Genomic DNA, 115343 nt, shown 5'->3' with positions numbered 1-115343 from the left:
CGCACACGGCTGAGAAGGCCAGGGAGCGCTGGGAGCTGCAGCGCGGCCGCACCGGTCAGCTCTACTCGGGCCACTGGCTCATCGAGCACCGGGCCGGCGTGCCCGGCCGGGCCGTCGGGGCTGTCGCCGTCGCCGACGTGACCTTCGCCGACGACATCGACGACGCGGAGCTCGACGCGTACATCGCGACCGGGGAGCCCCTGTTCGTCGCCGGGGCGTTCACGATCGACAGCCTCGGAGCCCCCTTCATCACCCACATCGAGGGCGACCCATCGACCGTCGTCGGCCTGTCCCTGCCGACACTGCGCCGGCTCGTGATCAGTCTCGGGCACTCCTGGCCGAGCCTCTGGAACCGCGCAGACGCCTGACGCCGAGCGGGTTTCGGGGGCGTTTTGTAGGCATCCATACCTTTTTGGGAGCTCTTTTTGTTGAAGAGAACCAAAGCCTGGGGCGGGATGTCCAATAAGCTCAGGCACTGTGTCCCGCATAACGAAGGTCCTCATCGCCAACCGGGGCGAAATCGCCGTCCGGGTGATTCGAGCCGCGAAAGACAGCGGCATTCTCTCGGTCGCCGTCTACGCCGACCAGGATCGTGACGCCGTTCACGCCCGCCTCGCAGACGAGGCGTACGGGCTCGACGGTACGACAAGCGCCGAAACCTACCTGGTCATCGAGAAGATCCTCTCGATCGCCCGCCGGTCCGGCGCCGACGCCGTGCACCCCGGGTACGGCTTCCTCGCCGAGAACGCCGAATTCGCCCGCGCCGTGATCGACGCCGGCCTGATCTGGATCGGCCCGTCCCCCGACGCCATCGAACAGCTCGGCGACAAGGTCTCCGCCCGGCACATCGCTGAACGGGTGCACGCCCCGATGGCGCCAGGCACCCTCAACCCGGTGCTCGACGCCACCGAGGTCCTCGACTTCATCGACCAGCACGGGCTACCGGTCGCGATCAAGGCCGCCTTCGGCGGCGGCGGCCGCGGCCTCAAGGTCGCCCGCACCCGCGAAGAGGTTCCAGAGCTCTTCGACTCCGCCGTGCGGGAGGCCGTCGCCGCCTTCGGCCGTGGCGAATGCTTCGTGGAGAAGTACCTCGACAAGCCCCGCCACGTCGAGACCCAGTGCCTCGCCGACGCCTACGGCAACGTCGTCGTCGTCTCCACCCGTGACTGCTCGCTCCAACGCCGCCACCAGAAGCTCGTCGAGGAGGCGCCCGCGCCGTTCCTGACGACCGCCCAGCACGACGAGATGTACCGCGCCTCCAAGGCCATCCTCAAGGAGGTCGGCTACCTCGGTGCCGGCACCTGCGAATTCCTGATCGGGCAGGACGGCACCGTCTCCTTCCTCGAGGTCAACACCCGGCTCCAGGTCGAACACCCCGTCTCCGAAGAGGTCACCGGTATCGACCTCGTCCGCGAACAGTTCCGCCTCGCAGAGGGTGGCCGACTCGACTACGACGACCCGATCCCGCGTGGGCACTCCTTCGAATTCCGGATCAACGGCGAAGACCCCGGCCGCGGGTTCATGCCCGCCCCCGGCCCCGTGCACGTCTTCCGGGCGCCGGGCGGCCCCGGCGTGCGCGTCGACAGCGGCGTGCAGGCCGGCGACGTCATCTCCGGCTCCTTCGACTCCCTGCTGGCCAAGCTCATCGTCACCGGTGCGACCCGCGAAGAAGCGCTCGAGCGCTCCCGCCGCGCCCTTGACGAGTTCGACATCGCCGGACTCCCGACCGTGCTGCCGTTCCACCGCACGATCGTGCGCGACCCCGCTTTCGCGCCCGTCGACGGCGAACCGTTCTCGATCTACACCCGGTGGATCGAAACCGAGTTCGTCAACGACATCGAGCCGTGGAACGGGTCCCTCACCGACGAGGGCACCGCCGAGAAACGCCACAACGTCGTCGTCGAGGTCGAGGGCCGCCGCATCGAGGTCAGCCTCCCCGTGCGCCTCCTGCCCGGCACCGCCGAGAACACCGCCGGTCCCGCGCCGCGTCGCCGCGGCGTTGCCCACTCGGTGAACACGGCCATCGGCGACGCCGTGGTCGCGCCGATGCAGGCCACGATCGTCAAGCTCGCCGTGGCAGAGGGCGACGTGGTCGTCAAGGGCGACCTGTTGCTCGTGCTCGAGGCCATGAAGATGGAACAGCCCCTCACCGCGCACAAGGACGGCGTGATCGGCAGCATCGGCGCCGTCGTCGGCGCCACGGTGTCGAGCGGGTATATGTTGCTGGCCGTGACCGACGCCGCGTAGGCACCTCCCGGCAGGTATCCGCTCGCTCATCGTCGGCCGGGAAAGGGGACCGTCGTGGATCCGGACGAACTGACCGCGTTCCTGCTCGATCTGAACGGCGCCGTCGAGACGTACCCGTTCGGGCCGGAGGCCCGGGTGATGAAGGTCGCGGGCAAGATGTTCTCCGTCGACCAGCCGGATGCCCCGAGCCGGTCGATCACGCTCAAGGCGCTCCCCGAGAACGTGCCGCGGCTGATCCGGAGCGTTGCCGGCATCGAACCGGGCTATCACATGAACAAGCGCCACTGGGTGACCGTGCGACTCGACGGCTCCGTTCCCGCCGACCACGTGCGGGAGCTGATCACCGAGTCGCACGCGATCATCGTCGCCGCTCTCCCCCGCGCCGTCCGCCGCGGCCTCGAGGGCTGACCGGCTCTCCCGCGAGAGCGTACTTTCGGCCCTTTAAAACCGCGGTTTAAAGGGCCATAAGTGTACTCTCGCGAGGACCGGGGGCGAGTCATCGGATGGCCCGATGGACGATGTGCATCGCGCGGGCGGCATCCGTGATCGAGCCCGTCAGCGACGGGTAGACCGGGAACGCCCTGGCGACCTCGTCGACCGTGAGCCGGTGCTCCACGGCGAGCGCGAGCGGGAAGATGAGTTCGCTCGCCTTCGGGGCGACGATGACGCCACCGATGACGGTGCCGGTCGTCGTGGTCGCGAAGAGCTTGACGAAGCCGTCCTTGATGCCCATCATCTTCGCGCGCGGGTTCGCGGCAAGGGGCAGCTTGTAGATCGTGCCGCGCACGAGGCCGTCCTCGATCTGCTTCTGCGTCCAGCCGACGGTCGCGATCTCGGGCTGGGTGAAGATGTTGGCCGCGACATTGCGGATCTCGATCGGGTTCACGGCGTCGCCCATCGCGTGGAAGACCGCGGTGCGGCCCATCATCGAGGCGACGGATGCGAGCGGCAGCTCTGTCGTGCAGTCTCCGGCCGCGTAGATGCTCGGCATCGAGGTGCGGGCGACCCGGTTCACCCGGATGTGCCCGGAGTCGGTCAGCTGCACGCCGGCCTCCTCGAGGCCGATCCCGTGGGTGTTCGGCACCGAGCCGACGGCGATCAGGCAGTGGCTGCCCTCGACCTTGCGTCCGTCGGAGAGCGTCGCGAGCACCCCGGCACCGGTGACGACGACGGATTCGGCGCGGGACTTGCTGAGGACGACCATCCCGTTGCGCTTGAAGACGTTCTCGATCACGGCTGCCGCGTCGGCGTCCTCGCCCGGCAGCACCTGGTCGCGGCTCGAGATCAGGGTGACGCGGGCCCCGAGGGCCCGGTATGCGGAGGCGAACTCGGCGCCGGTGACGCCGGACCCGACGACGATGAGGTGCTCGGGCACGGCGCGCAGATTGTAGAGCTGGGTCCAGGTGAGGATGCGCTCCCCGTCGGGGACCGCGGTCGGGAGGATGCGCGGGCTCGCTCCAACGGAGACGACGATCGTGTCGGCGCTGATCCGGTCGAAATCGGTGCCGGCGGCCTCGGAGGTCGCGACGATCACGCCACTCGTGCCGTCGAGGCGGCCGTGGCCCTGGACGAGGCGGACTCCGGCGGTGACGAGGGTGGCCCGCATGTCCTCGGACTGCTGGCGGGCGAGCGCGAGGAGACGCTTGTTCACGGCGGCGAGGTTGATCGCGACCTCGGGGCGGCTCGGCTTGCCGTCGGCCCCGCGGACGAATAGCTGGACACCGAGTTCTGTCGCGTCGCCGATGGAGTTGGTGGCCTCTGCGGTGGCGATGAGCGACTTCGAGGGGACGACGTCCGTGATGACGGCGGACCCGCCGACGCCGACCTCTTCGACGAGCGTGACCTCCGCTCCGAGCTGAGCCCCGGCGATCGCCGCTTCGTATCCGCCGGGCCCTCCGCCGAGAATGACGATCTGCTGCTTGCGTTCGAACTCGTAGGCCATGGTGACATTCTGCCGTTCGCCGCCCTTCGCCACCAATCCCGGCCCCGCGCATCCGCCCGCCGCAGCCCGCGCCGCCGTCCGCCCCCGACGAATTCGACGGAGTTTTGGAGATTTTCGTGCGTGAGAGGGCACTTTCGGCCCCGAATGCCCAAAATCTCCGTCGAATTGGTTCGGGCGAATAGAGTGGGGGGATGCCGACGATCGACGCAAACCCGCTGGACGAGCCACAAACCGACCCGTTCGAGATCGCCCGGATCGCGGCGGGTGAAATCGCCGAGCTGACCGGCGTCGCCCATCACGACGTAGCGCTGACCCTCGGCAGTGGCTGGGGCAAGGCCGCGGAGCTCATCGGCGAGACCACGCACACGATCCCCGCGCAGTCGATCACCGGCTTCCAGCGCCCCCGCGCTCGAAGGCCACGTCGGCACCCTGCGCTCCGTGCTTCTGCCGAACGGCAAGCGCGCCCTCGTCATCGGCGCGCGCACCCACTACTACGAGGGCCACGGCGTCCGCCGGGTCGTGCACAGCGTGCGCACCGCTGCGGCGACGGGCGCGACCACCATGATCCTCACCAACGGGGCCGGCGGCATCCGTGAGACCTGGACCCCCGGAACACCGGTGCTGATCAGCGACCACATCAACCTCACCGCGGACTCGCCGCTCGAGGGCGCGACCTTCATCGACCTGACCGACCTCTACTCGAAGCGGCTGCGCGACCTGGCCCGCACCATCGACCCCGGGCTCGACGAGGGCGTCTACTGCCAGTTCCGCGGACCGCACTACGAGACCCCCGCCGAAGTGCAGATGGCGAAGGCGATCGGCGGCCACATCGTCGGCATGTCGACGGCGCTCGAGGCCATCGCGGCCCGGCAGGCCGGCATGGAGATCCTCGGCCTGTCCCTGATCACCAACCTCGCGGCCGGGATCCAGAAGGAGCCGCTCAGCCACGCCGAAGTGCTCGTTGCAGGCAAGCAGGCCGAACCCGTGATCAGCGCACTCCTCGCCAGGATCGTGGCCGCCCTGTGAGCGCCACCGAGACCGGAACCGGACCCGTCGACACCGGCTCCACCGACGCCGCCTCGACCGGCACGGGCGAGGTTCGCGCGCGCGGGCGCCACCGGGCGTTGCCGGATGCTCCCACTTCCGTCCTGCCGCCGACCCTCGCGCTCGACATCGTGGAGGTTCTGTCGCCCGCAGTAGCCGCGGCGAGCGAACCGGCTCCCGCTGCTTCCACGCCCGCCGAAGAGGAAACCGCCCCCGCGGCCGCCCCTGCAACCGCGCACGAAGCCGCCCCTGCAACACCGGCAGCCCCGACCGCCGAGGCAACCCCGGCGCCGCCGGCAGCCGCTCAGCACGGGGAATCCGCACCGGAACCGACGGCTCCTCCCGTGATCGCCCACCCCGCATCCGTCAGCGACGAGCCGACCCCCGTCACGGCGGAAATGGACGCCACGGTCGCGACTGACTTCGTTCCGAAAGCGCTCGCCCACCCCGCACGCGCGGGTTCACCGGCCACACCGGAACCGGCCCCCGACGACGCCACCACGATCGCCGCCGCCACCGCCTGGCTCGCCCAGGACCCGGATCCTGAGACCCAGGCCGAACTGCGCGCCCTGCTCCGCGGGGCGCAGTCCGCAGACGAGACCGCCATCACCGAGCTGCACGCCCGCTTCGACGAACGCCTCGCCTTCGGAACCGCTGGACTCCGCGGCGCGATCGGCTCCGGCTCCAACCGGATGAACCGGGTCCTCGTGTCCCAGGCCGCCGCCGGCCTCGCCGCCTTCCTGATCGGAACCGCGCTCCCCGGCCACACTCCCTCCGTCGTGATCGGCTACGACGGCCGCAAGAACTCCCAGGTGTTCGCGACAGACAGCGCCGCGATCATGGCCGGGGCCGGCGTCCGCGCCATTCTGCTCCCCCGCCTGCTGCCGACGCCCGTCCTCGCCTTCGCCGTGCGCCACCTCGGCGCGAGCGCCGGTGTGATGGTCACCGCCTCGCACAATCCCGCGGCAGACAACGGCTACAAGGTCTATCTCGGCGGCGCGAACAGCGGGTCCCAGATCGTCTCGCCGGACGACGCCTTCATCGCGGCGGAGATCCACCGGATCGCGACGCACGCGACCATCCCCGAACTGCCGCGCGGCGTCTACGAGACCGCGGAGGAAACCGTCGTACAGGCGTACATCACCGAGACCGCTGCAACCGTCGGCCCGCCGCGCGCCCAGGTCAACGCCGTCTACACCGCGATGCACGGAGTCGGCTGGGACACCACCCGCCGCGTGCTCGAGGCCGCAGGCTACGACCTGCCGACCCTCGTCGACGCGCAGATCGCGCCGGACCCGACCTTCCCGACCGTCGTCTTCCCGAACCCGGAGGAGCCGGGCGCCCTCGACCTCGCCTATGCGACGGCCCGCGAGATCAACGCCGAACTCGTCATTGCGAACGACCCCGACGCCGACCGCCTCGCGATCGCGATCCCCGACGTCGACTCCGCGAGCGGCTACCGTCGCCTCACCGGCAACGAGGTCGGCGCCATCCTCGGCTGGCGAGCAGCAGAGCGGGCCGAACTCGCCCCCGTCACCGCAGAGGCCGACACGCACGACGATGCTGACACACCTGCCACCGCCCCGCGCAGCGGCACCCTGGCCTGCTCGATCGTGTCGTCGCCGGCGTTGAAGGCCGTTGCGGATGCCTACGGCATGCGCTTCGAGGAGACCCTCACCGGGTTCAAGTGGGTCTCCCGGGCCCCCGGTCTCGTGTTCGGCTACGAGGAAGCCCTCGGCTACCTCGTGAACCCGACGACCGTCCGCGACAAGGACGGAATCTCCGCGGCCCTCGCCCTGCTCTCCCTGGCGAGCGACCTGAAGAACGAGGGCTTCACCCTCGCGGACCACCTGCACCACTTCAGCGGCCGGTTCGGGCACTTCTCGTCGAGCCAGATCTCGGTGCGCGTGACCGACCTGTCCGAGATCTCCCGGGTGATGGACCGGCTGCGCTCGAACCCGCCGGCGTTCGTCGGCCGGATCCGGGTCGACCACATCGACGACCTCGCCGGCGGCTTCGTCGGCCTGCCGCCGAGCGATGTGCTTCGGATCCGCCTCGTCGGAGGCGCCCGGGTGATGGTGCGCCCGAGTGGAACGGAACCCAAGCTCAAGGTCTACCTCGACACGAGCAGCGTCGTCGGCACGGTCGTGGAGCGCCAGGTCGCCGCGAACGCGGTGCTCGCCGAGCTCGAGCGGGGCATGCGCGAACTCATCGCGTAGACCTCAGAACGCCGGGCTCGACCCGCGCGTCAGCGCACCGGCTCACCCAGACCCGGCGCACAGCGCACCGGGCTCACGGCGAACCGGGCTCAGCCGAGCGCTTCCTCGAGCTTGGTCGTAAGCTCGTCGACGTCGAAATAGTTGTCGATCACGACGATGTCGGCGTTGGTCTTGCCGATGCGGCTCACGAGTTCTGACGACGTCAGGATCACCTGCGCGTCAGCGCCGACCGCCTGCACTGACGCGACATCGGTCGCCGTCACCTCGGCGTCGATGTCGAGTCTGGCGAGAGCGCGCTCGGCGTTCACCTTCAGGATCGCGGAGGTGCCCACCCCGACTCCGCACAACGCGACGATCTTCATTCCTCGACCCCGCTTGCTTCTGCGGCGGGTGCCGTGACGCCGAGCAGCGAACGGATGCCGGCGGCATCCGTCGCGGCCGCAAGCGCGGGGATGACCCGCGGGTCGTTAAAGACGTTCGCGAGTTCGGCGACGAGCAGCACGTGTTCGTCGCCCGTTGTCACGGCGAGGCCGAGGACCACGCTGACCGGGTCGTTGTGCGGGTGGCCGAAGGCGACGGGTTCCGCGAGCGTCACGACGCTCAGGCCCTCGGCGATGACGTCGGGGCCCGGGCGCGCGTGGGCGAGGGCCAGGCCGGGGGCGATCACGACGTAGGCACCGAACTCGTCGATGACGTCGATCATCCGTTTGGTGTAGCCGGGAACTGTCGACCCCGAGCGGACGAGTCCGTCGCCGGCCGCGGTCACGGCGGCGCGCCAGTCTTCGACGTGGATGCCGATCGCTATGGCGGTAAGAGGCAGGTCTGGGAGTTGCATAGGTTCTTTCACTGGGGTTGCGTGGCGGGGTCCGCGGGCTCTCAGGCCTCTTCGAAGCCCGCGACGATGGCGTCCGCGAGTTCTTCGCGCTCTTCGAGCGGGAGGAACGCGGACTGGGCGGCGTTGAGCTGGAAGACCTCGAGGTCGTCGATGTCGTAGCCGAAGGCGTCGCTGAGCAGCGCCAGTTCCTGGCTCAGGCTCGTGTCGCTCATCAGCCGGTTGTCGGTGTTGACGGTGACCCGGAAGCCGAGCTGGTAGAGCAGGTCGAAGGGGTGGTCGAGCAGGTCGTCGCCCCATGCGGCGATTGCGCCGGTCTGGAGGTTGGACGACGGGCTCAGTTCGAGGGCGATCTCGCGGTCGCGCACCCACTGAGCGACCGGGCCGAGGGTGACGTAGGTGTTGTCGTCGTCCTCGCGGCCGATGACGATGTCCTGGGCGAGGCGCACACCGTGGCCGAGGCGCAGGGCGCGGCCGTCGAAGAGGGCGCCGCGGATGCTTTCGAGCCCGTCGGCCTCTCCGGCGTGCACCGTGACCGGCATGAACTCCTTGGCGAGGTAGTCGAAGGCTGCGAGGTGGTTGCGCGCGGGGAAACCGAGTTCCGCTCCGGCGATGTCGAACCCGACGACGCCGTTGCCGCGGTGACGCACGGCGAGTTCGGCGATCTCGAGCCCGCGGTTCGCGTGGCGCATCGCGGTGATGAGCTGGCCGACCCGGATGGTCGAACCGTATTCCGCCGCCTCGTCGACGCCGGATTCGAGGCCTTCCTGCACGGCCTCGACGACCTGGTCCAGGGTGAGCCCGCGGGTGAGGTGCTGTTCGGGCGCCCAGCGGATCTCCCCGTAGATGACACCGTCGGCTGCAAGGTCCTGCACGAATTCGTGCGCGACCCGCGTGAGGCCCTCACGGGTCTGCATCACGGCCGTCGTCACATCGAAGGTCTTGAGGTAGTCAACGAGCGAGCCCGAATTGGACTGGTCGGCGAACCAATCGCCGAGGGCCGCGGCTTCCGTCGACGGCAGGTCGAGACCGATGGCCTCGGCGAGCTCGATGATGGTCTGGGGGCGCAGCCCGCCGTCGAGGTGGTCGTGCAGCGATATTTTGGGCAGCGCGTTGATGCTCGTACCACCGGGCAGCAGGAATTCCTCAGAGCTCGTATTCACGCTCACCAATCTACCGGCCCCGGCCTCCCCCGGCCCCTCCCGAGGCATAACTCCCGAAATTTATCGTGATCGGCAACAAACCGGTGCCGGTGGAGATCGGGCCGGGCTCAGCGGCCGATGCGCTCGGCGATCAGGGGGCCGCCGTCGAGCACGGGCTCGCCGGGGTCGCCGATCCGGTACGCGCCCTCGAGGGCTTCAAGGGCCCTGGCGAAACGCTCCGGCTCGTCGGCGCTGAGGGTGAAGAGTGCCTGCCCGGCGCGCACGGTGTCTCCCGGCTTGGCGTGCAGGTCGATCCCTGCTGCGTGCTGCACGGGGTCCTGCTTGCGGGCGCGACCGGCGCCGAGGCGCCAGGCGCCGATCCCGAACGGAAGCGCCTGCTGCTCGACGAGCACCCCGTCGCGGTCGGCGACAACGGTGTGGGTCTCCTTCGCGACCGGCAGTGCGGCATCCGGGTCGCCGCCCTGAGCGCGGATGACCTCACGCCACTTGTCCATGGCCCGCCCGTCGGTGAGGGCAGCGGCCACGTCGACGCCGTCGATTCCGGCGAGGTCGAGCATCTCGGTCGCGAGGGCGATCGTGAGTTCGACGACGTCTGCCGGCCCGCCGCCGGCAAGCACCTCGACCGATTCGCGCACCTCGTTCGCGTTTCCGATCGCGAAGCCGAGCGGCACGTTCATGTTGGTGAGCAGGGCGGATGTCGCCACTCCGGCATCTTCGCCGAGCGCGACCATCGTGCGGGCGAGCTCCCGGGAGAGCTCGATGTCTTTCAGGAAGGCTCCGGATCCGAACTTCACGTCGAGGACGAGGGCGCTCGTGCCCTCCGCGATCTTCTTCGACATGATCGAGGAGGCGATCAGCGGGATCGCCTCGACGGTTCCGGTGATGTCGCGGAGCGCGTAGAGCTTGCCGTCCGCCGGGGCGAGGCCGCCACCGGCCGCGCAGATCACGCCGCCGTGATCGCGGAGCCTGGGCGAACATCTCCTCGTTGCTGAGGTGGGCGCGCCAGCCGGGGATCGACTCGAGCTTGTCGAGGGTGCCGCCGGTGTGCCCCAGCCCGCGGCCGGAGAGCCTGCGGAACGGCCGCTCCGAAGACCGCGACGAGCGGCATCAGCGGGAGGGTGATCTTGTCGCCGACACCGCCGGTGGAGTGCTTGTCGGTCGTCGGCTTGCCGAGGCCGGCGAAGCTCATCCGCTCGCCGCTGTTGATCATGGCGAGGGTGAGGTCCTTGATCTCCCGGCGGGTCATGCCGTTCAGGAAGATCGCCATCGTCATGGCGGCCATCTGCTCGTCGCCGACGTAGCCGCGGGTATACGCGTCGATCAGCCAGTCGATCTGGGGGGTGGCGAGTTCGCCGTGGTCGCGCTTGGTGCGGATCAGGTCGACGGCGTCGAAGGCTTCGAGGTGGGTCTGGGTGTTCACTGGTGTTCTTCCCGGTAGTCGGCGAGCTGGCGTGGCCCGAAGGCGTCCGGCAGGACCTGATCGATGGTGCGGAGGCCCGAGACTGTTTCCAGCAGCATGCCGGGCGCGGAGTGTTCGTAGAGCAGCTGGCGGCAGCGGCCGCACGGCATCAGCAGGTTGCCGTTGCCGTCGACGCAGCTGAAGGCGAGGAGCCGGCCGCCGCCGGTGAGGTGCAGCACGGAGACGAGGGCGCACTCCGCACAGAGGGTGAGGCCGTACGAGGCGTTCTCCACGTTGCATCCGCTGATCACCCTGCCGTCGTCGACGAGGGCAGCCGCGCCGACCGGGAACTTCGAGTACGGCGCGTACGCGAGGCGCATGGCCTCGGTCGCTGTGCTGCGGAGGAGCGCCCAGTCGACCGCGGGAGCCACGTGGCCGGACTCCGGTTCGTTCTTTCGGGCCGGTTCGTTCTTCGGTGCCGGGTCGTTCTTTCGGGAGCTCACGATTTGATGTACGGCTTTCCGGAGGCCGCAGGCCCCCGCGACTGGCCGACGAGGCCGGCGACGGCGAAGATCGTGACGAGATAGGGCAGCATCAGCATGAATTCGCTCGGCACCGGGGAGCCGATGATGCTGAGCACGTTCTGCAGGTTGCTCGCGAAGCCGAAGAGCAGCGCGGCGAGGGTGGCCCTGATCGGGTCCCAGCGGCCGAAGATGACGGCGGCGAGGGCGATGAACCCGGCGCCCGCTGTCATCTCCTTACCGAAGGCGCCGACGGAGCCGAGGGTGAAGTACGCCCCGCCGAGACCGGCGATCGCACCGGCGAGCGAGACGTTCCAGAACCGGGTGCGGGCGACGTTGATGCCCACGGTGTCAGCGGCCTGCGGATGCTCGCCGACGGCCCGCAGGCGGAGGCCCCACTTGGTGTGGAAGAGGCCGAAGTACACGCACGCGACGGCCACGTACATGATGTACACGATCAGGGTCTGCCGGAAGAGCACCGGTCCGATGATCGGGATCTCGCTCAGCAGCGGGATGGGGATCGTCTCGAAGCGCGGCGGGCTGTTGAGCGTCGCGGCGTTCGGTGCGAGGAGCCTGCGAGAACAGGAAGCCGGTGACCCCGGAGACGAGCACGTTGAGCACGACGCCGACGATGACCTGGTCGACGAAGTACTTGATCGAGAACGCGGCGAGCACGAAGGAGACGAGCACGCCGGCGACCATCGCCGCGACGAGCCCGAGCAGCGGCTGCTGAGTGATCGAGGCGACCATCGCCGAGGTGAAGGCCCCGGCGAGAAGCTGGCCCTCGATCGCGACGTTGACCACGCCGACCCGCTCGGAGATGACGCCGCCGAGCGCGCCGAAGATGAGCGGAACCGCGAGGCTCAACGACCCGAACAGCAGACCGGGTACCGGGATCGTCTCGTCTGCGGCCGCCCAGGCCAGGAAGCCCGTGAGCAGGAGCACCGCGAAAACGGTGACGAGCCAGAGTGGCACCTTCGCCTTCGACCGCACCAGCCAGGCGCTTGCGAGGGTGATCAGCAGCAACAGCACGCTCACGACGATGCCGGTCGCCCGGGTCGGCAGGACCACGTCGGGCAGCTGGATCAGGTCCGTCGTCGTCGACAGGCGCATGGTGCTCTCGCCGTCGCGACCGAAGACCACGAGCAGCAGGAAGCCGAGCACGGTGAAAATGGCGAGGGAGATCGGGGTCTTCCAGCTCTTGATCTGCTCGAAGTCGGGCCCGGCGTCGGCGATCGGAGTGGCCGGCCCGGTCGAGCCTGCCGGTGAGACGGTCAAAGGGGTACTCATGAGGCCACCACCTTCGTGGGAGTCGTGGTGCGTTTGGCCTTCGGACCCGGGGTCTTCTGGCCCGGCGTCGGCAGCCGGAAGATGGAGCGGACCAGTGGCGGCGCCGCGATGAACAGCACGATCAGGGACTGCACGATCAGCACGATGTCGATCGGGACACCCTCGGCGGCCTGCATCGAGAACCCGCCGGCCTTGAACGCGCCGAAGAGGATGCCTGCCGCGAAGACCCCCCACGGGCGCGAGCGGCCGAGCAGCGCGACGGTGATCGCGTCGAAGCCGATGCCGGAGTCGATGCCGGCGTCGAAACCGCTCGTCGAGGTGCCGAGCACCTGGTTGATGCCGGCGAGGCCGACGAGCCCGCCGGAAAGCAGCATGGCGTAGACGTACATCCGGTCGACGCTGATGCCGGCGACGCGCGCGGCGTGCGGGTTGAGGCCGACGGCGCGGAACTGGAAGCCGAGGTTGGACCGAGACAGCAACCACCAGGTGAAGATCGTCGCGATGATCACGAGGATGAAGCCGAGGTGCAGGTTGTACCCGGGGCCGAGCAGGTCGGGGAACACGGCAGTCGGCTTGCTCGCGGGGCTCTGCGGATTGTTCGACCCCGGCGTCTTCAGGAAGCCGTCGCGCAGCAGGTAGCTGACGAGGTTGTACGCGACATAGTTGAGCATGATCGTCGTAATCACCTCGTGTGCGCCGGTACGGGCCTTGAGCAGGCCGACGATACCGCCCCAGAGTGCGCCGCCCGCGATGCCGGCGGCGAGGGCGACGACGAGGTGGATGCCGGCGGGCAGGTCGAGCGCGAAGGCCACCCAGCCGCCGAGCGCGGCAGCGATGAGCATCTGGCCGCGACCGCCGATGTTGAACAGTCCGACCCGGAAGCCGAGCGCGACACCGAGGCCGGCCGCGATCAGCGGGGTCGCGAAGGTGAGCGTCTCGGTGAACGGTTTGATCCCTGAGGCGAAGTCCGGCTTGCGGAAGTTGTAGATCGACCCCTGGAACAGGGCGGAATACGCGCCGGAGACGGAATTCCAGGCCGCGACGACGGTGTCGCCCGGCCGGGAGAAGAAGTAGACCGACGCCTTCTGGACGTCCTCATTGGTGAAGGCGATCAGGATCGCGCCGACCAACAGGGCGAGCAGGACGGCGAGGACGGAGATGATGGCGTTCCCGGTCGTGATCTCGCGGAAGAGCTGGTACGCGCGGCTCGGCTCGTCCGGCTGGCCAGGCTGGGCCGGCTTCCCACCGGAAACCGGCGGGGTCTGCAGGGTCTCGCTCATGCTGCCGCTCCTTCTTCGGTCGGCGTTTCGCCGGCCATCATCAGCCCCAGTACGGCTCGGGGGGTGTCGCCGGGGACGATGCCCACGACGCGGCCGCGGAACATCACCAGGATCCGGTCGGCGAGGGCGGCCACCTCGTCGAGTTCGGTCGAGATCACGATGACCGGCGTGCCGGCATCCCGGGTCGCGATGATGCGTTCGTGCACGAATTCGATCGAACCGACGTCGAGGCCCCGGGTCGGCTGGGCGGCGATGAACAGCCGCAGGCTCGCGGCTGAGCTCGCGGGCGAGCACGACCTTCTGCTGGTTGCCGCCGGAGAGGCGGCCGACGAGGGTGTCGATGCCCTGGGAGCGCACATCGAACTCCTTGACCTTGTCCTGGGCGAACTTGGCGAGGAAGGACAGCTGCATGTTGAAGCGCCTGACGAACGGCGGCCGGTGCGACCGGTCGAGCATCAGGTTCTCGGCGATCGTGAATTCGCCGACCAGGCCGTCCTCGGTGCGGTCTTCCGGCACGAAGCCGACGCCGGCGTCGAGGATCCGGCGCACCGTGTGGCCGCGGAGCGAGGCTCCGTCGAGAGTGATGTCGCCGGAGACGCGGGGCTGGAGGCCCATCAGGGCCTCGGTCAGCTCGGTCTGTCCGTTTCCCTGCACCCCGGCGATGGCGAGGATCTCGCCGGCGTGCACGGTGAAGCTCACGTTGTTGACGAGCACCTGCCCGCGCGGGTCGAGCACGGTGAGGTCGGTGACGACCAGTGCGGGTGCCCCCGGTTCGGCAGGAGACTTGTCAACGGTGAGGTCGACGGCGCGGCCGACCATCATCGTGGCGAGCTCCTCGTTGCTCGCGGTGGGCGAGGCCTCGCCGACGACGGCACCGAGACGGATGACCGTGATCCGGTCGGCGACGGCGCGCACCTCGCGCAGTTTGTGCGTGATGAAGACGATCGAGGTCCCCGCGTCGCGCAGGCTGGCGCATGATGCCCATCAGCTCGTCCGTCTCCTGCGGGGTGAGTACGGCTGTCGGCTCGTCGAAGACGAGCACCTTCGCGTCACGGGAGAGGGCCTTGATGATCTCGACGCGCTGTTGCACGCCGACGGGGGAGGTCCTCGACGAGGGCGTCGGGGTCGACGTCGAACCCGAACCTGGCCGAGATCTCCGTCACCCGGCGGCGGGCCGCCGGGAGGTCGAGGTGACCGCCGAACCCGGTCTCCTCGTGGCCGAGCATGACGTTCTCGGCGACGGTGAAGACGGGGATCAGCATGAAGTGCTGGTGCACCATGCCGATGCCCGCCGCCATGGCGTCGCCGGGCCCGGAGAAGTGCTGGACGACGTCGTCGAGCAGGATCTCCCCTTCTTCGGCCCGGTAGAGGCCGTAGAGCACGTTCATCAGGGTGGACTTCCCTGCGCCGTTCTCCCCGAGCAGCGCGTGGATCTCGCCGGCCTCGACAGTGAGGTTGATGTGGTCATTGGCGACCAGGGCACCGAATCTCTTCGTAATGCCGCGAAGTTCGAGCTTCATACTTCCCGATTCTATTGAGCGGTCGACCGGGGGGTCGGCGGCCGGGGAGTCAAAGCACGCGGGAGAGGCCAGCTCTCGCTGGCCTCCCCGCGATGGCACTGCCTGGTGTGTTACTTCGGGGTGGACGGCGACGTGACCGTGAGCTTGCCGCTGATGATGTCGGCCTTGATCGCGTCGACCTCCTTCACGAGCGCGGGGTCGACCTTGGACTCCCAGTCGTGCAGGGGCGCGATGTCGACGCCCTTGTTCTCGAGGGTGCCGATGTACGGGGTCGCGCTGAACTTGCCGTTCGCCGCGTCGACGACGATCGTCTTGGTGGCGTCAGCCATCTGCTTCATGATCGAGGTGAGGTAGAGCGCCTTCGTGGCCGGTGCGGTCTCGTAGAGGTCACTGTCGACGCCGACGATGGCAACGTCCTTCCCGGAGTCCTGGATCGCCTGGGCGGTGCCCTGGAACAGCGGTCCGGCGACGGGGAGGATGATGTCGGCGCCCTGGTCGATCAGGCCGGCCGTGATGGTCTTGCCCTTGCTGATGTCGTCGAAGCTGTCCGCGAAGGTACCGGTCTGCGCGGCCTTGTCCCAACCGACAAGCTTGACGGTTTTCGACTTCTGGGTGTTGTAGTACGTGACGCCGTCGGCGAAACCGTCCATGAAGATGGTGACGGACGGGAACTGCTTGCCGCCGAACGTGCCGACGGTGCCGGTCTTGGTGGTGCCCGCCGCGAGGTATCCGGCGAGGAAGGCGGCCTGGGCGGTGTCGTAGAGCACCGGCTTGACGTTGTCGAGGGCGAGGGGGCTGAAGTCGTCGTTCGACAATGCGGAGTCGATGATGGCGAAATCGGTCTTGGGGCTGGCCTTGGCCGCGTCGCGGGTGGTGTTCGCGAGCGCGAAGCCGACCGTGAGGATGAAGTTGCAGTTCTGGTCGACCATGCTGCTGACGTTGCCCGCATACTGGTCGGTGGTCTTGGACTCTGCCTGCTTGAACTTGACGCCGAGGGCATCCGCTGCCTGGGTCATACCGTCGAAGCTGGACTGGTTGAAGGACTTGTCGTCGAAGCCGCCGGCGTCGGAGACGATGCACGGGGTGAAGTCAGTGACCGCAGCGGTCGAGGTAGCGCCGCCGGTGCTCGGCGCCGCCGCACAACCGGCGAGCAGGGCGACAGCGCCCAGGGTGGCGAGTCCGCTGAAAACGGCCCTTCGTTTTGTGATTGTCAAGGTGACCTCCATTGCTGGCCCGGCGCGGGTTCGACGGGGCTGTGTGCAATCAGGTTACCCAATGTTTCACTGCTCAGTTGAGCAAACTCGATAGGTGCGCTAAGCGTTATCAAGCCGCTACCTGCGCGAAACAATTCCGTGCGTAATCAGGCGGAGACCTGCACAAACGATTCCGTGGACGCGGTTACAGTACGTCGCTGCTTCCGGAGAGCTTGAGGGCGTCGACGACGGCCTTGACTTTCTGCGCATTCGCGCTCGTCGTGACGAGCAGTGCGTCCGGCGTGTCGATGACGACGATGTCCTCGACGCCGATCAGCGCGATCATCCGGCCGGTGTGGCTCACGACGATGCCGCTCGAGGAGTCTGCGAGCACGCGTGCGCCCTCGCCGAGGATCGCGAGGTCGCGCTTCCGCCCGTTCGCGTGGATCTTGGCGATCGACGCGAAGTCGCCGACGTCGTCCCAGTCGAACTGGCCGGGGATGACGGCGAGCTGGCCGCGGGCCGCGACGGGCTCCGCGACGGTGTAGTCGATCGCGATTTTCTTGAGCTTCGGCCAGACCCTGTCGACGACCGCGCCCCGGCGCGGTGTGTCCCAGGCGTCGGCGAGTTCGAGGAGCCCGGCGAGGAGCTCGGGCTCTGCCGCACCGATCTCGTCGAGGAGGCGGTCGGCCCTGGCGATGAACATGCCCGCGTTCCAGAGGTAGTGGCCGCTCGCGACGTACGCCTCCGCCGTTGCGAGGTCGGGCTTCTCGACGAAGGAGTCGACGGACTGCGCGTTCGGGGCCCCGGGGATGTCGAGCTGCGCGGCCGTCTTGATGTAGCCGAAGCCGATCGCGGGTTCGGTCGGCCGGATGCCGATCGCGACGATGTACCCGGCATCCGCTGCCGCGACGGCCTCGACGATGGTCTGGCGGAACAGGATGGCGCCCTTGATGACGTGGTCGGCGGCGAATGACCCGATGATGACGCCGGGTTCGCGCTTCTGCAGGATGGCGGCGGCGAGGCCGATGGCCGCCGTCGATTCGCGCGGCTCGCTCTCGAGCACGACGTTGAGGTCGGCGAGCTCAGGCAGCTGCGCCTCGACGGCCGCGCGGTGCGCGCGTCCCGTGACGACCATGATGCGCTGGTCGCCGGCGAGCGGGGCCAGTCGGTCCCAGGTGTCCCTGAGCAGCGTCTGGCCGGACCCGGTGAGGTCGTGCAGGAACTTCGGGGCGTCCGCGCGCGAGAGCGGCCACAGGCGGGATCCGATTCCGCCGGCGGGGATCACGCTGTAGAAGCGCTCGAGTGGGTCAGGTGCCTGGGTCATTCGGCCAGACTACAGGCCGAAGAGGGGGTGTTCACCGGGTATTCACGCAGTCGTTCCGGGTATTCACGTGCTTGTTTCGAGGGGTGCATACGCTCGAAACATGCGGGTTGCCGTCGTCAGCGAGAGTTTCCTCCCCACGGTCAGTGGGGTCACCACGAGCGTCTGCAAGGTGCTCGAGCACCTGCAGCGCACCGGGCACGAGGCGATCGTCATCGCCCCGGCCGGTGCTCCGGCCGAATACGCGGGCTTTCCCGTGTTCAGCGTCCCCGCCGTCTCCTACCGCCAGTTCCCGGTCGGGATGCCGAGCCCGCACGTGCAGCGCCTGCTCGCCGACTTCGGGCCGGACGTCGTACACGCGGCGTCCCCGTTCCTCCTCGGCGCGCAGGGCATCGCGTCGGCGAACCGCCTCGATATCCCGAGCGTCGCGATCTTCCAGACGGATGTCGCCGGCTACGCGAGGCGTAACCGGCTCGGCCAGGCCACCAAGGTCGCCTGGCGCCTGGTCAAGTGGATCCACGACGGTGCAGACCTCACCCTGGTGCCATCCTCGGCCTCGATGGCGGACCTCGAACGGGTCGGCGTGCGCAGGCTCGCCCGGTGGACGCGCGGCGTCGACCTCGTCGGCTACCACCCGAACCGCCGGAGCGAACCGGCCGTCGCCGAGCTCCGCAAGCGCCTGGCTCCGAACGGAGAGGTCGTCATCGGCTACGTCGGCCGGATGGCGCCGGAGAAACAGGTCGAACGTTTCCGTGCCCTCCGGGGCATTCCCGGCATCCGTGTCGCCCTCGTCGGCGACGGGCCGTCCGTGCCGCTCATCCAGCGCGAACTCGCCGGTGTGCCGGTGACCTGGCTCGGCCGGCTTTCCGGGGCGGCCCTCGCCGACGCATACGCCGCGTTCGACTTCTTTCTGCACGCCGGGACAGAGGAGACCTTCGGCCAGACGATCCAGGAGGCGCACGCGGCGGGGCTCCCCGTCGTCGCCCCGCACGCCGGCGGCCCGATCGACCTCGTCGCGCACGGCGACAACGGCTTCCTCTTCGCCCCAGACGACGAACGCGACCTGCGGCGGTGCGTCACGCGCCTCGTCGATGACGCCCCTCTCAGACTCCGGATGGGCGAATCCGGCCGGAGGGCCGTGCTCGGCCGGTCGTGGGAGAACGTCTGCGAAACCCTTGTCGGGTACTACGACAAAGTCATCGACGAACGCGCCGCCATACGCGTAATGACGGCGGTTCCGCTGTCAATGCAGCGCTGAGGGCCCTCGCGGATAATATCTCGGCCTAGAGACACTTAGGATGGTTGCACGCGCACCAGCGCAGTGCCGGCCTGCACCATTCGAGGCCGCTCATTCAGCCAGGGAAGGTTGGTCATGCCTCAGCAATCGGCACGGACATTGACATCCCAGCAGAAGACCACGTCACGCCGCCCCGCAGGCACCCTGTACCGGGGCCGCGAGGGCATGTGGTCGTGGGTCCTGCACCGGATCACCGGTGTTGCGATCTTCTTCTTTCTGCTGGTCCACATTCTGGACACGGCGCTCGTGCGCGTGAGCCCCGAGGCGTACAACGCAGTGATCTCGAGCTACCAGACGCCGATCATGGGCCTCGGTGAGACCGCGCTCGTCGCGGCGATCGTGTTCCACGCGTTCAACGGCATCCGGATCATCCTGATCGACTTCTGGAGCGCGAAGTACCAGAAGGTGATGTTCTACGTCGTCATCGGCCTCTGGGTCGTCACGATGCTGGGCTTCGCCCCTCGCCACCTCATGAACGTCTTCAGCCACTAGGAGGAGCAGCCATGGCAACCACACTTGACTCCCCCAGGAGCCCATACGCCCGCCCGACCGGCAAGCGCGGCACGAACTGGGAAAAATGGGGCTGGATCTACATGCGCGCCTCCGGCGTCGTGCTCATCGTGCTCATCTTCGGTCACCTCTTCGTCAACCTGATGATCGGCAAGGGCGTCGACGCGATCAGCTTCGGCTTCGTCGCCGGCAAGCTCGCAAGCCCGTTCTGGCAGTGGTGGGACGTGGCGATGCTCTGGCTCGCCCTGATCCACGGCGGCAACGGCATGCGCACGATCGTGAACGACTACGCGACCCAGCGGGTCACCCGCGGTATTTTCAAGGGCGCCATCCTCGCCGCGGTCGTGGTCCTGATCGTGCTCGGCACGCTCGTGGTCTTCACCTTCGACCCCTGCCCGGCCGGTTCGCCCGCCGACCTTCTCCCCTCGTTCTGCCCGGCCATCTAGGAGCTCACACCAGCACATGACGGATGCATCAAACACCGCACCGACCGAGTCCACCGTGATCGACGGAGTGCACTACCACAAGTTCGACATCGTGATCGTGGGAGCAGGCGGCGCAGGGATGCGCGCGGCCATCGAGGCGGGCCCCGGCGCAAGCACCGCGGTCATCTCCAAGCTCTACCCGACCCGTTCGCACACGGGAGCGGCGCAGGGCGGCATGGCCGCCGCCCTCGCCAACGTCGAAGAAGACAACTGGGAGTGGCACACCTTCGACACCGTCAAGGGCGGCGACTACCTCGTCGACCAGGACGCGGCGGAGATCCTCGCGAAGGAGGCCATCGACGCGGTCATCGACCTCGAGAACATGGGCCTCCCCTTCAACCGCACCCCGGAGGGCAAGATCGACCAGCGCCGCTTCGGCGGCCACACGAGCGACCACGGCAAGGCGCCCGTGCGCCGCGCCTGCTACGCCGCCGACCGCACCGGCCACATGATCCTGCAGACCCTGTACCAGAACTGCGTCAAGCGCGGCATCAACTTCTTCAACGAGTACTACGTGCTCGACCTCGTGATGACCCCGGTCGACGGTGTCGACCAGCCGTCCGCGGTCGTCGCGCTCGACCTGTCGAGCGGCGAGCCTGCACGTCTTCCAGGGCAAGGCCTTCATCTTCGCGACCGGCGGCTTCGGCAAGATCTACAAGACCACCTCGAACGCGCACACCCTCACCGGTGACGGCGTCGGCATCATCTGGCGCCAGGGCCTTCCGCTCGAGGACATGGAGTTCTTCCAGTTCCACCCGACCGGCCTCGCCGGCCTCGGCATCCTCCTCACCGAGGGGGCCCGCGGAGAGGGCGCGATCCTCCGCAACGCCTCCGGCGAGCGCTTCATGGAGCGGTACGCCCCGACGATCAAGGACCTCGCCCCGCGTGACATCATCGCGCGCTGCATGGTCAAGGAGGTCGCAGAGGGCCGCGGCGCCGGGCCGAACAAGGACTACCTGTACCTGGACTGCACCCACCTGGGCGCCGAGGTACTCGAGACCAAGCTGCCCGACATCACCGAGTTCGCCCGCACCTACCTCGGCGTCGACCCGGTCACCGAACCGGTGCCCGTGATGCCGACGGCGCACTACGCCATGGGCGGCATCCCGACCAACGTCAACGCCGAGGTGCTGCGCAACAACACCACCGTCGTTCCCGGCCTCTACGCCGCAGGCGAGTGCGCGTGCGTCTCCGTGCACGGCTCGAACCGCCTCGGCACCAACTCGCTCCTGGACATCAACGTCTTCGGCAAGCGCGCGGGCAACAACGCCGTCGCGTACGTGAAGACCGCGGAGTTCACCCCGCTGCCCGACGACCCGGCCGGGACGGTGCGCGACCTGCTCGAGGGCATCCGCTCGTCGACAGGGACAGAGCGCATCGCCGTGCTGCGCCGCGAACTCCAGGAGACCATGGACGCGAAGGCGCAGGTGTTCCGCACCGACGAGTCGCTCTCCGAGGTCACCGAGGTGATCCACTCGCTGCGCAACCGGTACAAGAACATCGGCGTGCAGGACAAGGGCCGCCGGTTCAACACCGACCTGCTCGAGGCCGTCGAACTCGGCTTCCTGCTCGACCTCGCCGAGGTCGTCGTGTACTCGGCCCGCAACCGCAAGGAAAGCCGCGGCGGCCACATGCGCGACGACTACCCCCTGCGCGACGATGTGAACTACCTCGTGCACACGATGGCGTACCTCACCGGCGACCCGCTCTCAGCGGATGCCGCAGACCACATTGCGCTGGACTGGAAGCCAGTCACCATCACGCGCTACCAGCCGATGGAAAGGAAGTACTGAGTGAGCACCGCATTCGCAGACGCCCCGGTCGTGCCCGAGGAGATTCAGTCCTTCACCGTCACGCTCATCATCCGGCGCTTCCAACCCGGAGGTCGACGACGAGCCGCACTGGGAAGACTTCGACGTGCAGATGTACCCGACGGACCGGGTGCTCGACGCGTTGCACAAGATCAAGTGGGAGCAGGACGGCTCGCTGTCGTTCCGGCGTTCCTGCGCGCACGGCATCTGCGGCTCGGATGCGATGCGCATCAACGGCCGCAACCGCCTGGCCTGCAAGACCCTGATCAAGGACCTCGACATCACCAAGCCGGTCTATGTGGAGGCGATCAAGGGACTTCCGCTCGAGAAGGACCTCATCGTCGACATGGAGCCCTTCTTCGAGTCGTTCCGGGCCGTTCAGCCGTTCCTGGTGTCCAACACCGCGCCGGCCGGCGGCAAGGAGCGCATCCAGACGGTCGCCCAGCGCGAGCCGTTTCGACGACACCACGAAGTGCATCCTCTGCGCCGCGTGCACCTCGAGCTGCCCGGTGTTCTGGACGGACGGGCAGTACTTCGGCCCGGCCGCGATCGTGAACGCGCACCGCTTCATCTTCGACTCGCGCGACGAGAACGCCGCCGTGCGCCTCGACATCCTGAACGACCGGGAGGGCGTCTGGCGCTGCCGCACGACGTTCAACTGCTCCGAGGCGTGCCCGCGCGGCATCCAGGTGACGCAGGCGATCGCCGAGGTCAAGCAGGCGATCCTGCGCGGTACGGCCTGATCGGTCGCGCAGCACGCAGGATCAGTACCACCGGGCACCAACGCTACGGGCACCACGCACTGCGTGGTGCCCGTACTGCGTGGTGCGGGCAGCACTCGGCACCCGCACGGCAACGTGCCGGCACCATGAAGTATCAGCAGGGGTAGCCGGTGGCGCCGACTCGGGTTTCGTCGCCACCGGCTGGTCGCAACGTTCCCGGCTGGCCGGGCCGTCGTGACCGTCGCTCAGTCCACGAGCCAGACCGACCCGGCTCGAGCAGTGCCGCACGAGCCGTGCTGACCCGACCGCGCGACACCGGGGCGTGGCGGACGGGTCCGGTCGGGGCATCCGCTTCGGGTTTCGAATGACCATTCTGAACGGGTGAACCCTCGGATCGTCGCAGATTCGGACGTGCACGCGCAAGAGGTGAGACACCCTCACGACTGAATGCTCCCCCGAACTGGGGGTGACTTGGGGAAACCCGGGAAATCGTTAGGCTGGTCCGGTGAAGCCGCCTGCATTCGTGAACCGACTGACGACCCTGGCCAAGAACGTGATGCAGTGGCGGCCCGTGCGCGCGTTCACGCACTTCGGGGAAAGCAGCGGTGCGATCCTCGCCGGGGGCATGACCTACCAGGCCATCTTCGCGATCTTCGCGGCGGTCTGGGTGGGCTTCTCGATCGCCGGACTGTGGCTGACCTCGAACCCGGCGCTCCTCGACCAGCTGTACGCCCTGATCAACCAGTCCGTCCCCGGGTTGATCGGCAAGGGCGGCGTGATCGACCCGACCGAGCTCGCGAGCCCGGGGGCGCTGACCTGGACCGGCGCGATCGCTCTTGTCGGCCTGATCGGTACAACCCTCGGCTGGCTGTCGACGACCGCGCAGGCCGTGCGCAGCATTTTCGGGATGCCGCGCGACGGCACCTTCTTCCTGCTCGTCAAGCTCAGGGAGCTCGGCCTCGGCGCGGGCTTCGGACTCGCCCTTATCGTCTCCGCGCTGATCTCGCTCGCGAGCACAGAGGCCCTCGGCGGCATTCTCGGCTTCCTCGGCGTCTCGCGGGACTCGCTCGGCTTCATCGTGGGCGCGCGCACGATCGGACTGCTCGTCGTGCTGGTCATCGACACGCTCACGCTCGCCGTGCTGTTCCGGGTGCTGAGCCGGGTGCACATCCCGTTCCGGAAGCTCGTGTCCGGCTCCCTGCTCGGCGGGGTCGCGCTCGGCGGGCTCAAGGTGCTCGGTGGTGCCCTCCTCGGCGGGGCGGGCAAGAACCCCCTGCTCGCGACCTTCGCCGTCGTGATCGGGCTGCTGATCTGGTTCAACTTCATGAACACGGTGATCCTCCTCACCGCATCGTGGATCTCGGTCGGGATGCAGGACGCGGGCATCCCGCCGCAACCGGTGAACCCGGACGAGGCCGCTGCTGCGGCCGAAGCGCGCGAGCTCGAGGCGCGGCGGATCGCCGCGCTCGCGGAGCCTGCGGGACGCGAAGGCCGCGCACGCGACGTCTTCCTGGGGCCGGCGCTGGGCATCCGCTCGCCGGGTGCGCGCCGCCGAGAAGCGCGCAGCCCCCTTCGCCTGACCCCTGACGAATTCGACGGAGATTGTGCTCGGAAAGCGCTGAGATCGCGTTCTCACGCTCGTAAAACCCAAAAACTCCGTCGAATTGGTTCGGGCCGGGTCGACCTAGACTTGAACCATGCCGTCTACGCCTGCAGCCTCAACGCCGTCTGCCCAGCCGCTTCGCATCGCGACGATCAACGTCAACGGGGTGCGCGCCGCTTACCGCAAGGGGATGGGCGACTGGCTGGCCGGACGGGACGTCGACATCCTCGCCATCCAGGAGGTCCGTGCGTCGACCGAGGACCTCGAAGGTCTGCTCGGGCCGGAGTGGAACATCCTCCACGATGCCGCAACGGCCAAGGGCCGGGCCGGGGTCGCCCTCGCGAGCCGGTCGACGGCATCCATTCACCGGGTCGAACTCGGCGCGGAGGACTTCGACAGCGCCGGGCGCTGGCTCGAGGCCGACTACGAGGTGAACGGCACGATCGTGACGGTCGTGAGCACCTACGTGCACTCCGGTGAGACCGACACCCCGAAGCAGGTCGAGAAGTACAAGTTCCTCGACGCGATGCTCGCGCGGCTGCCCGAGCTCGCGGCGCACAGCGAGCGCGCCGTCGTGCTCGGCGACCTGAACGTCGGCCACCGCACCCTCGACATCAAGAACTGGCGCGGCAACCGCAAGCACGCCGGGTTCCTGCCGGAGGAGCGTGCGTACTTCGACCGCATCCTCGGCGCGGAAGACGAAGCCGGATACAACGCCGGCGCCGGTCTCGGCTGGGTCGATGTCGGGCGCAAGTGGGCCGGCGAGGTCGAGGGCCCGTACACCTGGTGGTCGCAGCGCGGCAAGGCCTTCGACACGGACACCGGTTGGCGACTGGACTACCAGCTCGCGACCCCGCTCCTGGCGGCATCCGTCGTCGACTACACGGTCGACCGAGCGGATGCCTATGACCAGCGCTGGTCGGACCACTCCCCTGTCGTCGTCGACTACGCACTCTGACGGACGGGCCTCCGACCTCCGGCCCGGCACACCGAACGGCACCCCGGTTCGGAACGTGTCGGCCCGGCCCGTGAGGTTCTCGCCACTCCCCCTTCGACCCATTTCACGCCACCGGCTCCGGCCCTTTGGCCACACGCTACGAAAGATCTGAATCATGGACAAGCCCCGCCTCTACTCCGGCATGCAGCCGTCGGCCGAATCGCTGCAGATCGGCAACTACATCGGCGCCCTGCTGAACTGGAAGTCGCTGCAGGAGACGCATGACGCGTTCTTCTCGATCGTCGACCTGCACGCCATCACCGTCGCGCAGGACCCGGCCAAACTGCGGGAGAACACCCGCCGCACCGCAGCGCAGTACATCGCCAGCGGGATCGACCCTGACGCCTCGACGCTCTACGTGCAGTCGCACGTTGCCGCGCACGCCCAGCTCGCCTGGGTTCTGAACACCATCACCGGCTTCGGCGAGGCCAGCCGGATGACCCAGTTCAAGGACAAGTCCGCCAAGCAGGGGTCCGACGGCACCACGGTCGGGCTGTTCGCGTACCCGATCCTGATGGCCGCAGACATCCTGCTCTACGACACGGTCGTCGTACCCGTCGGCGAGGACCAGCGTCAGCACGTCGAGCTCACCCGCGACATCGCGGCACGATTCAACACGCGGTTCGGCGACACGTTCGTGGTCCCGGAGTCCTCCATCCAGAAAGAGACCGCCAAGATCTACGACCTGCAGAACCCGCTGTCGAAGATGTCGAAGTCGGCCGAATCGCACGCCGGTGTGATCTGGGTGCTCGATGAGCCCTCGGTCACCGCCAAGAAGATCATGCGCGCGGTGACGGATGCCGATGGCGGCGTCGTCTTCGACCGGGAGAACAAGCCGGGCGTGGCCAACCTGCTCACGATCTACTCGACCATGGCGGGGCGCACAGTCCAGTCCCTCGAAGACGAATACGCGGGCCGCGGCTACGGTGACCTCAAGAAGGGCCTCGCCGAGGTCGTCACCGGCACCTTCGGTCCGATCCGCGCCCGCGTGATCGAGCTGCTCGACGACCCGGCCGAGCTCGACCGCCTGCTGGCCGTCAACGCCGCGCGGGCGGCATCCGTTGCCGATGCCACCCTCGCCCGCGCGTACGACCGCGTCGGCCTGCTCCCGCCCCGATTCGCTCGTTGACACAACTGTGGCCGATTCGGACAACTGTTGCGGGCCCGTGGGCCGCACTTGTCCGAATCGGCCACAGTTGCCGGTATCGCTCTAGCGCGGTGGGCTAGAGGACGTCCTCGTCCACCCAGTCGAGGGATTTGGTGACGGCCTTCTTCCAGTTGCGGAGCAGACGGTCACGCTCGGCGACGTCGAGCTGGGGCTCCCAGCGTGCGTCCTCCTGCCAGTTGGCGCGGAGTTCGTCGAGGTCGTTCCAGAAGCCGACCGCGAGGCCGGCCGCGTACGCGGCGCCCAGGGCGGTTGTCTCGGCAACCACCGGGCGCACCACGGATACGCCGAGGATGTCGGCCTGGAACTGCATCAGCAGGTCGTTGGCCGAAGCGCCGCCGTCGACCTTCAGCTCGGTGAGCGGGACGCCGGAGTCGGCGTTGACCGCGTCGAGCACCTCGCGGGTCTGGTACGCGATCGCCTCGAGTGCTGCCCGGGCGATGTGGCCCTTGTTCACGAACCGGGTCAGTCCAACGAGTGCACCACGGGCATCGGCACGCCAGTATGGCGCGAACAGGCCGGAGAACGCCGGCACGAAATAGGCTCCGCCGTTGTCCTTCACAGACAGGGCGAGCGCCTCGATCTCGGAGGCCGAACCGACTATGCCGAGGTTGTCGCGCAGCCACTGGACGAGGGCTCCGGTGACGGCGATCGATCCCTCGAGCGCGTAGTGCGTCTCGCCGTCGCCGAGCTTGTAGCCCACGGTCGTGAGCAGCCCGTTCTTGGAGTGCACGATCTCGGTGCCGGTGTTGAAGATCAGGAAGTTACCGGTGCCGTAGGTGTTCTTCGCCTCACCCTGGTCGAAAGCCGCCTGACCGAACGTCGCGGCCTGCTGGTCGCCGAGGATGCCCGAAATCGGGGTCTCCCGCAGCAGGCTGTGGCCGCTCGCGATGCCGTAGACCTCGGAGGAGGAACGGATCTCGGGCAGCATCGAGCGCGGCACGTCGAAGGCGGCGAGGATGTCGTCGTCCCACTGCAGGGTCTCGAGGTCCATGAACATCGTGCGGCTCGCGTTGGTGACGTCGGTCGCGTGCACGCCGCCCTCGAGGCCGCCGGTGAGGTTCCAGAGCACCCAGGAGTCCGTCGTGCCGAACATCAGCTCGCCGGCATCCGCCTTGGCCCTGGCTCCCTCGACGTTCTCGAGGATCCAGACGATCTTCGTGCCCGAGAAGTACGTGGCGAGCGGCAGTCCGACCTGCTTCTTGAAGCGCTCGACGCCCCGTCGGCGGCGAGGCGGTCGACGATGGGCTGGGTACGGGTGTCCTGCCAGACGATCGCGTTGTAGACGGGGAGCCCGGTGGTGCGGTCCCAGACCACGGCGGTCTCGCGCTGGTTGGTGATGCCGACGGCAGCGAGGTCGTGCCGAGTGATGTCGGCTTTGGACAGCGCCTGGCCGATGACCTCACGGGTGTTGTTCCAGATCTCCATCGGGTCGTGCTCGACCCAGCCCGCGCGGGGGAAGATCTGCTCGTGCTCGAGCTGGCGCGGTCGAGACGATCGACCCCGCCTTGTCGAAGATGATCGCGCGGGTACTGGTCGTGCCCTGGTCGATCGCGATGACGTAGTCAGCCATTGATAACTCCTTTGTTATTCGTGTGTGTCAGGTTAAGCGGGGGAGGTGAGAACTGCGTGGGAACAACCGGTCGAAGCCGGTGTCCTGGCGGATACCGCGTCAGGCCAGGATCGGCAGGAGCGCGGTCGAAACGAGGCCGGCCAGGACGCCGCCGATGATGGGGCCGACGACCGGCACCCAGGAGTACGACCAGTCCGAGGAACCCTTGCCCTTGATCGGCAGGATGAAGTGCGCGATGCGCGGCCCCAGGTCACGGGCCGGGTTGATCGCGTACCCGGTCGGCCCACCGAGCGAAGTGCCGATCACGATCACGAGCAGGGCCACCGGAAGCGGGCCGAGCGCGGCCAGTCCGCCGTTGACGCCCTGGCGACCGCCGCCGAAGGCGATGATCACGAAGACCAGCACGAAAGTGCCGATGATCTCGGTGACGAGGTTCCAGCCGTAGGAGCGGATGGCCGGACCGGTCGAGAAGACGCCGAGCTTGTTGGCCGGGTTCGGTTCCTGGTCGAAGTGCTGCTTGTACGCGAGCCAGCAGAACACGGCCCCGATGATGGCGCCGAGCATCTGCGCGCCGATGTAGGCGAGCACCGACACGACGTTGACCGGAACGCCCGAGCCGAATTCCGTCGCACCCGATGCGACGAGGCCGAGGGTGACGGCGGGGTTGAGATGAGCACCGGAGTTGTATGCAACGATGACGCCGGAGAAGACCGCGGACCCCACCCGATCGTCACCATCAGGAAGCCGCCGCCGAACCCCTTGTTCTTGGCGAGGGCCACGTTGGCGACCACGCCGCAGCCGAGGAGGACGAGCAGGGCCGTGCCCACCAGGCTCCGAGAGGAAAACGATACCGAGATTGTCCACATTGACACCCTTGTTCAGTGAAGCCGAGTTGTTGACGCTGGAGATGAGACAGTTTTTGGGCCGGTTGTGGCCGCAAAACGAATCTCGAGAAACCTATCGGCTCAGCGCGGCCAATGGTGCACTCAAACGTGCACGTTTGTGCAGATCGTCGTTTACGCGCGTGAAGCGGATGCCGCGTCGACGCTCGCGAGGTCCACGCCGTGCAGGTCGCGCAGCAGGCCGACGGTGCGCTCGACCTCGAGGGCGCGGCGGGCGGAATCCCAGCCGAGCACGGGCGCGAGGACGCCGGCGAGTTCTTCGAGCAGCGTCAGGCTGAGCTCGCCGCGGAAGGCCATGCTCGTGCGCCGGAGGACCAGGTCGGTCAGGTGCACCACAGATTCCGTGGCCGCGAGGAACTCGATCTCCCGGCGGGAGTACTCGGGGTGCTGCTTGAGCGCGGCGTCCGATTCGGCGGTGAGGAAGTCGATGACCTCACTGGCCCGGGTGCCATAGCGGGTCAGGAGTTGCTCGGCCCGCGGCGCACCGACCTCGTCGCCGTTCGCGGCGATCCAGACCCGGAGGGCGGCATCCGTCGACGGGAAGTTGCGACCGCCGCCGATGGCGAGGCCGACCGTCGAGACCGTGCGCGGCAGACCGAGCAGGGTCAGGATGTTGCCGCTCAGGTGCTCGGCAAGCGCGCGGAACGTGGTCCACTTGCCGCCGACCAGGCTGAGCAGGGTGCCCGGCCGGGCGCCGAGCGGACGGGACTCGATGCGGTAGTCGCGGGAGACGAACCCCGGCGCCTCGTCGTCGTGCCGGGGCAGCGGGCGTACCCCGGCGAACCGGAAGACGATCTGGAAACGGTCGACGGCCACATCCGGGAAAACGTGCTTGACGAGATCGAAGAAGTAGTCGACCTCGGCCTCGGTGCAGCGCGCGGGCTGGGTCATGTCGTGCTCGAGGTCGGTGGTGCCGACGAGCACCCGGCCCGCGAGCGGGTAGATCAGCACGATGCGGCCGTCCTTGTGCTCGAAGAAGATCTCGCGGCCGCCTGTTGCGGCGAGCAGCTCGGGGTTGTCGAGCACGACGTGCGACCCCTTGGTGCCGCCCATGTACGTGCTGGCCTGGCCGAGGGCCGTGTTCGTGAGGTCGGTCCATGGTCCCGAGGTGTTGACGACGACGTCCGCCGCAAAGCTGAATTCGGCGCCGGTGACCGTGTTCCGGAGGCGCACGCCCGCGGCATCCATGCCGATGGCCTCGATGTAGTTGGCGCTGCGTGCGTGCGCACCGGCAGCCAGGCCATCGGCGAGCACGTCGAGGGCGAGACGCTCGGGGTCGTGCATCGAGGCGTCGTAGTAGGTGGCCGTGTACTTGAGGCCCGGGTTGAGGCGCGGCAGCAGTCTGAGCGACGCCTTCCTGCCGAGGAACTCGTGCCGGGGCACCGTGCCGCCGTCGCGTGAGAAGGAGTCGTAGAGCATCATGCCGATCTTGATCAGCAGGGCACCACGTTCCTGGGCCGCACCCTGGCGGTGGGTGAGGAAGCGCATCGGCGCGGACATCACCCCGGAGAAGGTGGAGTAGATCGGAATGGTCGTCTTGAGAGGCTTGACGTAATGCGGGGCGATCTTCAGCAGGCTGTTGCGCTCCTCGACCGACTCCTTGACCAGGCGGAATTCCCCGTTCTCGAGGTAGCGCACACCGCCGTGGATCATGTGGGAGGAGGCCGACGAGGCGCCGGAGACATAGTCGCCCTTGTCGACGATTGCGACGTCGACGCCCTGCATCGCCAGGTCACGGAAGGTCGCGATGCCGTTGATTCCGGCTCCGATGATGAGCACCTGGGCCCGAGGGAGTTCCTGCAGGGCGGCCTGGGCGGCGGCTCCGCTGGACAGCGGACGGGCGGATGAGGACTGATCGGGAGTTGACGGCACTGATTCGCTCACTTCTTTGCGGCTGGGAAACTATGCGGGGTGGGTGATTCCTTCTACCCTGCTAAGTTCTACACAAACGGTCAAGTGGTTTGAACATATGTGCAAGGAGCCAGCATGCCCCACCCGAATGATCTGCCCCTGTCCGACCGCACCTCGGACGCCCTCACCGCGGCGCAGCTGTACTACGTGCAGGACCTCACCATGGAGGCCATCGCGCAGGAGCGCAGCACACTTCGCGTTCGTCGGTGTCCCGCCTGCTCAGCCAGGCCAGGGCAAGCGGACTGGTCGACATCCAGATCAGGTCGCCGCTCGACGCTCCGAGCCGGGTGGAGAAGCTGATTCTGGAGCGGTTCCAGGTCACCGCGCACGTTCTCCCGGTGCCGGACCATGCCAGCGACGTCGACAGGCTGGAGCGCGTGGCCCTGTCCGTTGCACGGATTCTCGGCGAATTCTTCGACTCCAACATGATCATGGGCATCGCCTGGGGTTCCACGATGAATGCCGTCAGCCGCCACCTGACCCCCAAACGCACCCACAACGCCCAGATCGTGCAGTTGAACGGCGCCGGAAACACCCGGAGCACGGGACTCGACTACGCGAACGAGATCCTGCGGCGATTCAGCAACGCGTTCGACGCCAGGCTGGAGCAGTTCCCGGTTCCCACCTTCTTCGACGACCCCGCCACCCGCACGGCCTACTGGCGGGAGCGCGGCCTGCGCCGGCTGCTGGAGATGCAGGGCAACATGGACGTCGCCCTCTTCAGCGTGGGCTCGCCCTTCTCCATGGTCCCGAGCCACGTGTATGTCGGCGGCTACCTCGACGACGACGAGTTCACGGCGCTCAGCGACGCCGGGGTCGTCGGCGACGTTGCGACCGTCTTCTACCGCGCGGACGGCTCGACCGACGGCATTCCGCTCAATGATCGCGGGACCGGACCGGGACTTTCGGTGCTGCGCCGCACCCCGCGGCGCATCTGCGTCGTTGCCGGCTCCTCCAAGGTGGACAGCCTCCGCGGCGCACTTGCCGCCGGCCTCATCACCGACCTGTTCATCGACGAGGGCACCGCCCGCGCCCTCGTCGGGTAGGAACCCACCGGCCCTCCGCCCTCCGCCACCGCACCCGCACCCGCACCCGCACCCGCACCCGGGTCATCCTTCTCGGCCGGGATACCCTGGCGTCCAATCACCCGCTGCTGCACGCATCCGCTGCCTGAGACCGGCCCAGCCGGAGGCGCGGAACCCGCCTTGCCTGCCGCCTCGGGGGCTAACTCAGGAAATCCTCGCCCGCATGATGGCGCAGCGCCCGGACCAGTGCCGGTGTCTCCGCACTTTCGCCAGAATCTCCTGAGTTAGCCCCCACGCCCGCCACACAGACGCCCTATCCGGACGTCCGCGTGCCCTGGGCCGCCGATGCCCGACGTACGGCACCGGCATTGCCCGCCCCGCCCGGGGGCTAACTCAGGAAATCCACGCACGCACGACCGCAACGCCCGGACCACTGCCGGTCTTTCCGCACGGTCGCCAGAATCTCCTGAGTTAGCCCCCACCCAGGGATGCCCGGCAGGTCACGCCCCGATGCCTACGGACCGACTGCGGCGGGAACCAGCGTCAGGCGATGACGGTGCGATAGTGGCGGTTGGCGGCCAGGAGACCGGCGATCGCGGAAACAACGCGCGCCGGATTGTGAATAATGTCCCGATAGAGGGCCCGGTACGTCATGTATCCGAGGGCGGCGAGGTCACAATCCCGGGTCCGATCGCGCACGTGCGCAGACCAGCCGTCGTGGAATTTCCTGCTGTCCGCCTCGACGACCAGGCAGCCTTCCACGACCATGTCCACGCGGCCGACGCCGACGATGGACACCTGGGATTCGAACGCGTAGCCTGCCTCCCTCACGATGTAGCGCAGCACGGTCTCCTGGCCCGAGTCGCTCCGGGCATCGACGAACGGGCGCAGGGCCCCGAACCGGGCAGGCAGGGCCGCGAAGATGGTCGCGACATCCTCGTCGCCGATCAGGCGCTGGTGTAGGGCGCTGTCCAGGGCCGCCATGGCGAATTTCGGCTCCTGGCAGCGAAAGACCTGAACGAGTGCATCCGCCAGACCCACCCGGTACTCGGTCCCGGCCTCGGAATCGAGCAGCCGCCCCCAGTGAAGTTCAACGCCGTCCCGGTTCCGATCGGTGAGGAGCTCGAACCGGTTGTGCGGGGCTCGCAGCCTGGAGCCCGTCGGGTGCACGTGGATGTGCGCGAAGGAATCGTCGAGCGCGAAGACGCCCGCGTGTGCCGCAGCGGAGACACACGCGAGGCGCCCGCCCAGACGCACCGCCTCGAGCAGGTGCACGTCCGTCTCCGGGAGCGCGTAGTGCCCGCGCCGCGCTCGGATGAGGAACCCGTTGTCGACAGCCGCCTGGAGAGAGCGCCACGTCGCACCCGCGGCGAGGAGGGCGGCCGTCTCGGCGATCTGAGCATTGCTTTCTTGGAAATACTCGGCCCACGTCATGCGGAAGCGCCACGTGCGCTGCGAGTGGCGCGGACGAGATCTGGGGATAACTTCAGGGCCGGTGCGCACGGTCCGTTTGCCTTTGCCCGGCCGACCGTGGCTAACTCAGGAAAAACACGCCCACGCGGAAACGGGGCTGCACTGGTCCGGGGCGGTGACACGGTTCCGCAACGGTTTTCCTGAGTTAGCCACGGAAGGTTCGGGTGTAGCTGCGGGCAGGCTACGGGGACGCTGCAGGCAGGCCACGGCACGTAAGAAAACGTCCAAATCCTGCACAGGGCCGGGCGGGAATTATCCGGGAGCGGGGGCGTTGGGCTATAACTAGAAGCAAGAAACGTGCTCCGGGGTCGGTGTAAGTCCGAACCGGCGGTGAAAGTCCGCGACCCGTTCCGCCCCCGGGCGAAACGGTTGAGCTGGTGAAATTCCAGCACCGACGGTTAAAGTCCGGATGAGAGGCGCACGATTCGGTTGGACCTTCGGGGCCCGCCGAAGGTTTGTGGCGTACGCGTATCCACAATCCACCCCCGGAGTTCGTTGCAGAAACGGATGAGGCGGGAATGATCCAGGACACCGAGCGTGAGCACCTCATGCGGCGCGCCCTCTCCCTCGCCGCCAACGGCCCAGCCGCCGGTCCGAACCCGCGCGTCGGCTGCCTCATCGTCGATGCGGACGGCACCGTCCTGGCCGAAGGCTGGCACCGGGGCGCCGGAACCGCGCACGCCGAAGTCGACGCCCTCGCACACCTTCCGGCCGGCGCCGCCCGAGGTACGACAGCGATCGTCACCCTCGAACCCTGCAACCACACCGGGCGCACCGGTCCCTGCTCCGTCGCCCTCATCGAGGCGGGCGTCAACCGGGTCGTCTACGCCGTGTCCGATCCGGGCCACGCGTCGTCCGGCGGCGCCGAGCGTCTGCGCGCCGCCGGCGTCGAGGTCGTCGGCGGGGTGCTCGCCGCCGAGGCCGAAGCGTTCCTCGCCGACTGGCTCGTCGCCGCGCGCCTCGGCCGTCCCTTCGTCACCCTCAAGTGGGCCTCGAGTCTCGACGGCCGTGCCGCGGCGGCAGACGGCTCGAGTCGCTGGATCACCGGCATCGATGCCCGGCTCGACGTGCACCGCCGCCGGGCGGGCTCTGACGCGATCCTCGTCGGCACCGGCACCGTCCTCGCCGACGACCCCGCCCTCACCGCCCGCGCCGACGACGGCACCCTGCTCTCGGCCCAGCCCATTCCCGTCGTGATCGGCACCCGCACCGTGCCGGCGGATGCCGCGGTCCGGCAGCACCCGCATCCGCCGCTGTTCTACCCCGGCCCCGACCTGGGCGCGATCCTCCGGGACCTGCACGCCCGCGGCATCCGCCGGGCCTTCATCGAGGGCGGACCGGGACTCGCGAGCGCCTTCGTCACGGCCGGGCTCGTGGACGAATACCTCGTCTACCTCGCACCGACCCTGCTCGGCGGCGACCGGCTCGCCCTCGGCGACATCGGCGTGACCGGGATCGACGAGCAGCGCCGGCTCGAGATCGACCACGTCGAACGCCTCGGCGACGACCTCCTCGTGATCGCCCGGCCTCGGGCGCTCCCCTCCACTCCCACCGCCAGCCCCGAAGCCACGGCTGCCGAAACCCGGCATGCCGAACCCGCACGCACCGAGACAAGGACCTGACATGTTCACCGGAATCATCGAGGAACTCGGCACCGTCGACCGGGTCGAACACGGTGCGGATGCCGTCCGCCTGACCGTTCGCGGCCCTCTCGCCGTGTCCGGGGCCGCGATCGGCGACTCGATCTCCGTCAACGGCGTCTGCCTGACCGTCGTCGAGCGCACGGAGGACACCTTCACCGCCGACGTGATGGCGCAAACCCTGCGGATGTCCACCCTCAGCGACGCCGGGCCGGGAACACCGGTCAACCTCGAGCGCGCTGCCCTCGTCGGCGGGCGCCTCGGCGGGCACATCGTGCAGGGCCACATCGACGGCACGAGCGAGCTGCTCGCGGTGACCCCGGGCGACGCCTGGCGGGTGCTGCGGTTCAGCCTCTCCCCCGAGCTCGCCCCGCTGGTCACGAACAAGGGGTCGATCGCCGTCGACGGGGTCTCCCTCACGGTCAGCACCATCAGCCCGGCCACCGAACCCGCACAGTGGTTCGAGGTCTCCCTCATCCCCGAAACCCTCACGGCCACGACGCTCGGAAAACGAACGGTCGGAGAGCACGTCAACATCGAAACCGATATCCTGGCCCGCCACGTCGAGCGCATGCTCGCCCTCGCGGACGCAGGATCACGAAGGAGTCACTCATGAGCCTCGCCGACATCCCCAGCGCGCTCGCGGAACTGCGTCTCGGCAAGCCGGTCATCGTCGCAGACGACGAAGGCCGGGAGAACGAGGGTGACGTGATCATCTCGGGGCAGATGGCCACCCAGGAATGGCTCGCGTGGACCGTGCGCTACTCTTCGGGCTTCATCTGCGCGCCGATGACCAATGAGCTCGCCGACAAGCTCAACCTGCCGATCATGGTGCCGAACAATGAAGACCCCCGCGGCACGAACTACACGATCTCCGTCGACGCCGCCGACCGGCTGAGCACCGGTATCAGCGCCGCCGACCGCGCCCACACGCTGCGCGTGCTCGCCGACCCGGCCTCGACGCCGTCGAGCCTGCACCGGCCCGGCCACATCATGCCTCTCCGCGCGAAGGACGGCGGCGTGCGCGAACGCGACGGCCACACCGAAGCAGCCGTGGACCTGATGAAGCTCGCCGGGCTCGCCCCCGTCGCGGGAATCTCCGAGATCGTCGCCGAGGACGGCGAGATGATGCGCTTGCCCGGCCTCCTCGAACTCGGGGAACGCGAGGGTGTGCTCGTGATCACGATCGCCGAGTTGATCGCCTACCTCGACGAGTTCCACGCGGACTCCGAGCTACCGACCGCGCACACGATCCGCGAATCCCCGCGCGTCGACTTCGAGGTCGAGACGACCGTGCCCACCCGGCACGGCGACTTCCGGATCCGGGCGTACCGCGACCGGATGACCGGAGCGGACCACGTCGCCCTCGTCTCGGGCACGCCCCGGGACGGCGCCCTCGTGCGGGTGCACTCCGAATGCCTCACCGGGGAGGCCTTCGGCTCGCTCAAGTGCGAGTGCGGGCCCCAGCTCGACGCGGCTCTCGACACCATCCAGGCGGAAGGCGGCATCGTGATCTACCTGCGCGGTCAGGAGGGTCGCGGCATCGGCCTGATCAACAAGCTCCGGGCATACAAGCTCCAGGAGCAGGGTCTCGACACGATCGACGCGAACCTCGCCCTCGGCCTGCCCGCCGACGCCCGTGACTACGGCGCCGCGAGCGCCATCCTCGACCAGATGGGCATCTCCTCGGTGCGCCTGCTCACCAACAACCCCGAAAAACTCCGCCAGCTCGAAGAGCACGGGGTCACGGTCGTCGAACGCGTGCCGCTCATCGTCGGCGTGGGCATCGACAACCAGGACTACCTCGCCGTGAAACGCGAGCGCATGGGCCACCATCTGGCCGACCGAGACATCCTGAAAGGACTCGCACTATGAGTGGAGCAGGCTCGCCCACGGTCGTCGTCGACGGCACGGGCCTCACGATCGTCATCATCGCCGGACGCTGGCACGACACAATCACCGACGGGCTGATCGCCGGCGCCACCCGGGTGCTCGAGGCATCCGGCGCCACGTACTCGCTTGTGCGCGTGCCGGGCAGCTTCGAGTTGCCGGTCGCCGCCAAGGTCGCTCTGGAGAATGGGGCGGATGCCGTCGTCGCGCTCGGCGTGATCATCCGCGGCGGCACCCCGCACTTCGAATACGTGTCCGCGGCCGCAACGGATGGCCTCACCCGGGTCGCCCTCGACACCGGGAAGCCGGTCGGCTTCGGCGTGCTCACCCTCGACGATGAGCAGCAGGGCCTCGACAGGGCCGGTCTGCCCGGTTCGAAGGAGGACAAGGGCGAGGAAGCGGCATCCGCTGCGATCAATACCGCCCAGGTGCTGCGCGGGCTCCGCAATCCGCTTCGGTAGTACCGACCGCGCCCGGTGACGAGCGGATGCCCGCAGCGGCATCCGCCCGCCCCGCCGCCGGCGTCCGCAAAAGTCCCGATTGGGCCACGGTTCGCCGCTGGATTTGAGTCCGTCACCGCGCGGACGTATGGTGCTAACGGCCGCCACAAGCGGACATCTCTCTCCGGACAGTCCCGGTTGCTGGCACGACGCCTGATCGACGCCGACGCTCCCGCCCGGCGCATGCCCGACCGCTCCCACCACGGAATGACTCTCTTCCATGTCTTCAGACACCCTGTCGCACGCGACGCCCTCCCCCTCCGCGCCTCCCGCGCCGACCAACCCGCGCAGCCGCGTCGTGCTCGCGAGCCTCATCGGCACCACGATCGAGTTCTACGACTTCTACGTCTACGCGACCGCGGCGGTGCTCGTCTTCCCGCACCTCTTCTTCCCGACCGGCAATGAGACCACGGCGCTGCTCGCCTCCTTCGCGGTCTTCGGCGCGGCCATGGTCGCCCGTCCCGTCGGCGCCCTCGTCTTCGGGCACTTCGGCGACAAGGTCGGCCGCAAGGCGACCCTCGTCGGCGCGCTGCTCACGATGGGCATCGCGACCTTCCTGATCGGGCTGCTCCCAACATATGCCCAGGTCGGCTGGTTCGCCCCGCTGCTGCTCGTCGTGCTGCGCCTCGCCCAGGGCTTCGCGCTCGGCGGCGAGTGGAGCGGCGCGGCCCTCGTCGCGACCGAGAACGCCCCCAAGGGAAGACGCGCCTGGTACGGGACCTTCCCGCAGGTGGGAGCGCCCATCGGCTTCATCATCGCGAACGGGTTGTTCCTGCTGATCGCGATGCTGCTGCCGAGCGACGACCCGACCCGGCCGTCGACCGCGTTCCTCGAGTGGGCCTGGCGGGTGCCGTTCCTGTTCTCCGCGGTCATGGTCATCATCGGGCTGTGGGTGCGGCTGCGCCTCGTCGAGAGCGACGCCTTCACGAAGGCCGCACGCACGAACCGGGTGCACAAGCTTCCGCTCGCCGCGGTGTTCAAGTCCAACTGGCGCGAGCTGATCCTCGGCACCTTCATCATGCTCGCGACCTACGTTCTGTTCTACCTGATGACGACGTTCAGCCTGAGCTACGGCCGCGCGGCGACGACCGCCCCCGTCGCGGGCCTCGGCTACAGCTACACGACGTTCGTGCTGATGATGATCGCCGGCGTGCTGTTCTTCGGCGTGTTCACCCTCGCCTCCGGGCCCTGGGCAGACCGCTTCGGCCGCCGCCGCACCCTGATCTGGGTCACCCTCGGCATCATCGTCTTCGGACTGCTCTTCGTGCCGCTGCTCGGCGCCGGCTTCCTCGGCGTGATGATCTTCCTGATCCTCGGCTTCACCCTGATGGGCATGACGTTCGGGCCGATGGGCGCGCTCCTGCCCGAGCTGTTCCCGACCGCGGTGCGGTACACCGGCTCGGCGTTCGCGTACAACATGAGCTCGATCCTCGGTGCGGCGGTCGCCCCGTTCATCGCGGTCTGGCTCTGGACGCTCGGCGGCGGCAGCCCGTTCTGGGTCGGCGTCTACCTCTCGGTCATGGCGGCCATCACCCTGGTCGCCCTGTTGCTCAGCCGCGAGACCAAGGACGTCGACATCGAGGCGTAGCCGGGTCCCTCCGTGACCTTTCCGGTCGAGAGTGCCCGTTCCGCGGGTCGCTCTCGACCGGAACGGGACGGGTCACGGGCGGGGTTTGAGGTTAAACTCGATTGGTGAGTACCCCGATCAGTGACGCCAGCACGCCCGCCGAAACCGCAGCATCCACCGGGCCGGCACCGGCGCCTGCACCGAAGCCGCGCAGCCGTTTCGGTCGACTCGGGCGCCGGGCGGATGCCGCGACCGGCCCCCGCGCGACCTTCGGCCAGCTGCTCCCCTACCTTCTCGAGCACAAGAAGGTGCTCAGCATCGTCGTCGTGCTGAGCATCCTCGGGGCGCTCGCGAGCCTCGCCCAACCGCTCCTGGTCAGCCAGGTCATCACCGTCGTGCAGCAGAACCAGCCGCTCGGTGCACTCGTCTGGGGGCTCGTCGCGCTCGTGGTCGTGTCCGGCCTGATCAGCGGCTACCAGCACTACCTGCTGCAGCGCACCGGTGAGGGTGTCGTGCTCTCGAGCCGGCGCAAGCTCATCGGGCGGATGCTGCGCCTCCCGATCAGCGAATTCGACACGCGCCGCACCGGCGACCTCGTCTCCCGGGTCGGCTCAGACACGACCCTGCTGCGCGCCGTGCTCACCCAGGGACTCGTCGAAGCGATCGGCGGCTCGCTCACGTTCCTCGGCGCGCTGATCGCGATGCTCGTGATCGACCCGGTGCTGCTCGGGCTGACCGTGCTCGTGATCGCGGCATCCGTCGTCACGGTCACGCTCTTGTCGCAGCGCATCCGGGTCGCGAGCCGCGAGGCTCAGGAGAAGGTCGGCGCCCTCGCCGCGAGCGTCGAGCGGGCGATCAGCGCGATCCGCACCGTGCGCGCCTCGAACGCGACCGAGCGCGAGATCGCGGCCGTCGATGCCGACGCGACAGGTGCCTACCGGATGGGCCTGCAGGTCGCGAAGATCTCGGCCCTCGTCGTGCCGATCGCCGGCATCGCGATGCAGGTCTCCTTCCTCGTCGTGCTCGGCGTCGGCGGGTTCCGCGTCGCGAGCGGCCAGATCACGGTTGCGAACCTGATCGCGTTCATCCTCTTCCTGTTCCTGATGATCCTCCCGCTCGGCCAGGCCTTCGGCGCGATCACCTCGGTCAACTCCGCGCTCGGCGCCCTCGGCCGCATCCAGGAGATCATCGACCTGCCCGCAGAGGACCAGTTCGACCGCGACCTGTTCCCGCTCGCGATCACCGTCGGCGCCGCCAATGAATCGGTGCGGCCGGACGCCCCCGCGATCTCCTTCGAGAACGTGTTCTTCGGGTATGCGACCCAGGCGTCGGCAGCGGATGCCGCGGTGCCCGTCGACGCCGCGGGCGACGACCTGTCTGCTGCCGGATCTGGTGCCGGGTCCGGTGCCGGGTCCGCTTCGGCGTCTGCCTTCGGTGATTCCGGCGTCTCGCCCGCCGGCCTTCCCGGGGATGCCATGCCGAACGCGCTCGTGACGGCCCTCGTCGCTCCCGGCGTGATCGAGGCGATGCTCGCCGAACCCGACCTGGTCGACGCCGACCTCGCCGCAGCCGACCGCGCCGCCGCCGACCGGGCCGCCGTGGACCTGGCGCACGCCGAGCAGGCCGCCGCCCACCTGGCCGCAGCGGAGCACGCCGCCGCCACCATGGCGGCCGCACGTCCCGCCGCCGCCCTCGCCGCGGAGTCCGCGGCCGCGGCGAACGCGTCCGCCAGGGCCGCCGCGACCGCCGCCGCCTCTGCCGAGGCCGCCGCCGAGGCATCGGCCGCGATGACCGCCGCGGTGTATGCCGCGGCCACCGGCACCGTGTCGATCGCTGCGGTCGCAGCGGCCACGTCGTTTGCCGCCCCGGCGTCAGACGCCGGCGGCGAGGACCTTGCGGCTGCACACGCCGACGCCGATGCCGGCGCCGACGGGCGGCCTGACCTGACGAACGACGCCCCTTCGGCCACCCCCTCCGTCATTCCCACCGCCACTCCCTCTTCCGGCCTGGCTGTCTCGGACGTTTCGGAGACTTCGGGCACCGTGGGCACGGTCAGCGCCTCAGCTGCCGACTCTGCGTCAGATGCCCTGGCCGCCGACTCTGACCCGGTCGCCGGTGCGGCCCACAGCGTGGCCGTCGAGGACGGTCCAGCCGATGCCGCACACCCCGACGGCAGTGCGGTCGGCGACCTCGGGTCCGACCCCGTCGAGAGCGCAAGCATGGCCGCTGCCGTAACTGACTCTTCTGAACCGCGGCCCGTCCTGCGCGGGGTGTCCTTCAGCGCTCCGCGCGGCCTGCGCACCGCGCTCGTCGGCCCGTCCGGCGCCGGGAAGAGCACCATTCTGGCGCTCATCGAACGGTTCTACGACCCGAACGCGGGCATCGTCCGGCTCGGCGGCCTGGACATCCGCACCCTGGACCGCACGGCGCTGCGGTCGCAGATCGGCTACGTCGAGCAGGACGCCCCCGTGCTCGCCGGCTCGCTGCGCGACAACCTCGTGCTCTCGGCGCCGGATGCCACCGACGAGGAGTGCATCGCCGTGCTGCACGCGGTCAACCTCGGCGAGGTGCTCGAACGCGACCCGGCCGGGCTCGGCGCGGCCGTCGGGGAATCCGGCGTGATGCTCTCCGGTGGCGAACGCCAGCGGCTCGCGATCGCCCGGGCGCTGCTCGCGGCGCCGCCGATCCTGCTGCTCGACGAGTCGACGTCGAGTCTCGACGGGGTCAACGAACAGCTCATGCGGGCCGCGATCGACGCCGTCGCCGTCGACCGCACGCTCATCGTGATCGCGCACCGGCTCTCGACCGTCGTCGACTCCGACCAGATCGTCGTGCTCGACCACGGCCGGGTGATCGGCACAGGGACGCACTCCGAGCTCGTCGTGTCGACGCCGCTGTACCGGGACCTCGCCAAGCACCAGCTGCTCGTCTAACCACCCGGGGAATCGCGCCGGTGACCCCCTGACCCCTGACGAATTCGACGGAGTTTTTGCGTTTCCGGCACGTGGGAGGCCGGTTTTGGCCCGAAAACCCTAAAAACTCCGTCGAATCGGTTGGGGGTAGCGGAGGGTGAGGAGCTGGAACGGCCGCAGGCTCGAGGTCGAGTGCGCGGCCCGCTTGCGAGAGCGGAAGGCCGGGCTCGTCGAGCCGGCGTTCGAGCAGGTCGGTCGGGTAGGCATCCGCTGCCTCAGAAGCGGCGGATGACCCGGGCACGCGCCCGGGACCCGTGCGCCTCGTAGATGCGCACGACCAGGTCGCCGCTGCGGTCTTCGGCGAGCTTGACCGCCTCGATCACGACGGCGGGGTTGTCGACCTCGAGGAGCGGCTCGATGCTGTCGGTCGCGACGCCGGTCACGGTGCGGAGCGGGAGGTTGAGCCGGTAGCCTTCACTGATTGCGTCGGCGATGCTCGCGCCCGGACGCACGGCGACCCGGAAAGCATGCCCGCCCTGGTCGGCCTCGGGGTCTGGGAACAACGCCGCGCGCAGGAGCGACAGCCGCACGGTGGTCGTGGCGCGGCCGCCGGCGTCCGTCGAGCGGCCGATGTCGTGGCCATAGGTCGAGTCGTTCGCGACCGCGACCCCGTAGCCTGGCTCGCCGACGTGCACCCAGCGGTGCGCGCAGGTCTCGAAGCGGGCGGTGTCCCAGGACGTGTTCGCGTGCGTCGGTCGGTAGACGTGCCCGAACTGGATCTCGGAGGCGGCCCGTTCGGCGTGCACGTCGAACGGGAACTCGATCTTGAGGAGTTTCTGGCGTTCGTGCCAATCCACGTCGAAGGCGAGGTCGAGCGTCGTGGAGCCGGCCGCGAGGGTGATCCCCTCCACGAAGCGGGAGGAGCCGAAGACGCGGGTCACCCGCACGCAGGCCTCGGCGGGCGTGTCGGCCACGACCTCGACGGACACCGCGGCGTCGAGCGGAACGCTTGTGCGCTTGTAGTGGGCGTCGATGTCCCAGGCGTCCCACTGGGTGGGGGTGTCGCGGTGCAGCAGCAGCCGGTTGCCGCGGGCGCCCGACGGGATGAGTTCCCGGTCGGCGCGGAGGTCGCGCAGGGAGGTGACGAGCCCGTCGGCGTCGAGCGTGACGCTGACGAGGGCGTTCGCGAGCACGAGCAGGCCGGACGCCGTGCGGGTCACGGTTGCCGGGGCATCCGCTGCGCCGGTGCCGCTGCCGGCCTCGAGAATCGATGTCGGGGCCGCGCCGAGAGCGGGCACGCCGCGCAGGGAGTACGGACCGGCGTTGAGCGATGCCGCGTGGGCCCCGGTGCCGCAGAGCGCAGTGACGGATGTCGCGACGAGTGCCTCGAGGTCGCGCGCGACCTCCGCGAAATGACGTTCGGCCTCCTGGTGCACCCACGCGATCGACGACCCGGGCAGGATGTCGTGGAACTGCTGCAGCAGCACGGTCTGCCAGGCCCGCTCGAGCGCCGCATACGGGTAGTCGGCCCCGCTGCGGATGCTCGCGGTCGCGGCCCAGAGTTCGGCCTCCCGCAGCAGGTGCTCGCTGCGCCGGTTGCCGCGTTTGGTGCGGGCCTGCGAAGTGTAGGTGCCACGGTGGAACTCGAGGTAGAGCTCGCCCGACCAGATCGGCGCCTCGGGGTACTCGGCCTCGGCGGCCTCGAAGAACCGTCGCGGGGTGGAGAGCTCGACCGCCGGGGACCCTTCGAGCGAGGCGGTCCGGCGCGCGGCGGCGATCATCTCGGCCGTCGGGCCGCCCCCGCCGTCGCCCCAGCCGAACGGGACGAGCGAGGTGGTGGCCATGCCCTTCTCGGAATACTGGGACTCTGCGCGGGCGAGGTCCGAGCCAGAGAGGTCGGAGCCTGTAGGTGTCGACGGGCGGGAAATGCGTGAAGATGCGGGTGCCGTCGATGCCCTCCCAGCGGAAGGTGTGGTGCGGCATCCGGTTCGTCTCGTTCCACGACGACTTCTGGGTCAGGAACCAGCGCGACCCGGCCGCCGCGATGATCTGCGGCAGGGCCGCGGAGTAGCCGAACGAGTCGGGCAGCCAGACCTCGAGCGGCTCGATCCCGAACTCCGCCAGGAAAAACCGTTTCCCCGCCATGAACTGCCTGGCGAGGGATTCCCCGCCGGGCATATTCGTGTCCGACTCGACCCACATCCCGCCGACCGGCACGAAGGCGCCCGCGGCGACCTGGGCGCGTACCCGTTCGAACAGTTCGGGGTAGTACTCCTTGAGCCAGGCATACTGCTGGGCGGATGACGCGGCGAACGTGAACCCCGGATACTCGGCTGCGAGGGCGAGCACGTTCGAGAAGGTGCGGGCGACCTTGCGCACGGTCTCCCGCACCGGCCAGAGCCAGGCGCTGTCGATGTGGGCGTGCCCGACCGCATGCACCCGGTGCGCGCTCGCTGTGGCTGGCTGCGCGAGCGCGGGGGCGAGCACCGCACGCCCGGCCGCCGCGGTGCCGGAGACGTCGGCCGGGTCGAGCACGTCGAGGCAGCGCTCAAGGGTGCGCAGGATCCCGGCCGCGCGCGTAGAACCCTGCGGCAGGGCCCTGCGGAGCCCGTCGAGGGTGAGGACGTCCTGCAACAGCTCCCAAACCTCCTCGTCGCGGAGCGCGAGGTCGAACTGCCGCAGCCGGTACAGCGGTTGGGTGTCGGCCGTGGCCGGGTCGCCGTTCCGGGTCGGCACGAAGGTGAAGCCCGCGGTGACGTCGGGGTTGGCGGCGGCCTCGACGTAGAAGTCGACTGAAGTCGCGCCGCCCGCAACCAGCGGCGCCAACGGCAGAGAGCGGTTACGCGGTGCGATGCCCTTGATCACGGTGCCCGCTGCTGTCCAGGCGATGCCTTCCGCCTGGAAGCCCGGGGCCGCGTCGGTGAAGCCGAGGTCGACGACGGCCTCGATCCGGGTGCCGGGCTGTGCGGCCCAGTCCGCGGGGATCGTGCCCGTTGCGTGGAACCAGACCGTTCCCCAGGGGCGACCCCATGCCTCGCCGGGGGCGGACGGCGTGTAGGACTGCCGGACGGCCTCGGCGAAGGTCGCCGGGGCATCCGTCATCGGAGCCGTCGACACCCAGGCCGAGACCCGCAGCGGCAGCGCCTGGCGGTACACGGCCGGCCGCAGCCGTTCGCGCAGGAACCGGTCGATGCGCTTCTGGATCAGTGCGGCCTCGTCGTCCATGCCAGCATCCTACGACCGCCCCCGGGGGCTAACTCAGGAAATCCGCACCGGTTGGTCGGAACCGCCGCACTATTCCGCGGCCCCGGCTGCGCAGCCCGGCAGATCTCCTGAGTTAGCCCCATCACTGGCCCGGCACGCTCCGCTGCCGGGGTCATCCGTGACCGGCGGGTCAGCCCAGGTGCACGATCTCGGGGGCGCCGACGAGGTCCGCCTTCGAATGCTTGATCATGAAGAACGAGATCGGGGCGGCAAGCAGGATCAGCCCGGCCGCCCAGAGGAAGGCGACCGAATACCCGCTCACAAAGGCGTCGAGCCTGAACGGTCGGCGTCACCGGGTTCGATGCCAGGTCGCTCGAGATCGCGGCCGTGTACAGGGCGGTGAACAAGGCGGTGCCGATCGACCCGCCGATCTGCTGCGTCGCGGAGACGGCGGCACTGGCCACGCCGGCGTCGTGCGCGTCGATGCCGGCGAGGGCGACGTTCTGCAGCGGCACGAAGATGGCGGCGAGTCCAATGCCGAGCAGGATGACACCCGGCAGCACCCGCAGCACGTAGTCGTCGTGGACGGTGACGAAGGACAACCAGGCGAGCCCGGCTGCGGCGATGACCGGGCCGATCGTCAGGGGCAGGCGCACGCCGACCTTCGGCAGGATGCCGGAGAGCGCGGTCGCGCAGACCATGATGGTCGCGGTCATCGGGAGCGAGGCGAGCCCGGAGCGGAGCGGCGAGTAGCCGAGCACGATCTGGAAGTACAGGGTGAGGAAGAACAGGCCGCCGAGAAGGCTCGCACCGGTGAGCAACGAGACCAGGAAGGCGCCGCCACGGACCCGGTCGGTGACGACCCGGAGCGGCAGCAGCGGGTTCGTTGCCCGGGCCTCGACGACGACGAAGGCCACGAGCAGCACGACGCCGAGGGCGAGGAAGCCGATCGTCTCGACCCGACCCCAGCCGTTCTCGGCCTGGCTGAAGCCATAGACGAGGGAGGCGAGGCCGGTGACGATGAGGATCACGCCGGGCAGGTCGTAGCGGGTGTTTCCGTGCGCTCGGCTCTCCTCCATCAGCGGGATCGCCGCGAGGATTGCGACGAGGGCGATCGGCACGTTCACGAGCAGGCACCAGTTCCAGCTGGTGAACTCGGTGAGCACGCCGCCGAGCACGAGGCCGACGGCCGCTCCACCGCCTCCGATCGCGCCGTAAACGGCGAAGGCCTTGATCCGGTCCGTGCCGCCGGGGAACGTGATGGTGAGGATCGCGAGCGAGGCCGGGGCGAGCAGGGCCGCGAACGCGCCCTGGAGGCCACGGGCGATCAACAGCTGGGTGGTGGTGTCGGCGAGGCCGCCGACCATGGATGCCAGTGCGAACCCGGCCATCCCGACGAGGAAGGAGCGCTTGCGGCCCCAGTAGTCGGCGATGCGGCCGCCGAGCAGCAGAAGCGAGCCGAAGGCGAGCGCGTAGATCGTGACGACCCAGGTGCGGTCGCCGTCGCTCATGGCGAGGGCAATCTGGGCCTTCGGCAGGGCGATGTTGACGATGGTGCCGTCGAGCACGACCATGAGCTGGGCCAGTGCCAGCACGGCGAGGAGCCACCAGCGGCGCGGGTGCGCGGCGGGATCGGACAGGGGCGGGGAAGAGACGGAGACAGCAGGAGCAGGGGAACTCATCGAGACAGAAATCCTATTCAAACGAACTAGTTGGTTGGGATAGGTATGATCTTAGTCATGAGGAGTGACGGCGAAGCGACCCGCGAACGAATTCTCGATGCAGCCCAGGCCGAGTTCGCCCGGTACGGCCTCGCCGGCGCGCGCGTCGACCGCATCGCCACGGCCGCAAAGGCGAGCAAGGAGCGTCTCTACGCCTATTTCGGCGACAAGGGCAGCCTGTTCACGGCGGTGCTCGAGGTGAACCGGCGCGACGTGATGGCCGCCATCCCGATGGACACGAACGACCTGCCCGGATTCGTCGGCCGGGTCTTCGACCACGTCGTCGAATACCCCGAACACTCGCGGATGCTCGACTGGGCCAGGCTCGAGGGCGCCGCCGCGCTGCTGCCGACGACCTCGGAGTGGCGCAACGGCCCGGAGGCGTGCGCGATCGCCGCGGCCCAGGCCCGCGGCGAGATCGACCCCAGCTGGGATCCGGAAGACCTCGTCACCCTCGTCTTCTCGCTCGCGACGTCGTGGGTGCACTCCCCCGGGGTGTTCCCGGCCCCGGGCAGCGCGCCGGAGGCATCCGTGCGCGAACGCCGCCGGGCCGCAGCGGTCGCCGCGGCCCGCAAACTCATCGCCCCCTGAGCCGGGGCGGGCCGGGCCGGGCCGGGCCGGGCAGCGGATGCTGCCGGCCGGCCCCGACGGCCCGCCGCTACCCCTTGAGGTGGTAGCGCACGCTCGAGAGTTCGGCGAGCAACGCAGCGGGGACCCGGTCGCCGAACTGGGCGAAGTAGTCCTCGGTGAGGTCGCACTCGGCGAGCCAGCTCGTCTTGTCGATGTGGAACAGCTGCTCCACGGTCTCGTCCGAGAGGTCGAGACCGGCAAGGTCCAGGGCGCCCGCGGCGGGGAGGCGTCCGATCGGAGTGTCGACGGCATCCGTCGACCCTTCGATGCGGCGCACGATCCACTCGATCACCCGCGAGTTCTCGCCGAAGCCGGGCCAGAGGAAGCTGCCGTCCGCGCCCTTGCGGAACCAGTTGACCTGGAAGATCTCGGGGGCGCGGCTGCCGAGGCCCTTGCCGACCTTCAGCCAGTGCGCCCAGTAGTCGGCCATGTTGTAGCCGCAGAACGGGAGCATCGCGAAGGGGTCGCGGCGGAGTTCGCCGACGGTGCCCTCTGCGGCGGCGGTCTTCTCGGACGAGATCGTCGCCCCCATGAAGACGCCGTGCTTCCAGCTGCGGGCCTGGGCGACGAGGGGCACGTTCGTGGCGCGCCGCCCGCCGAAGAGGATCGCGTCGATCGGAACGCCGCCCGCGGCCTCCCAGTCGTCGGAGATCGAGGGGCATTGCGCCGCCGCGACCGTGAAGCGGGAGTTCGGGTGGGCGGCCGGCGTCGGCGACGAGGGCGTCCAGTCGTTGCCCTCCCAGTCGATCAGGTGGCTCGGCGGGGTCGCGGTGAGGCCTTCCCACCAGACGTCACCGTCGTCGCGGAGGGCGACGTTCGTGAAGATCGTGTTGCCCCAGACGGTCTGCACCGCGGTCGGGTTGGTTTCGATTCCGGTGCCGGGGGCGACGCCGAAGAAGCCCGCCTCCGGGTTGATCGCCCAGAGGCGGCCGTCGGGGCCGGGGCGGAGCCAGGCGATGTCGTCGCCGATGGTCTCGACGGACCAGCCGGGGATGGTCGGGCGCAGCATCGAGAGGTTGGTCTTGCCGCAGGCGGAGGGGAAGGCGCCGGCGAGGTGAACGGCGCGTCCCTCCGGCGAGGTGACCTTGATCAGGAGCATGTGCTCGGCGAGCCAGCCCTCGTCGCGGGCCATCACCGACGCGATCCGCAGGGCGAAGGACTTCTTCGAGAGCAGCGCGTTGCCGCCGTAGCCCGAGCCGTACGACCACACCTCGCGGGTCTCGGGGAACTGCACGATGTACTTGGTGTCGTTGCAGGGCCACGTGACGTCGGGGCGGGTCTCGCCCGCGGCATCCGTGAGCGGGTAGCCGACGCTGTGGATGGTCTGCACCCAGCGGGCTCCTGCCTCGATCAGTTCGAGGACGGCGTTGCCCATGCGGGTCATGATGCCCATGTTGAGCACGACGTAGGGCGAGTCGGTGATCTCGACGCCGAGCTGGGAGATCGGGCCGCCGAGCGGGCCCATCGAGAACGGCACGACGTACATCGTGCGGCCGCGCATGCTGCCGGCGAAAACGGCGCGCAGGCTCGTCCTTCATCGTGGCGGGGTCGGCCCAGTTGTTGGTGGGGCCGGCGTCGTCGGGGTCCGTCGAGCAGATGAAGGTGCGGTCTTCGACCCGGGCGACGTCGGACGGGCTCGTGCGGGCGAGGTAGCTGTTCGGGCGCCATTCGGGGTTGAGCTTGATGAGCTTGCCCTCGGTGACGACCTGCTTGGAGAGTTCGTCGGCCTCCCGGCTCGACCCGTCGCACCAGACCACTTCGTCCGGCCGGGTCAGCCGGGCGATGGAATCGACCCAGGACTGGAGGTTGGGGTCCGTGGTACCGGCGGTGTCGTCGGAATCGCTTCCGCTGGATGTGACTCGGAAGTGGGCGATTGTCATCTCCTGGCCTTTCTCGGTATGGGGTGTACAGCGGATGCCTGCGGTCGTGATCGAAGCATCCGCCCGGCTTGTCTTCGGTGACATTTCGTCCGTAACTTTGTGCTGCAGAACCAGAATGCGCGCGATTTTCCCTCCCGGATCAAAAAACTCTTGTTAAGAATCGTGCTTCTTTAGATATTGTTAAGGAATGCCAACTCGAGCCTCCGACCTCGTCACCCTGGGCCTGCGCATCCGCCACTATCGCGGCGAGCGCGGCCTCACCCTCGACCAGCTCGGCGAGCAGGTCGGGCTCGCGGGCAGCCAACTGTCGCTCATCGAAAACGGCAGGCGGGAGCCGAAATTGTCGATCCTGCAGGACGTCGCGACCGTGCTCGGCGTTCCGATCGCCGACCTGCTCAACGGCGAGGCGCCGAACCGGCGGGCCGCCCTCGAGATCGAGCTCACGCGGGCGCAGAAGAACCCGCTCTACGGCGCGCTCGGCCTGCCCGAGGTCAAGGTCACCAAGGGCATGCCGGTCGCGGCCCTCGAGTCGCTGATCGGGTTGCACCGTGAGCTGGCGCGGCGGGCGAGCGAGGCGATCGCGACGCCGGAAGAGGCCAGGCGGGCGAACACCGAGCTGCGCGAGCTCATGCGCGAGCAGAACAACTACATGCCCGACATCGAACAGCTGGCCGAGGACCGGGTGCGGGCATCCGGCCACGTCTCCGGTGCGCTCACGCATCGCGAGGTGAGCGTGATGGCCGAGCAGCTCGGCTTCAGCCTGATCTATGTCAACGACCTGCCGAACTCGACCCGCTCGGTGACCGACCTCGTCAACCACCGGATCTACCTGCCACCGGCGTCGATCCCCGGCGGCCACGGGCTGCGGTCGATGGCGCTCCAGGCGATGGGACACCGGCTGCTCGGGCACGAACGCCCGGCGAGCTACGCCGAGTTCCTCTGGCAGAGACTGCAGATCAACTACTTCGCCGCCGCGTGCCTGATGCCACCCGCCGCATCCGTGGCCTTCCTCGCGCGCGCGAAACGCGAGCGCGAGCTCTCGGTCGAGGACTTCCGTGACGCCTTCGGCGTGACCCACGAGGCCGCAGCCCTCCGGCTGACCAACCTCGCGACCTCGCACCTCGACATGCCGCTGCATTTCCTCAGGGTCACCGGCGACGGCGCCCTGCAGAAGGGCTACGAGAACGACGGCCTGCCACTGCCGGTCGATGTCACGGGTTCGATCGAGGGCCAGTTCGTCTGCAAGCAGTGGAGCGCCCGCAGCGCCTTCACCCATACCAACCGCACCACCGAGTTCTACCAGTACACCGACACACCGGCAGGCACCTTCTGGTCGGCGACGCAGACCGGGGCGGCGGATGGTGGCGAGTTCTCGATCAGCGTCGGGGTGCCGTTCGTGCACGCCAAGTGGTTCCGCGGCCGCGAGACCGTGCAGCGAGCCGTGTCGCGCTGCCCGGACGAGTCCTGCTGCCGCCGGCCGGCGTCCGACCTGGCCGCGCACTGGGCCGGCCACGCCTGGCCGAGCGCCCGCCTGCACGCGCACGTGCTCTCCCCTTTGCCGAGCGGCACCTTCCCGGGCGTCGACGACACCGAGGTCTACGAGTTCCTCGAGGCCCACGCCGCCCCCTGAGCCGCGCGGCGTCCCGAAACCGCCCTGGGCATCAGAGGAGACGTCTCGCACCTGAGGATCTGTCCGCTCACGCAGCAGAGCGACGGACGCGCTACCGTCGTACGAGACGTTCGTACCGCGTTCACACGACAGGGGAATCCATGGCAGACAATGACGCCGAAGCGGTGCTGCCCGACGATGGGCTCGATGCGATCGATCGGTCTCTGATCGTCGCTCTCCAGACTGATGGACGAATGACGTACGCGGAGCCTGGGCGCCCAGGTCGGACTCTCGGCCGGCGGGGCTCGTCTTCGTGTGCGCCGGCTCGAGGAACGTGAGATCGTCCAGGTCGTCGGGGTCACCGACCCGCTCAAGCTGGGGTACGAGCGAATGGCGATGCTGCACCTGTCGGTTGAGGGCGACGTGCACGCAGTCGCTGACGCAATCGGCGCCCTGGAAGGGGTGATCTATCTGGTCATCGGTGCGGGCTCATACGACCTGCTCGTCGAGGTCATCGCCGTCAACGCTGACGCACTCCTCGAATTGATCAACGGGCGCATCCGCACGATCCCGGGAGTCTCGCGCTGTGAGACGTTCTCGTATTACAACATCCACACCCATCGATTCACGTGGGGTACCAGATAGCCGGGTCAGCGCCTGCTCCGTGCGGACAGGACCCGATCGAGTGCCTCAACGAAGAAGTCGACGCTCTCGGTCGTGATGTTCATCGGCGGCTTGATTTTGAGGACGTTCTTGTAGTCTCCGGTCGGCTGGACAATGCAGCCCTCACGCAGCAGTTCCTCGCAGATCTCGGACGCTTCCACTGAGGCCGGTTCGAGGGTATCGAGGTCACGGACGAGCTCGACGCCCAGATAGAGGCCCAGTCCGTGCACAGCGCCGATGATGTCGTGCCGACCCTTGAGCCTGAGGAGCTTGGCTTTCAGGTCGCCTCCGACAGTGCGTGCGTTCTCCTGCAGGCCTTCGTCGTGGAGGATGTCGAGCACGGTCAGCCCAACGATGCAGCTGACCGGGCTTCCACCGGCGGAGGAGAACAGGCTGCCCTCTTCGGCGAATTTCTCGGCGATGTCACGACGTGTGATCACGGCGCCGAGTGGCTGGCCATTGCCCATGCCCTTGGCAATCGTGATGATGTCCGGTGTGACCCCCTGCTGGTCGACCCCCCAGAAATACTCTCCGAGGCGACCGTATCCGACCTGCACCTCATCGGAAATGGTGAGCCCGCCTCTGGCTCTCACCTTCTCGAAAACGCCGGCCAGGTATCCGTCAGGCAAGAGCACTCCCCCGGCATTTCCGAAGACCGGTTCCCCGATGAAGGCCGCAAGGCGAGTTCCTGCGTCGTCGAGCGCTCCGAGTGTGGCTTCGAGATCTTCGAGGTAGCGGGCGGCCGAATCGGCGCCGCGGTGTGTGCCGCGGAAGGGGTGGGGCGCATCGATGACGTGCACCCAGTCCGGCCGGGTTTCCCGCGCACGCGGGTTGTCTCCGATCGAGGATGAGACGGCGTCGGCTCCCACCGTCCAGCCGTGGTACGCCTCCTGGAAGGCAAGGACGCCATCATTCCCGGTGTAGGTCGTCGCCAGTCGCAGCGCGAGATCGACCGCTTCGCTGCCGCTGTTCACGAGGAAGACGGTGTCCAGACCGTCTGGAGCCAGGGCCACGAGCCGTTCCGTGAAACGCGGCAACGCACTGTAGTTGAAACGGGAGTTGGTGTTCAGCAGCGACCATTGATTGCTCACGGCTGTGACCAACCGGGGATGGGCGTGTCCGGCAAGTGCGACGTTGTTCACCAGGTCGAGATAGCACTGAGCGTGCACGTCGATGAGGTGTTCCCGCCACCCGCGTTCAATTTCCGGGGGCTCCGTGTAGTAGTGCTCCTGGACTTCGGCGAACGTCGCTGCACGCCGCTCGAGAACATCCCCGGACAGCAGTTCCGGTGCGGCAAGGTCGATGCCGAAAAGCGGGGAGGGGTCTGGACAGACCCGCTGCCAGATCTCGGCTTCAGCAGGAGTAGCGAAGAAGGCCGGGCGGATGCCCGCTAGTCGTGACAGTTGGACCCTGACGTGGACGGGAGCTTCGGGCCGTGCCGTGTCGACGCGAGCCGTGCCGATCCGCTGCCCTGCGCTCACGCGACCCGGCGCCAGGGGTTCGAGCCCGGTGAGCCAGATCTCGTACCCGCTCGCTTCCAGCACCAGTGCGTCGCCCTCGATGCGCACTGCGCCGTCGACCGGCGCAGAGAAGACCGTTCCGGGTGCAGTCACCACCTCGACACCGAGCGCCAGCGTCGCAGTTTCCCCGGTGTGATGCAGCTTCGCGCGCGTCAGCCGGAACTCGCCGTAGCGCGTGACAGCGGTGCCTGACGTTCGGAAGACCGCCGCGGCGAGGGCGGCCTCGGAATCGTCGCCCATCCAGATCCCGTCCCTGAGTTCCGGATTGGTGACGGAGAAGTCCAGGACGGACAGGGGGGCCGCCTGGAGGAGGAGAGCCTCGGGGCGATCGATGGCGCTGCGCCGATCGAGGCGCACGCGAGCTCTAATCAACGCGCACATCTGCTGAGCGTCAAGGCCCTCAGCGACTTCGAATGAGATCCATTCGTGGTCACGATTCTCTGACGCATAGTGGTTCGCGTCGTCAACGGCGACCTGCTGCTCGCCGCTGACAACGAGGACGCAGGCCCTGAGGACGATGAGGGCCCAGAGCGCAGCGAGCTCGTCGTCCGTCAACGGCGTATGCGTGACGAACGCGGCGATCGTCTCGAGGATGATCAACGGTGTTCGCGGGTTGTGGTGAAGGATGGATGCGCAGGTGACAGCCAGTTCGGCGACGACCCAGCTGTCGGCGATGTCGCCGAAGTCGATGACACCGAGCTTACTGCCGTGCCGGGTGACGACGTTGTCATCGGTGATGTCACCGTGGATGGGCTGCGATCGCAGCGTGTCACTGAGCGGTTGCAGTGCCGCCTGCGCGTGCGCCGCGGCCTCTCGAACGCGCTCACGGCGAACAGGGTCCGGCACGTGCGGCAGGTACATCTGCACGACCTGCGTCGCGATCCGGAGATTCCATTGGGTGACTCGCTCGGTGCCGGGGTGGACGAATTCGTCGAGGGAAGCGGCGAGACGGCCGGCAGTGTGGCCCAGGGAGCGGGCTTCCTCGACTGAAAGAGCACCGCGACTGGTGAGCGCATCCCCTTCGACGAAGCTCAGGAGTCGGACGTGGAGGTCGACGTCGCCGACATGAACGATCCGGATCGCGGTTCCGTCGCGTGACGGAACGCTTCGAGGAACGTCGATTCCGGCCAGGCACACACGTTCGGCGGCAGCATCCTGGGCCTCGAGCTCCTGGGCGGAGAACGCTGGATTGGAGAATTTGAGGAGCCAACGCGTCTCGCCGTCATCGATGAGGAAATTGCGGTCCTGTTGACTTCCCAGTTCGGTGATGTCTCCGGTCAGGTGAAAGAGATCCCTGGCGACGGCTGTCGCGTCGTGTTCCGTGACGGTGGGCCTGGGGAGAGAGGGAGTGGAGAAGAAGTTGTAGTTCGTCATTGTGGTGTGTTCAGCCGATCCGTGTGAATTTCCTGTGGGCGAACTCGTCGACGTGAAATCGTACGACTTCGCGACCGTGGGCTGGTGTCTTGATCCGGCGAAGGGAGGGTCAATCCATGGCTTCCAGTATTTCATAAATGTCACTGGATTAGTCAACATGGTGACAAATCATTAGCCCATGGTTCATGCGCATGACTTTTGCACACCGTAAGCGCCAGAGGTCGGCACGTCATCGAAGCGGATGCTCCGGGCGGGTTCCGGCGGGGGCGACGCTCAGGCAGGCGCGGGCGCGGGGGCGAGCGCGCCGGCCGGGAGGCCGAGTTCGTGCTCGGCGACCGAGCGCACGAGGTCGCGCTGGCCACGGGCATCGCCGTAGCGCACGACGGCGTGGGCGTTGATGCCGTCGATGATCGCGAGCAGCTGCCAGGCCAGCGCGCCGCTGTCGGCCACGGCGAACTCGCCGCGCGCGCAGCCCCGGTTCAGGAGGGCCACCAGGAACGCCTGCCAGGCATCCATTTGCACACCGACCTCACGGGCCAGGGCGAGATTGCGGCGCCCGACGCTCCAGGCATCGAGCCACACGGTGGTGACCGTGCTGCGGTCGGGGCCCAGGAGCGTGTCGATCAGAGCGCGGAGCGCCTCGACGGAACTCGGGAGCGCGGACAGCTCCCGGGTGATCTCGGCGAGCTCGGCACCGGCGATCGCGCCGAAGGTCGTCGCGACGAGTCCCTCGGTGCTCGGTTCGTAGTGGCTGACCAGGGCGGGCGTGACGCCGATGCGGGCCGCGATCGCGCGCAGGGTGATGGCGTCGAGACCGTCGTAGCGGGCGATCTCGCGGGCCGTGCGCGCGATCTCGGCGGCGCGCTCAGGGCCCGACTTACGCTTGGCGCGGCTCGGAAGGGTTGACATCGCACCTCAGTGTATATAGTTTTGCCTCGGGCTTATTGATCAAGTGATCAACTGGCTCACTATCCTTCCTTCGACCGCCGTTCCCGGCACCCCAGGAGACGCCTTGCAGCTCATCATCGCCCCCTCCGCCCCGCCGCTGACCCGGGTCGCCGGCACCACACCCGCCGCCGGCACTTCGCCTGCCCACACCGCGGAGGCCCCCGCCGGCCCGCTCCGGGTCGCCCTCGTGCAGCACCGCTGGCACGCGGACGAGGATGTCCTCCGCGCCGAACTCGCGGAGGGCATCCGCCTGGCTGCCGGGGCCGGTGCCCGGATCGTCTTCCTCCCGGAGTTGACCCTCCGCAAATACCCGGGAAACCGGCGCGCGACCGGCGTGCCCAAGCTCGACGCCGAGGACCTGCTGACCGGGCCGACGTTCGCCTTCGCCGCCGAACAGGCCCGCGCGCACGGCGTCGTCGTGCACGCCTCGCTGTTCGAACGGCCCGATGCGGCTGACCAGCCCGGCGACCCGCGCGGTTACAACACCGCGATCATCGTCTCCCCCTCCGGCGAGCCTGCTCGGCCGCACCCGCAAGCTGCACATCCCGGTGACCGAGGGCTACTACGAGGACACCTACTTCCGCCCGGGCCCGCCGGAGGACGCCTACCCCGTCTATGCCCCCGCCGAGCTGGGCGGCGCCCGCATCGGCTTGCCGACGTGCTGGGACGAGTGGTTCCCCGAGGTCTCGCGCCTCTACGGCCTCGCGGGGGCACAGTTCCTCGCCTACCCGACCGCGATCGGCTCCGAACCGGGCTTCCCCACCTTCGACACCCAGCCGATCTGGCAGCACGTCATCGTCGGCAACGGCATCACGAGCGGCCTGTTCATGGTCGTCCCCAACCGCTGGGGCGACGAGGGCGACCTGACCTTCTACGGCTCCTCGTTCATCTCCGATCCCTATGGACGGATGCTGGTCCAGGCCCCCGGGACGACTCGGCCGTGCTCGTGGCCGACCTCGATCTCGCCCAGCGGGCCGAGTGGCTGACCCTGTTCCCGTTCCTGGGCACGCGCCGGCCCGACAGCTACGGACGCCTGACCGCCCCGGTCGAGCCGGGACATCCGTTCGGTGGGGACGCCGACTCGAGCGTGAGCGCGGCGACTCGCGCATGACCTGGCGGATGCCCGCGGAGACCGCGCCACAGGAGCGGGTCTGGATGGCGTTCCCCTCCGACGGCTACACGCTCGGCGACACGGCGGCCGAGGCGGAGGAGGCGCGCAGCACCTGGGCTGCCGTCGCGCACGCTGTGCTCGAGTTCGAGCCGGTGACCATGGTCGTCGACCCCGGCGGGAGCGCCGACGGGGGGACCGGAGGGACTGACGGGACCGGCGCACGCGACGCGCGGGCGACCGCCGCGCGGCACCTCTCCGCCGACGTCGACGTGCTCGAGGCCCCGCTCGACGACGCCTGGATGCGCGACATCGGGCCGACCTTCGTGCTCGATCCGGCCGGGCGGCTCGGCGCGGTCGACTGGATCTTCAACGGCTGGGGCGGCCAGGACTGGGCGAGCTGGGACCGGGACGCCGGCATCGCCGCCCTCGTGACCCGCGCGGCCGGGGCGATCCCGGTGTCCTCCCTGCTCGTCAACGAGGGCGGCGGCATCCAGGTCGACGGGACGGGCACCGTCATCGTCACCGAGACCGTGCAGCTCGACCCGGGCCGGAACCCGCACGCCACCCGGGCCAGGGTCGAGGCCGAACTCGCCCGCACGATCGGGGCGACGCACGCCATCTGGCTGCCGCGTGGCCTCACCCGCGACCAGGCCCGCTTCGGCACCCGCGGGCACGTCGACATCGTTGCCGCGATCCCCGCGCCGGGAACGCTCCTCGTGCACGCCCAGAATGACCCGGCGCATCCCGACTACACCGTGACCCGGGAATTGCGCGCGGTGCTCGCCGCGTCGACGGATGCCGCCGGCCGGCCGTGGACGATCATCGACCTGCCCGCGCCCGCCCGGCTCTCGGACGCCGAAGGCTTCGTCGACTACAGCTATGTGAACCACCTCGTGGTCAACGGCGGAGTCATCGCGTGCGGCTTCGGCGAAGCCCAGGCGGATGCCGCGGCACGGTCGATCCTCGAGGACGCCTACCCGGGACGAAAAGTCGTGACCGTCGACGCGCGGCCGCTCTTCGCCCGCGGCGGAGGCATCCACTGCATCACCCAGCAGCAGCCCGCGACGGCTTTAACCCGCCGCAATGTCTGGCGGTGAGGCCGTCGGCGCAGCTAGGGTATCGGTGGGCGCGTGATTTCCCCCTGTTCTGGGGGCAGTCGCACGGCCGACCACACCCATCTATTACTACGTAACCATTCGTCGGAAGGTCTGTCGTTCGCCCCAGCGGCTGATTCGATTTTCCAGACGGTGTCGGACCCCTCCTGGCGCTGCCTGCGGACCGGTCCCCTCCGTTCGACTGCCGACTTCACGGTCCCGAAACCTCGGTCGGCTGAGCACCCCGACGAAGAGGTGACGTCGAAGCGAGAAACGCGGACCCGCCGTGACCCACCCGACACCCGATACACCTGTACCCGATGCCTTAGACCGGCCCCTGAACCACGCCGCCGAACGAGCGGGAGATCTCGCGTGAGCGCCGCAGGCGACTTCCGCGACGTCGAACGTGAGGCCCTGCTGCGGCGTAGCCAGCGGTCCGCCGTACGCACGGCCGCGAAGACTCTGCCGCCCGCACGAGTGAGCCAGCCCGCGACCGGATCCTCACCCGTCGTCCGGCTCGGGCGCAGCGCGGCGATCACCTTCAACCCGGCGCTCCTGAGCATCGCCGAACGGAGCCGGTTCAGCCGGCACATGAACGCCCGGGTGTCGCCCGGGAAGGGCGTGCTCTCCAACGCTGAGTACTACGCGCAACAGGCGTTCGTCGACGTCGGCCAGATCTCGGTGCCCACGGTGAGCGGCCGGGACAACGTGAACTGGGTGCTCAAGCGGGGCGACGGCAGCACCGTGGTGGTCCCCGACTTCGTGGCACGGGCCGTCCAACCCCGGGACACCGGGTACGCGGGCACGGGTGCGGCTTCCGCTCCTGTGACCGCACCCGTTGCTGGGCCGCTTGCCCTTCTGCCGGCCGCAGTCCAGGCCACGTCGCCGGCCACCGCGCCGCTCGGTGGCGAGCTGTCTGTTGCCGCACCGCTCGCCGGCGCGCTGTCCTTTGCCGCGCCGCAGTTTGCCGCACCGCAGTTTGCCGCGCCACCGGTGGCAGCACCGCTGGCGCGACCCGACGCATCCGCTGCGGCTCTGGCTCTGGCCCTTGCCGCCGCAGAGACCGCGGTCGCTCAAGCGGTAGCGGCGCAGGCCGCCGCCGTGCAGGCGGACGCGGCGCAGGTTGAGACGGCACAGGTCGCCGCCGAGCAAACCGCGGCGGCACAAGCAGCAGCACACCGAGCGGCCGAGCAGGCCCAGGCGGCGCAGGCTGCCGCCACGCACACTGCTGCGGAGCAGTCCGCACGGACGCACGCAGCCTCAGCACGAGCCGCAGCCGCGCACGCTGCCGCACAGGTCGCGTCCGAGCGGGCCACGGCCGCGCAAGCAGCTGCCACCCAAGCCGCGAAGCAGGCCGCAGCCGAGCAGGCAGCCGGCGCTCAGGCAGCCGCCAGACAAGCCGCCGCGGATGCCGCCGCGCAAGCCGCCGCGGAGCGGTCGGCCGCGGAGCAGGCCCTACGGTCGCAAGCCGTTGCTGCCCAGGCCGCCGCAGAAGCCGCCGCCGAGCAGGCAGCAACCGCGACGGCACAAGCCGCAGCATACGCATCCGCATCCGCCCAGGCGATTCAGGTGCCGCTACACGTGCCCTTGGCCGGCCCGTCGCGACTGCCCGCGCCGCCGGAGCCGGAACCACCGGCGACGGTGCGGTCCGCGGCCGAGTCCGCCGCACGTGTCGCAGCACAGCGCGCACCCCAGGCTCCCCTGACCAGGTCGACACGCCCGCCGCTGGCGCCCGCGCCCGGCGGACCGGTCGTGGCGAACTACGTCGGCACGGTCACGGGCTCGCAGATGCTGCGCGCCGAGCGCGACCGGGCCGGGGAGATCCTGGCCCGGGCTACCGAGCCTGCGGGTGAAGACCGGCCAGAAGAGCACCGGACCCAACTATCGCGCCGCCCTCATTTCCGAGAACCGGGCGCGCACCAAGTTCTTCGAGTTGAATGCCCAGACCGAGCAGGCAACCGCCCGCGAGGCGCGCACCGAGTATGCCGCCCTGCTCAGTGCGCTGACCGACGGCACCGAAAACCACCGGCTCGAGTACGAAGCACAGCTCACCGCGCTGCTCTCGGGCGTCGCCCGGACGCCCCTGACGGAGAGGATCGCGGCCGCAGAGGTGATCGTGCACCGCCAGGACGAGATCGCCGCGCTCGCGACGGATTCCGCCGAGCGCTGGGCCGCAGACTCCCCGCGGCGGAAGGTCAACCACACCGAGTAGCCGACCGTGCGGCTCATCGGGGCGGCATCCGGATTCCGCCGTCGAGCCGGATTGTCTCCCCGTTGAGCATCGGGTTCTCCACGATGTGACGCACGAGCGCGGCGAACTCGCTGGGGTCCCCGAGCCGCGCCGGGTGCGGAACCTGCGCGGCGAGCGACTCGCGCACTGCAGCAGGCATGCCCTGCAGCATCGCGGTGTCGAAGACGCCGGGCGCGATCGACACGACCCGGATCAGCGAGCGCGCGAACTCCCGGGCGAGCGGCAGGGTCATCGCCGCGACCCCGCCCTTCGAGGCCGCATAGGCCGCCTGCCCGACCTGCCCGTCGAAGGCGGCGACGGATGCCGTCGTCACGATCACGCCCCGTTCGGCGGTCCCGCCTCCCCCGGCACCACTACCGGAACTGGAGCCGAGGCCGATGCCCAGCGCGTCGATCGGCTCGGCGGCGAGCATCGCGGCCGCCGCGAGCCGGATCACATTGAAGGTGCCGGTGAGGTTCACGCGGAGGACCCGCTCGAACTCGTCGAGCGGGAGCGGGCCGTCCCGCCCGACGGTCCGTTCCGCCGGGGCGATTCCCGCGCAGGTCACGACGATTCGCAGCGGCGCCATCGACACCGCCGCCTCGACGGCGCTGTGCACGTCGCCCGCGCTCGTGACATCGCCGGCGACGAAACGCGTGCGTTCGCCGAGGGCGGCGACGATCGCGGCACCCGGCGCCCCGGGCAGGTCGAGGAGCACGACAGCCGCCCCGGCCGCGTGCAGGGCGGTGGCCGTGGCCAGGCCGAGGCCGGAGGCGGCCCCGGTCACGAGCGCGGAGCATCCGTCGATGCGCATGTCAGAGCCTCTCGATGATCATCGCATTGGCCATGCCGCCGCCCTCGCACATGGTCTGCAGGCCGAACCGGCCGCCGGTGCGCTCGAGGGTGCCGAGCAGGGTGCCCAGCAGCCGGGTTCCGGACGAGCCGAGAGCGTGGCCGAGGGCGATCGCGCCGCCGTCCGGGTTGAGCCGGGCGGGGTCGGCGTCGAATTCGCGTGCCCAGACCAGCGGGACGCAGGCGAAGGCCTCGTTGACCTCGTAGGCGTCGAGGTCGTCGAGGTCGAGGCCGGAGCGGGCAAGGATGCGGCGGGTCGCCGGGATCACGCCGGTGAGCATCAGCAGGGGGTCGCTCCCGGCGATCGCAAAGCTGTCGAACCGTGCCCGCGGGGTGCAGCCGAGCTCGGCGGCGCGCGCGGCGCTCATGATCAGCACCGCGGAGGCACCGTCGGTGAGCGGGGAGGAGTTGCCGGCGGTGGTGTGCCACTCGAGGTCGGGGAACCGGGCGGCGAGGTCCGGCGTGCGGAACGCGGGCGGCAAGGCGGCCAGGGTGTCCATCGTGGTGCCGGGGCGGATGGTCTCGTCGTCGGTGACGACGGTGCCGTCCGCCAATCGGACCGGCACGAGGCCGCGCGCGACATCACCGCGGTCGCGCGCTTCGGCGGCCAACCAGTGCGAGCGGACCGCGTAGTCGTCGAGCTCCGTACGGGTCAGGCCCCAGCGGCGGGTGATCAGGCTCCGCGGACACGCCCTGGCCGACGAGGCCGTTCGGGTAGCGCTTGTGCAGGAGCGGCCCCGACGGGTCCTGCCCCGAAAGCAGCGAGGAGCCCAGCGGCACCCGGCTCATCGACTCGACGCCGCACGCGATCACGATGTCGTAGCTGCCGGCGATGACGCCCTGGGCGGCGAAGGTCGCCGCCTGCTGGCTGGACCCGCACTGCCGGTCGATCGTCGTGCCCGGCACCGACTCCGGGAATCCCGCGCTGAGCAGTGCGGTTCGGGTCACGTTGTAGCCCTGCTCGCCCGCCTGCGTGACGCAGCCGCCGATCACGTCGTCGACGAGCGCGGGGTCGAGGTCGTTCCGGCGGACCAGCTCGGCGAGCACCCCGGCGAGCAGGTCCGCCGGGTGCACCCCCGACAGCGCGCCATTCGGCTTGCCCCGCCCGGACGGGGTGCGCACGACATCGATGATCACGGCCTCGTTGCTCATGCCGACAGCCTAGGCCTGTCGGTGCCGCGCCGCCGGGGACCGCGGGCGTCGGTGGCTACCTTGGGGGCTAACTCAGGAAGTTCGCTCTCACGCCCGACGGTGACAGCACTGGTCCGCGGGTCGCCGGGATCACCGACGGCATTCTTCCTGAGTTAGCCCCCGATGGCCGGGCCAGGGGCGGATGCGCGGCGCGGGTCAGGCGGAGAGCGCCCACATCGCGACGGCACTGGCCGCGGCGACGTTGAGGGAGTCGATGCCGTGCTTCATCGGGATCTGCACGACGCTGTCCGAGGCGGCGAGGGCGTCCTCGGTGAGGCCCTCGCCCTCTGCACCGAGCAGCAGGGCGAGCTTCTCGTGATCGCGGCCGTCGAAGTCGCGCAGGCTGACGGCATCCGCCCGGAGGGCGAGCGCGGCGACGTGGAAGCCGTGCCGCGACAGCAGGGCGCGGGTATCCGCCCAGTCCCCGACGCGGGTCCACGGCACCTGCAGCACCGTGCCCATCGAGACCCGGATGGCCCGGCGGTAGAACGGGTCGGAGCAGCGCGGGGTGACGAGGATCGCATCCGCCCCGATCGCGCCGGCGGAGCGGAAGATCGCGCCGACGTTGGTGGGGTCCGACACGTTCTCGAGAATGACGATGCGGCGGGCGCCCGCGAGCAGGGTGTCGGCGTCGGGCAGGGCGGGCCGGTTCATCGCCGCGATCACGCCGCGGTGCAGGATGTAGCCCGTCAGTTCCGCGAGGAGGTCGCCGGGCCCGACGAACACCGGAACGTCGTCGCCGACGAGCGCCCTGGCCTCGTCGGCCGTGTTGCCGAGCGCGAGCACGGAGCGGGGCCGGTGGCCGGCCCGGAGCGCTCGCTCGAGCACGAGCGCCGACTCGGCGATATACACGCCGTGCTCGCTGCCGCGCGCCTTCTTGAGGGCGACGTCGGTGACGTGGGCGTAGTCGACGAGCCTCGGGTCGTCGAGGTCCGTGATCTCGATGACGGGCATCCGTTCAGTCTACGAGCCGGGTAGTGGGCATAACTCCTGCACATTCCAGTGCGGGCCACCCGGCTACCGCGGAAAGACGCGGGTGCCACGACGGCCGGACAGAATCTGCAGGAGTTATGCCAAACCGAGGGGGGCTAGTCGGCGAAGGGGTCCGGGGTCATCGTGTACTTGGTCGAGAGGTACTCCTGGATGCCTTCCGGACCACCCTCGCGGCCGAGGCCGGACTGCTTGACCCCACCGAACGGCGCGGCCGCGTTCGAGATGACGCCGATGTTGAGCCCCATCATGCCGGTCTGGAGGCGTTCGACCATGCGTTGCCCGCGGGCGAGGTCCCGGGTGAAGACGTAGCTGACCAGCCCGAACTCGGTGTCGTTGGCGAGGCGTACGGCGTCATCCTCCTCGTCGAAGGTCGCGATCGCGAGCACCGGCCCGAAGATCTCCTCGCGCAGGATATCGCTGCCCGGCGCGACCCCGGCCAGCACGGTCGGCTCGAAGAAGGTGCCGGCGCCTTCGATGGAATCGCCGCCGGTGAGAAGCGTCGCGCCGCGCTCGAGGGCGTCCTGCACGAGGGTGGATGCCTTCTCCACGGCCCCGGCGTTGATCAGCGGTCCGATGTTCACGCCCTCGGCGGTGCCGCGACCCACGACGAAGTCCTGGACCCGCGCGGTGACCCGGCGGGCGAACTCCTCGGCGACGGATGCCTGCACGATGAACCGGTTGGCGGCCGTGCAGGCCTGCCCGACGTTGCGGAACTTCGCCGCGATCGCGCCGTCGACGGCCTTGTCGAGGTCGGCGTCTGCGAAGACGATGAACGGCGCGTTGCCGCCGAGTTCCATCGAGGTGCGCAGCACGCCCTGGCCGGCCTGGCCGATCATGCGGCGGCCGACGGCCGTCGAGCCGGTGAAGCTGAGCTTGCGCAGCCGCGGGTCGGCGATGATCGGGTCGGACACCGCGCCGGAGCGCGAGGTGGTGATGACGTTGAGCACGCCGGCGGGGAGCCCCACCTCCGCGAGGAGCTTGGCGAAATACAGGGTCGTGAGCGGGGTCAGGGACGCCGGCTTCACGACGACGGTGCAGCCGGCGGCGAGCGCGGGGGCGATCTTGCGGGTGGCCATGGCGAGCGGGAAGTTCCAGGGCGTGATCAGGAAGCAGGGGCCGACGGGGTGCTGGGACACCAGCATCCGCCCGGTGCCCTCGGGGTTCGTGCCGTACCGGCCGCTGATGCGCACCGCCTCCTCGCTGAACCAGCGCAGGAATTCGCCGCCATACGCGACCTCTCCGTAGGCCTCGGCGAGCGGTTTGCCCATCTCGATCGTCATCAGCAACGCGAATTCCTGTTTGCGCTCCTGCATCAGGTCGAAGGCCCGCCGCAGGATCTCGCCGCGGACCCGGGGCGGGGTCGCCGCCCAGCTGTCCTGGGCCTCGACGGCCGCATCGAGGGCCGCAGCACCGTCGGCGACCCCGGCGTCGGCGATCGAGGCGATGACGAGCCCGGTGGCCGGGTCGACGACGTCGAGGGTGGCCCCGTCACCTGCGGGCACCCACTCCCCGTTGATGAAGAGTTCCTTCGGAACCATCCGGAGAAGTTCGGCTTCGGTGACGTTCGTCATTGTGTCTCCCTGTCGCGTGTGTCTGCTGTTCTGCCTCGTCCAGCCTATCCGCGGGCGGTCGCACTCACGTAGCGTGCAGTTCGCCGCGCACGATCGAATTTCCTGAGTGGGCCGGGTTTCCGTTGTCGGGCTCCGCAGACACGTCGACGAGCGGGTACTGGGCGAGGTCGACGTCGTCGGGAATGTCGAAATGGCCGGTGTTGCCGTCGAGGAGGCCGATACTGATCAGGCCGGAGGCATCCGCCTTGATCAGCCAGACCTCGCGGAGGGAGCCGCCGCTGTGGCGACGGAGAGGCCGGTGAGGTCGACGACGACCTCGCGGTGCCCGCCGGGAGTGGCCTCGACCTCGGCGCTGCCGCTCGCCTGCCAGCCGGGGAACGGCGTGAGGCGGGCCTCGAAAGTGACGGGCGCTGTCGCGGGCTGCTGCATCGCGTCGATCCAGCGCGCGGCGACGAAACCGCCGAGGACCAGCACCATGGCCGCAGCCCCGGCGAGGAGGACCCGCAGCCCGGTCCGGCGCCTGGCCGTCCTCCGTCGGCGCGGACGCATCGCAGCGGGCGAGTCGGACGCGGGCGGTCGCGTGGACGGCGGGTCAGCGACAGCCGGGTCTCCGCCAGGTGTGGCGGTGGACTGCGGCAGAACGGGCGGATGCGCGACGGACGGCCGTACGACCGGCGGCTCCACGGTCGGCGGCTCCCCGGCGTCGATCCGGGTGTCGATCCCGGCGTCGACACCGGAGTCGATCCCCGCATCGGTCCCGGAAACGGCCCCGCTGACGACACCGGCGGATGTCTCCCGCTCGCCCTCGAGGAGGTCGCCCACGTCGTCGCCGGCACCGGCAGCATCCGCCGGGCGCACGAAGTCGCGGAGCAGCGGCGCCGCTCCGACGGCGGCGCTGAGGCCGAGGGTCGCGTGAATGCCCGCCCACACGGCGGCGGACGGTTCGGTGAGGCTGACGTGCCGGGCGGACCGGCCGACCGCGGCGGTGTGCTGGAGCGAGATGAGTTCGAGCGCACACTGCGGGCACTCCGCAAGGTGCCCACGCTCCGCCTCGGTGAGGTCGAATTCGGCGAGGGCGATGAGCGCGAGGTCGTCGCGGTCAATATGCGTCATCATCGGCCTCCAATCGGGCTCGCAACCGGCCGAGACTTCGGCGGATATGGCTCTTGACTGTTCCCAGCGGCAAATCGAGCATCGAGGCGATCTGCGCGTGGGTGAGGTCAGCATAGAAGGCAAGTTGCATGACACGCTGCGGAACCGGCGCGAGCCGCTGCAACTCCTCCGCGAACATCACCCTGTCGGCGACGTCGACCGAGTCGTCGACGGACGTCGTGCGCAGTTCGCCCGCGACGGCCTGCTCGATCCGGCGCCGCCGGGAACGGGCCTCGTGAGTGTCGGCGACGGTGTGGCGGGTGATGCCCACGATCCAGGCGGGCAGCCGAGCCCGGGCGGGATCGTAGTTGTCCCTGCCACGCCAGGCGGCGATGAACACCGTCTGCGTCACGTCCTCTGCCTCGCCGGGATCTCCGAGCGAGCGCACAGCGATCGTGTAGACGAGCGATGACCAGCGCGCATAGGCCTCGGCGAGGGCGCGCTCGTCCCCGGCGCGGAACGCGGCGACGAGGCGCAGGTGGTCGACGTCATCGATGGGTACGGTCACGGGTGTGCGTCGCCTCCCGGCTGACAGGTCGGTGCTGGTGGTCGTGCGGCGCCCGGTCATCCGCAGCCCCTGTCGGGTGCGGATGGCGGAGCTCCGTCGGCGACAGCATAGCCAGACCTGGGCATCAGGGAACCGGCGTCGCCGAAACGATCACGTTCGAGAGATACCGCCTCGCGGTGTAGTCGAATTCACCGCCGCACGTGACGAGGGTGAGCCGGGCAGGCCCGGTCCGGTCGAAGATCGTCGGCCAGGGCACGTCGGGCTTGAGCGTGAGAGTGACGGATGCGACGCTGTAGCGCCGCTCGGAGCCGTCGGCCAGGGAGAGCACGATCTCGGTTCCCGCCGGCGCGCTGGCGAGCCGGGAGAACGGGCCGATGTCGTACTCGAGCGAGTCGACGTGCGCCGCGATCACCGTCGCGCCCGCCGCACTCGCGGGCGCCGGCCCGAACTTGTACCAGGCGGCAATGGCCGGGTTCTTCGGCAGCCCCATGCCGCCGCTGTCCCCGAGCCCGACGGCTTCGATCCCCATATCGATCCCGAGCGCCTCGATCCTGATCCGCACCGGCGCGACCAGGCTCCGGCTCCGCGGCCTGCACCGAGCGGATGTCGGCGCTCGCCCCGGTGAGGAGCGGCACCGCCGACGGCGTGGACGGTGACGTCGCGGGGGGCTGCGTCGACGCGGCCGCGAGGGGTGACGCGTCGGGCGCGCTCACGCATCCGCTCAACATCAGTGCCACCGCGACAACGCAGAGCAGGACAAGGGCCACGGTGAGCATCCCGATCTTGCCCGCCGTGGCCCTCATCGTTGTTCCTCAGTCCTGGCTCGCGCGCTTAGCGGCGCGCTCGGCGGAGTCCGAGGAAGGTGGCCGACCCGAGGCCGAGCAGCACGAGCACGCCGATGCCGCCGACCCAGAGCGGGGTCTGGTCTGCAGGCCGGTTGGTCGCGACGAGTCCGGCCTCACCGGCGGGGATGCCGTTGGGGTCGGAGTTCATGCCCGAGACGGTCTGCACGGCGACCGCGAGGTTCTTGTCGGCGAGGCTGCCCCAGGCGTAGACGATCGTGTCGACACCCTCGGCCACCTTCACATCGGCCGGGCCGATCACGGGTGCCGTGGTGCCGGTGGCGGCGACGACGGCCGAGATCGTTCCCGCGGGAATCACGAGTACCGACTCCTTCGGGTTGGACAGGTTCGAGATCGCGACCGCGCCGTTTGCCAGGACGTCGACGGCGGGTGCCGCGGCCACGTGGCGCACGACGAGACGGCCGGAACCTGCCGCGATCGTGGACGTGTCGTTGGTGAAGAGGGTGGCGGTGGGCTTCGCGTCCGCCCCGAGGTGCGCGACCGCGGTGTAGTTCATGCCAGCCTCGAGCTTCAGGTCGACCGGCCCGATCGCGGGCTTGCTCGCGTCCGTGGCATCGGAGGCGGTGATGGCGACCGTGTACGTGCCGGCGGGGAGGTCGAGGGGGCCGGCCATGTCGCCGGGCTTGAAGTTGTCGATCGTCAGCTTGTTGTTGACGTACACGTCGACGGTGAGGCCGGGGACGCCGTGGAACACGGACAGTTGGGCATCTCCCGTTGCGGCGCTGGCGGGAGCGATACCGCCGAAGATGACAAGCACTCCGATCGAAGCGGCCGTGAGGGAAGCGGTGAGTGAAGCTGTGAAACCAGGGCTGTGTGGTGTGTGCATCGTGTCCTCCTGCGTTGGGGGTGAACTGGTTCTTACCCCCACTTCCTGTTCAGGGGCCATTTCGGATGCAACGGCCAGAAAGAAATCCTCGAGGACGGTGAGCGACCGGCCGTGGACGGACGAAGACCGGCCCGCGCAGTGGGTGTCTGCGCAGGCCGGTCCGCTTGAGCCGGTAGCTGACGTGTCAGTGTCGACGATTAGTTCTGACGGGTCAGTGCCGGTGGCCCTTTTCGAGCTTGACGGTCTGTACGGCGAGCGCGAGCGTGCCGTCGGCGAGGCTGCCGTAGGCGTACACGATGGTGTTCGTGCGCTTCGTGATCGAGACATCCGCCGGCCCGAGCAGCGGGTCGGTCGTGCCTGTCGCGGCGACGGCCGCGGAGATCGTGCCGGTGGGGAGGGTGAGTTCGACCTCGTCGGGGTTGGTGAGGTCGGTGATGGCGGCGGCACCGTCAGCGAGGATGTCGACAGACGGCGCAGCGGCAACGTGACGCACCGTGAGCCGGCCATTGCCCTTGCCGACCGAGTCGGGGTTGTTCGTGAACAGGGTCGCCGTCGGCTCCCCTGACTCGGTGAGGTGGGCGACGGCGGTGTAGTTGTCGCCGCTCTCGAGGGCGAGGTCGACCGGGCCGATCACCGGGTTGCTCGCGTCTGCGGCGTCGGCTGCGGTGATCGCGACCGAGTAGGTGCCGGGGTCGAGCGACAGCGTGTCCGAGAACGAGCCCGGCGTGAAGTCGTTGAGCGTGAGGGCTCCATCGACATAGACGTCGACGGTGATCCCCGGGATGCCGTGGAATACGGTCAGTTCTGCGGGCCCGTTGTCGCCGTGGCCGTGGCCGTGCCCGTGGCCGTCGTCCCCGGCGTATGCCGGCCCGAATCCTGCGAGAGCGACGAGTACACCGGCTGCGGCGCCTACGGCGAGAATCTTGCGCATGGTTACCTCCTGCTTGTCGTGGTGACGGGAGGCAGCATTGCCTCCCACCCCCTCTTCAGGAGGAACCCCCCATCCGGATGCACCCAGTAACAAATCCGTTAGGCGGTCGCGAGGTCCTCGGCGGTGGTCAGGGTGGCACCGGCATAGGCGAGGGCGGCGAGAGCGGCAGCACTCGCGTCCGGGTCGACGCCGACCACGAGGTCGGTGAGCACGCGCACCCGCTGGCCGTGCTCGAGCGCATCGAGACCCGAGGCCCGCACACAGTGATCGGTCGCGATTCCGACGATGTCGACTTCCGTCACCGCATGCTCGATCAGCAACTCGGCCGTTCTCGAGCCCGACTCGTCGACGCCGGCGAAGATCGAGTACCCCGGTTCGCCCTGTCCCTTGCGGATGTGCACGGTCCCGGCGGGCAGCGCGAGGTCCCGGTGATAGTCCGCGCCTGCGGTGTCCGCGACGCAGTGCGCGGGCCAGGTGCCGATGTAGTCGGGCTCCGCTCCGTCCGCGGCGAAGTGGCCGCCGTTGTCTCCCGCCGCAGTGTGCCAGTCGCGCGAGGCGAAGACGTAGTCGTAGTGCAGCGGATGCTCCGCCAACAGCCTGCTGATACCTGCGGCCACGGCCGCCCCGCCATCGACCCCCAGGGCGCCGCCCTCCGTGAAGTCGTTCTGCACGTCGATGATGAACAAGGCCCTGGCCACGGTGCTCCGTTCTGAATTCTGCGCCTGCGCGAGGCGCTACGTGTTGGAGAGGTTGTTTCCGCAGCGATAGAACGCCGCCGTGATGGTGTCGATCGCCTGCTTCGCATTATCACCCACATCACCGAGCGCGTAAACGGCGAAGGTGAGCGGGGTCCCGTCCGCGGCGTGGATGATGCCGGAGAGGGTGTATCCGGTGTCGATCCAGCCGGTCTTCGCGAACACGGAACCGTCGGCATCCGCGTTCTTGCCCGTGAACCGGTCGCTGTAGGAGAGGGAGCCGGTCTTGCCGCCGGCGACGGGCAGGCCGTCGAAGATGACCCCGAGGTTGCCCTCGCGGGCGTTGATCTTGATGAAGAGCCGGGTCAGGTACGACGGCGGAACGGCATTGTTGTCGCTCAGGCCGGAGCCGTCGGCGATCACGATGCCCGTGGTGTCGACGCCGTAGGTCTGCAGCCCGGCGACCGTCGACTTCTGCAGGGCCGAGAAGGTGTTGCCCGCGCCGGACTTGACGGCGACGAGCCGGGCGAGCATCTCGGCGATGGTGTTGTCCGAGACGATCAGGGCCTGCTTGATCAGTGTGGACACCGGCTGCGATTGGACGGATGCGAGCTGGGTCGCCCCGGCCGGCGCCGTGCCACGGGTGACCGTGACAGTGCCGCCCAGCAGCTCGGCGAACGCGGACCCGGCGCGACCGATCGGGTCGCTGCTGCGGGCGGAGGTGCTCTGCTTCGGGTTGTCCCTGTCGCCGTCGACCTGCAGGGCGGTGATTTCGGGCATGTACCCGTCGGAGAGTTCCTTGCGGTTCCAGCTGGGGTCCCACGCCGGGTCGCCGAACAGGGACGAGTCGAGCACGAGGGAGGTGATCGGCGTGTTCGCGGTCGCGGGGTCGGCCTGCCACGCCGCGACGGCCTGCGCGGCGAGCGTGTCGAGGTGTGCAGCGCCGGTATAGGTCGACTCGGCGCCGCTCGGCAGCCGGGAGAGGGTCAGGTCGCCGCCGCCGACGAGCACGAGTGAGCCGGGCTCTGCGCCTTTCACGACCGTCGTCGTCGCCCGGTAGTCGGGGCCGAGCACGCTCAGCGCCGCGGCGGAGGTGAGCACCTTGAGCACGCTCGCGGTGCGGGAGGGCGTACTGCCGCCCCGGTCGAAGAGGACCTCGCCCGTCGCCGCGTTCACGACCTGGGACTGGAAGCTGCCGAGGCGGGAGTCGGTGGACAGCGCGGCGACGGAACACGTGCGCAGGTGGCTCGCGGGGACGACCGTGCCGGGAACGGGGCGCACAGGGGTCGGCGTGGGGGGTGGGCGTCGGGGTCGGGGTCGGGGTGGGCGTCGCTGAGCCCGTGACCGGGAGGGGGACGGGAGCGGAGGCGCGCGTGGACGCGCCGGCGACGACGGCGCCGCTGCCGAGCAGGGCGAAGGCGATAGCCGCGGCCGTGACCCAGGCCGCAGTGCGGTGCCTGGCGAGGAACGCGGCGATTCCGGTAACTCCGGGGCCGCGTGGTCCGGGACGGTGAGGGGCGGCGCCCGAAGCTCCGGGGCTTTGCGGCGCGGTGCTGTCCTGATCGTTCACGCCTGTACTGTACCTGCGTCCGCTGTGAGGCGCGCGGCCAGCCACTCGTCGAATACGGCGGCGGGCACCGGCGGAGACACGTGGTACCCCTGGGCCTGGTCGCAGCCGAACCGGGCGAGCCTGCGCATACGCCTCGGCGTCCTCGACCCCCTCGGCCACCATCCGCAGGCCCAGGCTGTGGGCGAGGTGGATGCTCGACGACACCACTGCGGCGGCGCGCTTGTCGCCGTTCAGCGGGGCCACGAAGGAGCGGTCGAGCTTGAGCTCGTCGATCGGGAGTTCGCGGAGGTAGGCGAGCGAGCTGTACCCGACGCCGAAGTCGTCGACGGCGATGCGGATGCCGCGGGAGCGCAGTCTCCCGAGGATGTCGCTCGCGCGGCCCCGGTCGTCGAGCAGGAACGCCTCGGTGATCTCGAACATGAGCGCCGTCGCCGGGAGGTCACGCGCGGTGAGCATGGCGCCGACCCGTTCGGGCAGGCCGGAATCGAGAAGCGAACTCGCCGCGAGGTTGACCGCGATCGTAAGCCTCTCGCCGCGAACGTGCCACACCGCGGCCTGGTCGAGTGCGAGTTCCAGGACGCGCTCCGTCAGTGTCTGCATCAGGCCGGCGTCCTCGACGAGTTCGAGGAAGTCGCTCGGGTAGAGCAGGCCGCGTTTGGGATGGTTCCAGCGCACGAGAGCCTCGACCCCGCGCACTTGCCCGCCGGAGAGGTCGACTTTCGGCTGATAGTGCAACACCAGTTGGTTCGCCACGAGCGCCGTGCGCAGTTCCTCGAGGGTGCGCAGCCGGGTGTCGCCATGACTGTCGTCGATCGGGTGGTAGACACGATGCCCGCCTCGCCGCACCTTGGCGCGGTACATCGCCATGTCGGCCTTGCGCATCAGGATTCCGAGGCTCGAACCGTGCTCGGGGCTCAGGGCGATCCCGATGCTCGCGCTCGTCTGCAGCGAGATGCCTTCGAGCGTGTGCGGTGCCGCGAGGGCGGATTGCACCTTGATCGCGACCACTTCGGCGTCTTCCCGGCCGGAATCGCGGAGGAAGATCGCGAATTCGTCGCCGCCGAGGCGCACGAGGAGGTCGTCCACGCCGAGCTGGGCGCCGATCCGCAGGCCCACCTGCACGAGGAGCACGTCGCCGACGTCGTGCCCGAGACTGTCGTTGACCTCTTTGAACCGGTCCAGGTCCAGAAGGAGCAGGGCGTTGTGGCCGCCGAGGGCCAGCCAGGCGGGCACCTCGGCGTAGAGGGCCCGCCGGTTCGGCAGCCCGGTGAGGTCATCGCTGCGGGCCAGCCTCGCGAGATCGCCCATCCGGCCGAGCTCCCGGAACGCGAGGACCGTACGGGCGGACGACACGACGAGGGTGGCCGCGGCGAGCGCCACCGTCACCTGCGACTCTCCGTGCCTGCTGGACACCAGCAGGACGGCGAGTCCGGCGATTGTCGCGAAAACGGGAACCGCGAGCACACCGGAGCCGCCCGCCGTTGCGCCCCGACGCCCTGCCGCACCGGTGCCGCGTTCTGCCATGCTCCCGGCGTCCGTGCCTGGGTCGACCGTGCCGGCGTCGCCCGGGTTCGAGGTCGCGGCGGCCCACAGCCACGACGCGACGAGTGCGAGCCCGATCGACCAACCGGCATCGAGCCAGTGACCGACCACGTAGGTGCCGCCGAGTTTGGCCAGGGCGAAGAGGATGTCCCCCGCGGCGAACGAGAGCAGCCCACCCACGAGCAGGATCCAGCTCTGGCCTGCCGTCAGGATCGGTGACGCCGCGATCGCGACGACCGCTGCGACGATCACGAGATCGAGCACGGGACTCGCGATGCCCACGAAGGTGGAGATCGACGGCGGCCGGGCGGCGCCCACCGCGAGCACGGGACCGAGCACGGCGGAGACGACCGCGGCTGCGCCGAGGCCTCCGACGACGCAGTCCAGGGCGATGGCGAGTGAGAGGCTCCGCAACTGGTGCCGCACGAGGGTGAACAGTGCGGCGAGCATCAGCGGATAGAAGGCGAGGTAACAGAGCTGGGCGAGGCCGGCCAGCATCGGCACCCAGTCGCCCACCGGGAGGTCGGCGGCAGCGAAGAAGCCGTTGCCGATCACGAACACGGTGACGGCCGAGGCGGCGAGCCGGGCCTGGAGTCGATTCGCCCGGGTGTGCGCGACCGCCACCCAGCAGACGACGAGGGCGCGGCTGCGGCGAGCACCCCGAGCAGGATGAACGGCGAGGAGACATAGTCCGCGGGTGCCCGCAGCATGAGGCTCGCCACGTGCGCCGCGACGATGAGCCAGAGCGCCCAGAGCATCCAGCGATCGACACCCTGGCGGCACGGCGTCACGACGGCCGTCATGGTGACGCCGTGAGCGCGAGTCGACGTTCTGCGAGCCAGCTATCGAGTTCCCCGGCCGGCATCGGCCGCGACATGAGGAAGCCCTGCGCCTCATCGCAGCCGTACCTGGCCAGGTCGGCGTAGACCTCGGCGTCTTCGACGCCCTCGGCCACCATTGTGAGCCCGAGGCTGTGCGCCAGTTCGATCGTGGAAGCGACGAGGGCGGCCGCGCGGGGGTCGTCCTTCATCGGGGACACGATCGACCGGTCGAGCTTGAGTTCGTCGATCGGCAGGTCACGCAGATACGCGAGCGAACTGTAGCCCGTCCCGAAATCATCGATGGCGATGCGGATTCCCCCCGCCCGCAGCCGGGTCAGGATCGCGGTGGTACGAGAGCGGTCCTCGAGCAGGAACTCCTCGGTGATCTCAAGGATGAGGGCGGATGCCGGCAGGCCGCGATCGGACAGCATCGCCGCGATCCGCTCCGGCAGTTCCGCATCGACGAGGGCGCTCGCCGTCAGGTTGACGGCGACGGTCAGGTCGTCGCCCCTGGCGTGCCAGACGGCGGCCTGGTCGAGGGCCATGTCGAGCACCTGCTGGGTCATCGCGTTCATCAGCCCGGCCTCCTCGACGATGCTCAGGAAGTCACCGGGCTGTACGAGTCCGCGCACCGGGTGGTTCCAGCGCACGAGCGACTCGACCCCGCGCACGGCTCCGGTCGCGAGGTCGACCTTGGGCTGGTAGTAGACCACAAGCTGCCGCTCGGCCAGGGCGACGCGCAACTCCTGGAGGGTGCGAAGCCGGGCGGCGCCGTGACTGTCGTCGCTCGTGTCATAGACCCGGTGACCGCTTCGGGTCGCCTTGGCCTTGTACATGGCCATGTCGGCCTTGCGGAGCAGGCCGGTCACGTCGAGGGCCTGGCCGGGATAGAGGGCGATTCCGATGCTGACCGTCGTCTGCAGGGTGATTCCCTCGAGCAGGTACGGCCGGGCGAGGGCCTCCCTGAGCGTCCCCGCCACGACCACGGCCTCCGCCTCCCTCGCGTCGGCGAGCAGGATCGCGAATTCGTCGCCTCCGAGCCGGGCGACGAGGTCGGTCCCACGGACATGGTTCGTGAGGCGAGTCCCGACCTGCACCAGCAGTTCGTCCCCGACGTCGTGCCCGAGGCTGTCGTTGACCTCCTTGAAGCGGTCGAGGTCGAGCAGAAGCAGGGCCCGGTCGGTCCCGGCTGCGAGGCTCAACGGCACCTCGGCGTAGAGGGCGCGCCGGTTGGGGAGACCGGTGAGGTCGTCGGTTCTGGCCTGCCTGCGCAGGTCGCCCATCCGCCGTAATTCGCGGAATGCCAGCGTCGTCCGGGCGGCGGCAAGGACGACGGCCACGGCCGCGAGGGAGATGGCGAGCGGGGACACCTCGACCTCACTCGCGATCACGAGGACGACGAGCCCCGCGGTTGTCGCCAGAACGGGGAGGGAGAGCGCCCAGCGCACGACGGCCGCGTTGCGGACGGTCGGCGACGTGGATCCGGGCCTCGCCGCGCGGTACGCCCACAGGGCTATGAACGCGAGGCCTGCGATCCAGCCGAGGTCGAACGGCGACGCCGTCCGGTAGCTGCCCTCGATCGTCATCCCCGTGAGGGCGAAGCCGATGTCGGCGGCGGCGAAGAGCAGCAACCCGGCGATCAGCATGAGCCAGCTGCGTCCGGCACTGATCGACCGCGAGGCGGCGACACCGGCAAGCGCGGCGATCACGATGATGTCCAGGAGTGGATTCACGGCGGCGACGAACGAGTCGAGCGAGAACGGCCGTCCGAATGCCCGGTCGATGCTCGGTCCGAGGACGACGACGAGAAGGGGGGCCGCGCCGAGCGCGCCGACGGTACTGTCCAGAGACATACCCCAGGACAGCCGCCCTCTCTGCCGGTGGACGAGAACCGCGAGGGCCGTGATCATCAGCGGGTAGAACGAGAAGAACAGCCCGGTCGCGAGGATCGCCAGCGGGTCGGAGGCCGCGCCCGCGAAGACCAGGTAGACCAGGGAGAAGAGGATGCCCGCGAGGGAGTATGCGCTCACGGCCAGGGCCGCGAGGATCAACTCGGTCCGGCGCGCGGTGGCGCGATGGACGGAAAGCCAGCAGAGCACGATGGGCGCCGCGAAGGAGAGCGCTCCCACGATGTCGCCGATCGGCGTCCGAACGCCTGCGACGGCCGCGACGAGGGTCTGGACCGAGGACGCAGCTACGAGGGCGATCAGCGCCCAGACGAGCCAGGCATCCCGCCGTGGCGTGGCCGCACCTCGCCTGCGATCCTCCCCCACCAGCAATTCCATTGGATCCGAGCTCTCGAGTAATGCACCGTCCGGACGGGGTGGTGCCCGGTCGCGGTTGTCTGTGAGGTCAGGCTATCGTGCCAGAAGCCCTCACGTTCGCCGGTCAGCGGCCTATTCGCCCGGGTAACGCAGGCCGATGCGTTCCCGCACGGTGTCCAGGGTCTCCATGATGCTCACCATCTCGCTCACGGGGAGCAGGTCGCTCTCGGTGAGACCGGCGCGGATGACCCGTTCGGCTTCGACGGCCTGGAACTGCATCCCACGGCCGGTCACGTCCGACACGTACGATTCGAGCACCTCGCCGCTGCTGTTCAGCACCCGGAAACTCGTCGGCGAGTACCAGACGGCGTCGATCTCGATCCGGCCGAGTGTGCCGAGAATGACCGCCGTGTTGGTCCCCGCGGTATCGCTCGCCGAGAGCGTGACGGCGATCTGGCCGCCGGGGTAGCGGAAGGTCGTCGCGACCTGGGCATCCGCTCCCGTCGCCTTGAAGGTCGCCGCGGCGAGGATGGTCTCGGGAGTCCCGAAGAGCCCCGAGGCGAAGGTGATCGGGTAGATGCCGAGGTCGAGCAGCGCGCCGCCGCCGAGCCTGCATCGAGTTGAGCCGGTGCCCCGGGTCGTCCGGGAGGTCCTGGGTGTGGTCGGCGATCAGGGTGTGCACGTCGCCGAGGGTGCCCGCGGCGATGATCTCCCTGATCCGTCGCATGTGCGGCAGGAACCGGGTCCACATCCCTTCGAGCACGAGCAGGCCCTTTTCGGCTGCGAGTTCGGTGATCTCCCTGGCCTCGCGCGCGTTGAGGGTGAGCGGCTTCTCGATCAGCACGTGCTTGCCGTTGTTCAGGGCGAGTGTCGCGTTGGCGGCATGAAACGGATGCGGGGTCGACACGTAGACGATGTCGACCTCGGGGTCCGCGGCGAGGGCTTCGTAGCTGCCGTGGGCGGTGGGGATGCCGAATTCGGTCGCAAACGCATCCGCCCCGGCCTGGGACCGCGACCCGACGGCCTGGACGGTGTGCCCGTCCAGGATCAGGTCTGTGGTGAAGGCGTGGGCGATGCCGCCGGTGGCCAGGATTCCCCAGCGAATTGTCTCGGTCATGCTCCGAGCCTAGTCACGTGTCGCTAAAGCGCGGAGAGGGCCCGGTCGAGGTCGTTGATCAGGTCGGTCGGGTCCTCGATTCCGATCGACAGCCGGATGAGTCCCTGCGTGATGCCGAGGCGCTCGCGCAGCTCGGGGGCGAACGAGGAGTGGGTCGTGGTCGCGGGGTGCAGCGCCATCGAGCGCACGTCGCCGATGTTGGTCATCCGGCTGATCACCCGGAGCCCGTCGAGGAACCGGCGGGCTCCTGCCGCACCGCCGTGCACGGTGACCGAGAAGACCGAGCCGCTGCGGCCGCCGTAGAGCCGATCGGCGAGCTCGTAGTACGGACTGCCGGGCAGGCCGGCGTAGTCGACGCTGTCGACGCGCGGGTGGCCCTCGAGCCATTCCGCGATTGCGAGCGAATTCGAGAGGTGCCGTTCCATGCGGAGGGACAGGGTCTCGATGCCCTGGTGCAGCAGGAAGGAGTTGAACGGGGAGAGCGCGGGACCGATGTCGTTCACGACGGCCTCGCGGGTCATCCGTGCATAGGCGGTGGGGCCGTACTGGTCGAGGATGGACGGCTTGCCCGGGCGCACCGGGTCGGTGAGGAGTGGGTAGGAGCGGGTGGAGGCGGCCCAGTCGAAGCGGCCGCCGTCGACGATGGTGCCGGACAGGGCGGCGCCGTGGCCGCTCAGGAACTTCGTCGAGGAGTGCACGACGATGTCGGCGCCGTGCTCGAAGGGCCGGATCAGGAAAGGCGAGGCGATCGTGTTGTCGACGACGAGCGGGATCCCGTGCCGGCGGGCGACTCGGGCGACCCGGCCGATGTCGACGATGTCGTTCTTGGGGTTCGGGATGGTCTCGGTGAAGATCGCCTTGGTGTCCGGGGTGATCTGACGGTCCCACTCATCGTCGTCTGCCTCGTTCCAGACGTAGTCGACGCTGACGCCGAAGCGTTTGAAGCTGCGGCCGAAGAGGATGCGGGTGCCGCTGTAGATGCTCGCGGTCGAGACGATCCGTTCGCCGGAGCCGGCGAGCGCGAGCAGGGCGGCGGTGATCGCGGCCTGGCCGGAGGAAACGACGATGGCCTCGGTGCCGCCCTCGAGGGAGGCGATCCGCTTCTCGGCGACGGCGCCGGAGGGGTTCCGCTGCCGAGAGTAGATCAGGCCGTCGCCCTCGCCGGAGAAGCGCCCGGCGGCATCGTCGTAGGAGTCGAAACGGTAGCCTGCCGTCATCGCGATCGGCTGGATCCTGGCCCCGTTGGAGCGGTCTTCCGTTTCGCCGGCGTGCACCTGGCGGGTGTCGAAGGCATAGCCGTCCCAGTCGTACTCCGGGGCGGCGACCGTGTGCGGGGTGACGGTGTGCGGGGTGACGGTGTCGTCGCTGCCGATGTCTTCCGTGACGATGTCGTCGAGGGTGGGTTCGATTTCGGCCTGTTGGGTCACGGTGTTCCTGTCCTTGCTTCGGTGCGGTGCACGTTCTGGCGGTGCGCGGTGTGCCGCAGGACGGCATCCCGCATCTGCAGCACGGCCTGCTCGAGGATCGGCCGGGGCATGGCGAAGATCAGCCGGACGTACCCCTCGTATCCCTTCCCGCACTGCGCACCGTCGGTCACCGCAACACCCGCCTCGGTACGGAAGAAGTCGGCGAGCGACCCTTCGATACCGAGCCGCCGACAGTCGAGCCAGGCGATGTACGTCGCCTCGGGGATCCGATAGCCGACCTCGGGCAAGTGCTCCGCCAGGAGCCGCCCGAGCTCGCGGCGGTTGCCGTCGAGGTAGCCGGTGACCTCGGTGAGCCATTCCCGGCCGTTACGGTAGGCCGCCGTGGCAGCGATGACCCCGGGCGTCGAGGCCCCGTGCAGCACAGCGAAACCGAAGATCTGGTAGAGGCTCCTCGTCGGCGAGGTTGGACGTGATGAGCTGCGCGGCCTTGAGCCCGGGGATGTTCCAGGCCTTCGACGCGGAGGTCGCGGTGATCGTGTGCCGGGCGGTCACGGCCGAAATGGATGCGTACGCAACGTGCGGCGTGGACCCGTAGCGGAGCGGCGAGTGGATCTCATCGGCGAAGACCCGGCCGTTGTGCCGGTCGACGATCACCGCGATCGCCTCGAGCTCCTCCCGTGAGATCGCGGTCCCGGTCGGGTTGTGCGGGTTGCACAGGATGAGGGTGCGCGCGCCGGCGTGGAAGGCCGCCTCGATCCCGTCGAGGTCGTGCGTCCAGCGCCCGTCCGACTCGATGCAGGGCACCTCGAAGACCTCCCGGCCGAGTGTCGGGATGAAGGAGAGGAAGGGCATGTAGGCCGGAGTCGGGATGATGACGCCGCTCCCGGCCGGGGAGTACTTCGTCACGGCGACCTCGAGGGCGGCCATCACGTCGGACACGGGATGGATGTTCTCCGGGGCGATCGCCCACCCGCAATCCGTGCGGAGCCACTCCGAGGCTGCCTCGGCCATCCGACGCGTGGTCGCGGGGGCCAGGTACCCGAGGTCGCCGTCATCGATCGCGCGGTGCAGCGCCTCGGTGACCATCGGCGCCGTTCCGAAGTCCATCTCCGCGACCCACGCCCCGATGGTGCCGGCGTGCAGGCTCCACTTCCGGCTGTCGGGCCGGCTCAGCTGGTCGCGGGTGATGTCGTCAAAGCGGGAAGTCGTCATGGGGATCTCTCGGATGAATGGTCACCGGCGCCCCCTGCGACCATGTACTGCGTGGCGCTCACGCTACCAAGTGCGCGCGATGCGGGGAGTCTCGAGGCGACACATAACGACTCAGTGCGAGATCACGGTCGTTCCGATTCGATTGCGGAGAAAACACCCTCGTCGTGGCGACGAGGGTGTTTTCTCCGCAACTGAACCCGGGAGCTAGCGCACGGTCGCGGTGCGGAGCGGCAACCAGATGCCCGCCATCGCGATCACGACCAGCAACACGCCCGCCACGGCGAGCCACCAGAGCGCGAAGTTCGCGATCAACGCGGATGCCGAGGGGATCACGATGATCAGGCCGACGATGATCAGGATGGCGGCGACGGCCGCGATCACCTGCGGGCCGCGCGCCCCGAACCGCACCCAGGATGCGCCGAAGGCCCTCCAACGCTCAGCAGGGCGAGCACCGAGAGGAAGACGATCGGGATCAGTTTCGTGAGGTCGCCGGCCCCGAGAATGTTGATGTCGAAAATATAGAAGCCGAAGAACCAGTGCCCGGTGGCGAGTTCGAGAAGCATCAGCACGGCTAACACCACGGTGAGATAGGCGGCCTGCAGGATGTTCCACGCCAGGGTCCCCAGGGTGAACGCCCGCCGGGTGGCCCCGAGCGCCAGTGCGAACGGGAACGTGGTCGCGGCGGAGGCGACGCCCATGCTGACGAGGAACCCGGCGAGGGAGAACAGCATGCCGGTGTTGCTCCGCGAGGAGTTGATCCACACCGCGGAGCCGGGCTGGCTGCCACCCCGCCAGAAGAGTAGTGAGATCAGTATCGAAATCACGACGACGACCGCGACGATGAAGAGCGGCACCAGGAGGGCGACGACGCGCCGGTTCAGGTGCAGTTTGACGACCGAGACAATGGCATTCATGCTGCTGCCGCTTCCTTCTGCTGGGTGGTGCGGGTGGACTGGTGGTCGGTCTGCTCCGCCGCGTCTCCGGCGGGCGCGCCGTATGCCGCGACGAGCTGCTGCAGCGAGGCGGACGCGACCTGCACTCCTGTTCGCCGGGCCTCGGCCAGGAGAGCCTCATCGGCGTCCCCCGTGACGGTCACCGAACTGAGAGAGCCGATGGCGCGCGTCTGCAGGACCGTGCGGCCGACGGTCAGCCGGCCGACGGCATCCGCTGCGCCGCTGATCACGACCGCGAGCTCGCGGGCCTCGTCACGGTCGCAGTCGACGGCGACCCGGCCGGCGTTGAGGATGACGACCCGGTCGAAGAGAGACTCCGACTCGTCGATGAGGTGCGTCGACAGCAGGATCGTGCGCGGATGCCGGCCGTAGTCCCGCAGGAGCACGTCGTAGAAGAGGGTGCGCGCTCCGACATCGAGACCGAGGTAGGGCTCGTCGAAGAGGGTGACGGGGGCCCGGGAGGCGAGGCCGAGCACGATCGCGACGGCGGACAACTGGCCACGGGAGAACTTCTTGATCGGCGTCTTCGCCGGGATCCGGAAGCCGTCGACGAGTTCAGCGGCGACCTCGGCGCTCCAGTCCGGCGCGAATTCGGGGCGATCCGCAGCACGTGCTTGAGCTGGTAGTTGTCGGGGTAGCGCTGGTTGTCCCTGATGAAACTGATCCGCGAGACGGTGGGCTCGTGCTCGAACGGGGTGTCGCCGAGCACGAGGGCCTCGCCGGAGGACGGCCGGTCGTGGCCGGCGATGATCGACATCACCGTCGTCTTCCCTGCGCCGTTGCTGCCGAAGAGCCCGCAGATCGAGCCTTCCGGCACACGGAAACTGACGTTGTCGAGAGCCGTGGCGTGACCGTAGGTTCGGGTCACGGCACGGATGTCGATGGCTGCGGTCATGAGAGAACTTCTTTCTCGATCATCGGGGTTGGGGCTGGGGCTGGGGCTGGGACTCGGACTCGGACTCGGACTAATACAGGATCTGGGACTGGGCGTCGGTCTCGGTTGCGATCATCCGGGCGAGCTCGTCCGTCTCGATGCCGAGCACGCGCGCCTCGCGAACGAGCGGCTCGACGAACAGCACGCGGAACGCCGCGTGACGCTGGGCGCTGAGCATCTCGCGGGCGCCTTCGGACACGAACATGCCGACCCCCCGCTTCTTGAACAACACGCCCTGCTCGACGAGCACGTTCACGGCCTTGCCCGCCGTCGCCGGATTCATCTGGTAAAAAATCGCGTACTCGCTCGCCGACGGAACCGCCGTGCCCTCGGGGTACGTGCCGGCCACAATGTCGTTGGCGATCTGCGCAGCGAGCTGCTGGAAGATCGGGCTGCCTTCGGAAAACACTTGTACCCCTTTGGTCCATTACTACACTAATGAACCTATGGACCTCGGCCGGTTCTGTCAAGGCGCGCCAGGCTTCCACTGTCCCCGTCTTCAGGGGGCATTCCGGCTCGGTGCGGGGCGACCGCCACGGCTGGCACCGAATACCGAACACGTATAAGGTTTTACTATTGCTCGAACCAGCTCGCCCATCTCAACGGAGAGACCATGCCAGACAGCCTGCGGACCGCACCCTCGATCTCGTCCCTGCGCGCGGAAGGGCGCGGCCGGCCGCACTTTCTGGCGACGGGCAGCCCGGCGTTGTCGTGGCAGGTCGAAACGGATGCCCCGGGCTGGCTGCAGGAGTCCTACGAACTCGAGACCCGCGTCGGTTCCCGCGTGCTGAGCGTTCGGGTGGAATCCGCCGAGTCGCAGCACCGGGAGTGGCCGACGGACCCGCTGCCCGCGTATTCCCGCGGCGCGGTGCGGGTGCGTGTCACGGGCGCGGATGGTGTGGCGAGCGACTTCTCCCCGTGGCTCTCGCTTGAGACTGGTCCGCTCGACTCCGCGGACTGGGTCGGCACCTTCATCGCGGCCGGGCCCCAGGGTGGCGCAGTCGGCCACTCATCCGACGCCGCCGAGAAAACCGACCCGACTACGTCAGCCGACGTCGATGCCGCCGACCTCGACGCCGCCGACCGCAGCACCGTCAGGTTCCGCACCGACTTCGAGGCCCGAACCGGCCTCGTCCGCGCAACCCTCTCCGCGACCGCGCACGGCGTCTACGAGACCGTGCTCAACGGCCGGGTCGTCGGCGACGAGGTGCTCACGCCCGGTTGGACAAGCTACGCCGACCGGCTGGCCTGCCAGACCGTCGACGTCACCGACCTCGTGCGAGCGGGCGGCCCCAACGTGGTCGGCGCGACCGTCGCTGACGGCTGGTACGGCGAGCGCTTCGGCTTCGACGGAACCTTCGCGCAGAGCTACCCGGGTCCGAAGGCCCTGTCCCTGCAGCTTCGGCTGGAATATGCCGACGGACGCATCGACACCGTGGCGACGGATGTTTGCTGGACCGCGACAACGGAGGGCCCGGTCACGAGTGCCGGAATCTACCAGGGTGAGGACTACGACGCCCGGGCAGAGGATGACGCGCTCGCGGTTCCGGGGACGTCGTTCCCGCACCCCCTCGGCGTGAGCGTTCTCCCCGAAGGAGAGGCAGACCCGGCGCGCGTCTTCCCCTCGTTCGCTCCCCCGGTGCGCCGGATTGAAACCAGGACAGCGGAGCGCATCTTCACGAGCCCGTCGGGGGCGACCCTTGTGGACTTCGGCCAGAACCTCGTCGGCTGGCTGTCGATCACGGTCGACGCGCCGGCGGGGCACACGATCACCCTGCGCCACGCTGAGGTGCTCGAGCACGGCGAACTCGGCGTGCGGCCCCTGCGCTTCGCCCGGGCGACGGACCGCTTCACGGGCAACGGAGACGGCCCGCGCACCTGGAGCCCGCGCTTCACCTTCCACGGTTTTCGCTACGCGGAGATCACGAACTGGCCCGGCACCTCAGGGCCGAAGCTCGGGGATATCCATGCCGTCGTCGTGCACAACGACCTCGAACGCACCGGCTACCTCGAAACGAGCAACCCCCAACTCAACCAGCTGCACGAGAACGTGCTTTGGGGCATGCGCGGGAATTTCCTGAGCCTGCCGACCGACTGCCCGCAGCGCGACGAGCGCCTCGGTTGGACCGGGGACATCCAGGTCTTCGCGCCGACGGCGAGTTATCTCTACGACGTGTCCGGCTTCCTCGGCTCGTGGCTGCGCGACGTCGCCGCCGACCAGGAGCGGGCGGGCGGGGGTGGTGCCGTTCGTGGTGCCGAACCCGCTGCCGATGCCGCCGATGCCCGCCGCCGCGTGGGGCGACGCCGCGACCCTCGTGCCGGACGCGCTGTTCGAGCGCTTCGGTAGTGCCCGGGACCTTGCCGCGCAGTACCCGAGCATGCGGGCCTGGGTCGACACGGTCGACCGGCTCGCCGGGGCGAACCACCTCTGGACCGGCGGGTTCCAGTTCGGCGACTGGCTCGACCCGAGCGCCCCGCCGGAGAACCCGGCCGCGGCGAAAACCGACCCGGATATCGTGGCCACGGCGTACTTCTTCCGGTCCACGGTTCGGCTCGCGGCTGCCGCCGTCGAACTCAGCCAGACCGAAGACGCCGCCCGGTATGCGCGTCTCGGCACGGACATCCGCACCGCATTCCTCGCCGAGTATGTGACGCCGGCCGGGCGGATGATGTCGGATGCGCACACCGCCTACGCGCTCGCGGTCGCCTTCGACCTCGTCACCGAGCCCGCGGCCGTTCGACTCGCCGGCGCCCGGCTCGCCGAGCTCGTGCGCTCGCACGGCTACCGGATCGGCACCGGCTTCGTCGGCACGCCGCTGATCTGCGATGCGCTGTGCCGGGCCGGGCAGTCCGAGGTCGCCTACCGGCTGCTGCTCGAGGAGGGCTGCCCGTCCTGGCTCTACCCGATCTCGATGGGCGCGACCACGATCTGGGAGCGCTGGGACAGCATGCTGCCCGACGGTAGCATCAACCCGGGCGAGATGACGTCGTTCAACCACTACGCGCTCGGTGCGGTCGCCGACTGGATGCACCGCACCATCGGCGGCATCGCGCCCGCAGAGCCCGGCTACCGGGTGGTACAGATTGCGCCGATCCTCGGCGGAGGACTCACCCGTTCCTTTGCGCGGCTCGATACCGGCTACGGTCCGGTGCGCGTCAACTGGACCCTCGACGGCGGCACGTTCTCGCTCTGCGTCACGATTCCGCCGAACACCACGGCCCACGTGCTGCTGCCCGGGGCGGCCCAGACCGTCGAGACCGGCTCCGGCAGGCACGAGTGGGTGACGGATGTCTCCGCGCTCGTCGCCGTCCCGGCCCGGGCGCCGCTGACCTTCGAGACCTCCCTCTCGGAGATCGTGAACGACGCCGAAGCGCGGGCGGCCCTCCAGGCGCTCTTCGCGGAGATCGGCTACGTCATCGGGCTAGGCTGGACGAGCGGCGGGCGCTGGAAGAGCGACTCCCCGCTCGGGAGGCTCACTCATCATGATGCCGCCGGCCGGCTTCGCCCGCGTCGAGGGGCTCCTCGCGACCCTGAACGCCCGCCCCTAGAGCCGCTCGCGCGCCCCGAGCGGGGTCGCGCGTGCGCCGGTCGGTGCGCGCGAGCATCCGCTCCCGCGCCCGAATGCGCAGCCCGCACCCGAAACGGCGGGCGCGGCCAGCGCAAACCGGCGCGGCCGCCAACACAAACGGGCGCGGCCTGCCCAAACCGGCGCGGCCGCGACGCACGCACGACAAATAGGGGCGCGACCCGACTTCGGAAGCCGGGTCGCGCCCTAGGAAACAGTCTTCTACTCGTCGTGGCCGGCGTAGCGGAACGAGTCGAACGCGACCGTTCCGGTGACGGCGTAGAGGCCGATGACACGGCCGGTGAACGAGGCGGCAGTCTCCTGGGAGAGGTACCGCCCGTCGACGCGGGCCAGCTCGATCCGGTCGGCGCCGGTGCCGACGCTCAGCACGACGAGGTCGCTCGTGAGGCCGGCAAGCATGCCCGACCGCATCCCGTCCGGCCCCATCGCACCGGGGGCGACGAAGTCGAGGCCGAGGGTGACCGGCCCGTCCGAGCCCGGCCCGAGCTCACGGGTCCACTCCTGCCGGATCCCGGCGACGCAGGCCCGAGCCGTGACGACACCGTTGCCGACCTCAATCTCGTAGTGGTGCACCTCGTCGTAGCGCACGCTGATCCCGCCGAGGCCCTGCCCCGTGTCGATCGACACCGACGCCGTGGCGAGCGGATGCTGCTGCCGGTAGCCGAGCAAGACCGGCTGCTCGTCGTCGAGGGTCGTACCCTCGCCGTGCAGCACGAGCGAGCCCGGCCGTTCCGTCAGCGAGGCGATCTCGGACGGGTAGCGGCGGATCGAGATCCATTCGGGCGACACGACGGTCTCGGAGAAGTCGGTCTCATAGACGAACTCGCCGGGCCGCGGGGCGAGGATGACCGGCTCGGCGACGAGCCAGTCATCCTCCCAGCGGGCTTCCGTGATGAAGGTCTCCCGACCCATGGCCGCGAAGGCCTGGGTCATCCCTGTCGGGCGCATGCCGAGCATGACGATGGCCCAGCCGCCGTCCGGCGTCTCGACGAGGTCGCCGTGGCCGGTGTTCTGGATCGGCCGGGAGGTGCTGCGCGCCGACAGGATCGGGTTGGTCGGTCCCCCGGTGAAGGGGCCGGACGGTGAGGTGCCGCGGGCGATGCTGATGCCGTGGCCGCGTTCGGTGCCGCCCTCGGCGATCATCAGGTACCAGTAGCCGCCGTGCCGGTAGAGGTGGGGCGCCTCGGGGAACTTGAGGCCGGTGCCCGACCAGAGCGAGATCGGTTCGCTGAGCCGCGCCCCGGTCGCGAGGTCGACCGTGACCTGCAGGATGCCACCGTGCTCCCCTGGCGGGTTCCCGGACGTGGTGTCGAGGCCCGAATAGGTGATGTGCGCGACGCCCTCGTCCGACCAGGCCAGGTCGGAGTCGATGCCGTGCACGCCGTCGACGATGGTGCCGTCGCTCCAGGGCCCGGCCGGGTCGGTGGCGGTGAAGATCAGCATGCCGCGACCCATCGCATCCGTCACGACGACGTAGAACAGTCCGTCGCGGAAGCGGATGGTCGGGGCCCAGGCCCCGCCGAGGGTCGGGACGTGCGCGGAGGCGAACTGCCCCGGCCGTTCGACGACGTTGCCGACCTGGGTCCAGGTCACGAGGTCGCGGCTGTGGAAGACCGGGATGCCGGGCAGGTACTCGAAGGTCGAGTTGGCGAGATAGTAGTCCTCGGCGACCTTGACGATGCTCGGGTCGGGGTAGAAGCCCGCGATCAGCGGGTTCGAGTAGCGGGTCACGGCGCTCATCGAACCGTCACCGTCGCTCCGAGCGGGAGCGCCGAAACGCTCGTGCCGGCCTCGAGCCGGAAGTCCCCCGGCTCGAAGTGCCAGCCGTCCTGCCAGTCCGCGAAGGCCCGGGCCGGCACCAGGATGCTGGCCACCACACTCTCCCCCGCATCGGCGTGCACGGCGGCGAAGCCCACAAGCCAGCGCACCGGCCGATCGATGGCCGATTCCGCACGGGAGGCGTAGACCTGCACGACCTGTTTGCCTGCCCGGTCGCCGGTGTTGGTGAGACCGACGGTCACCGCGACGGTGTCGGCGCCGTTCTCATCCGGAGCGACGTAGAGCCGGTCGAGAGTGAGGTCGTCGAGGGTCCACTCGGTGTAGCCGAGACCGTGGCCGAACTCGTACGCCGGCTCGGTGCCGGCCTTGAGCCAGGCGCGGTAGCCGATATGGATGCCCTCGTCGTAGCGCACGACGCCGTCGACGGGGGTCACGTCGGACACCGGGACATCCTCGAGAGTCACCGGCCAGGTGGTGGGCAGGCGCCCGCCCGGCTCGGACTCGCCGAGCAGAATTGCGGCGATGGCGTCGCCGTATTCCTGGCCGCCGAACCAACTGAGCAGCACGGCGGAGACGTCGTTTCGCCACGGCATCAGCACGGGTGAGCCCGCGTTGACCACGACGACGGTGCGCGGGTTGGCCGCGGCGACGGCGCGGACGAGCTCGTCCTGGCGTCCGGGGAGGTTGAGCGAGGTGCGGTCGAAGCCCTCCGACTCGACCTTGGAATTGGTGCCGACCACGAGCACGACGACGTCGGCGGCCGCAGCGGCGACGACGGCCTCCTCGATGAGCGCCTCGGGGTGGGACAGGTCGGGCTCGATGCCGACCGTGATCGCGAGCGCTCCGCCGAGGAAGTCGGGGACGACGTCGTACTCGATCTTCACGTCGATCGGCACGCCGGCCTCGACCGCGAGGTCGACGGTCACCGAGGGCGGCGACAGGAACGCGGCGCCGAGATCGGTGCCGACGGCTTCGGCGCTCGCCTCGTGGCGGAACTCGCCGTCGATGAAGATGCGGCCGTTGCCGACGCTTGCGAAGCCGATCAGCACTTCGCCGCTCTCCTCCGGCGTATACCGGGTGGTGAACTCGAGCACGCTCGAGGCCGCGATCGGGGCGTCGCCGCCGAACCAGACGAGGGCGCTCGCACGGCGGTCCTCGCTGAAGAGCTCCACGCCGGCCGCGTCGAGGAAGCGCACCCGTGCGCCGGGCTCTCCGGTGACCGGGTTCTCGATCGTTGAGAGCGGGAATTCGGCGATGCCCTCCTGCACGACCGCGCCGACCGAGTAGGTCACTTCCGCGTTCGGCAGCGCGGCGATCAGGCCGTCGAGCGGGGTGACGACGTGCTCGGGGAGTACTGTCGCACTGCCCCCGCCCTGGGTGCGGGCGAACTTCGCGTTGTGCCCGATCACGGCGACCTTCGTCAGGCGCTCCGCGGCCCAGGGCAGCTCACCGTCGTTGCGCACGAGCACGGCCCCCGCGATCGCGGCCTCCCGGGCGAAGCGGATGCCGTCCTCCACGACGACAGGGACCGGCACGGCGGCTTCGAAGCCGTCCAGGGCGCCGACCCGGGCGGCCAGCCCGAGGAGACGCAGCACCTTGCGGTCGACCTGGGCCTCGTCGACCTCACCGGCGAGCACCGCCGCGACGAGGGTGTCGCCCCAGGGCCCTGCCGGGCCGGGCATCACGAGGTCCTGGGAGTGCCGGGCGCTCTCGATCGAGCGCACGGCGGTCCAGTCGCTGATCACGACGCCGTCGAAGCCCCACTCGGAGTTCAGCGGGGTCTCGAGCAGCTCGTTCTCGGTGACGGTGGCCCCATTGACGGAGTTGTACGAGCTCATCACGAGCCAGGCACCAGCGTCGACGATGGCCTCCTCGAAGGCGAGCAGGTAGAGCTCGCGGAGGGTGCGGTCGGCGACGACGACGTTCGCGGTGAAGCGATCCGTCTCGAAGTCGTTGGCGATGTAGTGCTTCGGGGTTGCCCCGACGCCGTTCTCCTGAACGCCCGTGACATAGGCGGATGCGAGCTTCGCGGTGAGGATCGGGTCTTCGCTGAAGCACTCGAAGTGGCGGCCGCCGAGCGGCGAGCGGTGCAGGTTGATGGTCGGGCCGAGCACGACGTCGACGCCCTTGCGGCGCGCCTCGACGGCGGCGACATTGCCGTAGCGCCGGGCGATGGCCGGGTCCCACGACGCGCCGAGCGCGGTGGAGGACGGCAGGTTGAGCGAGGGGCTGCGTTCGTCCCACACCTCGCCGCGCACGCCGGACGGACCGTCGGAGACGAGGATGCGGCGCAGGCCGATCTTCGGGAGCGGCCAGGTCGCCCAGAAGTCGTGCCCGGTGAGCACGAGCACCTTCTCCTCGAGCGTGAGCTGGTCGAGGAGGGCGACGAGACGGGCGTCCACGGCCGTGTCTTCGTTCAGGGAAATCGTCATGACTGGGGTGTCGCTTTCTGTTCTGGAGTCGAAACATCAAAGGAAATGGGGAGCACGCAGGTCATTCGGCCGCTCCATCGGTGAACACACGCACGTCCCACGGTCCGAGCGTGATCAGGTCCCCCGCATCGTGGGCGGCGCCCGCAAGCACGTCGCTGAGCTGGCCGGGCGCCGGGGCCTCCTGAGGTGTCCACGACCAGTTGTGCACGAAGTACACCCGGGAACCGTCGGCCGCCGTGGAACTCGTCACGGTGACGCTCTCCGGCAGGCCGGTCCAGCCGGCCGTGGGCACGGGGACCAGCCATTCGGCGAGTGACCGGGCAAGCTCCTGGTTCGGCACCGTGCCGACCACGGTCACCCGGCCGGAACCGCTGACCGCGCTCGTCACGGCGGGCCAGCGCCCGAAATGCGGATGCTCGTAGCGGGCGAGCGGCTCCAGCTCCCGTCGGCGTGAGACCGTCCACCCACTCGGTGGCGGCGGAGCCGGGACGCAGCACAAAGCCGGTCGCGGCATCCGCTGCCGCAGCGGTGGCCGGGCGAACCGGAATCGGGTCCGTGAGGTTGGCGAACTCCTCGTACCAGGCGCCGGCGACGCCGGCGAGCCGGGCCGGCTGCACCTCGGTGCGGGCGCGGCCCTCCCGGTCGGCGTATGCCGAGCGCGGCCCGAGCACGAGGTGCCCGCCCGCTGCCGCATACTCGGCGAGCCAGTCGAGGCTCCGCGTCCGCTGCGGTGAAGAATGCCGGCACGATCAACACGGGATAGGTCGCCGCGAAGTCGATCGGGTCCCCGCCCTCGAGCGGGTCGACCCCGGCGGTGAACCGGGTCGGGAAAAGCTGCTGCGGCCGCACCATGCGAACCTGGAGCCCCGCATCGAAGGCGCCGCGATAGAACGAAGCGAAGATCTTCCGGTACGAATCGACGTCGAAGTACTGGCCGGGAGCCTGGAACGGCGCCTGCGACGACAGCGCGAACTTGCTGTCCGAGTCGTAGAGGATGGCGACGTCGCAGTCCGGGGTCGCCTGCGCGACGACGGACCCGGCGGCACCGAATTCGGCGCCGATCCTGGCCAGCTCGCGGTAGGCGCGACCCGGCTTCTGGTTGTGCGGGAGCACGCCGCCCCAGTACGTCTCGGTGCCGTAGTGCAGGGTGTGCCAGTGCCAGTACTCGATCATCTCGGCCCCGCGGGCGACAAGCGCCCACGCGATCTGGCGCCACTGGCCGTCGTAGGGCGAGAAGTTCATCGGGGAGTGGCCGATCGACCCGGCATTGGTCTCGGTCACCAGGAACGGTGCCTGCTTCGAGGAGAACATCAGGTCGGCGAGGTTGTAGACCGCCCAGGTCCCGCTGACGATCCAGCCGGTCGAACGCGGAGCATCCGAGGGGTGCAGGAGCGAGTCCTGCGATTCGTAATACGCGTTGCCGGAGGCCACGTCGAGGTTCGCCGACGAAGCTCGACGTCTTCGACGCCGACCTGGTCGTAGGAGATGCAGGTGGTGACGAAGTGGTCCGGGCGCGCGAGTTCACGCACGATGCCGGCCTCCCAGCCGATGAACTCGGTGACGAGCCCGGCCTGGTACCGACGCCAGGCGAGGTCGTACTGCGGCTGGAAGTTGCCGTCCGGCACCCACAGGTCGGCCCAGGTCTAGAGCCGGTGCGACCAGTAGGTGAGGCCCCATTCCTTGTTGAGGGTCTCGACGTCGCCGTAGATCCCGCGCAGGTGGTCGACGAAACCCTGGAAGACCCCGCGGTTGTAGAGCAGGTGCAGGCCGGGCTCGTTGTCGACCTGGTAGCCGATCAGGGCGGGGTGGTCCCGGTAGCGCCCCACGATGGCGCGGATGATGCGCTCGGCGTGGAAGCGGAAGGCCGGGTGGGTGAAGTCCATCTCCTGGCGCGACCCCCAGGCCTTCGCCGCGCCCGTCGCCGTGTCGAGGGCGATCTCAGGGTGCTTCCGGGCCAGCCACATCGGCAGCGCGTAGGTCGGGGTGCCGAGGATGACCCCGATGCCCCGCTTGTGCGCGCCGTCGAGCACGGGCTCGAGCCAGTCGAGGTCGAAGACGCCGTCCTCGGGTTCCCAGGTCGACCAGACCGATTCGCCGACGCGGATGACCGTGAAACCGGCCGCCTGCATCAGGTCGAGGTCGGTGTCGAGCCGCGGGCTCGGCTGGTACTCGTGGTAGTAGGCGGCTCCGAAGCGGATGCCGACGAACGGCGAGGCGGAAGAAGGCCCGGTCACGCGACGGCCTCGGGCAGCAGGTCTTGGGCTCGCTGCTCGGCGAGCAGGCGCGCACGGTCCTCGCGGCGCTCCGTCTGCCGGTCGGGGTCCGGCACGGGTGCAGCGAGGAAGAGACGCTGGGTGTACGGGTGCTCCGGGCGGCTGGTGACCTGGTCGCCGTCGCCCCACTCCACGATCTCGCCGTGCAGCATCACGGCCACGCGATGGCTGAGGTGCCGCACGACGGCGAGGTCGTGCGAGACGAAGAGGTAGGCGACGCCGGTACGTTCCTGGATCTGGCGGAAGAGGTCGAGCACCCGGGCCTGGGTGGAGAGGTCGAGCGCGGAGACGGGCTCGTCACAGACGATCAGGCGCGGGTCGAGGGCGAGGGCGCGGGCGATCGCGATGCGCTGCCGCTGGCCGCCGGAGAACTCCCGGGGCAGGCGGTCGGCCGCATTGCTCGGCAGCCCGACCTGGTCGAGCAGGTCGAGCACGCGCTTGGACGCATCCGCCCGGCTGACCTTCCGCACGGTGAGCGGTTCCACGAGGATCTGCTCGATGGTGAGGGAGGGATTCAGCGAGGTGTACGGGTCCTGGAAGACGACCTGGATCTCGCTCGACAGCGCCCGGCGGCCCTGGCGGCCGAGGTGGGCGATGTCCTTCCCCTTGTAGACGATCTGGCCGCCGGTGACCGGGGCCAGGCCGAGCACAGCGCGGCCGAGGGTGGTCTTGCCGGAGCCGGACTCGCCTACGAGGCCGACGGTCTCGCCGGGGCGGATGTTCAGGGACACGCCCTTGAGAGCCCGGAATGGCGGCTTGCGGAAGCCCTTGATCGGGTATTCGACGACGACATCCTTGACGTCGAGCAGAAGGTCGGTCATGACTGCACTCCAATGGTTTCGTCGGTCCGGGCGGCCGCTGCTGCAGAGACGAACCCGAGCAGCGGGCCGCGGGCCTCGCCGTCCTCGAGGATCGCCGCGAGCAGGGACTGGGTGTACGGGTGTTCGGCGTGGTTGAAGATGGCGCGCACCGGGCCGGTTTCGATCACCCGGCCGTCGCGCATCACCGAGACGCGGTCGCAGAGGTCGGCGACGACCCCGAAGTTGTGCGTGACGAGCACGACGCCCATGTTGAGTTCGGCCTGCAGGTCGCGCAACAGCTCGAGCACCTCGGCCTGCACGGTGACGTCGAGCGCGGTGGTCGGCTCGTCGGCGATGAGCAGGTCGGGTTCGCAGGAGACGGCGCCCGCGATGAGCACCCGCTGGGCCATGCCGCCGGACACCTCGTGCGGGTACGCCGCGAAGGTGCGTTCCGGGTTCGGGATGCCGACCTTGGCGAGCAGGTCGAGCGCGCGGGCTGTGGCGGCCTTCTTCGACAGGCCCATGCAGACCCGCATCGGTTCGACGAGCTGGCTGCCGATCGTGAATGACGAGTCCAGGTTCGACATCGGTTCCTGCGGGATGTAGGCGATCTTCTTGCCGCGGATCTTCGTCATCTCCTTCTCGGAGACGGTGGAGAGGTCGCGGCCCTCGAAGAAGATGGCGCCGCCGGTGATCCGGCCGCCGTCGGGCAGCAGCCGGAGGATCGACCAGGCGGTCTGGGTCTTGCCGGACCCGGACTCGCCGATCAGGCCGTGGACCTCGCCGCGTCGGACCGTGAGCGAGACGTCGGAGACGACGACCTTCACGGAGCCGTTCGGCTGGTCGTAACCGACGGCGAGCTCGCGCACGTCGAGCAGGACGTCCCCGGTGCGGCCGGCGATGGCCGCGTCGTCGGGGTGCGAGAGCACGGGCTGCTTGTAGACGTCGACGCTCGCGACGGTCTTCTTCGCGTTCCGGCGCTTGGCCTTGCCGCTGCGCTCGAGTTCGTCGCGCATCGCGTTGGCGAGCAGGGTGAGCGCGACACAGACGATCGCGATCACGAGGCTCGGCCAGAGGATCAGGAGCGGCGCCTTGTAGATCTTGGCGAAGCCGTCGTTGAGCATGGTGCCCCAGGTCGGGATCGACTGGTCACCGAGACCGAGGAAGTCGAGTCCGGCCTGGATCGCGATCGCGATGCCGAGAACCATGGCGGACTGGATGATGACGGGAGCCCGCACGACCGTGAGGATGTGCCGGCCGATGATGCGGGCGTCACCGAGCCCCGCGACGCGGGCGGCGTCGACGTAGAGCTCGTTCCGTACTGCGGTGACCGAGGCGTAGACCAGCCGGAAGAACGCCGGCGAGAGCAGCACGCCGAAGATGGCCATCGAGAGCCACATCGACGGGCCGAGCACGGCGCGCGCCGCGAGGAGCACGACGATGCCGGGCAGCGCCATCAACAGGCCGGTGAGCCAGGAGGAGACCGCGTCGAACCACTTGCCGTAGTACCCGGCGATGAGACCGCCGGTCACGCCGATGATCAGGGCGATGACGAGGGCGAGCAGGGCACCGGCGAGGCTGAACCGGCCGGCGAAGACGAGGCGCGAGAAGACGTCGCGTCCGGCGCTGTCGAAGCCGAGCGGATGTCCCGGCTCGGCCGGTGCGAGCACCTTGGCGATGGTCGCGAGGTTGGGATCCGCGGTGGCGATGATCGGCGCGAAGATCGCGCTCAGCGCGACCACGACGAGGAAGAAGATCGAGACGAGGCCGATCGGGTTCCGGAGCAGGCGCACGAACAGGGAGCGGCGCGAGCCTGCGGGGGGCGACGGGCGCGAGGGCCGTGGGAGTGAGATCGATCATGAGAGACGCACCTTCGGGTTCAGCCAGCCCTGGAGCAGGTCGATGAGCAGGTTGACGATGACGACGATGATGGCGGTCGCGACGACCAGGCCCATCACCATCGGGATGTCGCCCTGGGTGGTCGCGGTGACGGCGACCTGGCCGAGGCCCGGGATCGCGAAGATCTGTTCCACGATGACGGCGCCGCCGAGCAGTCCGACGAACTGCACCGCGAGCACGGCGAGCGCCGGTCCCCCCGGCATTCCGCAGCACGTGCTTGTAGACGACCCGATTGAAGGAGAGGCCCCGGCTGCGCAAGGTCCGCACGTAGTCCTGGCGGAGGGCATCCGTTACCGAGCCGCGCACCTGCTGGGCGACGCCGGCGATGCTGCCGATCGCGAGGGCGATGATGGGCAGGGTGACCGTTGCGAGCCATCCGCTCGGCGATTCGGTCAGGGGCACATACCCGGTGGGCTTGAACCACTTGAGGTTGAGCGCGAAGAGAGTGACGAGGCCGAGGGCCACGAGAAAGCCGGGAATCGCGAAGCCGAGGATGGAGACGGCCTGGACGACCTTGTCGGCCCAGCCGCCGTGCACCGCCGCCCAGACCCCGAGCACAACGGCGACGATCGCGGTGACGAGGATGGCGCCGATCACGAGGGAGAGGGTGACACCGACCCGGGAGGTGATGCCGACCGTGACGAGCTGGCCGGTGAACCAGGACGTGCCCAGGTCGCCGCGGACCGCGTGGCTGAGCCAGTCGACGTATTGCACGGCGAGCGGGCGGTCGAGCCCGAGGGCCGCGGTCTTCTGGGCGACGCCCTCCTCGGTGGCCATCTGGCCGAGGATGCGGCGGGCGATGTCACCGCCGCCGACGTAGAGAAGGGAATACGCGATCGTGGAGATCACGAAGAGCAGAACGATGCCAGAGAGCAATCGTCTGAGGATGAATCTGAACATCGTTGTTCCTCACTGCAGTGGGTGGAGACCGGGCCGCGCGGCTGCCCGCGCGGCCCGGGTGGTGGTGATGTGCCGGTTAGGACACCGGGGTGAAGTTCCAGAGGTACGGGTAGGTGTTGCCGACCTGGGTGACCACCTTCGTTTTCGCATCCGTCGCGAAGTTGGACTGCACGCGGTACCACGGGGCGAACCAGGCCTGCTCGACGATGTAAGCGTTGAGCTTCTTCGCGGCGGCATCGGCGTCGGCCTGCGAACCCGTGTGCACGGTGGCGATGAGCGCGTCCGCCGTGGGGTCGTCGTACTTCGTCGGGTTGAAGGTCGAGTTCGGGGTGAGCTCGAAGTTGATCAGTGCCCAGTCGGTGTCTTCCTGCAGCTGCATCCAGGTCGCTGCGTACTTCGGGGCCAGGATGTCGGCGATGAAGTTGTTGCCGGCATCCGTGTAGTTCACCGTGATGCCGACGTCCTTGAGCCTGCTGCTGGATGAGGGTGAAGGTGGCCGCCGGCACGAAGCTCGTGGTCGGCATGTCGATCGTGAGCCCGCCGGAGTAGCCGGCCTCGGCGAGGAGCGCCTTGGCCTTGGCGGGGTCGTAGGAGTAGCGGGAATCGAGGCTCTCGTCGTAGGCGACCGAGCTGGTCGGGAAGATCTGGCTCGTCGGGGTGCCGAGGCCCTCGCCGACCGCGGTCAGCAGGGACTTGCTGTCGAATGCGTAGTTGATGGCCTGGCGCACCCGCACGTCCTTGAACGCCGGGTTCAGCGTGCCGTCACGGTCGAAGAGGATGAGGCCGGTCCAGTCGAGCTCGAACGGGTTCATCGTGTAGCCGGCCGCTTCGAACTCAGGGATCGTGCTGCTGTCCGCGACCGCGGCACCGTTGATCTGGCCGCCCTTGACGGCGTTGAGGAGTGCGGTGCCGTCCGCGTAGACCTTGAGGGAGAGGTTGTCGTAGTGCACGCTCGTCGGGTCCCAGTAGGTCGGGTTCTTGGTGAACTCGTAGCTCGTGCCGACGACGGTCTTGGCCGTGTCGAGGATGTAGGGACCGCTGCCGATCGGGTTGGTCTGAAGGTCAGCGCTGGTGAAGGCCTTGGGGCTCTCGACCATGCCGGCGTTCTGAGTCAGGTAGTGCAGCAGCGCCGGGTCGGCCTCGGTGAGGGTGATCGTCAGCGTGGTGGGGTCCGTCGCGGTCGCGGCGGATACCGACTTCAGGAACGACGCGTTGGCCGAGGCGCCGTCACGGAACCGGATAATGTTCTGGGCTGCGGCATCGGCGTCGAACTTGGTGCCGTCCGTGAAGGTGACGTCGTCACGCAAGGTGAGGGTCAGCACCGTGTTGTCGGCGTTGTACGCCCATTTTGTTGCCAGGTCCGGGCCGACCTCACCGCTCGGATCCGCTTTGAGCAGGGTGTCGTAGACGGCTTGACCGTATGCGGTCTGCGTCGCGAAGTTCATGTCCGCTGCGGCGAAGGTCGAGGCCGGGACGACGACGCCCAGGGTGAGAGTCGTCGCAGCGGAGCTGGACGAGGTCGAACCTGCGGCACAGCCGGTCAGGCTCAGGGCCACGACGGCGGCTACCGCGGTCATGCTTTTCCATCGGAACATCTTCGGTCCCTTTCACGTGCACGTGCAGCCCCACTGTGGGCTCCGTGCAGCAAAGCTAACATGAAAAACGAATACACACTAGGTTTTCAAGGATGAATTCCGAGTGATTCTTAGTTTTTCATTTTCCGACCCGAAATCGTTCCCTGGACCGGCGCGCCGGGGGTGCGCCGGTCCAGGAAACGGCTCTGGAGGAGCTACGAAACGGGGGTGAAGTTCCAGAGGTACGGGTAGGCGTTGCCGACCTGAGGGATGACCTTCGTCTTCGCATCCGTGGCGTAGTTGGACTGCACGCGGTACCACGGGGCGAACCAGGCCTGCTCGACGACGTAGGTGTTGAGGTCCTTGAGCGCGGCGTCGGACTCGTCCTTGCTGCCGTTCAGGATGGTCGCGACGAACGCGTCGACCTTCGGGTCCTGGTACTTGGTCGGGTTGAAGGTCGCGGTCGGGGTGATCTCGAAGTTCACGAGCGCCCAGTCGTTGTCCTGCTGCAGCTGCATCCAGGACGCGGCGTACTTGGGGGCGAGGAGGTCGGCGATGAAGTTAGTGCCGGTGTCGGTGTAGTTCACCGTGATGCCGACGTCCTTGAGCCTGCTGCTGGACGAGGGTGAAGATCGCCGGGCCGATGAGCGAGGTGCTCGGCATGTCGATCGTGAGGCCGCCTGCGTAGCCGGCGTCTGCGAGCAGCGACTTAGCCTTGGCCGGGTCGAAGGCGTAGCGGGAGTCGAGGGACGCGTCGTAGGCGACGGAGCTCTTCGGGAAGATCTGCGTGGTCGGGGTGCCGAGGCCTTCACCGACCGCGGTCAGCATGGCCTTGGTGTCGATCGCGTAGTTGAGCGCCTGGCGGACCCGGACGTCCTTGAAGGCCGGGTTCATCGAACCGTCGCGGTCGAGCAGGATGAGACCGGTCCAGTCGAGCTCGAACGGGTTCAGCGTGTAGCCGGCCGCTTCGACCTCGGCGTTGTTGGTGTTGACGGTGAGCTTGGCGCCGTTGAGCTGGCCACCCTTGACGGCGTTCAGCATCGCGGTGACATCGGCGAGCACCTTGATGGAGAGGTTGTCGTAGTGCACGGAGCTCGGGTCCCAGTACTTCGGGTTCTTGGTGAACTCGTAGTTCGTACCGACGACGGTCTTGGTGGTGTCGAGGATGTACGGGCCGCTGCCGACCGGGTTGGTCTTGAGGTCGGCGTTGCCGAAGGCCTTCGGGCTCTCCTGCATACCGGCGTTCTGGGTCAGGTAGTGCAGCAGGGCCGGGTCGGCCTGGGTGAGGGTGAGGGCGACATGGGTGTCGTCGACGGCTTTCGCGTCGGCGAGTGACGCGAGGAAGGATTTGTTCGGCGAGGCGCCGTCACGGAAGCGGATCAGGTTCTGGGCCGCGGCATCCGCGTTGAACTTGGTGCCGTCGGTGAAGGTGACGTCGTCGCGAAGGGTCAGGGTGAGCACCGTCTTGGTGTCGTTGTACTCCCACTTGGTGGCCAGGTCGGGTCCGAGCTCGCCGGCGGGATCCGCCTTGAGGAGGGTGTCGTAGACCGCCTGGCCGTATGGCGCCTCATTGGCGAATGCGATATCCGCGGCCGAGAAGGTGGTAGCTGGAACGATCACGCCGAGGGTGAGAGTGGTCGGGGCGCCGGAGGTGGTCGTGGTGCTGGTTGCCGAGCAACCGGTCAGGCCGAGAGCAAGAACTGCTGCCGCCGCGGTGAGGCTTTTCCATCGGAACATCGGTGTTCCCTTTCAGTGGGTGACCCCTCTTTGGGTCGCGTGGCTGAAAAGCTAACAGGAAAAGCGATTAACCACTAGGTTTTCGTCAAATCGTTATTTTCCGCGCTAGAGTCAGCGCATGGCTATGACGGGGAAGTCGCGTGGGAGCTACGCCAAGACGGCGGGTCGACGTCGAGAGATCCTCGAGGCCGGCATTGAGGTCTTCGCCAACCACGGTTTTCGCAACGGCTCGCTGCGGGAGATCGCCGAGCGGGTCGGGATGAGCCAGGCCGGCCTGCTGCACCACTTCTCCAACAAGAACGAACTGCTCGCGGGCGTGCTCGAGCTGCGTGACGAGCGCTCCGTCGCGCTCGTACCTATCGACGGCACGCCCGGCATCGAGACGATTCGCGGCATCGTGCGCGTGGCGGAGTACAACGCGAGCTTCGCTCCCGGTCTCGTGGAATTGCACTGCGTGCTCTCCGCAGAGGCGACGGCGCCAGAACACCCGGCTCACCAGTACTTCCTCGACCGGTACACCTGGGTCGTCGGCCTGATGGTCGAAGCGTTCACCAACGTCCAGGCAGCGGGCCAGCTGCTCGACGGAGTCGAGCCGGCGAGCGCCGCGCGGTCGCTCATCGCGCTCAGCGACGGCCTGCAGGTGCAGTGGCTCCTCGCCCCGGACGCCCTCGACATGGCTGAGGAACTCCGGCGCTACCTGCGCCCCCTCCTGACGGTCGAGCCGTAGCACCTCCCCTGGATTTTTCCGGTCAAGAGGGACCCGTATACCGGGCACTCTCGACCGGAAAGGTCACTCTCCAGCCGCGGAGTGGGCCGCGAGCTTGGCGGTGAAATCGGCGAAGAGCAGCCGCAGGTCGAGCCGGGTGTAGACCCGGATCGGGCGCGGACCCTGTCGCGGGGTGGGATCGTAGCTGCCGTCCGGCAGGATCCTGGGGGCGGTGCGGGTGACCCACGCGCTCGAGGACGGGTCCGGCTCGAAACTGGATTGCAGTGCCGTCAGCAGCACGAGCGGGCTGTCGCCGAGGATGTACGTTTCGCCGAGGTGCACCCCGTGCCGCCCGGCCATCTCCGTGACCTCGGCGAGCGCCGCGTAGAGGTGTCGGCCGATCGCTCCATGCGGCCGTACCGCAGTGAGCAGTTCCGCCCAGGAGAACAGCGTCTGCCGGTAGGCGTCCCGCGGCACCTGCCAGAGCGGGATCCGGGAGTCGAAGATCACCTGGGCCGCACGGATGTCGATGGCGAGGTTGTATTCCGCGCCGCTCGTCCCCGGCGGCGCGGCCGCGATCCCGTCGTGCTCGGGCCCCCGATCCAGACCAGGGTCAGCCGGTCGGCGATCCGCGGCTCGAGCAGGTAGGCGCTCGCGATCTCGGTGAGCCCGGCGCCGCACGCGACATAGAGCGGCAGCTCGGTGTCGTCGCGCAGGGCCTCCCGAATGATCAGGTCGGTTGCGGCAGAGCGGATGGCCGTGGTCCGGTCGCTGAGTCCGACGTTTGACCCTGCGATGACCGGGATGCTCCCGGTGCGCCCGAGCAGGTCGAGGACCTGTCCGGCGGCGGCGGCCGCGTTCGTCGCGGTCTGCTCCGAGGGATCGAACGGGTCGCCGGGGCGCAGGTGCGAACCGATGATCGCCCGGATCTCGACCGACGGCGACAGCACGTGATGCGCGAGCTGGACGAGGCCGTCCGGATCCCCGGAGAAGTCGTTGTCGATGATGACGCGGGCCCGCGGCCGGACCACCCGCTGCAGCTCGGCTTCGATCGGGGGCAGCGCCCGGGCATCAGTTTCGTCTCGGTTCACAGTTGGCGTCCTCTTCGTCGGCGGACCAGTCACGTCCAGCCTACAAGCGAAACCCTTGTCCTCGTTCGGTATTCACAGATCCCTGAGGTGTCGCATATCGAGGTTCGCAGGCTGCGCGAACGTCGATATGCGACACCTCAGGAAGGTCACGACGCTGGATGGTCACGACGCAGGGCGACCGACGGGACTACCTGCACCCTTCTCGCATCATCCACGGGGACAGATGTCGCCCCGCGATGCTCCGTGAGGTGTCGCATATCGAGGTTCGTAGGCCGTGTGAACGTCGATATGCGACACCTCAGGGGCAGTCGCGACGTGGAATGGTCATGACGCGGGACGAGCGGGACGGTCTAGCCCCTTCTCGCAGCATCCGCCGGGGCAGCCGGGCAGGACGGGGCCGTGCAGGCGCTCGAGGGCGAGGGTCGCGAGGGCGGCGACGAAGGTCGGGTGGATGCCGGGGGTCGCGACGCGCTCCATGGCCAGTCCGAGGGCAGTTGCGGTGGCGGCGGCCTCGGTGTCGAGGTCCCAGAGCACCTCCATGTGGTCGGAAATGAAGCCGATCGGCACGATCACGACGGCCGTGGTGCCGCCTGCGGCGAGCGTGCGGAGGGCATCGTTGACGTCGGGCTCGAGCCACGGCATCGCCGGCGGGCCAGAACGGGACTGGAAAGCGAGCGACCAGGCCGGCTGGGGTCGATCGGAGGCGGCGGCGGGGTCGGCGAGAGCCGCGGGGTCGAAGGAATCGGCGAGGGCGACGGAATCGGCGAGGGCGGCGGGATCGGCGAGAGTCACGGCGATGCCGGGATCGCCGAGGGCGGACATCACGGCGGCGGCGACGGCCCGGTGTTGGGCGAGGTAGGCCCCGCCCGCGCCCCAGCCGGCGTCGCGCGCACCGCTGCGCGCGGCATCCGCTGTCGGGATCGAGTGCGTCGTGAAGAGCACGTGGGCGCGGTCGACGGGCACGCCCCGCGCCGCGAGGCGTGCGAGAGCGGCACGCGCACCCTCCACGAAGGGCACCACGAAGCCGGGCTCGTTCCAGTACGGGCGCACCACATCGATGCGCATGGTGTCGTCGAGTCGTGTGCCGTCGGCGGCCGTCGTCTCGAGCGCGCCGGCTATGTCTTCGCGGTACTGGCGGCGGAGCTCGAGTACGAGCTGTACGCGCTCGTCGTGATGGCGAGGAGCCGGGTGTGTCCGGCAGCGGATGCCGCCCGCACCGTGTCCGCGAGCAGGGGCGTCCAGTTGCGGTTGCCCCAGTACACCGGGAGCGGCTCACCCCGGTCGGCCAGCTCGGCCTCGAGGGCGGCGCGCAGGGCCCGGTTCTGCCCATTGACGGGGCTCACGCCGCCGAAGGCCCGGTAGTGGGTCGCGACGGTCTCGAGCCGCTCCTCGGGGATGCCGCGGCCGCGGGTGACGTTGCGGAGGAAAGGGATGACGTCGTCCTGGCCCTCAGGGCCGCCGAAGCCGAGCAGGAGCACGGCGTCATAGGCGGCGGCCGGGATGCGATCTGGCGCCGTGCCCCGGGCGCGATCCGTCGCTGACTTCGGCCCAGGCCCTGCCCCTGGGTCCCGCCCGCCGCCGAGGGTGGAGTCGCGTGGACGCTCCGACGCGGACTGCTCCCTAGAGCCGCTCACGCGGTCATGCTCCCGCGCCGACGGGCGCGCCAGACCCGGGCAGGCCGAGCGCGGCATCCGTCCCCGGCAGGTACGGGCAGGCCGGGTCTTCGCCGAGGGGATCGCCGCTCGAGGCGAAGGCGCGGGCGCGGGAGCCGCCGCAGAGGTCGGCGTATTCGCAGCTGCCGCAGCGTCCGGAGAATTCGGTCGCGCGGATCTGCTTGAGCAGCGGGTTGTCGCGATAGATCTCGGCGAGCGGGGTCGTCTCCACGTTGCCGAGGCCGAGCGGCAGGAAGCCGGCCGGGTAGACCTCGCCGTCGTAGGCGACGAAGACGATGCCCTTGCCGTCGCGAGTCGACGCCGTCTGGGCGCGGGGCACGCCTTCCGAGGGGCCCATCAGGGACTCGAGCCGACCGGCCAGCCGTTCGTAGAGCGGGGTTGCCGGTGCCGGGTCTCCCGCGCGGCGCCGGGCGACGACCCGGCGGAAGAACGGGGCCTCGACCGTGCGGATGATGAAGCCGTGCTGCGAGGCGTCGTAGAGGAAGTGGCAGATCTCCTCGTGCTCCTCGGGCGTGACGGCCTCCGTCGACACGCCGCGTCCGACCTGCACGAGGAAGAAGACCTCCCAGATGGCCGCGCCGGCGTTCTTGATCAGCGCCGCGACATCCGCCAGTTCGTCGACGTTCGCGCGCATCACCGTCGTGTTCACCTGCACGCTGAGCCCGGCGGAGGCGAGGGCGCGGATCGCGTTGACGGTGTCTTCGAAGTGGCCGGGGATGCCGCGCACGCCCTCATGGGTCGGCGCGCTCGCGCCGTCGAGGCTGATCGACACGGCCTTGACCCCGCTCGCGACGATCTTCTCGATCATCGCGGCGGTGAGGGTGGGCGTGACCGAGGGCGAGAGCGCCGTCGGCAGGCCGAGCCCGGTGGCGTACTCGACGAGCTCGAACAGGTCGGGGCGCATCAGGCAGTCGCCGCCGGTGAACACGAGGATCGGGTACGGCCGACCGAAGCCGGCGATCTGGTCGATCAGGTCCTTGCCCTGGGCGGTCGTGAGTTCGCCGGGGAGCGCCTGCATCGTCGCGCTCGCGCGGCAGTGCTTGCAGGCGAGGGCGCACGCCCGGGTCGTCTCCCAGAAGACGAGCATCGGGCGCTTCTGAGTAGTCCGGCCCGGGGCCGCGGCGGGCGGCGGGCAGAGTCGGCAGCACGGCGGGGTGGCCGAGCACGTGGCTGCGGGTCGGGTCGAGGACGTCGACACCGATCGCAGCGGATGCGATGGCCTCCGTGGACGCGACGGATACGGCGGACGCGGCGGTGCCGGTCAACCGGACGGATGCGATGGGCGCAGCGGGCGCGACGGTCACGGCCGCCGCGGCAGTTGGGGTGGCGGTGCTCATGACACGACCTCGCTTGGTGCCTGCGCCGCGGCAATGGTGCCCGCGGCGATGCTCTCGGCGATCCGACGGGCGACGCGCTCGGCGTCTGCGATGCAGCTCGCGAGGCCGACCCCACGGTACCCCGATCCGGTCAGGTGCACGCCGGGCAGTCCTGCGAGTTCCCGGTCGGCGGTGTCGAGACGACCCTGGTGTCCGACGACGTACTGCGGCATCCCGAGCGGCCACCGCTCGATGTGGTGAGTGGTCGGTCTCCCGGTCACACCCAGCGCCTCGACGAGCTCGGCATGCACCTGCGCGACGAGCGTCGTGTCGTCGAGCCCGGCCCAGCGGGTGTCGCCGGCGCGCCCGACCATGCAGCGGATGAGGACGGTCGCCTCATCGGCCAGGTGCGGCCATTTGTTGCTCGAGACGGTGCAGCCGACCACGAGCTTGCCCTCGACCGGCGGCACCAGGAACCCGTTGCCGCCGAGCGGGCGGCCGAGCGCCGAGCGCGGGTAGGCGAGGCAGATCGTCGCGACATCCGTGTATGGGATCCCGGCGAGCGCGGCCCCGAGCACGGGATTCTCGGCCAGGAGCAGTCCGGCGGCGACGAACGCGGGGGTGGCGACCACGACGGCGTCGGCCTCGACACTCGTCCCGTCCGAGAGACCCACGAGGTAGCCGGCGCCCTCGCGGGCGAGACTCGTCGCGGCCGTGCGCAGGCGGATGTCGTCGCCCGCCGCACGCGCGGCGAGCGCGTCGATGAGGCGTCCGAGGCCGCCCTCGACAGTGACGAGGGTGGCCCCGCCGGCCCGGGCGAGCCGGGGTGCCGCACCGACGGATGCCGTCGCCCGGGACCCGGCCGCGGCATCCCCCGCCGTGGCGAGAGCGGCGGAGACAGAGGGGGAAGGGGCAGCGGCCCTGGTGCTGGCGGCCGTCGTGCTGGCGACGCCAGAGTCGGCGGCGGCAGTGCCGGCAGCGAGCGCGGCGGCGGCCTTCGCGGCCCCGGCGCGACGCCGACGGCGGAGCGAGAGGTTCAGGCTGCGGTTGCCGCGGGCGAGCACCTCGATGTCCGGGGCGGTGCTGTGGGCGCTGAGCTCGTCGGCGCGGCCGGCGTGGATGCCGCCGAGGAGCGGGTCCACGAGCCGGTCGAAGACCTCGCGGCCCATCCGCGGCACCACGATCTCGGCGATGGTGGGGTCAGCGGGCAGCGTGCGCCCGGCAGGCAACACGACATCGAGGAGCACCCGGGCGAAGCCGAGCGGCGAGAGCAGGCGCGACTTCAGCAGCGGCAGGAGTCGGTCGGGGATGCCGAACACGGTTCCGGTGGGCAGCGTGCGGAGGCGGCCGCGGGACCAGATCCGCGATCCCCCGCTCGCGGGTGCCACGACGAGGTCCGCGAGGCCCAGGTCGGTGAGGAGGTTCACGGCGACCGGTGCGCGCACCATCAGCGCATCGGGGCCGGCGTCGACCGAGTGCCCGGCGAAGTCCTCGGTGACGATCTTTCCGCCGAGGCGGGGCGAGGCTTCGACCAGGGTGATCAGCGCCCCGTCCCCGAGCGACTGATGCAGATAGTGGGCTGTCGCCAGTCCGCTGATTCCGCCGCCGACGATGACGACCCGGGGTCGAGAGAGCACGTATGGTCCTTCCGTTGCCGGTGGACCGGCACAGTCGGAAGGCTGGAGCACACCGTTCCATCGATCCTACGGCTCGGCTGGAAAGGGTTTTCCGACACTAGTGTCGGCGTCGGGCGGTGCCGCACCCGGCATCCGCTTGCGAAATGCAGGATCAGGGCCGACTTGAGGCTCCCCCAGCCTCAGCGAACCGATTCTCCTGCATTTCGCACGGATGCCGCGGCACACGTGACCCGGGCTACGGCTACTTCGCGTGCGACTCGGTCTTCTGCAGCTGCCACTCGAGGTCGTCGGGCGAGAGGTTGGCGTCGCGGAAGGCATCCGTCAGCGGCAGCTGCAGGCGCAGGTCGGTGCCGAGGCAGAGGGCGGCGTGGCCGGACTTCAGCTTGAAGTCGAGCACGTGGCCGCCGGCGCTGCGGTCGTCGGTGACGAAGTGGGCGTGGCAGCCGGGAACGCCGATGCCCTGCTCGTAGAGCGGGGTGCGGAAGCCGACGATCGTGCCGGTCACGTTGTGCAGGCTCGACGATCGCGTCCTCGTCGGTCGCCTCGACCATCGGGCGGTACGGCTTCTCCTGCTTGACGACGGTGCGCATGGTGATCCACTCGTACTCGGCGTCGATCCGCAGCGCGTACATGTAGTTCTCTGACGACGTCATGTGGTCGATGAAGGCGGATGCCTCGGCCCGGAGCACGCCCTCGGGCAGGTCGCTCTCGACGTGGGGGACGAAGTTCGTGACGACCGCGTACGGCGTGTGCGCGCCGAGGTCGGCCTTGGAGACGCCGCCGTCGGCGCGCAGCTGGTAGCAGCTGCCGTCGAGGATCAGCATCTCGCCGTCGAGCCCGTTGGAAGGTGCCGATGCCGAAGCTGCCGTGGCCGAGCAGGTCGCGCACGGTCATCTCGCCCTCATAGACGCCGTCGAGCAGGGCGCTCATCAGGCTCGTTTGGAAGATCTCGTGGCGGGAGACCGTGAAATCACTCATTGCAGCACATCGCTTTCCAGATCAGCCATGAGCTCATCCCGGTTGTTTCGGTAGTCGACGCGCACGTCGATGATGCTCGGCCCCGGCTCGGCCATGGCCTGCTTCAGCACGCCGGCGAAGTCGTCGAGGTGCGTGACCCGGTAGCCGTGGGCGCCGAAGGATTCGGCGTACTGGACCGCGTCGTAGTCGCCGAGCTGCACGCCGGAGGTGCGGCCGTACTTGCCTTGCTGCTGGAACGCGACCATGTCGTAGGTGCCGTCGTTGAAGATCACGTGCGTGAACGTCGAGCCGAGGCGCACCGCGGTCTCGAGTTCCATCGCCGAGTAGAGGAAGCCGCCGTCGCCCGAGACGGAGACGACCGGAGTGCCGGGCCGCACGAGGGTCGCGGCGATCGCCCACGGCAACGCCACGCCGAGGGTCTGCTGCCCGTTCGAGAACAGCAGGGTGCGCGGGTGGTACGTGCGGAAGTGCCGGGCCATGTAGATGTAGTGCGAGCCGACGTCGCAGAGCACGGTCGTGTCATCGGGCAGCAGCTTGCGCATGGCGAGGGTCAGGGCCGCGGGGTGCACGCCCTCCGACTCGTCGTCGTTCCAGTGCGGTTCGTCGGCCTCGGCGAGGCGGGCGCGTTCGGTGGCGACGACAGTGGATGTCGCGGCACTGAGCTCGAGGCCGTCGATCTGCCGGGCGAGCGCGTCGATGGTTTCGGCGACGTCGCCGCGCAGCTCGACCGTCGGGCGGTAGTAGTCGTCGAGGTCTGCGGAGAGCTCGTCGAGGTGGATGATGCGGCGCTGGTGGTCCTTGTTCCACTTCGAGGGCTCGTACTCGACGAAGTCGTAGCCGATCGCGAGGATGAGGTCGGCCTTGTGCAGCAGGATGTCGCCCGGCTGGTTGCGGAACAGGCCCACCCGGCCGAGGTAGTGCTCTTCGAGCTCGTGGGACAGCACGCCGGCCGCCTGGAACGTCTCGACGACGGGCAGGTCGGCGACGCCCAGCAGGCGATGCAGGGCAGCGGTGGCCCGGTCGGACCCCGCACGTGCGCCGGCGAGGATGACCGGGAATGTCGCGTTCTTCAGCAGTTCGGCGGCGCGCGTGACGCTCTCCGCCGGGGCGGCGCCGAGGCGCGGCACCCAGTGTGGGCCCGTCATCGAGACGGTCGTCGTGTCGACGAGCACGTCGTACGGGAGCACGACGGCGGCGGCGCCCTTGGGCTCCTGCGTCGCGCGGCGGAACGCGTTGGCGATGGCCTCCGGCACGTTGTCGGCGACGCTGACCTCGCCCGCGGACTTGGTCACGGCGGAGAGCATGCCGACGGCATCCATGGACTGGTGGGTGCGCTTGAGTCGGTCGGCTCGGGAGACCGCACCGCAGATCGCGACCATCGGGTCGCCCTCCGTCGTGGCCGTGAGCAGCCCGGTCGCGAGGTTGGAGGTACCGGGCCCGCTCGTGACGAGCACAACCCCGGGCTCCCCGCTCAGCCGGCCGACGGCGGCGGCCATGAAGGCCGCGTTCTGCTCGTGCCGGCAGACGATGAGTTCGGGGCCGTCGTCGACGAGGGCGTCATAGACGGGGTCGATCTTGGCGCCGGGAACGCCGAACACCCATTTCACCCCGTGGGCCTTGAGTACCTCGACGACCCGGTCGGCCGAGCGGCGGGGCGCGGCGGGCGCACCGAGGCCATCCGTTGCTGCCGAGTTCGGGGCCTGTGCCTCCGCTGCCGGCGTCGGGGTCTCCGCCACGGGGCTGCTGCCCAGGACAGTTGAATTGTTCGTCACGTCATGCCTTCCGGTTCGCCGTTCGAGCGGCTCCCTGTATCTATCGTCTCGCTCGGACAGATAAGAAACAACGCCGAATGGTGATGGAATCAATCTCCAAATGAGATGATTCAGGAGTGGATGTGCGACAGTTCGAATTCTTCAGCGCGGTGGCGAGCGAACTGAGCTTCACACGCGCCGCCGACCGGCTCACGATCGCGCAATCCGCGGTGTCCGCAGGGGTGCGCGCACTCGAGAACGAGCTCGGCGTCGAGCTCTTCGACCGGAGCCGCAGGCAGATCCGGCTCACCTCGACGGGCGAGCTGTTGCTGCCCAAGGTGCGCGAGGCGCTCGACGCCGTGAACGGGGTGCGCGACGCCGCCGAGGAGACCACCCACGCGATCACCGGGTCGATCGTGATCGGACTGATGACGTCGGTCACCCTCGTCAACGTGCCGAGGCTGCTCGGGCTGTTCCGCACCGGCCACCCGGGGGTCGGGGTGCGGCTGCGGGCGGCCCGGCGCGGCTCGGCCGGGCTCCTCGACGAACTCGCGACGGGCGAACTCGACCTCGCCTTCCTCGCGCTCAGCGGGCCCGTGCCCGCCCAGCTCCTCGCCGCCCCGATCTCCGCGTCGCCGATGGTGCTCGTGGTTCCGGCCGATCACCGCCTCGCGAAGGCCGGGCAAGTCGGCCTCGACCATCTCGGCGACCTCGCGCCCGAGGAGTTCATCGACCTGCCGCCCGGCTATGCGAGCCGGCAGATCGTGGACGAGACCTTCGCCGCGGCCGGCCTCGAGCGACGGGTGATGATCGAGGTCTCCGACATCGGCACCGCCGCCGAATACGTGACCAACGGGCTCGGCGTCGCCCTGCTTCCCGAATTCGCCGCCCGCGACGCCCGCAACGTGCGGCGCCTCCCCGTCGCGGGCATGCCCGACTTCACCGTCTACCTCGCGGCGTCACGCACGCGGCGGCTCTCGGCAGCGGTGCGTGCCTTCATCGACCTGGCCCTCGCCGACGACGAGACCGGCGCGATCCGGTGAGCTTCCCCCAACCGATTCGACGGAGTTTTTGATGAAAACAAGCGTGGGACGTCGACTGAAGAGCTTTCCGGGGAAATTCTCCGTCGAATTGGTTCGCGCTCGCGAGGTGATGCGGTGATGCCCCGGCTCGTGGTCGTGCTCCCGCTCGCGCCGCTCACTGTCGGCGACACCTTCCTGGTGCGCGACTGGCCCCTGCACGTGACGGTGCTGGCGCCGTTCCTGACGGATGCCGCACCCGACGTGATCGCGGCGGCCCTCACGGCCGCGGCATCCGCCCTGCCCGCGCTGAGCGTGGTCGCCGGCGGCGGCGAACGCTTCGGGCGCCGCCACGACATTCCCGTGACCGTGCTCGAGTCGAACCCCGAGCCTGACAGCGCTGCACGACCTCGTGGTCGCGGCCGTGCGCCCGTTCGCGGCTGCGCCCAACGAGGCGGCGTTCACCGGGACCGAGTTCCGGGCGCATGTCACCGACAAGCACCACGCGCGGGTGGCTGTCGGCGACATCCTCGAACTCCACCAGCTCGCGCTCGTCGACATGGCGCCCCGGGCCGACCCGGCCGGCCGCGCCGTGCTCGCGACGATCCCCCTCCGCCCGCGCCCACCAGGCGCCTAGCTGGCTCGGAAACCGTGACCGTGGGTGCGGCCCTGGCTGCGGAGTGTGGTCGCGCGCTTGCAGCACGAGATGGCATGGTCGCGTCGGGTGCGTTCACCGGAGCCGACGGTGGCTAACTCAGGAGATATATGGCCACGAATCCCCGAGGCCCGGAATCTCAAGGCCGCAAGCCGCTCACCCCACCGGCTTCCTGAGTTAGCCACCGTCGCACCCGGGCACCGGGCCGACAGGCGGGGTCGGGCCGCCTCCGGTAAGAGTTCACCGGAGCCGACGGTGGCTAACTCAGGAGATACGTGGACGACGAATCCCCGAGGCCCGGAATCTCAAGGCCGCAAGCCGCTCACCCCACCGGCTTTCCTGAGTTAGCCACCGTCGCTCGCGACCGCGTCAGGCGGCGAGCGGATGCGCCGCGAAGAACCTGAGGACGGCATCCGTCGCCCAGTCGCTCTCGAGGAAGTAGCCGTGCCGCAGCCCGGGCAGCTCCCCGAATGCGGCATTCGGAATATGGTCGGCGAGACGTTCGCCGTTCCCGGGAGGTGTGACCTCGTCGGCGTCGCCATGCAGCACGAGCGTGGGCGCGGTGATGCCCGGGAGGTGGTCCCAGGCGTCGTGCCCGGTGCTCGCACCGAACAACAGGCGCCGGGTGTGGACAGAGGACGGGCGCACGAACATGGCCGCGACGAGTTCCGGGTGGGACGCGATGAAGGCATCCGTGAAGAACAGCGGGCCCATGGAGAGCGCGTCGCCGCGGGCCATGAGCTGGGCGACGTCGGACGTGCGGGTCAGGCCGCGGTGATCGCCGCCGCTCGTCGCGCCGAGCACGAGGGCACCCAGGCGATCCGGGTGGTTGATCGCGAACCACTGTGCGACCCGGCCGCCCATCGAATGCCCGTAGACGTGTGCCCTGTCGATTCCTGCGGCGTCGAGCACGGCGACCACGTCCTCGGCGAGCGCGGCCGTCGTGAAGCGCTCGTCGGCGCCGGGCTCGCTGTCGCCGACCCCGCGGGTGTCGAACGTGATCACCCGGTGCCGGGTACCGAGCGTCGGCAGCAGCGGAGACCACGAGCGGCTCGAGACGCCCTGCCCCGCGATCAGGACCACGGGGCTGCCGGCCCCGACACCGGTGTCTGGGCCGGTCGACGACCAGGCGATGCGGGCGCCGTCGGGCGCGAGGGCGTACTCCATGGATGCCTTCCGAGCGGGGCCTGGGACTCCCCCATCGTAACGAGCGCACCGGGGAGAGCGCCGCCCGGCTCAGCCGATGAACGTGCTCGCCGTCACCTCGAACTCCTCGACGCCAACGACCGTCAGATGCTGTTCGGCGCTCGAGTCGGCGCGAATGGACTCCGCGGGCTCCCTACTCCCCGCGAGGGAGTCCTCCGAGTCCCAGAGCGTGATGGCCAGGGCCGTGTCGCCGTCCGTGCCCTTGAGGAAGTACATGCCGCGGCAGCCGGGGTTCGCCAGCACCCGCAGCATGGTCGCATTCTCATTCGCGTGGGGGTCGGTGTCTGGGCCGGTCCTGAAGGTGCTGATTCGGGCATACATCGTCAGGACTCCACCATCATCACGACGGTTTCCGGGCGGACGCCGTCGAACTGCATCGCCTCCGCCACGACTTCGGACGCCATCACCCGCTGGAACACGTCCATGTCGGGTACGTCGGCGATCAGCCCGACCCGATGGTCGTCGGTCGGGTCGATGAAGGTTTGGATACTGATGCCCAGCGGCCCGAACACCTCGTCGCGCCGGGGTGAGTCGAGCCAGTGCTCGACGTCGTCGACCTCGTGGAATATCAACACCGTTGTCATGATTGCCTCTCTCGGTTCCGACGCTGGGACAGGAGAACCGTTGGCTCGCTCCTCCGCGAACCCGCGATCGTGGCGACCGTAGCGCCGCTGCCGTCCGAGCGATAGGGACCGCAACGGCTACGGCGAGCACATACCCATTGAGTGTTAGTCGACGAACGGGTTCAACCCGGTCGCCTGGACGGAGAGTGTAAACAGGCGCTCGGCGGCGTCTGCGTCGATGGCCCATTCTTTGACCCCGCCGGCGATCGCGTCGGTGTGGTCCGGCGAGACGACGCCCTTGATGGAGCAGTCCTCGCAATACACCCCGCCACGTTCGACAAGTTCGGGGGCGGTCGCGGCCCACAGCGCGGTCGCTGCACCCTGGGCGGGGGTCTTGAACAACGGGTTCGGGTCGCCGTTCTCGTCGATCCATTTTCGCCGGAGCAACTCCTCGCGCGGCATGTGCCGCTGAAGGTCTGTCATGATGCCACCGGGATTCACGGAAAACGCGTGGATGTCGCGAGCGGCGGAGCGCGCATCGAGCGCAACGGCGAACAGTGCGTCTGCCGTCTTGGACTGGCCGTACGCAACCCACGGGTCGTACGGTGTGTTCTCGAAGTTGATGTCGTCAAACAGCACCGGGGAGAGGTAGTGGGCCGTCGAGGAGTACGCCACCACGCGGGCACCCGGGCGCAGTTGGCCGGCCACTCCTGCGACGAGAGCGAAATGTCCCAGGTGGTTGATGCCGAACTGGGACTCCCATCCCTGCGGCGTGCGCGACAGCGGCGAGGCCATCACCCCGGCCGCGTTGATCATGATGTCGATCGGAGTGCCCGTGTTGCGCACTGCGGCGGTGAAGGCCGCGACCGAGTCGAGATCGCCGAGGTCCATCTGACGGACGGTGACGCCGGGCACGTTCACGAGTGCAGCCGTGGCGGCATCCGGGCGGCGGGCCGGCACCGTGACGGCGACACCTGCGGCGGCCAGCGCCTTGACCGTCTCGAGTCCGAGGCCGGAGTAGCCGCCAGTGACGATGGCGGTCTTCCCCCGAGGTCGCGGCCGGCGAGGACCTCGGCGGCGGTGGTGCGGTAGCCGAACTCGGTGGCCAGCGGCTGCTGGCGGGCGGTGATGTCGTGCGTTGCAGTCATACCCGCCATGCTAAGGTCTAGAGTTCACTCTAGGTCAAGGACGGATCTCATGATGGCAGAGGCGACCATAGCCGAACGCACCCACACGATCGGCGAACTTGCCGCCATCTCCGGACTGAGTGTTCATACGCTGCGCTGGTACGAGGCGCAAGGCTTGTTCCCCCGCGATATCCCACGCACACCCGGCGGTCAGCGGATCTTCGGCGACGAGGCCGTGCGCTGGTTGGCGCTGCTGAACCGACTGCGCGATTCGGCCATGCCCGTGGCCGACATGGCCGAGTACTCCCGACTGGTTCGCGCTGGCGAGGGCAACGAGGCCGACCGGATCGCGTTGATGGAATCGCACGCGCGTTCTCTCGATGCCCAGATCGAGGAACTCATCGCCTGCCGCGAAGTCATCCGGGACAAGATCGACTTCTACCGTCGGGCAGTGGCAAGCAGGACGTGACCGCCCACTGGGACGCGCTCAAGCGGTCAGATCCGGGCGTACGCGGCGGCGGATGCGCTCAGGGACACCGCGACGCAATAGGCGGTCGCCGGGCCGAGCAGGACGACCGACCCCGGCATCGATGTCGCGAAACTCAGGATCAGGGCAACGATGCCCAGTGAGAGGACGCTGCCGATGACGGTCACCAGGCCGGAGCGGCGCGAGCTGATGAGCGCGGTCAGGACCATGACCGCGCAGATCACGCCGAACACGATCAGGGGCGGGCCGGATTCACGGGGCCAGCCCTGCCACAGCACCGTCACGATGCCGGCGAGCAGAACGCCCGGGACGAGTGCGAGCCAGCCCCAGAGCCGGGCCGCCTGCCGCCCGCGATAGTCTGTCCACGTCGACAGCAGGCCGGCCACGGCGATGCCGGCCACAACGGAGAAGAGCTGCACGACGGCCGTCACGATAATGAACAACCGCCCCGTGGATCCGAGCAGGACCCGGTCGGGCTCGCCCAACCAGTAGACGAAGGACACCCAGGGCAGGGCCGCGCCGACCGCGATGATCCCGATCCGGCCCACCTGAACGGATGCCCGCGCCCACCACACGGGACACGTTCCGGTCACGACGTACATCGGTTCCCCCTCCATGGAGCACCCCCGGCCCTGACCGGGACTTTAGCCAGTCCCGGTAGCCGTTTGATGAACGTAAGGAGGCGTACGTCCTCACACCACGTCGAGGCATCGCCCGCGCGGCTCGATGGCGGGTGATGCTATGTCGGAGATTTTCGCAACTCGCGGCATCCGCTGCCCGGAATCGCGGCGGGTCGCAAAAATCTCCGACTTTACGACGACGGATGCGCCGCGCGCCACGCGCGCTGAGCCTCGCGCGCCCGGAATCGCGGCAAGGAGAGTGCCGCCCCGCAAGGAATGACGCAGTGAATCGCACCGGGGAACGGCGACTGAAGGGAGCCGCCTGTCAGAATCGAACTGACGACCTTCTCATTACGAGTGAGATGCTCTACCAACTGAGCTAAGGCGGCGTGACGCCCGAATGCTTCCTTCCGGAAACGCGCGGTGACACAGCAACAAAGCTTAGCTGGTCCGGAGGGTCAATTCGTACAGCCCAGCGAACGACGCCCGCACCCGGTCGGCGAGGGGCAGGGACTCGTCGCCCTCCGCCCAGCAGCGCCAGGCGTGGCGCAAGGCCGCGACCGCGACGAGCGTGAGCAACAGGGCGCGCTGGTGCAGCGCGACGGCGTCAGCGGCGAGCACGGGATCGTCCGCAGCGAGGCGCCGGCTGATCACTTCGTCGAGGTGCCCCTCGAAGCTGCGGAGGGTGGCCATCCGCATTCCGAACAGGTAGGGGTTCTCCTTCATCACCTGACGCCGCAGCTGGTGAATCTCCCGGTCGTCCTCGGACTTCTGCACGCTTGTCGAGAGCAGCACCGCGAGGTCGGCGAGGATGTCGCCCGAGGGGCTCCTGTGCACGAAGTCCTCGATCTCCGCCTCGGACCCGAGGGTGAGGTCATCGCCGGCGAGGGCGGCGTCCTTCGACGGGAAGTAGTTGAAGAAGGTGCGCGGGGACACATCCGCGATCCGGCTGATGTCCTCGACGGTGACCTTGTCGACCCCGCGCTCGGACGCGAGCGTGAGCACGGCGAGTTGAATGGCCCGGTGGGTCGCCAGACGTTTCCGTTCGCGCAGGCCGGGTTCTTCCGCAACATCCACCATGGTCATATTCTTACACGGCGCGCAATTGTGCAGTCCTCAGAAGGCGGCCGGCGGATGCCGCGGGGCCGTCCGGCATCAGCACTTCGGGTCCGTCGCCGGCACCGTCCCCTGCAGCAGGTAGGAGTCCACCGCGTTGTTCACGCAGGCATTGGACTTGTTGTACGCGGTGTGCCCCTCGCCGGCATAGGTAACGAGCTGGGCGCTGTCGAGCCTGCTTGGCGAGGCTCTGCGCCCACACGTACGGGGTCGCCGGGTCGTTCGTCGTGCCGACGACGAGGATCGGAGCCGCTCCCGGCGCGTGGATCTCGGCGCGGGTCCCGGTGAACTTGTCCGGCCAGTTGGCACAACCGGTGTCGCCGTAGGCCATGTACTTGCCGATGACCGGCGCAGCAGCCTCGATGGCGGCGGCGTCGGCGCGCATCACGGCCGGGTCGTCGTTGTAGCTGTAGTCGAGGCAGTTGATCGCGAGGAAGGCCTCGGTCGAGTTGTCGAGGTAGCTTCCGTCGGAATTGCGGCCGTTGTAGGCGTCTGCGAACTGGAACGCGACCTTGGTGTTGCCCTGCATCACGCTCGACAGCATCTCGCTGAGGTTCGGCCACGCCGATGCCTGGTACAGCGGGTAGATGATCGCGGTGAGCAGGGTGTTGCCGCCGAGCATCCGGCCGTCGCTCGCGGCGATCGGGCTCCGGTCCACCGAGTCGAGCAGGGCCGAGATCGTGCTCATCGCCTGGTCGACGGTGCCGTTGAACGGGCACTTCGATCCACCGAGGCAATCGGCGAGGTAGGAACGCAGTGCACTCTCGAAACCGACGGCCTGCACCCGGGTCACCTCAGCGTTGCTCGTCGACGGGTCGAGGGCTCCGTCGAGAACCAGGCGGCCGACCTTGTCCGGGAACAGGTTGGCGTAGGTCGCCCCGAGGAAGGTGCCGTAGGAGTACCCGAGGTAGTTGAGCCTGCTTGTCGCCGAGCACGGCACGAAGCATGTCGAGGTCGTGGGCGGCGCTCACGGTGTCCACGTGGGCGAGCAGCGCACCGGTGTTCGTGGCGCAGGCCGCTCCGAACTCGGTCGAGGACTTCTCGACCTCCTGGA

The 115343-nt window shown here is 69.1% G+C and carries 85 protein-coding genes, 1 tRNA gene, 23 pseudogenes and 1 riboswitch (2 of these 110 only partly in view); of the genes and pseudogenes, 35 read left to right on the top strand and 74 right to left on the bottom strand.

Annotated elements, in window-relative coordinates; genetic code table 11:
* The 3 genes from KIV56_RS14790 to KIV56_RS14780 form a co-directional block, all read left to right on the top strand.
* On the top strand, positions 1 to 368 hold the 3' portion of the coding sequence (locus KIV56_RS14790) for a Maf family protein (RefSeq protein ID WP_281534038.1). It extends 301 nt beyond the left edge of the window; the window shows 368 of its 669 coding nt (coding positions 302-669); the start codon falls outside the window, past its left edge; it ends in the stop codon at positions 366 to 368.
* A gap of 109 nt (positions 369 to 477) precedes the next feature.
* Complete coding sequence (locus KIV56_RS14785; RefSeq protein WP_281534037.1) at positions 478 to 2247, top strand: acetyl/propionyl/methylcrotonyl-CoA carboxylase subunit alpha; 1770 nt, start codon at positions 478 to 480, stop codon at positions 2245 to 2247.
* A 54-nt stretch (positions 2248 to 2301) separates the two neighbouring features.
* Positions 2302 to 2655, top strand: coding sequence for an MmcQ/YjbR family DNA-binding protein (locus KIV56_RS14780; RefSeq protein WP_281534036.1), 354 nt, complete (start codon positions 2302 to 2304; stop codon positions 2653 to 2655).
* 88 nt (positions 2656 to 2743) lie between these two features.
* Here KIV56_RS14780 and KIV56_RS14775 read toward each other — a convergent pair whose 3' ends face one another.
* Complete coding sequence (locus tag KIV56_RS14775) at positions 2744 to 4189, bottom strand: NAD(P)H-quinone dehydrogenase (protein ID WP_281534035.1); 1446 nt, start codon at positions 4187 to 4189, stop codon at positions 2744 to 2746.
* Between the two features lie 191 nt (positions 4190 to 4380).
* Here KIV56_RS14775 and KIV56_RS14770 point away from each other — a divergent pair.
* Both KIV56_RS14770 and KIV56_RS14765 read left to right on the top strand, forming a co-directional pair.
* Positions 4381 to 5215, top strand: a pseudogene (locus KIV56_RS14770) (purine-nucleoside phosphorylase).
* A 521-nt stretch (positions 5216 to 5736) separates the two neighbouring features.
* A complete protein-coding gene (locus KIV56_RS14765) occupies positions 5737 to 7452 on the top strand; it encodes a phospho-sugar mutase (RefSeq protein WP_281536171.1) in 1716 nt (571 codons plus the stop codon).
* Between the two features lie 89 nt (positions 7453 to 7541).
* Here the strand turns inward: KIV56_RS14765 and KIV56_RS14760 are convergent, their stop codons facing one another.
* The 10 genes and pseudogenes from KIV56_RS14760 to KIV56_RS14715 all read right to left on the bottom strand — a co-directional run bounded on the left by KIV56_RS14760 (position 7542) and on the right by KIV56_RS14715 (position 17977).
* Complete coding sequence (locus tag KIV56_RS14760) at positions 7542 to 7814, bottom strand: PTS sugar transporter subunit IIB (RefSeq protein WP_281534034.1); 273 nt, start codon at positions 7812 to 7814, stop codon at positions 7542 to 7544.
* Positions 7811 to 8287: a PTS sugar transporter subunit IIA gene (locus KIV56_RS14755; protein WP_281534033.1), complete on the bottom strand. Its 477-nt coding sequence runs from the start codon at positions 8285 to 8287 to the stop codon at positions 7811 to 7813. The genes KIV56_RS14760 and KIV56_RS14755 overlap by 4 nt, the downstream gene beginning before the upstream one ends.
* 41 nt (positions 8288 to 8328) lie before the next feature.
* Complete coding sequence (locus tag KIV56_RS14750; protein ID WP_281534032.1) at positions 8329 to 9447, bottom strand: adenosine deaminase; 1119 nt, start codon at positions 9445 to 9447, stop codon at positions 8329 to 8331.
* Positions 9448 to 9554: 107 nt separating this feature from the next.
* A pseudogene (locus KIV56_RS14745) lies at positions 9555 to 10867 on the bottom strand (thymidine phosphorylase).
* Positions 10864 to 11277 (bottom strand): cytidine deaminase, encoded by a 414-nt coding sequence (locus KIV56_RS14740; protein WP_323503733.1) that lies wholly within the window; start codon positions 11275 to 11277, stop codon positions 10864 to 10866. The pseudogene KIV56_RS14745 and the gene KIV56_RS14740 overlap by 4 nt, the downstream one beginning before the upstream one ends.
* A gap of 68 nt (positions 11278 to 11345) precedes the next feature.
* Positions 11346 to 12657, bottom strand: a pseudogene (locus tag KIV56_RS14735) (ABC transporter permease).
* Positions 12654 to 13937, bottom strand: coding sequence for an ABC transporter permease (locus KIV56_RS14730; RefSeq protein ID WP_281534030.1), 1284 nt, complete (start codon positions 13935 to 13937; stop codon positions 12654 to 12656). The pseudogene KIV56_RS14735 and the gene KIV56_RS14730 overlap by 4 nt, the downstream one beginning before the upstream one ends.
* Positions 13934 to 15457 (bottom strand): annotated as a pseudogene (locus tag KIV56_RS14725) (ABC transporter ATP-binding protein). The gene KIV56_RS14730 and the pseudogene KIV56_RS14725 overlap by 4 nt, the downstream one beginning before the upstream one ends.
* Positions 15458 to 15567: 110 nt before the next feature.
* On the bottom strand, positions 15568 to 16671 hold the full coding sequence (locus KIV56_RS14720) for a BMP family lipoprotein (protein WP_281534029.1): 1104 nt from the start codon (positions 16669 to 16671) through the stop codon (positions 15568 to 15570).
* Between the two features lie 184 nt (positions 16672 to 16855).
* On the bottom strand, positions 16856 to 17977 hold the full coding sequence (locus tag KIV56_RS14715) for a mannose-1-phosphate guanylyltransferase (protein ID WP_281534028.1): 1122 nt from the start codon (positions 17975 to 17977) through the stop codon (positions 16856 to 16858).
* Positions 17978 to 18077: 100 nt separating this feature from the next.
* Between KIV56_RS14715 and KIV56_RS14710 the strand changes: the two genes are divergently transcribed.
* From KIV56_RS14710 to trpS, 8 genes and pseudogenes are all read left to right on the top strand, one after another.
* Positions 18078 to 19232 carry a glycosyltransferase family 4 protein gene (locus tag KIV56_RS14710; protein WP_281534027.1) on the top strand — a complete coding sequence of 385 codons (1155 nt, stop codon included), beginning with the start codon at positions 18078 to 18080 and terminating at the stop codon, positions 19230 to 19232.
* A 114-nt stretch (positions 19233 to 19346) separates the two neighbouring features.
* Positions 19347 to 19763 (top strand): succinate dehydrogenase, cytochrome b556 subunit, encoded by a 417-nt coding sequence (sdhC, locus tag KIV56_RS14705; protein WP_281534026.1) that lies wholly within the window; start codon positions 19347 to 19349, stop codon positions 19761 to 19763.
* Between the two features lie 11 nt (positions 19764 to 19774).
* Entirely contained in the window at positions 19775 to 20227 is a 453-nt protein-coding gene (locus KIV56_RS14700; RefSeq protein WP_281534025.1) for a succinate dehydrogenase hydrophobic membrane anchor subunit, read from the top strand.
* 16 nt (positions 20228 to 20243) lie between these two features.
* Positions 20244 to 22059 (top strand): annotated as a pseudogene (gene sdhA, locus KIV56_RS14695) (succinate dehydrogenase flavoprotein subunit).
* Positions 22060 to 22820: pseudogene (locus tag KIV56_RS14690) on the top strand (succinate dehydrogenase iron-sulfur subunit).
* Between the two features lie 535 nt (positions 22821 to 23355).
* Positions 23356 to 24153: pseudogene (locus KIV56_RS14685) on the top strand (YihY/virulence factor BrkB family protein); the annotation flags it as partial.
* Between the two features lie 343 nt (positions 24154 to 24496).
* On the top strand, positions 24497 to 25360 hold the full coding sequence (locus tag KIV56_RS14680; RefSeq protein WP_281534024.1) for an exodeoxyribonuclease III: 864 nt from the start codon (positions 24497 to 24499) through the stop codon (positions 25358 to 25360).
* 154 nt (positions 25361 to 25514) lie between these two features.
* Positions 25515 to 26528 carry a tryptophan--tRNA ligase gene (trpS, locus tag KIV56_RS14675; RefSeq protein ID WP_281534023.1) on the top strand — a complete coding sequence of 338 codons (1014 nt, stop codon included), beginning with the start codon at positions 25515 to 25517 and terminating at the stop codon, positions 26526 to 26528.
* A gap of 94 nt (positions 26529 to 26622) precedes the next feature.
* On the opposite strand, the pseudogene glpK reads toward trpS, so the two are convergent.
* The 3 genes and pseudogenes from glpK to KIV56_RS14660 all read right to left on the bottom strand — a co-directional run bounded on the left by glpK (position 26623) and on the right by KIV56_RS14660 (position 30872).
* A pseudogene (gene glpK, locus KIV56_RS14670) lies at positions 26623 to 28137 on the bottom strand (glycerol kinase GlpK).
* 99 nt (positions 28138 to 28236) lie between these two features.
* Positions 28237 to 29001, bottom strand: a pseudogene (locus tag KIV56_RS14665) (MIP/aquaporin family protein).
* Between the two features lie 152 nt (positions 29002 to 29153).
* Positions 29154 to 30872: a glycerol-3-phosphate dehydrogenase/oxidase gene (locus tag KIV56_RS14660; protein ID WP_281536170.1), complete on the bottom strand. Its 1719-nt coding sequence runs from the start codon at positions 30870 to 30872 to the stop codon at positions 29154 to 29156.
* Between the two features lie 153 nt (positions 30873 to 31025).
* On the opposite strand from KIV56_RS14660, the pseudogene KIV56_RS14655 reads away from it, so the two are divergent.
* A pseudogene (locus KIV56_RS14655) lies at positions 31026 to 31996 on the top strand (sugar-binding transcriptional regulator).
* Positions 31997 to 32518: 522 nt separating this feature from the next.
* On the opposite strand, the gene KIV56_RS14650 reads toward KIV56_RS14655, so the two are convergent.
* A complete protein-coding gene (locus tag KIV56_RS14650; protein ID WP_281534022.1) occupies positions 32519 to 33409 on the bottom strand; it encodes an endonuclease domain-containing protein in 891 nt (296 codons plus the stop codon).
* Positions 33410 to 33742: 333 nt separating this feature from the next.
* Positions 33743 to 33873, top strand: a riboswitch (FMN riboswitch).
* A 93-nt stretch (positions 33874 to 33966) separates the two neighbouring features.
* Between KIV56_RS14650 and ribD the strand changes: the two genes are divergently transcribed.
* From ribD to KIV56_RS14620, 6 genes are all read left to right on the top strand, one after another.
* On the top strand, positions 33967 to 35070 hold the full coding sequence (gene ribD / locus KIV56_RS14645) for a bifunctional diaminohydroxyphosphoribosylaminopyrimidine deaminase/5-amino-6-(5-phosphoribosylamino)uracil reductase RibD (protein WP_281534021.1): 1104 nt from the start codon (positions 33967 to 33969) through the stop codon (positions 35068 to 35070).
* A gap of 1 nt (position 35071) precedes the next feature.
* Positions 35072 to 35704: a riboflavin synthase gene (locus KIV56_RS14640; protein WP_281534020.1), complete on the top strand. Its 633-nt coding sequence runs from the start codon at positions 35072 to 35074 to the stop codon at positions 35702 to 35704.
* On the top strand, positions 35701 to 36963 hold the full coding sequence (gene ribA / locus KIV56_RS14635) for a GTP cyclohydrolase II (RefSeq protein ID WP_281534019.1): 1263 nt from the start codon (positions 35701 to 35703) through the stop codon (positions 36961 to 36963). Before KIV56_RS14640 ends, ribA begins: the two co-directional genes overlap by 4 nt.
* The gene (gene ribH, locus KIV56_RS14630) at positions 36960 to 37439 is read left to right on the top strand and encodes a 6,7-dimethyl-8-ribityllumazine synthase (protein WP_281534018.1); all 480 of its coding nucleotides are present in this window, start codon (positions 36960 to 36962) and stop codon (positions 37437 to 37439) included. The genes ribA and ribH overlap by 4 nt, the downstream gene beginning before the upstream one ends.
* 259 nt (positions 37440 to 37698) lie before the next feature.
* Positions 37699 to 39066, top strand: a complete 1368-nt coding sequence (locus KIV56_RS14625; RefSeq protein ID WP_281534017.1) for an MFS transporter — start codon at positions 37699 to 37701, stop codon at positions 39064 to 39066.
* 104 nt (positions 39067 to 39170) lie between these two features.
* Positions 39171 to 41978, top strand: a complete 2808-nt coding sequence (locus KIV56_RS14620; RefSeq protein WP_432432559.1) for an ABC transporter transmembrane domain-containing protein — start codon at positions 39171 to 39173, stop codon at positions 41976 to 41978.
* 99 nt (positions 41979 to 42077) lie between these two features.
* On the opposite strand, the pseudogene KIV56_RS20570 reads toward KIV56_RS14620, so the two are convergent.
* Positions 42078 to 45182 (bottom strand): annotated as a pseudogene (locus tag KIV56_RS20570) (alpha-mannosidase).
* Positions 45161 to 46843, bottom strand: coding sequence for an MFS transporter (locus KIV56_RS14610; RefSeq protein WP_281534016.1), 1683 nt, complete (start codon positions 46841 to 46843; stop codon positions 45161 to 45163). The pseudogene KIV56_RS20570 and the gene KIV56_RS14610 overlap by 22 nt, the downstream one beginning before the upstream one ends.
* 57 nt (positions 46844 to 46900) lie before the next feature.
* Between KIV56_RS14610 and KIV56_RS14605 the strand changes: the two genes are divergently transcribed.
* Positions 46901 to 47473: a TetR/AcrR family transcriptional regulator gene (locus KIV56_RS14605; RefSeq protein ID WP_281534015.1), complete on the top strand. Its 573-nt coding sequence runs from the start codon at positions 46901 to 46903 to the stop codon at positions 47471 to 47473.
* Between the two features lie 67 nt (positions 47474 to 47540).
* Here KIV56_RS14605 and KIV56_RS14600 read toward each other — a convergent pair.
* Positions 47541 to 49392 (bottom strand): annotated as a pseudogene (locus KIV56_RS14600) (phosphoenolpyruvate carboxykinase (GTP)).
* 187 nt (positions 49393 to 49579) lie between these two features.
* On the opposite strand from KIV56_RS14600, the gene KIV56_RS14595 reads away from it, so the two are divergent.
* Both KIV56_RS14595 and KIV56_RS14590 read left to right on the top strand, forming a co-directional pair.
* Positions 49580 to 51022 carry an XRE family transcriptional regulator gene (locus KIV56_RS14595; RefSeq protein ID WP_281534014.1) on the top strand — a complete coding sequence of 481 codons (1443 nt, stop codon included), beginning with the start codon at positions 49580 to 49582 and terminating at the stop codon, positions 51020 to 51022.
* A 294-nt stretch (positions 51023 to 51316) separates the two neighbouring features.
* Positions 51317 to 51646, top strand: coding sequence for an Lrp/AsnC family transcriptional regulator (locus tag KIV56_RS14590; protein ID WP_281534013.1), 330 nt, complete (start codon positions 51317 to 51319; stop codon positions 51644 to 51646).
* A 5-nt stretch (positions 51647 to 51651) separates the two neighbouring features.
* Here KIV56_RS14590 and KIV56_RS14585 read toward each other — a convergent pair whose 3' ends face one another.
* Positions 51652 to 54558: an aminotransferase gene (locus tag KIV56_RS14585; RefSeq protein ID WP_281534012.1), complete on the bottom strand. Its 2907-nt coding sequence runs from the start codon at positions 54556 to 54558 to the stop codon at positions 51652 to 51654.
* A 273-nt stretch (positions 54559 to 54831) separates the two neighbouring features.
* Positions 54832 to 55467, bottom strand: a complete 636-nt coding sequence (locus KIV56_RS14580; protein ID WP_281534011.1) for a TetR/AcrR family transcriptional regulator — start codon at positions 55465 to 55467, stop codon at positions 54832 to 54834.
* 43 nt (positions 55468 to 55510) lie between these two features.
* Between KIV56_RS14580 and KIV56_RS20565 the strand changes: the two are divergent.
* The 4 genes and pseudogenes from KIV56_RS20565 to KIV56_RS14570 all read left to right on the top strand — a co-directional run.
* Positions 55511 to 55963 (top strand): annotated as a pseudogene (locus KIV56_RS20565) (nitrilase-related carbon-nitrogen hydrolase); the annotation flags it as partial.
* Positions 55953 to 56492 (top strand): nitrilase-related carbon-nitrogen hydrolase, encoded by a 540-nt coding sequence (locus KIV56_RS20560; RefSeq protein WP_432432558.1) that lies wholly within the window; start codon positions 55953 to 55955, stop codon positions 56490 to 56492. The pseudogene KIV56_RS20565 and the gene KIV56_RS20560, both read left to right, overlap by 11 nt.
* Positions 56453 to 56617 carry a hypothetical protein gene (locus tag KIV56_RS20555; RefSeq protein ID WP_432432653.1) on the top strand — a complete coding sequence of 55 codons (165 nt, stop codon included), beginning with the start codon at positions 56453 to 56455 and terminating at the stop codon, positions 56615 to 56617. Before KIV56_RS20560 ends, KIV56_RS20555 begins: the two co-directional genes overlap by 40 nt.
* Positions 56614 to 57714, top strand: a complete 1101-nt coding sequence (locus KIV56_RS14570; RefSeq protein ID WP_281534010.1) for an agmatine deiminase family protein — start codon at positions 56614 to 56616, stop codon at positions 57712 to 57714. Before KIV56_RS20555 ends, KIV56_RS14570 begins: the two co-directional genes overlap by 4 nt.
* A 638-nt stretch (positions 57715 to 58352) precedes the next feature.
* On the opposite strand, the gene KIV56_RS14565 is transcribed toward KIV56_RS14570, so the two are convergent.
* Positions 58353 to 58604, bottom strand: coding sequence for a hypothetical protein (locus KIV56_RS14565; RefSeq protein ID WP_281534009.1), 252 nt, complete (start codon positions 58602 to 58604; stop codon positions 58353 to 58355).
* A 956-nt stretch (positions 58605 to 59560) separates the two neighbouring features.
* Between KIV56_RS14565 and KIV56_RS14560 the strand changes: the two genes are divergently transcribed.
* On the top strand, positions 59561 to 59923 hold the full coding sequence (locus KIV56_RS14560) for a hypothetical protein (RefSeq protein ID WP_281534008.1): 363 nt from the start codon (positions 59561 to 59563) through the stop codon (positions 59921 to 59923).
* 13 nt (positions 59924 to 59936) lie between these two features.
* Here KIV56_RS14560 and KIV56_RS14555 read toward each other — a convergent pair whose 3' ends face one another.
* From KIV56_RS14555 to KIV56_RS20545, 12 genes and pseudogenes are all read right to left on the bottom strand, one after another.
* Positions 59937 to 60755, bottom strand: coding sequence for an SDR family NAD(P)-dependent oxidoreductase (locus KIV56_RS14555; RefSeq protein ID WP_281534007.1), 819 nt, complete (start codon positions 60753 to 60755; stop codon positions 59937 to 59939).
* Between the two features lies 1 nt (position 60756).
* Positions 60757 to 61945: pseudogene (locus KIV56_RS14550) on the bottom strand (thiolase family protein).
* Between the two features lie 195 nt (positions 61946 to 62140).
* Positions 62141 to 62938: a TrmH family RNA methyltransferase gene (locus KIV56_RS14545; protein ID WP_281534006.1), complete on the bottom strand. Its 798-nt coding sequence runs from the start codon at positions 62936 to 62938 to the stop codon at positions 62141 to 62143.
* A 134-nt stretch (positions 62939 to 63072) separates the two neighbouring features.
* Positions 63073 to 64548, bottom strand: a complete 1476-nt coding sequence (locus KIV56_RS14540; protein WP_281534005.1) for an NAD-dependent succinate-semialdehyde dehydrogenase — start codon at positions 64546 to 64548, stop codon at positions 63073 to 63075.
* Positions 64549 to 64612: 64 nt separating this feature from the next.
* Positions 64613 to 64918 (bottom strand): anti-sigma factor domain-containing protein, encoded by a 306-nt coding sequence (locus KIV56_RS20550; RefSeq protein ID WP_432432642.1) that lies wholly within the window; start codon positions 64916 to 64918, stop codon positions 64613 to 64615.
* 729 nt (positions 64919 to 65647) lie between these two features.
* Entirely contained in the window at positions 65648 to 66208 is a 561-nt protein-coding gene (locus KIV56_RS14530; RefSeq protein WP_281534004.1) for an RNA polymerase sigma factor, read from the bottom strand.
* 124 nt (positions 66209 to 66332) lie between these two features.
* On the bottom strand, positions 66333 to 66770 hold the full coding sequence (locus KIV56_RS14525) for a class F sortase (RefSeq protein ID WP_281534003.1): 438 nt from the start codon (positions 66768 to 66770) through the stop codon (positions 66333 to 66335).
* Between the two features lie 269 nt (positions 66771 to 67039).
* Positions 67040 to 67897: a DUF4397 domain-containing protein gene (locus tag KIV56_RS14520; protein ID WP_281534002.1), complete on the bottom strand. Its 858-nt coding sequence runs from the start codon at positions 67895 to 67897 to the stop codon at positions 67040 to 67042.
* A gap of 211 nt (positions 67898 to 68108) precedes the next feature.
* Complete coding sequence (locus KIV56_RS14515; protein ID WP_281534001.1) at positions 68109 to 68828, bottom strand: DUF4397 domain-containing protein; 720 nt, start codon at positions 68826 to 68828, stop codon at positions 68109 to 68111.
* A gap of 98 nt (positions 68829 to 68926) precedes the next feature.
* On the bottom strand, positions 68927 to 69526 hold the full coding sequence (locus tag KIV56_RS14510) for an isochorismatase family protein (protein ID WP_281534000.1): 600 nt from the start codon (positions 69524 to 69526) through the stop codon (positions 68927 to 68929).
* 36 nt (positions 69527 to 69562) lie between these two features.
* Positions 69563 to 70804, bottom strand: a complete 1242-nt coding sequence (gene dacB / locus KIV56_RS14505) for a D-alanyl-D-alanine carboxypeptidase/D-alanyl-D-alanine endopeptidase (RefSeq protein WP_281533999.1) — start codon at positions 70802 to 70804, stop codon at positions 69563 to 69565.
* A 466-nt stretch (positions 70805 to 71270) separates the two neighbouring features.
* A pseudogene (locus KIV56_RS20545) lies at positions 71271 to 72401 on the bottom strand (putative bifunctional diguanylate cyclase/phosphodiesterase); the annotation flags it as partial.
* 508 nt (positions 72402 to 72909) lie between these two features.
* Here KIV56_RS20545 and KIV56_RS14495 point away from each other — a divergent pair.
* Positions 72910 to 73095 (top strand): hypothetical protein, encoded by a 186-nt coding sequence (locus KIV56_RS14495; RefSeq protein WP_281533997.1) that lies wholly within the window; start codon positions 72910 to 72912, stop codon positions 73093 to 73095.
* A gap of 91 nt (positions 73096 to 73186) precedes the next feature.
* On the opposite strand, the gene KIV56_RS14490 is transcribed toward KIV56_RS14495, so the two are convergent.
* The 11 genes and pseudogenes from KIV56_RS14490 to KIV56_RS14440 form a co-directional block, all read right to left on the bottom strand.
* The gene (locus KIV56_RS14490) at positions 73187 to 73438 is read right to left on the bottom strand and encodes a hypothetical protein (protein WP_281533996.1); all 252 of its coding nucleotides are present in this window, start codon (positions 73436 to 73438) and stop codon (positions 73187 to 73189) included.
* Complete coding sequence (locus KIV56_RS14485; RefSeq protein WP_281533995.1) at positions 73435 to 75741, bottom strand: putative bifunctional diguanylate cyclase/phosphodiesterase; 2307 nt, start codon at positions 75739 to 75741, stop codon at positions 73435 to 73437. The genes KIV56_RS14490 and KIV56_RS14485 overlap by 4 nt, the downstream gene beginning before the upstream one ends.
* Positions 75742 to 75852: 111 nt before the next feature.
* Positions 75853 to 76837, bottom strand: a pseudogene (locus KIV56_RS14480) (Gfo/Idh/MocA family protein).
* 23 nt (positions 76838 to 76860) lie between these two features.
* Positions 76861 to 78111 carry an O-acetylhomoserine aminocarboxypropyltransferase/cysteine synthase family protein gene (locus KIV56_RS14475; RefSeq protein ID WP_281536167.1) on the bottom strand — a complete coding sequence of 417 codons (1251 nt, stop codon included), beginning with the start codon at positions 78109 to 78111 and terminating at the stop codon, positions 76861 to 76863.
* A 149-nt stretch (positions 78112 to 78260) separates the two neighbouring features.
* The gene (locus KIV56_RS14470) at positions 78261 to 78686 is read right to left on the bottom strand and encodes a hypothetical protein (protein WP_281533994.1); all 426 of its coding nucleotides are present in this window, start codon (positions 78684 to 78686) and stop codon (positions 78261 to 78263) included.
* Positions 78631 to 79476 (bottom strand): aminotransferase class I/II-fold pyridoxal phosphate-dependent enzyme, encoded by an 846-nt coding sequence (locus tag KIV56_RS14465; protein ID WP_281533993.1) that lies wholly within the window; start codon positions 79474 to 79476, stop codon positions 78631 to 78633. Before KIV56_RS14465 ends, KIV56_RS14470 begins: the two co-directional genes overlap by 56 nt.
* 204 nt (positions 79477 to 79680) lie before the next feature.
* The gene (locus tag KIV56_RS14460; protein WP_281533992.1) at positions 79681 to 79857 is read right to left on the bottom strand and encodes a hypothetical protein; all 177 of its coding nucleotides are present in this window, start codon (positions 79855 to 79857) and stop codon (positions 79681 to 79683) included.
* Positions 79854 to 80390: a hypothetical protein gene (locus KIV56_RS14455; RefSeq protein WP_281533991.1), complete on the bottom strand. Its 537-nt coding sequence runs from the start codon at positions 80388 to 80390 to the stop codon at positions 79854 to 79856. Before KIV56_RS14455 ends, KIV56_RS14460 begins: the two co-directional genes overlap by 4 nt.
* Complete coding sequence (locus tag KIV56_RS14450; RefSeq protein ID WP_281536262.1) at positions 80387 to 80923, bottom strand: hypothetical protein; 537 nt, start codon at positions 80921 to 80923, stop codon at positions 80387 to 80389. The genes KIV56_RS14455 and KIV56_RS14450 overlap by 4 nt, the downstream gene beginning before the upstream one ends.
* A gap of 203 nt (positions 80924 to 81126) precedes the next feature.
* Positions 81127 to 81324, bottom strand: a pseudogene (locus KIV56_RS14445) (ATP-binding cassette domain-containing protein); the annotation flags it as partial.
* A gap of 70 nt (positions 81325 to 81394) precedes the next feature.
* The gene (locus KIV56_RS14440; RefSeq protein WP_281533990.1) at positions 81395 to 81772 is read right to left on the bottom strand and encodes a GntR family transcriptional regulator; all 378 of its coding nucleotides are present in this window, start codon (positions 81770 to 81772) and stop codon (positions 81395 to 81397) included.
* 204 nt (positions 81773 to 81976) lie between these two features.
* Between KIV56_RS14440 and KIV56_RS14435 the strand changes: the two genes are divergently transcribed.
* Positions 81977 to 83710 (top strand): family 78 glycoside hydrolase catalytic domain, encoded by a 1734-nt coding sequence (locus KIV56_RS14435; protein ID WP_281533989.1) that lies wholly within the window; start codon positions 81977 to 81979, stop codon positions 83708 to 83710.
* Positions 83634 to 84575 (top strand): annotated as a pseudogene (locus KIV56_RS14430) (alpha-L-rhamnosidase C-terminal domain-containing protein); the annotation flags it as partial. The gene KIV56_RS14435 and the pseudogene KIV56_RS14430, both read left to right, overlap by 77 nt.
* A 576-nt stretch (positions 84576 to 85151) precedes the next feature.
* On the opposite strand, the gene KIV56_RS14425 reads toward KIV56_RS14430, so the two are convergent.
* From KIV56_RS14425 to KIV56_RS14365, 13 genes and pseudogenes are all read right to left on the bottom strand, one after another.
* The gene (locus KIV56_RS14425) at positions 85152 to 86690 is read right to left on the bottom strand and encodes a glycoside hydrolase family 43 protein (protein ID WP_281533988.1); all 1539 of its coding nucleotides are present in this window, start codon (positions 86688 to 86690) and stop codon (positions 85152 to 85154) included.
* A complete protein-coding gene (locus KIV56_RS14420; RefSeq protein WP_281533987.1) occupies positions 86687 to 89161 on the bottom strand; it encodes a beta-glucosidase in 2475 nt (824 codons plus the stop codon). Before KIV56_RS14420 ends, KIV56_RS14425 begins: the two co-directional genes overlap by 4 nt.
* A gap of 61 nt (positions 89162 to 89222) precedes the next feature.
* The gene (locus tag KIV56_RS14415; RefSeq protein WP_281533986.1) at positions 89223 to 89549 is read right to left on the bottom strand and encodes a Beta-galactosidase C-terminal domain; all 327 of its coding nucleotides are present in this window, start codon (positions 89547 to 89549) and stop codon (positions 89223 to 89225) included.
* Positions 89550 to 89769: 220 nt separating this feature from the next.
* Positions 89770 to 89832: pseudogene (locus KIV56_RS14410) on the bottom strand (hypothetical protein); the annotation flags it as partial.
* 436 nt (positions 89833 to 90268) lie between these two features.
* Positions 90269 to 90592, bottom strand: a pseudogene (locus tag KIV56_RS14405) (beta-galactosidase); the annotation flags it as partial.
* Positions 90593 to 90804: 212 nt separating this feature from the next.
* Positions 90805 to 91395: a beta-galactosidase gene (locus KIV56_RS14400; protein ID WP_281533985.1), complete on the bottom strand. Its 591-nt coding sequence runs from the start codon at positions 91393 to 91395 to the stop codon at positions 90805 to 90807.
* Complete coding sequence (locus KIV56_RS14395; protein WP_281533984.1) at positions 91392 to 92255, bottom strand: ATP-binding cassette domain-containing protein; 864 nt, start codon at positions 92253 to 92255, stop codon at positions 91392 to 91394. The genes KIV56_RS14400 and KIV56_RS14395 overlap by 4 nt, the downstream gene beginning before the upstream one ends.
* A complete protein-coding gene (locus KIV56_RS14390) occupies positions 92252 to 94027 on the bottom strand; it encodes a dipeptide/oligopeptide/nickel ABC transporter permease/ATP-binding protein (protein ID WP_281533983.1) in 1776 nt (591 codons plus the stop codon). Before KIV56_RS14390 ends, KIV56_RS14395 begins: the two co-directional genes overlap by 4 nt.
* A gap of 63 nt (positions 94028 to 94090) precedes the next feature.
* On the bottom strand, positions 94091 to 94336 hold the full coding sequence (locus KIV56_RS14385) for an ABC transporter permease subunit (protein ID WP_281533982.1): 246 nt from the start codon (positions 94334 to 94336) through the stop codon (positions 94091 to 94093).
* Between the two features lie 55 nt (positions 94337 to 94391).
* Positions 94392 to 95033: pseudogene (locus KIV56_RS14380) on the bottom strand (ABC transporter permease); the annotation flags it as partial.
* Complete coding sequence (locus tag KIV56_RS14375; RefSeq protein ID WP_281533981.1) at positions 94979 to 96610, bottom strand: ABC transporter substrate-binding protein; 1632 nt, start codon at positions 96608 to 96610, stop codon at positions 94979 to 94981. The gene KIV56_RS14375 and the pseudogene KIV56_RS14380, both read right to left, overlap by 55 nt.
* 212 nt (positions 96611 to 96822) lie before the next feature.
* Positions 96823 to 97194, bottom strand: a complete 372-nt coding sequence (locus KIV56_RS14370; RefSeq protein WP_281533980.1) for a hypothetical protein — start codon at positions 97192 to 97194, stop codon at positions 96823 to 96825.
* Complete coding sequence (locus tag KIV56_RS14365) at positions 97169 to 98344, bottom strand: ABC transporter substrate-binding protein (protein WP_281533979.1); 1176 nt, start codon at positions 98342 to 98344, stop codon at positions 97169 to 97171. Before KIV56_RS14365 ends, KIV56_RS14370 begins: the two co-directional genes overlap by 26 nt.
* Before the next feature lie 118 nt (positions 98345 to 98462).
* Here KIV56_RS14365 and KIV56_RS14360 point away from each other — a divergent pair, with 118 nt between their 5' ends.
* Positions 98463 to 99071 (top strand): TetR/AcrR family transcriptional regulator, encoded by a 609-nt coding sequence (locus KIV56_RS14360; protein WP_281533978.1) that lies wholly within the window; start codon positions 98463 to 98465, stop codon positions 99069 to 99071.
* 63 nt (positions 99072 to 99134) lie between these two features.
* Here the strand turns inward: KIV56_RS14360 and KIV56_RS14355 are convergent, their stop codons facing one another.
* The 8 genes and pseudogenes from KIV56_RS14355 to alsS all read right to left on the bottom strand — a co-directional run bounded on the left by KIV56_RS14355 (position 99135) and on the right by alsS (position 107517).
* A complete protein-coding gene (locus KIV56_RS14355) occupies positions 99135 to 99560 on the bottom strand; it encodes a hypothetical protein (RefSeq protein WP_281533977.1) in 426 nt (141 codons plus the stop codon).
* Positions 99557 to 100141 carry a hypothetical protein gene (locus tag KIV56_RS14350; protein WP_281533976.1) on the bottom strand — a complete coding sequence of 195 codons (585 nt, stop codon included), beginning with the start codon at positions 100139 to 100141 and terminating at the stop codon, positions 99557 to 99559. The genes KIV56_RS14355 and KIV56_RS14350 overlap by 4 nt, the downstream gene beginning before the upstream one ends.
* 324 nt (positions 100142 to 100465) lie before the next feature.
* Positions 100466 to 101643 (bottom strand): annotated as a pseudogene (locus tag KIV56_RS14345) (ferrochelatase).
* Between the two features lie 136 nt (positions 101644 to 101779).
* The gene (locus tag KIV56_RS14340; RefSeq protein ID WP_281533975.1) at positions 101780 to 103012 is read right to left on the bottom strand and encodes a TIGR04053 family radical SAM/SPASM domain-containing protein; all 1233 of its coding nucleotides are present in this window, start codon (positions 103010 to 103012) and stop codon (positions 101780 to 101782) included.
* A 135-nt stretch (positions 103013 to 103147) separates the two neighbouring features.
* Positions 103148 to 104767, bottom strand: a complete 1620-nt coding sequence (gene hemG / locus KIV56_RS14335; RefSeq protein WP_281533974.1) for a protoporphyrinogen oxidase — start codon at positions 104765 to 104767, stop codon at positions 103148 to 103150.
* A 241-nt stretch (positions 104768 to 105008) separates the two neighbouring features.
* Positions 105009 to 105272, bottom strand: coding sequence for an acetolactate decarboxylase (locus tag KIV56_RS14330; protein ID WP_281533973.1), 264 nt, complete (start codon positions 105270 to 105272; stop codon positions 105009 to 105011).
* Between the two features lie 82 nt (positions 105273 to 105354).
* Positions 105355 to 105591: pseudogene (locus KIV56_RS14325) on the bottom strand (acetolactate decarboxylase); the annotation flags it as partial.
* A 150-nt stretch (positions 105592 to 105741) separates the two neighbouring features.
* Positions 105742 to 107517, bottom strand: coding sequence for an acetolactate synthase AlsS (alsS, locus tag KIV56_RS14320; RefSeq protein WP_281533972.1), 1776 nt, complete (start codon positions 107515 to 107517; stop codon positions 105742 to 105744).
* Between the two features lie 122 nt (positions 107518 to 107639).
* On the opposite strand from alsS, the gene KIV56_RS14315 reads away from it, so the two are divergent.
* Both KIV56_RS14315 and KIV56_RS14310 read left to right on the top strand, forming a co-directional pair.
* Positions 107640 to 108539: a LysR substrate-binding domain-containing protein gene (locus tag KIV56_RS14315; RefSeq protein WP_281533971.1), complete on the top strand. Its 900-nt coding sequence runs from the start codon at positions 107640 to 107642 to the stop codon at positions 108537 to 108539.
* A 117-nt stretch (positions 108540 to 108656) separates the two neighbouring features.
* On the top strand, positions 108657 to 109268 hold the full coding sequence (locus KIV56_RS14310; protein ID WP_348648573.1) for a 2'-5' RNA ligase family protein: 612 nt from the start codon (positions 108657 to 108659) through the stop codon (positions 109266 to 109268).
* A gap of 271 nt (positions 109269 to 109539) precedes the next feature.
* On the opposite strand, the gene KIV56_RS14305 is transcribed toward KIV56_RS14310, so the two are convergent.
* From KIV56_RS14305 to KIV56_RS14290, 4 genes are all read right to left on the bottom strand, one after another.
* The gene (locus KIV56_RS14305) at positions 109540 to 110337 is read right to left on the bottom strand and encodes an alpha/beta fold hydrolase (RefSeq protein ID WP_281533969.1); all 798 of its coding nucleotides are present in this window, start codon (positions 110335 to 110337) and stop codon (positions 109540 to 109542) included.
* A 69-nt stretch (positions 110338 to 110406) separates the two neighbouring features.
* Positions 110407 to 110628 (bottom strand): hypothetical protein, encoded by a 222-nt coding sequence (locus tag KIV56_RS14300; protein WP_281533968.1) that lies wholly within the window; start codon positions 110626 to 110628, stop codon positions 110407 to 110409.
* A 71-nt stretch (positions 110629 to 110699) separates the two neighbouring features.
* Positions 110700 to 110960 carry a hypothetical protein gene (locus KIV56_RS14295; protein WP_281533967.1) on the bottom strand — a complete coding sequence of 87 codons (261 nt, stop codon included), beginning with the start codon at positions 110958 to 110960 and terminating at the stop codon, positions 110700 to 110702.
* A gap of 144 nt (positions 110961 to 111104) precedes the next feature.
* Complete coding sequence (locus KIV56_RS14290) at positions 111105 to 111974, bottom strand: SDR family NAD(P)-dependent oxidoreductase (protein WP_281536166.1); 870 nt, start codon at positions 111972 to 111974, stop codon at positions 111105 to 111107.
* A 162-nt stretch (positions 111975 to 112136) separates the two neighbouring features.
* Between KIV56_RS14290 and KIV56_RS14285 the strand changes: the two genes are divergently transcribed.
* The gene (locus KIV56_RS14285; RefSeq protein WP_281533966.1) at positions 112137 to 112535 is read left to right on the top strand and encodes a MerR family transcriptional regulator; all 399 of its coding nucleotides are present in this window, start codon (positions 112137 to 112139) and stop codon (positions 112533 to 112535) included.
* A gap of 26 nt (positions 112536 to 112561) precedes the next feature.
* Here KIV56_RS14285 and KIV56_RS14280 read toward each other — a convergent pair whose 3' ends face one another.
* From KIV56_RS14280 to KIV56_RS14260, 5 genes are all read right to left on the bottom strand, one after another.
* Positions 112562 to 113155 (bottom strand): hypothetical protein, encoded by a 594-nt coding sequence (locus KIV56_RS14280; RefSeq protein ID WP_281533965.1) that lies wholly within the window; start codon positions 113153 to 113155, stop codon positions 112562 to 112564.
* A gap of 334 nt (positions 113156 to 113489) precedes the next feature.
* A tRNA-Thr gene (locus KIV56_RS14275) sits at positions 113490 to 113562 on the bottom strand.
* A gap of 52 nt (positions 113563 to 113614) precedes the next feature.
* On the bottom strand, positions 113615 to 114253 hold the full coding sequence (locus KIV56_RS14270; RefSeq protein WP_281533964.1) for a TetR/AcrR family transcriptional regulator: 639 nt from the start codon (positions 114251 to 114253) through the stop codon (positions 113615 to 113617).
* 10 nt (positions 114254 to 114263) lie between these two features.
* A complete protein-coding gene (locus KIV56_RS14265) occupies positions 114264 to 115151 on the bottom strand; it encodes an alpha/beta hydrolase (protein WP_432432641.1) in 888 nt (295 codons plus the stop codon).
* Positions 115084 to 115343, bottom strand: partial view of an alpha/beta fold hydrolase gene (locus KIV56_RS14260; RefSeq protein WP_281533963.1) — the 3' portion only. The gene runs 457 nt beyond the window's last position; the window shows 260 of its 717 coding nt (coding positions 458-717); its start codon lies beyond the right edge, outside the window; the stop codon is at positions 115084 to 115086. Before KIV56_RS14260 ends, KIV56_RS14265 begins: the two co-directional genes overlap by 68 nt.

This window comes from Cryobacterium breve, from assembly GCF_027594785.1.
Taxonomy (GTDB): Bacteria; Actinomycetota; Actinomycetes; order Actinomycetales; family Microbacteriaceae; genus Cryobacterium; species Cryobacterium breve_A.
This window is presented reverse-complemented; position numbering and strand designations above follow the sequence as displayed.

Excerpts from the sequence above, each read along its gene's own strand:
- KIV56_RS14775 (WP_281534035.1), bottom strand. The coding sequence starts at position 4,189 with ATGGCCTACGAGTTCGAACGCAAGCAGCAGATCGTCATTCTCGGCGGA.
- KIV56_RS14760 (WP_281534034.1), bottom strand. The coding sequence starts at position 7,814 with ATGAAGATCGTCGCGTTGTGCGGAGTCGGGGTGGGCACCTCCGCGATC.
- KIV56_RS14755 (WP_281534033.1), bottom strand. The coding sequence starts at position 8,287 with ATGCAACTCCCAGACCTGCCTCTTACCGCCATAGCGATCGGCATCCAC.
- KIV56_RS14730 (WP_281534030.1), bottom strand. The coding sequence starts at position 13,937 with ATGAGCGAGACCCTGCAGACCCCGCCGGTTTCCGGTGGGAAGCCGGCC.
- KIV56_RS14715 (WP_281534028.1), bottom strand. The coding sequence starts at position 17,977 with ATGACCCAGGCACCTGACCCACTCGAGCGCTTCTACAGCGTGATCCCC.
- KIV56_RS14710 (WP_281534027.1), top strand. The coding sequence starts at position 18,078 with ATGCGGGTTGCCGTCGTCAGCGAGAGTTTCCTCCCCACGGTCAGTGGG.
- sdhC (WP_281534026.1), top strand. The coding sequence starts at position 19,347 with ATGCCTCAGCAATCGGCACGGACATTGACATCCCAGCAGAAGACCACG.
- KIV56_RS14700 (WP_281534025.1), top strand. The coding sequence starts at position 19,775 with ATGGCAACCACACTTGACTCCCCCAGGAGCCCATACGCCCGCCCGACC.
- KIV56_RS14680 (WP_281534024.1), top strand. The coding sequence starts at position 24,497 with ATGCCGTCTACGCCTGCAGCCTCAACGCCGTCTGCCCAGCCGCTTCGC.
- trpS (WP_281534023.1), top strand. The coding sequence starts at position 25,515 with ATGGACAAGCCCCGCCTCTACTCCGGCATGCAGCCGTCGGCCGAATCG.
- KIV56_RS14650 (WP_281534022.1), bottom strand. The coding sequence starts at position 33,409 with ATGACGTGGGCCGAGTATTTCCAAGAAAGCAATGCTCAGATCGCCGAG.
- ribD (WP_281534021.1), top strand. The coding sequence starts at position 33,967 with ATGATCCAGGACACCGAGCGTGAGCACCTCATGCGGCGCGCCCTCTCC.
- KIV56_RS14640 (WP_281534020.1), top strand. The coding sequence starts at position 35,072 with ATGTTCACCGGAATCATCGAGGAACTCGGCACCGTCGACCGGGTCGAA.
- ribA (WP_281534019.1), top strand. The coding sequence starts at position 35,701 with ATGAGCCTCGCCGACATCCCCAGCGCGCTCGCGGAACTGCGTCTCGGC.
- ribH (WP_281534018.1), top strand. The coding sequence starts at position 36,960 with ATGAGTGGAGCAGGCTCGCCCACGGTCGTCGTCGACGGCACGGGCCTC.
- KIV56_RS14625 (WP_281534017.1), top strand. The coding sequence starts at position 37,699 with ATGTCTTCAGACACCCTGTCGCACGCGACGCCCTCCCCCTCCGCGCCT.
- KIV56_RS14610 (WP_281534016.1), bottom strand. The coding sequence starts at position 46,843 with ATGAGTTCCCCTGCTCCTGCTGTCTCCGTCTCTTCCCCGCCCCTGTCC.
- KIV56_RS14605 (WP_281534015.1), top strand. The coding sequence starts at position 46,901 with ATGAGGAGTGACGGCGAAGCGACCCGCGAACGAATTCTCGATGCAGCC.
- KIV56_RS14595 (WP_281534014.1), top strand. The coding sequence starts at position 49,580 with ATGCCAACTCGAGCCTCCGACCTCGTCACCCTGGGCCTGCGCATCCGC.
- KIV56_RS14585 (WP_281534012.1), bottom strand. The coding sequence starts at position 54,558 with ATGACGAACTACAACTTCTTCTCCACTCCCTCTCTCCCCAGGCCCACC.
- KIV56_RS14580 (WP_281534011.1), bottom strand. The coding sequence starts at position 55,467 with ATGTCAACCCTTCCGAGCCGCGCCAAGCGTAAGTCGGGCCCTGAGCGC.
- KIV56_RS20560 (WP_432432558.1), top strand. The coding sequence starts at position 55,953 with ATGCGGCTGACCAGCCCGGCGACCCGCGCGGTTACAACACCGCGATCA.
- KIV56_RS14570 (WP_281534010.1), top strand. The coding sequence starts at position 56,614 with ATGACCTGGCGGATGCCCGCGGAGACCGCGCCACAGGAGCGGGTCTGG.
- KIV56_RS14555 (WP_281534007.1), bottom strand. The coding sequence starts at position 60,755 with ATGCGCATCGACGGATGCTCCGCGCTCGTGACCGGGGCCGCCTCCGGC.
- KIV56_RS14545 (WP_281534006.1), bottom strand. The coding sequence starts at position 62,938 with ATGCCCGTCATCGAGATCACGGACCTCGACGACCCGAGGCTCGTCGAC.
- KIV56_RS14540 (WP_281534005.1), bottom strand. The coding sequence starts at position 64,548 with ATGACGAACGTCACCGAAGCCGAACTTCTCCGGATGGTTCCGAAGGAA.
- KIV56_RS14520 (WP_281534002.1), bottom strand. The coding sequence starts at position 67,897 with ATGCACACACCACACAGCCCTGGTTTCACAGCTTCACTCACCGCTTCC.
- KIV56_RS14515 (WP_281534001.1), bottom strand. The coding sequence starts at position 68,828 with ATGCGCAAGATTCTCGCCGTAGGCGCCGCAGCCGGTGTACTCGTCGCT.
- KIV56_RS14495 (WP_281533997.1), top strand. The coding sequence starts at position 72,910 with ATGCCCACGAAGGTGGAGATCGACGGCGGCCGGGCGGCGCCCACCGCG.
- KIV56_RS14490 (WP_281533996.1), bottom strand. The coding sequence starts at position 73,438 with ATGACGGCCGTCGTGACGCCGTGCCGCCAGGGTGTCGATCGCTGGATG.
- KIV56_RS14485 (WP_281533995.1), bottom strand. The coding sequence starts at position 75,741 with ATGGAATTGCTGGTGGGGGAGGATCGCAGGCGAGGTGCGGCCACGCCA.
- KIV56_RS14465 (WP_281533993.1), bottom strand. The coding sequence starts at position 79,476 with ATGACGACTTCCCGCTTTGACGACATCACCCGCGACCAGCTGAGCCGG.
- KIV56_RS14455 (WP_281533991.1), bottom strand. The coding sequence starts at position 80,390 with ATGAATGCCATTGTCTCGGTCGTCAAACTGCACCTGAACCGGCGCGTC.
- KIV56_RS14435 (WP_281533989.1), top strand. The coding sequence starts at position 81,977 with ATGCCAGACAGCCTGCGGACCGCACCCTCGATCTCGTCCCTGCGCGCG.
- KIV56_RS14425 (WP_281533988.1), bottom strand. The coding sequence starts at position 86,690 with ATGAGCGCCGTGACCCGCTACTCGAACCCGCTGATCGCGGGCTTCTAC.
- KIV56_RS14420 (WP_281533987.1), bottom strand. The coding sequence starts at position 89,161 with ATGACGATTTCCCTGAACGAAGACACGGCCGTGGACGCCCGTCTCGTC.
- KIV56_RS14395 (WP_281533984.1), bottom strand. The coding sequence starts at position 92,255 with ATGACCGACCTTCTGCTCGACGTCAAGGATGTCGTCGTCGAATACCCG.
- KIV56_RS14385 (WP_281533982.1), bottom strand. The coding sequence starts at position 94,336 with ATGCCGGGGGGACCGGCGCTCGCCGTGCTCGCGGTGCAGTTCGTCGGA.
- KIV56_RS14375 (WP_281533981.1), bottom strand. The coding sequence starts at position 96,610 with ATGACCGCGGTAGCCGCCGTCGTGGCCCTGAGCCTGACCGGCTGTGCC.
- KIV56_RS14365 (WP_281533979.1), bottom strand. The coding sequence starts at position 98,344 with ATGTTCCGATGGAAAAGCCTCACCGCGGCGGCAGCAGTTCTTGCTCTC.
- KIV56_RS14360 (WP_281533978.1), top strand. The coding sequence starts at position 98,463 with ATGGCTATGACGGGGAAGTCGCGTGGGAGCTACGCCAAGACGGCGGGT.
- KIV56_RS14310 (WP_348648573.1), top strand. The coding sequence starts at position 108,657 with ATGCCCCGGCTCGTGGTCGTGCTCCCGCTCGCGCCGCTCACTGTCGGC.
- KIV56_RS14305 (WP_281533969.1), bottom strand. The coding sequence starts at position 110,337 with ATGGAGTACGCCCTCGCGCCCGACGGCGCCCGCATCGCCTGGTCGTCG.
- KIV56_RS14300 (WP_281533968.1), bottom strand. The coding sequence starts at position 110,628 with ATGCTGCGGGTGCTGGCGAACCCCGGCTGCCGCGGCATGTACTTCCTC.
- KIV56_RS14295 (WP_281533967.1), bottom strand. The coding sequence starts at position 110,960 with ATGACAACGGTGTTGATATTCCACGAGGTCGACGACGTCGAGCACTGG.
- KIV56_RS14285 (WP_281533966.1), top strand. The coding sequence starts at position 112,137 with ATGATGGCAGAGGCGACCATAGCCGAACGCACCCACACGATCGGCGAA.
- KIV56_RS14280 (WP_281533965.1), bottom strand. The coding sequence starts at position 113,155 with ATGTACGTCGTGACCGGAACGTGTCCCGTGTGGTGGGCGCGGGCATCC.
- KIV56_RS14270 (WP_281533964.1), bottom strand. The coding sequence starts at position 114,253 with ATGGTGGATGTTGCGGAAGAACCCGGCCTGCGCGAACGGAAACGTCTG.